At 71.1% G+C, this 115,343-nt stretch carries 90 protein-coding genes and 2 tRNA genes (1 of these 92 running past the window's edge); 29 read left to right on the forward strand and 63 right to left on the reverse strand.

Annotated features, from left to right (window positions below; genetic code table 11):
* Positions 1-162 precede the first annotated feature (162 nt).
* On the reverse strand, positions 163-567 hold the full coding sequence (locus tag CHC11_RS04495) for a VOC family protein (protein WP_089310332.1): 405 nt from the start codon (positions 565-567) through the stop codon (positions 163-165).
* Positions 568-945: 378 nt separating this feature from the next.
* Positions 946-1,188: a hypothetical protein gene (locus CHC11_RS04500; RefSeq protein ID WP_089310333.1), complete on the reverse strand. Its 243-nt coding sequence runs from the start codon at positions 1,186-1,188 to the stop codon at positions 946-948.
* 185 nt (positions 1,189-1,373) lie between these two features.
* Here CHC11_RS04500 and CHC11_RS04505 point away from each other — a divergent pair, with 185 nt between their 5' ends.
* The 5 genes from CHC11_RS04505 (at position 1,374) to CHC11_RS04525 (ending at position 5,617) form a co-directional block, all read left to right on the forward strand.
* The gene (locus tag CHC11_RS04505) at positions 1,374-1,706 is read left to right on the forward strand and encodes a hypothetical protein (RefSeq protein ID WP_089310334.1); all 333 of its coding nucleotides are present in this window, start codon (positions 1,374-1,376) and stop codon (positions 1,704-1,706) included.
* Positions 1,707-1,781: 75 nt separating this feature from the next.
* Positions 1,782-2,036 (forward strand): hypothetical protein, encoded by a 255-nt coding sequence (locus CHC11_RS04510; RefSeq protein ID WP_089310335.1) that lies wholly within the window; start codon positions 1,782-1,784, stop codon positions 2,034-2,036.
* Complete coding sequence (locus tag CHC11_RS04515) at positions 2,033-2,491, forward strand: DUF1707 SHOCT-like domain-containing protein (RefSeq protein ID WP_089310336.1); 459 nt, start codon at positions 2,033-2,035, stop codon at positions 2,489-2,491. Before CHC11_RS04510 ends, CHC11_RS04515 begins: the two co-directional genes overlap by 4 nt.
* Entirely contained in the window at positions 2,488-3,360 is an 873-nt protein-coding gene (locus CHC11_RS04520) for a DUF2637 domain-containing protein (protein ID WP_089310337.1), read from the forward strand. Before CHC11_RS04515 ends, CHC11_RS04520 begins: the two co-directional genes overlap by 4 nt.
* Positions 3,361-3,430: 70 nt before the next feature.
* On the forward strand, positions 3,431-5,617 hold the full coding sequence (locus CHC11_RS04525) for an AAA family ATPase (protein WP_218825939.1): 2,187 nt from the start codon (positions 3,431-3,433) through the stop codon (positions 5,615-5,617).
* Positions 5,618-5,795: 178 nt separating this feature from the next.
* Here CHC11_RS04525 and CHC11_RS04530 read toward each other — a convergent pair whose 3' ends face one another.
* Complete coding sequence (locus CHC11_RS04530; protein ID WP_089310339.1) at positions 5,796-6,029, reverse strand: GntR family transcriptional regulator; 234 nt, start codon at positions 6,027-6,029, stop codon at positions 5,796-5,798.
* Positions 6,030-6,107: 78 nt separating this feature from the next.
* Here CHC11_RS04530 and CHC11_RS04535 point away from each other — a divergent pair, with 78 nt between their 5' ends.
* Together CHC11_RS04535 and CHC11_RS04540 are read left to right on the forward strand one after the other, a co-directional pair.
* Entirely contained in the window at positions 6,108-6,446 is a 339-nt protein-coding gene (locus tag CHC11_RS04535; protein ID WP_143226919.1) for a hypothetical protein, read from the forward strand.
* On the forward strand, positions 6,439-6,645 hold the full coding sequence (locus CHC11_RS04540) for a hypothetical protein (RefSeq protein WP_143226920.1): 207 nt from the start codon (positions 6,439-6,441) through the stop codon (positions 6,643-6,645). The genes CHC11_RS04535 and CHC11_RS04540 overlap by 8 nt, the downstream gene beginning before the upstream one ends.
* A gap of 322 nt (positions 6,646-6,967) precedes the next feature.
* Here CHC11_RS04540 and CHC11_RS04545 read toward each other — a convergent pair whose 3' ends face one another.
* The 6 genes from CHC11_RS04545 to CHC11_RS04565 all read right to left on the reverse strand — a co-directional run bounded on the left by CHC11_RS04545 (position 6,968) and on the right by CHC11_RS04565 (position 10,498).
* On the reverse strand, positions 6,968-7,213 hold the full coding sequence (locus CHC11_RS04545; RefSeq protein ID WP_089310342.1) for a hypothetical protein: 246 nt from the start codon (positions 7,211-7,213) through the stop codon (positions 6,968-6,970).
* A gap of 11 nt (positions 7,214-7,224) precedes the next feature.
* On the reverse strand, positions 7,225-8,157 hold the full coding sequence (locus CHC11_RS04550; RefSeq protein ID WP_089310343.1) for a hypothetical protein: 933 nt from the start codon (positions 8,155-8,157) through the stop codon (positions 7,225-7,227).
* A 62-nt stretch (positions 8,158-8,219) separates the two neighbouring features.
* Positions 8,220-8,567, reverse strand: coding sequence for a hypothetical protein (locus tag CHC11_RS04555; RefSeq protein WP_089310344.1), 348 nt, complete (start codon positions 8,565-8,567; stop codon positions 8,220-8,222).
* Positions 8,564-9,859, reverse strand: a complete 1,296-nt coding sequence (locus CHC11_RS04560; protein WP_245918742.1) for a DUF3631 domain-containing protein — start codon at positions 9,857-9,859, stop codon at positions 8,564-8,566. The genes CHC11_RS04555 and CHC11_RS04560 overlap by 4 nt, the downstream gene beginning before the upstream one ends.
* Positions 9,856-10,299: a FliH/SctL family protein gene (locus CHC11_RS42410; protein ID WP_245918745.1), complete on the reverse strand. Its 444-nt coding sequence runs from the start codon at positions 10,297-10,299 to the stop codon at positions 9,856-9,858. Before CHC11_RS42410 ends, CHC11_RS04560 begins: the two co-directional genes overlap by 4 nt.
* Before the next feature lies 1 nt (position 10,300).
* Positions 10,301-10,498, reverse strand: coding sequence for a helix-turn-helix domain-containing protein (locus CHC11_RS04565; RefSeq protein ID WP_089310346.1), 198 nt, complete (start codon positions 10,496-10,498; stop codon positions 10,301-10,303).
* Between the two features lie 166 nt (positions 10,499-10,664).
* On the opposite strand from CHC11_RS04565, the gene CHC11_RS04570 reads away from it, so the two are divergent.
* Together CHC11_RS04570 and CHC11_RS04575 are read left to right on the forward strand one after the other, a co-directional pair.
* Positions 10,665-11,240, forward strand: a complete 576-nt coding sequence (locus CHC11_RS04570) for a hypothetical protein (RefSeq protein ID WP_089310347.1) — start codon at positions 10,665-10,667, stop codon at positions 11,238-11,240.
* A complete protein-coding gene (locus tag CHC11_RS04575) occupies positions 11,237-12,583 on the forward strand; it encodes a tyrosine-type recombinase/integrase (protein ID WP_218825940.1) in 1,347 nt (448 codons plus the stop codon). Before CHC11_RS04570 ends, CHC11_RS04575 begins: the two co-directional genes overlap by 4 nt.
* A gap of 85 nt (positions 12,584-12,668) precedes the next feature.
* Here the strand turns inward: CHC11_RS04575 and CHC11_RS04580 are convergent.
* The 3 genes from CHC11_RS04580 to CHC11_RS04590 all read right to left on the reverse strand — a co-directional run bounded on the left by CHC11_RS04580 (position 12,669) and on the right by CHC11_RS04590 (position 15,067).
* Positions 12,669-12,741, reverse strand: a tRNA-Thr gene (locus tag CHC11_RS04580).
* A 65-nt stretch (positions 12,742-12,806) separates the two neighbouring features.
* On the reverse strand, positions 12,807-14,117 hold the full coding sequence (locus CHC11_RS04585) for an alpha/beta hydrolase (protein ID WP_245918747.1): 1,311 nt from the start codon (positions 14,115-14,117) through the stop codon (positions 12,807-12,809).
* A gap of 257 nt (positions 14,118-14,374) precedes the next feature.
* A complete protein-coding gene (locus CHC11_RS04590; RefSeq protein ID WP_179278684.1) occupies positions 14,375-15,067 on the reverse strand; it encodes a TetR/AcrR family transcriptional regulator in 693 nt (230 codons plus the stop codon).
* 103 nt (positions 15,068-15,170) lie between these two features.
* On the opposite strand from CHC11_RS04590, the gene CHC11_RS04595 reads away from it, so the two are divergent.
* Positions 15,171-16,658, forward strand: coding sequence for an MDR family MFS transporter (locus CHC11_RS04595; RefSeq protein WP_089310349.1), 1,488 nt, complete (start codon positions 15,171-15,173; stop codon positions 16,656-16,658).
* Between the two features lie 281 nt (positions 16,659-16,939).
* Here the strand turns inward: CHC11_RS04595 and CHC11_RS04600 are convergent, their stop codons facing one another.
* From CHC11_RS04600 to CHC11_RS04610, 3 genes are read right to left on the reverse strand one after another with little or no spacing between them, the layout of a single operon-like run.
* Positions 16,940-18,193, reverse strand: coding sequence for an ABC transporter permease (locus CHC11_RS04600; protein ID WP_089310350.1), 1,254 nt, complete (start codon positions 18,191-18,193; stop codon positions 16,940-16,942).
* Positions 18,190-18,984 carry an ABC transporter ATP-binding protein gene (locus CHC11_RS04605; RefSeq protein ID WP_089310351.1) on the reverse strand — a complete coding sequence of 265 codons (795 nt, stop codon included), beginning with the start codon at positions 18,982-18,984 and terminating at the stop codon, positions 18,190-18,192. Before CHC11_RS04605 ends, CHC11_RS04600 begins: the two co-directional genes overlap by 4 nt.
* Positions 18,981-20,141 (reverse strand): efflux RND transporter periplasmic adaptor subunit, encoded by a 1,161-nt coding sequence (locus tag CHC11_RS04610; protein ID WP_089310352.1) that lies wholly within the window; start codon positions 20,139-20,141, stop codon positions 18,981-18,983. The genes CHC11_RS04605 and CHC11_RS04610 overlap by 4 nt, the downstream gene beginning before the upstream one ends.
* A gap of 92 nt (positions 20,142-20,233) precedes the next feature.
* On the opposite strand from CHC11_RS04610, the gene CHC11_RS04615 reads away from it, so the two are divergent.
* From CHC11_RS04615 to CHC11_RS04625, 3 genes are all read left to right on the forward strand, one after another.
* Positions 20,234-20,968, forward strand: coding sequence for a DUF427 domain-containing protein (locus tag CHC11_RS04615; protein ID WP_089310353.1), 735 nt, complete (start codon positions 20,234-20,236; stop codon positions 20,966-20,968).
* Between the two features lie 232 nt (positions 20,969-21,200).
* Positions 21,201-22,268: a ferredoxin reductase gene (locus tag CHC11_RS04620; protein ID WP_245918750.1), complete on the forward strand. Its 1,068-nt coding sequence runs from the start codon at positions 21,201-21,203 to the stop codon at positions 22,266-22,268.
* A gap of 10 nt (positions 22,269-22,278) precedes the next feature.
* Entirely contained in the window at positions 22,279-23,361 is a 1,083-nt protein-coding gene (locus tag CHC11_RS04625; RefSeq protein WP_089310354.1) for a fatty acid desaturase family protein, read from the forward strand.
* A 2-nt stretch (positions 23,362-23,363) separates the two neighbouring features.
* On the opposite strand, the gene CHC11_RS04630 is transcribed toward CHC11_RS04625, so the two are convergent.
* Positions 23,364-24,191, reverse strand: coding sequence for a GNAT family N-acetyltransferase (locus CHC11_RS04630; protein WP_179278685.1), 828 nt, complete (start codon positions 24,189-24,191; stop codon positions 23,364-23,366).
* A gap of 131 nt (positions 24,192-24,322) precedes the next feature.
* On the opposite strand from CHC11_RS04630, the gene CHC11_RS04635 reads away from it, so the two are divergent.
* A complete protein-coding gene (locus CHC11_RS04635; protein WP_089310356.1) occupies positions 24,323-25,720 on the forward strand; it encodes an MFS transporter in 1,398 nt (465 codons plus the stop codon).
* Here CHC11_RS04635 and CHC11_RS04640 read toward each other — a convergent pair.
* Positions 25,717-26,394, reverse strand: a complete 678-nt coding sequence (locus CHC11_RS04640; RefSeq protein WP_089310357.1) for a S1 family peptidase — start codon at positions 26,392-26,394, stop codon at positions 25,717-25,719. The two genes, CHC11_RS04635 and CHC11_RS04640, sit on opposite strands and share 4 nt — an antisense overlap.
* Positions 26,395-26,813: 419 nt before the next feature.
* Complete coding sequence (locus tag CHC11_RS04645) at positions 26,814-27,410, reverse strand: hypothetical protein (protein ID WP_089310358.1); 597 nt, start codon at positions 27,408-27,410, stop codon at positions 26,814-26,816.
* Positions 27,411-27,667: 257 nt separating this feature from the next.
* On the opposite strand from CHC11_RS04645, the gene CHC11_RS04650 reads away from it, so the two are divergent.
* Together CHC11_RS04650 and CHC11_RS04655 are read left to right on the forward strand one after the other, a co-directional pair.
* Positions 27,668-27,913: a hypothetical protein gene (locus CHC11_RS04650; RefSeq protein WP_089310359.1), complete on the forward strand. Its 246-nt coding sequence runs from the start codon at positions 27,668-27,670 to the stop codon at positions 27,911-27,913.
* Positions 27,900-28,946: a hypothetical protein gene (locus tag CHC11_RS04655; protein WP_089310360.1), complete on the forward strand. Its 1,047-nt coding sequence runs from the start codon at positions 27,900-27,902 to the stop codon at positions 28,944-28,946. Before CHC11_RS04650 ends, CHC11_RS04655 begins: the two co-directional genes overlap by 14 nt.
* 2 nt (positions 28,947-28,948) lie before the next feature.
* On the opposite strand, the gene CHC11_RS04660 is transcribed toward CHC11_RS04655, so the two are convergent.
* The 9 genes from CHC11_RS04660 to topA all read right to left on the reverse strand — a co-directional run bounded on the left by CHC11_RS04660 (position 28,949) and on the right by topA (position 41,089).
* On the reverse strand, positions 28,949-29,686 hold the full coding sequence (locus CHC11_RS04660; RefSeq protein WP_089310361.1) for a LiaF transmembrane domain-containing protein: 738 nt from the start codon (positions 29,684-29,686) through the stop codon (positions 28,949-28,951).
* Between the two features lie 216 nt (positions 29,687-29,902).
* Complete coding sequence (locus tag CHC11_RS04665) at positions 29,903-30,739, reverse strand: PSP1 domain-containing protein (protein WP_089311009.1); 837 nt, start codon at positions 30,737-30,739, stop codon at positions 29,903-29,905.
* 48 nt (positions 30,740-30,787) lie between these two features.
* Positions 30,788-31,771 (reverse strand): TolB-like translocation protein, encoded by a 984-nt coding sequence (locus tag CHC11_RS04670; protein WP_089310362.1) that lies wholly within the window; start codon positions 31,769-31,771, stop codon positions 30,788-30,790.
* 103 nt (positions 31,772-31,874) lie between these two features.
* A complete protein-coding gene (locus CHC11_RS04675; protein WP_089310363.1) occupies positions 31,875-32,729 on the reverse strand; it encodes a fructosamine kinase family protein in 855 nt (284 codons plus the stop codon).
* A complete protein-coding gene (locus tag CHC11_RS04680) occupies positions 32,716-33,195 on the reverse strand; it encodes a low molecular weight protein-tyrosine-phosphatase (RefSeq protein WP_089310364.1) in 480 nt (159 codons plus the stop codon). The genes CHC11_RS04675 and CHC11_RS04680 overlap by 14 nt, the downstream gene beginning before the upstream one ends.
* A 99-nt stretch (positions 33,196-33,294) precedes the next feature.
* Positions 33,295-35,007, reverse strand: coding sequence for a S8 family peptidase (locus CHC11_RS04685; RefSeq protein ID WP_089310365.1), 1,713 nt, complete (start codon positions 35,005-35,007; stop codon positions 33,295-33,297).
* A gap of 134 nt (positions 35,008-35,141) precedes the next feature.
* Positions 35,142-36,281 carry a DNA polymerase III subunit delta' gene (locus CHC11_RS04690; protein ID WP_089310366.1) on the reverse strand — a complete coding sequence of 380 codons (1,140 nt, stop codon included), beginning with the start codon at positions 36,279-36,281 and terminating at the stop codon, positions 35,142-35,144.
* Positions 36,282-36,300: 19 nt separating this feature from the next.
* Positions 36,301-38,370, reverse strand: a complete 2,070-nt coding sequence (gene tmk / locus CHC11_RS04695) for a dTMP kinase (protein ID WP_089310367.1) — start codon at positions 38,368-38,370, stop codon at positions 36,301-36,303.
* Positions 38,371-38,398: 28 nt separating this feature from the next.
* Positions 38,399-41,089: a type I DNA topoisomerase gene (gene topA / locus CHC11_RS04700; RefSeq protein WP_245918752.1), complete on the reverse strand. Its 2,691-nt coding sequence runs from the start codon at positions 41,087-41,089 to the stop codon at positions 38,399-38,401.
* A gap of 254 nt (positions 41,090-41,343) precedes the next feature.
* Between topA and CHC11_RS04705 the strand changes: the two genes are divergently transcribed.
* The gene (locus CHC11_RS04705) at positions 41,344-41,529 is read left to right on the forward strand and encodes a DUF5703 family protein (RefSeq protein ID WP_089311011.1); all 186 of its coding nucleotides are present in this window, start codon (positions 41,344-41,346) and stop codon (positions 41,527-41,529) included.
* Between the two features lie 291 nt (positions 41,530-41,820).
* On the opposite strand, the gene CHC11_RS04710 is transcribed toward CHC11_RS04705, so the two are convergent.
* The 3 genes from CHC11_RS04710 to CHC11_RS04720 form a co-directional block, all read right to left on the reverse strand.
* Entirely contained in the window at positions 41,821-43,656 is a 1,836-nt protein-coding gene (locus tag CHC11_RS04710; RefSeq protein ID WP_179278686.1) for a chaplin family protein, read from the reverse strand.
* A 135-nt stretch (positions 43,657-43,791) separates the two neighbouring features.
* Positions 43,792-44,430 carry a hypothetical protein gene (locus tag CHC11_RS04715; RefSeq protein WP_089310369.1) on the reverse strand — a complete coding sequence of 213 codons (639 nt, stop codon included), beginning with the start codon at positions 44,428-44,430 and terminating at the stop codon, positions 43,792-43,794.
* A 148-nt stretch (positions 44,431-44,578) separates the two neighbouring features.
* The gene (locus CHC11_RS04720) at positions 44,579-45,898 is read right to left on the reverse strand and encodes a M20/M25/M40 family metallo-hydrolase (RefSeq protein ID WP_089310370.1); all 1,320 of its coding nucleotides are present in this window, start codon (positions 45,896-45,898) and stop codon (positions 44,579-44,581) included.
* A gap of 112 nt (positions 45,899-46,010) precedes the next feature.
* Between CHC11_RS04720 and CHC11_RS04725 the strand changes: the two genes are divergently transcribed.
* Positions 46,011-46,096, forward strand: a tRNA-Leu gene (locus tag CHC11_RS04725).
* Here CHC11_RS04725 and CHC11_RS04730 read toward each other — a convergent pair.
* Positions 46,061-46,753, reverse strand: coding sequence for an aldo/keto reductase (locus tag CHC11_RS04730; RefSeq protein WP_342749961.1), 693 nt, complete (start codon positions 46,751-46,753; stop codon positions 46,061-46,063). The genes CHC11_RS04725 and CHC11_RS04730 overlap by 36 nt on opposite strands.
* Before the next feature lie 68 nt (positions 46,754-46,821).
* Positions 46,822-47,082, reverse strand: coding sequence for a hypothetical protein (locus CHC11_RS04735; protein ID WP_089310371.1), 261 nt, complete (start codon positions 47,080-47,082; stop codon positions 46,822-46,824).
* Between CHC11_RS04735 and CHC11_RS04740 the strand changes: the two genes are divergently transcribed.
* Together CHC11_RS04740 and CHC11_RS04745 are read left to right on the forward strand one after the other, a co-directional pair.
* A complete protein-coding gene (locus CHC11_RS04740) occupies positions 47,006-47,857 on the forward strand; it encodes an AraC family transcriptional regulator (RefSeq protein ID WP_245918916.1) in 852 nt (283 codons plus the stop codon). The two genes, CHC11_RS04735 and CHC11_RS04740, sit on opposite strands and share 77 nt — an antisense overlap.
* 372 nt (positions 47,858-48,229) lie before the next feature.
* Positions 48,230-49,663 carry an ATP-binding protein gene (locus CHC11_RS04745; protein WP_089310373.1) on the forward strand — a complete coding sequence of 478 codons (1,434 nt, stop codon included), beginning with the start codon at positions 48,230-48,232 and terminating at the stop codon, positions 49,661-49,663.
* A 161-nt stretch (positions 49,664-49,824) separates the two neighbouring features.
* Here the strand turns inward: CHC11_RS04745 and CHC11_RS04750 are convergent, their stop codons facing one another.
* On the reverse strand, positions 49,825-50,109 hold the full coding sequence (locus CHC11_RS04750) for a hypothetical protein (RefSeq protein ID WP_143226924.1): 285 nt from the start codon (positions 50,107-50,109) through the stop codon (positions 49,825-49,827).
* Between the two features lie 160 nt (positions 50,110-50,269).
* On the opposite strand from CHC11_RS04750, the gene CHC11_RS04755 reads away from it, so the two are divergent.
* Both CHC11_RS04755 and CHC11_RS43760 read left to right on the forward strand, forming a co-directional pair.
* Complete coding sequence (locus tag CHC11_RS04755; RefSeq protein WP_089310375.1) at positions 50,270-50,635, forward strand: SCO4402 family protein; 366 nt, start codon at positions 50,270-50,272, stop codon at positions 50,633-50,635.
* A gap of 518 nt (positions 50,636-51,153) precedes the next feature.
* Positions 51,154-52,038, forward strand: coding sequence for a GIY-YIG nuclease family protein (locus CHC11_RS43760; RefSeq protein ID WP_425427288.1), 885 nt, complete (start codon positions 51,154-51,156; stop codon positions 52,036-52,038).
* Between the two features lie 459 nt (positions 52,039-52,497).
* On the opposite strand, the gene CHC11_RS04765 is transcribed toward CHC11_RS43760, so the two are convergent.
* The 3 genes from CHC11_RS04765 to CHC11_RS04775 all read right to left on the reverse strand — a co-directional run bounded on the left by CHC11_RS04765 (position 52,498) and on the right by CHC11_RS04775 (position 57,705).
* Positions 52,498-55,314 (reverse strand): glycoside hydrolase family 2 protein, encoded by a 2,817-nt coding sequence (locus tag CHC11_RS04765; RefSeq protein WP_089310376.1) that lies wholly within the window; start codon positions 55,312-55,314, stop codon positions 52,498-52,500.
* A 300-nt stretch (positions 55,315-55,614) separates the two neighbouring features.
* The gene (locus CHC11_RS04770; RefSeq protein ID WP_179278687.1) at positions 55,615-56,460 is read right to left on the reverse strand and encodes a hypothetical protein; all 846 of its coding nucleotides are present in this window, start codon (positions 56,458-56,460) and stop codon (positions 55,615-55,617) included.
* A 297-nt stretch (positions 56,461-56,757) separates the two neighbouring features.
* The gene (locus tag CHC11_RS04775) at positions 56,758-57,705 is read right to left on the reverse strand and encodes an RNA polymerase sigma-70 factor (RefSeq protein WP_089310378.1); all 948 of its coding nucleotides are present in this window, start codon (positions 57,703-57,705) and stop codon (positions 56,758-56,760) included.
* A 297-nt stretch (positions 57,706-58,002) separates the two neighbouring features.
* Here CHC11_RS04775 and CHC11_RS04780 point away from each other — a divergent pair, with 297 nt between their 5' ends.
* Together CHC11_RS04780 and CHC11_RS04785 are read left to right on the forward strand one after the other, a co-directional pair.
* Positions 58,003-59,610 carry an MFS transporter gene (locus CHC11_RS04780; protein WP_089310379.1) on the forward strand — a complete coding sequence of 536 codons (1,608 nt, stop codon included), beginning with the start codon at positions 58,003-58,005 and terminating at the stop codon, positions 59,608-59,610.
* Between the two features lie 108 nt (positions 59,611-59,718).
* Complete coding sequence (locus CHC11_RS04785) at positions 59,719-60,087, forward strand: hypothetical protein (RefSeq protein WP_143226927.1); 369 nt, start codon at positions 59,719-59,721, stop codon at positions 60,085-60,087.
* A gap of 235 nt (positions 60,088-60,322) precedes the next feature.
* On the opposite strand, the gene CHC11_RS04790 is transcribed toward CHC11_RS04785, so the two are convergent.
* The 21 genes from CHC11_RS04790 to CHC11_RS04890 all read right to left on the reverse strand — a co-directional run bounded on the left by CHC11_RS04790 (position 60,323) and on the right by CHC11_RS04890 (position 105,220).
* Positions 60,323-60,943 carry a helix-turn-helix transcriptional regulator gene (locus CHC11_RS04790; RefSeq protein WP_089310381.1) on the reverse strand — a complete coding sequence of 207 codons (621 nt, stop codon included), beginning with the start codon at positions 60,941-60,943 and terminating at the stop codon, positions 60,323-60,325.
* A 306-nt stretch (positions 60,944-61,249) separates the two neighbouring features.
* Entirely contained in the window at positions 61,250-62,629 is a 1,380-nt protein-coding gene (locus tag CHC11_RS04795) for an acyltransferase domain-containing protein (RefSeq protein WP_089310382.1), read from the reverse strand.
* Positions 62,630-62,703: 74 nt separating this feature from the next.
* Positions 62,704-62,928: an MbtH family protein gene (locus tag CHC11_RS04800; protein ID WP_089310383.1), complete on the reverse strand. Its 225-nt coding sequence runs from the start codon at positions 62,926-62,928 to the stop codon at positions 62,704-62,706.
* A gap of 38 nt (positions 62,929-62,966) precedes the next feature.
* Positions 62,967-64,817, reverse strand: coding sequence for an ABC transporter ATP-binding protein (locus CHC11_RS04805; protein WP_089310384.1), 1,851 nt, complete (start codon positions 64,815-64,817; stop codon positions 62,967-62,969).
* Positions 64,814-66,592 (reverse strand): ABC transporter ATP-binding protein, encoded by a 1,779-nt coding sequence (locus tag CHC11_RS04810; RefSeq protein WP_089310385.1) that lies wholly within the window; start codon positions 66,590-66,592, stop codon positions 64,814-64,816. The genes CHC11_RS04805 and CHC11_RS04810 overlap by 4 nt, the downstream gene beginning before the upstream one ends.
* 81 nt (positions 66,593-66,673) lie before the next feature.
* Complete coding sequence (locus tag CHC11_RS04815; protein ID WP_089310386.1) at positions 66,674-71,386, reverse strand: non-ribosomal peptide synthetase; 4,713 nt, start codon at positions 71,384-71,386, stop codon at positions 66,674-66,676.
* Positions 71,383-77,268: a non-ribosomal peptide synthetase gene (locus tag CHC11_RS04820; protein WP_089310387.1), complete on the reverse strand. Its 5,886-nt coding sequence runs from the start codon at positions 77,266-77,268 to the stop codon at positions 71,383-71,385. Before CHC11_RS04820 ends, CHC11_RS04815 begins: the two co-directional genes overlap by 4 nt.
* A gap of 58 nt (positions 77,269-77,326) precedes the next feature.
* Complete coding sequence (sbnA, locus tag CHC11_RS04825; protein ID WP_089310388.1) at positions 77,327-78,313, reverse strand: 2,3-diaminopropionate biosynthesis protein SbnA; 987 nt, start codon at positions 78,311-78,313, stop codon at positions 77,327-77,329.
* Positions 78,310-80,943 (reverse strand): condensation domain-containing protein, encoded by a 2,634-nt coding sequence (locus CHC11_RS04830; RefSeq protein WP_089310389.1) that lies wholly within the window; start codon positions 80,941-80,943, stop codon positions 78,310-78,312. Before CHC11_RS04830 ends, sbnA begins: the two co-directional genes overlap by 4 nt.
* Positions 80,936-84,280 carry a non-ribosomal peptide synthetase gene (locus CHC11_RS04835; protein WP_089310390.1) on the reverse strand — a complete coding sequence of 1,115 codons (3,345 nt, stop codon included), beginning with the start codon at positions 84,278-84,280 and terminating at the stop codon, positions 80,936-80,938. Before CHC11_RS04835 ends, CHC11_RS04830 begins: the two co-directional genes overlap by 8 nt.
* Positions 84,273-89,003: a non-ribosomal peptide synthetase gene (locus CHC11_RS04840; RefSeq protein WP_179278688.1), complete on the reverse strand. Its 4,731-nt coding sequence runs from the start codon at positions 89,001-89,003 to the stop codon at positions 84,273-84,275. The genes CHC11_RS04835 and CHC11_RS04840 overlap by 8 nt, the downstream gene beginning before the upstream one ends.
* A 142-nt stretch (positions 89,004-89,145) precedes the next feature.
* Positions 89,146-90,477 carry a threonine synthase gene (gene thrC / locus CHC11_RS04845; protein ID WP_179278689.1) on the reverse strand — a complete coding sequence of 444 codons (1,332 nt, stop codon included), beginning with the start codon at positions 90,475-90,477 and terminating at the stop codon, positions 89,146-89,148.
* 10 nt (positions 90,478-90,487) lie between these two features.
* Positions 90,488-91,756: a pyridoxal phosphate-dependent aminotransferase gene (locus tag CHC11_RS04850; protein ID WP_089310393.1), complete on the reverse strand. Its 1,269-nt coding sequence runs from the start codon at positions 91,754-91,756 to the stop codon at positions 90,488-90,490.
* 40 nt (positions 91,757-91,796) lie between these two features.
* On the reverse strand, positions 91,797-94,970 hold the full coding sequence (locus CHC11_RS04855) for a non-ribosomal peptide synthetase (protein WP_089310394.1): 3,174 nt from the start codon (positions 94,968-94,970) through the stop codon (positions 91,797-91,799).
* A 29-nt stretch (positions 94,971-94,999) separates the two neighbouring features.
* Positions 95,000-99,448 (reverse strand): condensation domain-containing protein, encoded by a 4,449-nt coding sequence (locus CHC11_RS04860; RefSeq protein ID WP_089310395.1) that lies wholly within the window; start codon positions 99,446-99,448, stop codon positions 95,000-95,002.
* Between the two features lie 74 nt (positions 99,449-99,522).
* Positions 99,523-100,557: a TauD/TfdA family dioxygenase gene (locus CHC11_RS04865; RefSeq protein ID WP_179278690.1), complete on the reverse strand. Its 1,035-nt coding sequence runs from the start codon at positions 100,555-100,557 to the stop codon at positions 99,523-99,525.
* A complete protein-coding gene (locus CHC11_RS04870) occupies positions 100,557-101,606 on the reverse strand; it encodes a TauD/TfdA family dioxygenase (protein ID WP_089310396.1) in 1,050 nt (349 codons plus the stop codon). Before CHC11_RS04870 ends, CHC11_RS04865 begins: the two co-directional genes overlap by 1 nt.
* Before the next feature lie 3 nt (positions 101,607-101,609).
* The gene (locus CHC11_RS04875) at positions 101,610-101,912 is read right to left on the reverse strand and encodes an acyl carrier protein (RefSeq protein ID WP_089310397.1); all 303 of its coding nucleotides are present in this window, start codon (positions 101,910-101,912) and stop codon (positions 101,610-101,612) included.
* Positions 101,913-101,949: 37 nt separating this feature from the next.
* On the reverse strand, positions 101,950-102,807 hold the full coding sequence (locus CHC11_RS04880; RefSeq protein WP_089310398.1) for a 3-hydroxyacyl-CoA dehydrogenase family protein: 858 nt from the start codon (positions 102,805-102,807) through the stop codon (positions 101,950-101,952).
* Entirely contained in the window at positions 102,804-104,063 is a 1,260-nt protein-coding gene (locus CHC11_RS04885; RefSeq protein WP_089310399.1) for a class-II aminoacyl-tRNA synthetase family protein, read from the reverse strand. The genes CHC11_RS04880 and CHC11_RS04885 overlap by 4 nt, the downstream gene beginning before the upstream one ends.
* On the reverse strand, positions 104,060-105,220 hold the full coding sequence (locus CHC11_RS04890; RefSeq protein WP_089310400.1) for an acyl-CoA dehydrogenase family protein: 1,161 nt from the start codon (positions 105,218-105,220) through the stop codon (positions 104,060-104,062). Before CHC11_RS04890 ends, CHC11_RS04885 begins: the two co-directional genes overlap by 4 nt.
* 216 nt (positions 105,221-105,436) lie before the next feature.
* Between CHC11_RS04890 and CHC11_RS04895 the strand changes: the two genes are divergently transcribed.
* The 4 genes from CHC11_RS04895 to CHC11_RS04910 all read left to right on the forward strand — a co-directional run bounded on the left by CHC11_RS04895 (position 105,437) and on the right by CHC11_RS04910 (position 108,922).
* A complete protein-coding gene (locus tag CHC11_RS04895) occupies positions 105,437-105,985 on the forward strand; it encodes a GNAT family N-acetyltransferase (RefSeq protein WP_143226930.1) in 549 nt (182 codons plus the stop codon).
* Between the two features lie 34 nt (positions 105,986-106,019).
* A complete protein-coding gene (locus CHC11_RS04900; RefSeq protein WP_089310402.1) occupies positions 106,020-107,000 on the forward strand; it encodes a 3-oxoacyl-ACP synthase III family protein in 981 nt (326 codons plus the stop codon).
* Positions 107,001-107,068: 68 nt separating this feature from the next.
* Complete coding sequence (locus tag CHC11_RS04905; protein WP_089310403.1) at positions 107,069-107,311, forward strand: hypothetical protein; 243 nt, start codon at positions 107,069-107,071, stop codon at positions 107,309-107,311.
* Positions 107,312-107,950: 639 nt separating this feature from the next.
* Positions 107,951-108,922 (forward strand): DMT family transporter, encoded by a 972-nt coding sequence (locus CHC11_RS04910; RefSeq protein ID WP_089310404.1) that lies wholly within the window; start codon positions 107,951-107,953, stop codon positions 108,920-108,922.
* A 177-nt stretch (positions 108,923-109,099) separates the two neighbouring features.
* Here the strand turns inward: CHC11_RS04910 and CHC11_RS04915 are convergent, their stop codons facing one another.
* The 5 genes from CHC11_RS04915 to CHC11_RS04935 form a co-directional block, all read right to left on the reverse strand.
* A complete protein-coding gene (locus tag CHC11_RS04915; RefSeq protein ID WP_089310405.1) occupies positions 109,100-110,461 on the reverse strand; it encodes a M20/M25/M40 family metallo-hydrolase in 1,362 nt (453 codons plus the stop codon).
* Positions 110,462-111,032: 571 nt separating this feature from the next.
* A complete protein-coding gene (locus CHC11_RS04920) occupies positions 111,033-111,728 on the reverse strand; it encodes a haloacid dehalogenase type II (protein ID WP_089310406.1) in 696 nt (231 codons plus the stop codon).
* Positions 111,715-112,467: a nitroreductase gene (locus tag CHC11_RS04925; RefSeq protein WP_218825942.1), complete on the reverse strand. Its 753-nt coding sequence runs from the start codon at positions 112,465-112,467 to the stop codon at positions 111,715-111,717. Before CHC11_RS04925 ends, CHC11_RS04920 begins: the two co-directional genes overlap by 14 nt.
* A 70-nt stretch (positions 112,468-112,537) precedes the next feature.
* On the reverse strand, positions 112,538-113,053 hold the full coding sequence (locus CHC11_RS04930; protein WP_089310408.1) for a DUF4863 family protein: 516 nt from the start codon (positions 113,051-113,053) through the stop codon (positions 112,538-112,540).
* A gap of 75 nt (positions 113,054-113,128) precedes the next feature.
* Positions 113,129-113,716 (reverse strand): NADPH-dependent FMN reductase, encoded by a 588-nt coding sequence (locus tag CHC11_RS04935; RefSeq protein ID WP_089311014.1) that lies wholly within the window; start codon positions 113,714-113,716, stop codon positions 113,129-113,131.
* Between the two features lie 127 nt (positions 113,717-113,843).
* On the opposite strand from CHC11_RS04935, the gene CHC11_RS04940 reads away from it, so the two are divergent.
* Positions 113,844-114,626, forward strand: a complete 783-nt coding sequence (locus CHC11_RS04940) for an IclR family transcriptional regulator domain-containing protein (RefSeq protein ID WP_179278691.1) — start codon at positions 113,844-113,846, stop codon at positions 114,624-114,626.
* Here the strand turns inward: CHC11_RS04940 and CHC11_RS04945 are convergent.
* Positions 114,614-115,343, reverse strand: the 3' portion of a protein-coding gene (locus tag CHC11_RS04945) for an aldehyde dehydrogenase family protein (RefSeq protein ID WP_089310410.1). It continues 692 nt past the right edge of the window; only the last 730 of its 1,422 coding nucleotides appear in the window; its start codon lies beyond the right edge, outside the window; it ends in the stop codon at positions 114,614-114,616. The two genes, CHC11_RS04940 and CHC11_RS04945, sit on opposite strands and share 13 nt — an antisense overlap.

Below are 115,343 nucleotides of genomic sequence, written 5' to 3' on the forward strand. Positions count from 1 at the left end.
GCGACAGTCGGGCCCAACGGCTGACCCGACGCCGAAAACCAAGAGCCGGTTGGGTCGCTCCGCGACCCAACCGACCTCACGAAAAATCGAGGCTAGAACCGGTCCGTCATCAGCCACGAGACGAGGTCTGGTCTCAACTTCGACTCCCGAGGTGCAGCCTCATCAGACGAAGTCGGCTTTCGTCATGCCTGCCGGATGGCCGGGCGGCCACTGCACGAGCTCGATTCGGTAGCCGTCGGGGTCGGTCAGCCATGATGTCCGGAGCCCCGGCCCCGGTTCACCCGGCGGCTCGGCCCTGACGCCCTTGGCCTCCAGATCGGCGATCGCGGCATCGAGATCGTCCACCTGGACGACGAGGTGGTCGACGGCGCTGGTGTCCTCGACCGGTCTCGCGGGATCGTGCACGAGTTCAAGGCTGACGAACGGATCGTCAGGCAGTTGGAGCATGGTGAGGCTGCCGAACCCCGTTTCGGGAACGCTGCCCAGCTTGGCGTACCCGAGCGCGGTGTAGAAGGCGAGCGAGCGTTCCAGGTCGGTGACCCGCAGCCCGAGGTGCAGCATGCGCATGCGCGGCAGACTAATGCGCCCCGGACAACCGCACCACGCCCACGGGCGACCCCGTCCAACACCAGGGCAAGCCCCCCCACCCCGCTGGAACACGGCCAAAGGGCGCCACAAGCCCAGTCCGGCGGCGGCCACAACCGCACCAAACCCGCCCCTCTCCCTCGGGCCCCGCCAGCACAAAGGGCCCCTCCCGAAATCGGAAGGGGCCTTTGAGGTGGAGCCGCCTATCGGAATCGAACCGATGACCTATTCATTACGAGAGCCCTTGACAAGAGTTCGCGGTGGTGTACCGAAGTTCGTTATCGCTGGTCAGTAGTGGTTTCCGGACTTCGCCGAACCTTGATGATCGCGGGCAAACTGCAACACGAACTGCAACCCTGGTCACCCCTCCTTCGGCGGTCGGCCGCCCTTACGTCCCCGCCGCTCGGCAAGCTCCCGCTCGGCTGCCTCCAGGTCGAGGAGGTCTTGCTCGTCGCCGTGCTCGCGGATCCGCGCACGCATGTGGTCGAGCAGATCAGGCGTGCGGTCGGTGTCGAGCCGCCGGCACACGCGGCCATAGGCATCCCACATCGGGATGGGGACCCGGATGGGTCTGGTCGGGGTCCTGCCGGACTTCTCGGCCATGGAGCACTCCTCCGCATGTCGTGTAGCTACGGAGAATCTTCGCACAGGACTTGTGTAGCTACCAGCTTTCTGCTTACTCTGTAGCTACCAAGTTTTACGAAGTCCCCCCGCTGACACGCAGGCGGGCCCGGACACAGCGATTGCGCCGCTGGCCGGGCCCTTGATCAGACAAGGAGGTCTGACCCATGCACGACCTTACTGACGTCAGCGGGGACCCGAAGGCGAGCATCCCCGGGCAGTGGCCCGGCGGCGAGCCGGACGACGTCCGCGACATGGCGCGGCGGCGCGGCGACCTCGCGCAGCGCGCCGACGACCTCGCGGCCCGGCTGGAGGCCGAGCTGTACGACGGGATCGAGGTCGACCTCGGGCTCGCAGTCCGCGAGGCGGCCGAGGCGAACCGCGCGTTCGCCGCGGCGTGCCGGAACGGCGACGAGGAGGAGTTCGACCGGGCCCTGCGCGAGACCAGCAGGACCATCGCGCGCTGCGTCGACCTGGTCGAGGCGCTCGACAGCAAGTAGCAGACACAGCGGTCCCCGCCGAGGCGACGCTACCGCCCGGCGGGGACCTCGATCCGGATTCAGGAGGTCCGAACCGTGAGCACGAACCTACCGGCCGACGTCGGCCCGTACGAGACCGAAAACCAGGCGGCCGACACGACCCGCGACGCCTACGGGCACCCGGGCGCCGGCCACATGAAGGCGTTCAACCGGGGCCGCCTCACCGATGCGTGCGAGGCCGCCGGCGTCGAGCTGGGCGCGTACGACCTCCGCATCCTGGAGTGGCTCACCGTCTGGGAGCCCGAGGTGGTCGCGGTCGTCGCCGGCCTCATCGTGCGGGCGGCGCGATGAACCGCCGGGACCGCGAGGCCATGGAGGCCGTGCTCAGCGTCCTGTGCCTGCTGGGCGTCGTCCTGGTCGGCTTCGGCACGTTCGAGTTCCTGGCCGCGCACCCCGCCCTCGCCGCGGCGTGGGCACTGGGTTCCACGGTCGGCGCGGTGTGGTTCGGGTGCCTGTGGTCGGGCCGGCGTCACGCCGACCGGCTGCGCGCCGCGACCGAGGCTCACCGGGCCGTGCGACCCCGGCGCCGCACCGTTGACGACGTCCTCCACCAGTTCCGCAACGGGGACCGCCTCGGCGACGACGAACGCACCATCGTGGCCGACGCGCTGCAGGAGCACTTCGCGGCCGGGCGCCTGGACGTCGCCGAGCTGCAGGACCGGCTCGCGGTGGCGCTGTCGGCCAAGACCGTGCTCGAACTCGCCCCGGCCGTGAAGGGCCTGCCGATGGAAGGGACCGGCCGATGAACCGCACGACGAGAATCGCTCACCTGACATCGGTCGCCCTCATGGGCCTGTTCGTCCTGGTCGTCACCGGGGACGGGTTCGCGCAGTCATACGCCGGACTGCACAAGTGGGCCATCGAGCAGGGCGTCAAGGGGTGGAAGGCGGACAGCTTCCCCCTGCTGGTCGACCTGTTCATCCTGATCGGTGAGTTGGGCCTGTTCGCCCTGGCGCTCGAAGGGCACCGGCTGACCCGGCAGGCGCTGGCGTGGGCGGACATGGCGTTGCCGTTCGGGCTCGCGTCCGCCGGGTGGGGCGTGTCCCTGGCGTTCAATATCGGCGCTGTCGACGGCGGGACGCAGCAGATGACCGCGGCCGTCGCCCCGGTGGCGTCGATGATGGGCCTGCTCGTCCTGCTGCGGACCGTTCACCGGCTGATCGCGCGAGCGCCGGTCGCGACCACCGGTCCCGTCCCCGAGTTTGCGGCCCCCTTCGAGGGGGTCGCAACGGCCGTCGCCACGCCGTCCTGGTGGCCACTCCCGGACCTCGGGTCCGCTGGTGAGGGCCCGGACGGGTACGCGCTGTGGGAAGAGATCGAGCCCTCTCGCGACACCCCCGTGCCTGCGCTCACGGAGGCGCCGGACGATGGGCCGGGGAAAGAGGCAAATTTGCCTCTTAAGTCGGAGCCCGATCCCGGCCTCGCCGAGGTGGTCGCGACCGCCCGCGACCGGTTCGCCGAGGTGCTCGCGACCGGTGCCGTCCCCTCAGTCCGCCGACTCCGGCGAGAGCTGCGGATCGGGCACCCGAAGGCCAAGCGCGTCTACATCATCCTCGCCGCGGAGGCCGCCGCGGCCCTCGGTGCGACCGGCCAGCCGGTCGCCGCAACTCACTAGCTGGCCGGGCCCCGGGACACGCCTCCAACAGCACCCCCGGGGCCCGGTCCTCACAGGAGGAACCACAAGGATGCCCGAAAGCATGAACGGCCACGCGTGGCCGACCGGCCAGACCCGGACGTACGTACCCGCCGGCCAACAGCCGCGGCCCGTCCTGCTGGACAAGCCGCCGGCCGGGGCTCGCCCCGTCGACCCGGTCGAGCTGCTCGACGTCGAGGAGATCCAGGGCCAGGCCGTCGTCGCCGAGCCCGTCGACCAGCCCGACAACGGGCCCGGCGTCGGGTGGATCGCCGAGCGGCGCGGCCGTCTCGACGCCGCCCCGCAGGTGTTCCCGGTGTGGCTGCGTGACCGTAGCCAGCTCACCGACTCGGCATGGTTCGTCGCCCGGTGGTACGGCCAGGAGGCCGCCTTCCACAGCGTCCGGGCGCCGCTGTACACGCTGCGGCTGTGGGCGGGCGCCCCGCGCGGCACGACCCGCGCCGGCCGCGCCTGGTGGCGTTGGGTCACCGACGCCGACGCGCGCCCGGTGGAAGCGAAAGCGGCGCTGTCGGACCCCGACACCTGGACGCGGTTCATCACCGTGCAGTCCCGCCGGACCGGGCCCCGCCGGCGGCTGTCCCTCGTCGTCGCCGTCCCGGCCGTCCTGCTCGTCACGCTCGCCGCTGTGCTGCTGCCCGGGTGGGCGCTCACGGCGGCCGGCGCGGTCGCGTTGTCGGTGCTGGGATGGGTCGGTAAGGACCCGGACCGGCCGATCGTCACCCGGTACGTTGCCGTGCACCTGCAGCGCCGTTTGGACTCCAGCGAGATCGAGACGGCGCTTGAGGCGATCGGCATCAAGGGGAGGGTGGACTTCACCGCGCCGATCCAGGTCGACGGGCCCGGCTGGCGCGCCGAGCTCGACCTTCCCCGCTCGACCACCGCGGCGAAGGTGCTGGACAAGCGCGAGGACCTCGCCGCGGCGATGCGCCGGCCGATCTCCACCGTGTGGCCCGAGGGCGACCGGGCCGCGCACCCGGGGCGGCTGGTGCTGTGGGTCGCCCGGGAGGACCCGGCGAAGTCGCCGCGCAAGCTGTGGCCGCTCATGCGCGACGGCCAGGCCGACGTGTTCGGGGCGCTGCCGTTCGGGTTCGACCCGCGCGGCAACCTCGTCACGATCACCCTGATGTACTCCAACCTGCTCGTCGGGGGCATCCCGGGCAGCGGGAAGACGTCGTGCGCGCTGGCGATCGTGCTGGCCTGCGCGCTCGACCCCACCGCCAAGCTCCACGTGTTCGAGCTGAAAGGCTCCGGTGACCTGCACTCCGTCCAGGCGGTGTGTCACCGGTACGTGTCCGGCGACGACGACGAGGATCTCCAGGCCGCGCTGGAGGGGTTGCGCGCCGGCATCGTCGAGCAGAAGCGCCGCGCCGAGTTCATCAAGGGCCTGCCCGCGTCCCAGACGCCAGAGGGACGGCGGGTCACCCGCGCCCTGGTCGAGCGGTACCCCGAGCAGGATCTTGGGCCGCGCGTCATCGTGGTCGACGAGGCGCAAGAGCTGTTCACCCACCCCGACTACAAGGATGAGGCCGCCGACCTGTGCACGCGGCTCATCAAGAAGGGCCGCGCGTACGGGATCATCCTCATCCTGTTGACCCAGAACCCGGACGCGCCCTCGCTGCCGTCGTCGGTCTCGTCCAGCGTCGGGACCCGCCTGTGCCTGGCGGTGATGGATTGGCGGTCGAACAACAATGTCTTGGGGACCGGCGCGCACGAGCGGGGGCTCCGCGCGACGGAGATCTCCGCGAGCGAGCAGGGGACGGGCATCCTGGTGCGCGGCCGTGACGGCCTCACGGTCCGGGCCGCGTTCATCAAGCAGACCGAAGCGGAGGAGATCGGGAAGCGGGCCCTGGCGCTGCGCATCGCCGCCGGAACGCTGTCGGGGCAGGCCGCCGGCGAGACCGTCCAGGCCGCCGACCAGACGACCCTGATCGACCACCTCCGTGCGGTGTGGCCTGCGGGCGAGGACGCGGTGCACTCGTGGCCGCTCGTCCAGGCCCTCGCGGTGTACAGGCCCGACCTCTACGCCGAGTGGGTCCCCGCCGACTCCGAGGGGCTGGACGAGGCCCAGGTGAAGGAGGCCCGGACGGCGGCGGCGACGATGCTCGCGAACGCGCTCAAGCGCTACGGCGTGACCACCCGCCAGATCAACCGGCGCGGTGCCGGCGGCGGCGGGAAGGGCGTCCGCTGGGACGATCTCGCGGCCCTCGACGAGGACTGACCCGAGTTCACCACCCCCGAAACCGGTTTCGGGGGTGGTGTCGGGACTGACCTGCGATGTTTCGGGTTTCGGGGGTGGCTGGGACGGGCGCAATTGCGCCCACGAGGGCCCCGCACGGTGTGCGCAATTGAGCACATCGGCGGGGCTCTTTGCCGTCTCGGCAACCAGGGTTGCCGGATCAGCCCTCAGCGACGTACGAGCCCTTGCCGCGCACGGTGACCACGAGTCCGCGCTCGACGAGCAGGCGGATAGCGGACCGGGCGGTCGGACGGGCCACGCCGAACTCCTCACAGAGGCCGGCCTCGGACGGGATGCGGCGGCGCGGCGGGTAGGTGCCATCGGCGATCCGAGCCGCGATCACGTCGGCGATCTGCTCGTACATCGGTTCCGGCCCGTCGAGATCAACGCCCATATCTCGACCGTAGGCAGCACGGGGCAATGCCTATCGTCACGTTTCGCCACGTGACGTCATGTGACAAGTAGGCGTAGGGTGGCCGCCACGTTCAGCAACCGGGAGGCCACCCGAATGGATGAACAGCAACGCGCGTACGCCATGGGACGGCTCGCGGCCCTGAAACCGAAGCTCGATGCCCGCGGCCTGGTCTGCGCGCTCAACGGCGCACAGCTCACCGTGTCCGAGGTCGGCGCCGGCCCCGTGCTCGACACGATCACCTGCCGACCGCGCGTGACCGACTTCGGTCGCTGGTGGTACTTCGACAGGGGCGGCAACCCGATCAACGAAGCGGACGACGTGACCGGCGCCGCTCTCACCATCGCCACCAACGTGCGGAAGCGGATCGGCGCGGCGGGCGGTGGTCGCCGTGGCTAGGCGTCGGCCCAACCTCGACGAGCCGGGCCTGCCCGAAGCGCTCGCCGCGTACGAGCTGTTCCTCGACGATGTTGTCACGGAGTCGGAGCACGGGACGCGGGAGGAGAACGGCGACGTCGTCGCGGCGTGCGGCGACATCATCGAGCGCGCGGCCCGACGTGCCGAGCGCGAGCAGCGATGTAACGATAAGGCCCGTTGACCTGCGGTGATGCGTGGCCTAAGTGGAGACGTGGCGCGGTGCCGACCCCTCGCGTTCGAGGGTTCCGGGAGGTCGATAGGGGCTGTACGGCCTCATGAGACGCGCTGAGAGGCACCGGGCCCCTACCTGGCCAGACCCGTACGGAGGGGCGGCCCCAGCATTCTCCCGGTGAACTGACCCCCGGGGGGGAGGGTCGCCCCCCGCCCCTTGACCGCCGTCCCAGGGCACGCAGAGAGCCCCCGGCGGCGACCTGAGAACCGCCGGGGGCTCTGCGGAACCGGCACGTCCTGCGGGACCTCACGAGCGCAGGACGCGCCGGCGGCTATGCGGCCGGGGGGCCGGGCGTGACCTCTGTCGGCTCGTCGCTTCCCGCCTCGATGCGGCCGAGCGCGAGACGTGCGACCCGTCCGTCCTCGTCCTGGCCGTGCCGGGCCCGGTAGAGCGTGCCGCCCCGGGCGATGCCGCTGCCCTCGATGCGCTCGGCCTCGGTGTTGACCGCGGTCTCGTCGAACGGGCCGCGGCCGTTGCGCTGGTCGTACAGCAGGCGGCCCTTGTCGATGTTCTGCATGGTGTCCTCCCTCAGCCCTGCGGGGCGAAGTTCGCGCGGTGCCATCCCTCGTCGGGCGTGCTCTTGCGTCCGCTCCTGCGTTCGGCCTGGCGCTCCCGCTTGCCGGCGGCGGCGGTCGCCTGGTCGTAGTTCTCGCGCAGCTGCTCGGCGGTCGGCGTCCAGATCTGCGCTTCGCTGTCGACGGCCCACAGCAGGTACTCGACCCCGTATCGACCGGCGATCAGGTCGGCGCTCGACGGCCAGGGCGGCGGGGCGAGCGCGGCCGCGCCGAGGTTGAGGGACGGCGCCGGGGTGCTGGCCGCCTGGTGGCCGGTCTGCCATGACGGCCAGAGGTCGTCGAGGTTGCCGATCTCGGCGAAGAACCGCAGGATGCGGGAGCCGTTCCACTGCGGCCCGTCCGAGGGCCAGGACGCGCGCAGCAGGTCGCGGTGCGCGCGTCGGATGTCGGCGTACTGGTCGGCGAGCGCGCACAGCGTGGCGTACGCCTCTCGGCCGGCGGGCGGGGCGCTGACGGACTGCTCGGCGGTCCGGACGTCGCCGAGGTCGGGCAGCAGTGCGCGGACCCGGTCGAGCGTGTCGTCGACCATCTCGGCGAGGACGGCGATTGCCCGGGATGCGCCCGCGCGGAGAAGGCGCTCAGCGTCGGTCTCCAGCGACTCGGCGGCGACCAGCAGCGCGCGGACCTGGGGGCCGGTGGACTCGCCGGCGTGCTCGGCGTCCCACGCCTGCCGGGCGAGTTCTTCGGGCGGGGGCAGTTCGCCGGCGCGGGCGGCGGCGACGAGCCTGGCGGTCAGGGCGCGCTGTGCCTCGCCCGCCCGGGGGACGTCGTCGCGCAGCTGCTGGACGCGCTCGCGGATGAGCTCGGCGGCCCGGAGCGTGTCGGGGTAGTCGGGGATGGCGTCGACCGCGGTCCGGTAGGCCGAGGCGCGTTCGGTGGTCGGCATGGTCTCTCCCAGGGGTCGGGGGTCTGTTCCTCGCCCGGCGGGCGGGGGCGCATGGTGGGCGCTCACGGCTCGCCGCCGGTCGGCAGGAGGCCGTGGTCGCGGTGGAGGCCGCGCAGGATGTCCACGACGTTCGTGGAGTTGTAGCGGGCCTGCAGCTCGTTGGACCGGCGGCGGGCCCAGCGCTGCCAGTGCTTCGGGAACTCCAGCCGCCCGGCCTTGATGCCGTCCTTCACGGCCTGGCCGTGCTCGTCCCAGAACGCGGTGAACTCCTCGACGGACGGGGCGATGAGCAAGCCCATGACGCGCGGCGACATGACGACCTCGCCGTCCAGCGGCGAGCCGGGCGAGCGCAGGACGGACACGTGCGGGAACAGGTCCGGGCATTCGGGTGCGGGCTTGTTGCTGGTCATGATCGATTCCCTTCGCAGTTGGGATGAGTGGTCTGTCCGGCCCCCGCCAACTTCGGGTCCATCGGGCTCCCGCACGCTTCACAGCAGGGGGTGTCCGCTACTCGCGCTACTTCCGCTACGTCCCTGGTCAGAGAGGGGGTAGCGGTAGCGGGTAGCGTTCGCTGTCCGCTACCCGCTACCTCGGCCGTGCCGTTGACCTGCGCAGTAGCGGAAGTAGCGGCGGTAGCGGTCCCCTCCTGCGCAGGACGCAGATAGCGGCTCCATGCGTCGTACAGGTGCTCCCGGCGGTAGCCCTTCCGGTTGATGCCGCCTTCCTTGACGTCGAGCGAGGCGACGCCGTATGGCTTGAGCATCTTGGCCAGATCACGGGCGCTGAACGGGCGGCCGTACCAGTCCGCCCACGGCGCCTCGTCGAGCTTGCAGAGCGCGTCCAGGATCGTGACCCCGTGCAGCGCCTCGGCATCGCCGAACACCTCGCGCAGGTCGGCCAGCAGCCGCACGCCGAGCGTGGTGTCCTCCTCGGCCGCGTTCGTCAGCGTCCGGCACGCGGTCCGGGCCCGGTCGGGCCATGAGCCGCCGGCGGCATCGGCGACAGCGATCAGGGGCTCCCAGTTGTCCGCGGCCCGGTCCTCGACCGGCATGTCGGGTTCGGCGTCGGTGAGCGCGTCCAGCCGGCTGCGAATCCACGCGGTGAGGGAGTCACGCAACTCGTGCAGGGCAGGGGCGTCTCGGCGGGTGCGGAACGGCTGGACGCGCTCACCGGGGCCGCGGCGGCGCATCTTCACCATGACGGCCCGGTCCTCGATCGTGTCGGGCATCGAGCCAATGCCGGCGAGCGCGGCCATGGAGAACGTCGGGCAGTGCTCAGGCTGGCGGAGCGCAGCATCCCACCGGATGTAGGGCCGGTTGCGTTGGTGACCGGCGTTGATCAGGCCGCGCAAGTCCTCGTGGTTGTCGGCCGCCTTCTTGCCGAAGAAGGTGTCAGCCTCGTCGAGCAGCAGCGTGGGCGGGTCCTGGCTGATGGACCGGACGAGCGCGGCCGGGGAGATGTTCACCGCGATCAGCGGGTCATGGCACGTCGTCTCGACGATGTCGAGCAGGCGGGACTTGCCGCACCGCTTCTCGGGCGCGGTGATCACGAGCCGGGTCGCGTGCTGCCACGCCGGTTGTGCGTGCGTGGCAGCGATCCACAGCGCCACGGCGTCCCCTGCCTCGGCGGACGGCAGGATCACGTATTGGGCGAGCGCGGCGCGCAGCTGGTCGAGCAGGACGGCGCCGGGAGCTGCGGTCACGCGGCCGTCCCCCGTCCCAGCGGTCGCCCGGTCTCCCAGTCCACGGGCCCGCCCGTGTAGTCGCCCGGCCTCGGCAAGCCGAAGTCCTCGCGGCGGCCGTCCCAGCGGCGACGCTCGATCTCCTCGAACGTCAGCGTCCGGCCGAGGCGCCGCACGCTTTCGGCGACGGGGCGCCATGCCTCGGTCATGTCCGTCTCCGCCTGGTCGCGGCCGACGTCGACGCCGGCGGCGAGGCCGAGCGCGTAGCCCTCCCCGAACGCGGCCGACTCCCGGCGCTGCTGCCCCTGGATGTCGTCGACCATCTCCGCCGCGGCGGTGGCGAGCGCGAGCAGCTCGTCGACGTGCTGGCGGGGTATCGTTGTCTCGACGTAGCCGCCGGTCAGCTGCTCGTCCTTCACGCCCCCGGTCTCGCCGCCGGGGGCGTTCTCGTTGGTGGCCATGTCAGGCGGCCTCTCCGCCCTGCTCCTGCTGCTTTCGCGCCACATAGTCCTTGATGCCCTCGACGGGGACGAACCGGCGCCGGCCGATCGTCACGCTGGGCAGTTCGCCCGACTTGATGAGCTGATGTGTGGTCGTCCGACCGATCCCGCCGAGCGCCTCGGCAGCGTCCGGCCACCACGGAATGAGCATTGGGTCCATCTCTGCGCCTCCGAAGAAGGATGACCACCTACGCGCACAACTGCTGTTCGTTACGCGCTCCGCCATCAGGAATAGCAGGATCCACACCGGACGCGCAAGTGCGTCGAGATACGCGCACTGCCGACGACACTTGCTCGCGTAACTGATGTCGGCGCATGATGTTCGGGTGAGAATCGCTGACATCGACCACCCCCGGGGCGGCGGCCCCTGGGTACGGCTCATGACGCTCGCCGCCACCGCTGATGAGGACGCACCGACCGTCCTAGCTCAGATCACCGAGCGCACCGACGGCCGGCGCGTGATCAACCGCCTGTACGTAGCTGGAGGCGAGCTAGACCTGAAGGCGCTTCGGGCTATCCCTCTCGACCGCCTGGAGATGGCGATCAATCAACGGCCTGACTGGCCGCTGGAGACGGCGCCCGGACCGAACGAGACTGGCGAGCAACATCGCCTCACCGCTGTTGGGGACGAACTCCTGTTGGCGGACGGCGACAAGGTCCCTCCAGTCCAAGGGGGTGTGAAGGGAGAGCGCCCACGCCTACAGCGCCCGGATGGCTCCGATCCGGACGCCTTCTATGCACTGGTCGCTGAGGCTTACCGCGAGGCTCTCGACGAGTCGGCGCCCGCGCAGGTGCTGGCCGAAGAGGCCGGTGTGCCCGTCCCGACAGTGCACCGCTGGGTCCGAGAGGCACGGCGGCGCGGTGTGCTGCCACCCGCGAAGAAGCGCGGGCGCGCCGGATGAGCGAGCGCAGCGACGGCACCCGCAAGCCCAACGGCCGGTCCTCGATCTACCAGGGCAGCGACGGGAAGTGGCACGGCTGGGTGACCATGGGCGTCCGGGACGACGGGTCCCCGGACCGGCGTCACCGCACCGGGAAGACCGAGACCGAGGTCACCGCGAAGGTTCAGAAGCTCGAAGCGCAGCGGGACGCGGGCAAGGTCGACAAGCCGGGCCGGAAACCGACCGTGGGCGAGTGGTTCACGACGTGCCTTGAGGACATCTGGCCGCGGGAGGTCGCGCCGAACACCCTCCAGTCCTACGGCTCGGACGTGCGGAACTGGATCGTCCCGAACCTCGGCAAGCACCGCCTTGACCGCCTCCAGGCCGAGCACTTGGACAAGCTCTACACGAAGATGTACGCGGCCGGTAAGGCGCCCTCGCACGTGCTCAAGGTGCACCGGATCCTGTCCCGCGCGCTGGAGCTCGCGGTGCGGCGGGACAAGGTGTCCCGGAACGTGGCGAAGCTGCTGGACGCGCCCGGGGCCAATGACAGCGAGATCGAGCCGCTGACGCGGGCGGAGGCGCGGCGCATCCTCGCCGCGGCTCAGACGCGCCGCAACGGCACCCGCTGGTCCATCGGCCTGGCGCTCGGGTTGCGCCAGGGCGAGGCGATCGGCCTGCGCTGGAAGTACCTCGACCTTGAGGGCGGGTCCGCGCGGATCTGGTGGCAGCTGGTCCGCCAGAAGTGGCAGCACGGTTGCGAGGACGTCGCGGCGTGCACTGAGGGCAAGCACCGGCGGCCGTGCCCGAAGAAGTGCCCGAAGGCCAAGCGGACGTCCGGCCGGCCCCACGTGTGCGTGCCCGCGGACGCGCCGCGGCTGTGCCCCAAGGGATGCGACCGGCACGCCTCCACGTGCCCGAAGCGCACCGGCGGCGGCCTGGTCTTCCGCAAGCCCAAGGGCAAGAGCAAGCGGACCGTTCCGCTTCCGCCCGAAGTGGTGGAGGTGCTCAAGGCTCACCGGACCGCGCAGAAGCGCGAGCGCCTCGCCGCGGCGAACGTCTGGGAAGAGCACGACCTTGTGTTCTGCCAGCCGAACGGCCGGCCGATCGACCCGCGCCGCGACTGGGACGACTGGAAGGACATCCTCGCCGCGGCGAAGGTCCGGGACGCGCGGGTGCACGACGGGCGCCACACCGCCGGAACGCTGCTGATCGAGATGGGCGTCCACGTGCGGACCGTGCAAGAGATCCTCGGGCACTCCGACGTGCGGACGACGGAGCGGTACACCCACGTGGCCACGCCGATGGCGGAGGACGGGATGCGCCGGATGGGCGGCGCTCTGTGGGGGGTGTCCGCGCCATGATCAGAACCGGAACTGCAACACAAACTGCAACCGGAACGACTCAGGGCACCCACCCGGTTCGGGTGAATGCCCTGGTCAAGTGCCGAGCCGCCTATCGGAATCGAACCGATGACCTATTCATTACGAGTGAATCGCTCTGCCGACTGAGCTAAGGCGGCGTGCCGTGCGGGGCACGGCGGGAAGCAGTCTACCGGGTGTTGGGGGGTGGGCGTGCACTGGTTATTCAGCGGCAGGTGGTCCCGTTCTTGGGCGGGTCGGCGCTGATCAGGTAGTCGTCGGTGGCCTTGGTGATGCAGGAGTTGCCTTGGAGGTAGGCGGTGTGCCCGTCGCCGTCGAAGGTGAGGAGGACGCCGCTGGAGAGCTGGCCGGCCAGGCTCTGGGCCCACTTGTAGGGGGTGGCGGGGTCGCGGATGGTTCCGATGACGACTATGGGGGCGGCGCCCTTGGCGGTGATGGGTTCGGGTGCCTGTTCGGTCTGGGCGGGCCAGTAGACGCACGGGAGGCCGCCCCAGACGACGAACGGCCCGAAGCGGGGCGCGACCTTCTTGGCTTGCTCGGCGGCCTTGCCGTAGGCGGCGAGGTTCGACGGGTTGGGTTTGTCGACGCAGTTGACGGCCATGTTGGCGTCGGTCTGGTTGCTGTACGTGCCGTTCGCCTTGCGTTCGACCATCTCGTCCGCGAGAGCTAGGAGGAGGGTGCCTTCGCCCTTCTGCATCGCCTGGGTGAGCGCCTGGCGCAGGACGGGCCAGTACTCCTTGACGTAGAGAGCCCGGGCGATCCCCATCACGGCCAGGGACTCGGTGACCTTGCGGGAGTCGCGCGTGTTGCTCAGGGGCTTCTTGTCCGTGGACGTGAGGAACGAGGAGACCTTGCCGATGACCGCGTCCGCGGTGTTGCCGAAGGGGCAGCTACCCGACTTCACGCAGTCGTCGGCGAAGGCTCGGAGGGCGGTCTCGAAGCCCTTGGCCTGCTCGATCAGGAGGTCGGTGGACGACAGCTTCGGGTCGACTGCGCCGTCCAGGACGAGGGCTCGGACGTTCTTGGGGAACTGCTCGGCGTAGAAGGCTCCCAAGTATGTGCCGTAGGAGGCGCCGTAGTAGGTGAGCTTCTGGTCGCCCAAGGCGGCGCGTAGGACATCCATGTCTCGGGCAGCGTTGACTGTGCCGACGTAGGGAAGCTCCGAGTTGGCCTTGCAGCGCTGCGCGAAGGCCTTGCTTTCGCTGCCCAGGTCGTTGGTCTCGTTCGGGTCGTCCGGGGATGCGTCGGTGGCGAAGAACTCGTCCAGTTGGGGTCCGGTGTTGCAGCGGACTGGGTTGCTGGACGCCACCCCACGCGGGTCGAAGCCGACGATGTCGAAGCGGCGGCGCAGGTCGTCGCCGAAGGTGCGTGCGGCTTGGCGGACGAAGTCGACCCCGGAACCGCCGGGCCCCCCAGGGTTGGTGAGCAGCGAGCCGATCCGTTCGGACTTGTCTTCGGCGGGGAGCCTGATGAGCGAGATGCCGACCTTCTCGCCGGACGACTTGGTGTAACTCAAAGGGACCTGAACGGTTGCGCACTCGAACCCGTTGCCACAGCCCTTCCAAGACGGTTTCTGACCGTAGAACTGCCCGAGGCCCGTGGGGACGCTCGCTGCCTGGCTCGTGTTCTTGTCACCGCTGTCGCAGCCGGTGGCAGTCGCCAGGACCAGCACCGTAGCCACGCTGATGAGTCTCGCTGCCCGCACCCGGTCCCCGTCTCGTCGTAGCGGCACGTACGCCGCCGCCTACGCTACGTCGGCACGGTGGTCGAGGGCTACTTCCCTCGGTATTCGTGTTCGATGCCGTCCAGCAGCCACTTGAGACCCAGCTCGAAGCTGTCGCTGCGGTGGAAGCTCGTCTCCAAGAAGGGTTTGAGGTGAGGGAGCTCGCCTCGTTCCACCAGCAGCTGTACGTACGACTGCTCCAAGGGGGTCGTCTGGGGGCGTTGCGGGGCGGCCTCGGCGACCTGCTGCTCCATCGTGATGAAGCCCAGCATGTAGTGGTCGATCGTCTTGACGATGGCGAGCATGCCGTCCGGGTCGTCGGTGAGCCGGGCGGCGGCGGCCATGGACTGCTCGATGTGGCGCAGGCCGTTGGGCCCGATGCGCAGGGAACGTCCCGCGAGTCGCAGCATCCACGGGTGCCGGAGCCCCGCCTCGCGCTCGTTCCGGGCGATCTCCGTCATCGCCTCGCGCCAGCCGTCCGGCAGCCCCCCCTGGACCAGCACCTCTTCGGCGACCTCGTCGTACATCAGGTCGAGAAGGTCTTCCTTCGCGTCGATGTGGGTGTAGAGGCTCATCGCCCGGACGCCGAGCTCGCCGGCGACGCGGCGGATCGACACCGCGTCCAGGCCCTCCGCGTCCGCCAACTTGATCGCCGCTTCGACGATCGCCTCGCGCGTCAGCTTCGGCCGGCGTCCGCCGCGCGGACGTGTCCACACATCGCCTGACCTCGGTGTTGCCGCCACGCCAGAGATCGTACGCGATACGCCGTATCGATACGGCGTACGGATCGACCGAGACACTGTATGGTGTTGCCGATACGGCGTACGGGAACCGGAGGGGAACGGAATGACCACGGCAGGCACCGCACCGCCCGTCCAGAAGGCACCCATCGATCCGCACCTGCGCAATCTCGCGGTCGTCGTGGTGCTCGGCGCGATCATGACGGTCCTCGACAGCACGATCGTCAACGTCGCGATCACCGCGCTGGGCCGGGACTTCGGCACCTCGCTCTCGACCATCCAGTGGGTCGTGACCGGCTACACCCTCGCCCTCTCGATGGCGATCCCGCTGACCGCGTGGTCGGTGCGGCGGTTCGGGGCCCGGACGATGTGGCTCGTCTCGCTCGGCCTGTTCATCGGCGGATCGCTGCTGTGCGGGCTCGCCTGGTCGGTGCCCTCGCTGATCGCGTTCCGCGTCCTGCAAGGGTTCGGCGGCGGCATGCTGATGCCCGTCGGGCAGACGATGCTCGTCCGGGAGGCCGGGCCGGACCGGATGGGACGCGTGATGAGCATCGTCTCTGTGCCCGCGATGCTGGCCCCGGTCCTGGGCCCGCTGCTCGGCGGCGTGATCGTCGACAACCTGAGCTGGCGGTGGATGTTCTTCGTGAACGTCCCCTTCTGCGCGCTGGCGCTGCTCGCCGCCCTGCGGATGCTGCCGCGCGACGGTGACCGCAGCACGGACGCCCGGCTGGACGTCATCGGCATGCTGCTCCTGTCCCCCGGGCTTGCGGCCCTGGTGTACGCGCTTTCGGAGGCCGGCAACGGGAGGCATCTGACCAGCGGCCGCTTCCTCATCACCGCGATCGCCGGCGGGGTCCTCGTCGCGGCGTTCGCGGCGCACGCGTTCCGCAGGGGCGACGGTGCCCTCATCGACCTGCGCCGCCTCAGCACCCGGGCCTTCACCGCCTCGACCGGCGGGTTCTTCCTCTACAGCGCCGCGATGTTCGGCCTGATGATCCTCGTTCCGTTGTTCGCGGGGATCGTCCGCGGGGAGTCGGCCCTGGACGCGGGCTGGCTGCTGGCCCCGATGGGGCTCGGAGCGATGGCGACCATGTCGGTGTCGGGACGGATCGGTGACCGCTTCGGCGGACGGTGGCTCGTGGTCGGCGGCATCCTCTGCGTGCTCGCCGGAACCGTGGCCCTCACCACCCTCTCCCCCGACACCGGGCGCGCCACGATCATGGGCGCGATGCTGGTCGTCGGGCTCGGCCACGGCATGATCGCGCCGCCCCTGATGGCGATGGCCTACCAGGGCCTCCCCCGCGAAGCGGTGCCGGCCGCGACCACCGGCGCGAACATTTTGGTCCGCATCGGCAGCTCGTTCGGCACGGCGGTGACGGCGGTCGTCCTGCAGATCGGGATCCGCAACGAGATTCCCGGCGCATCCGGCAGCCTGGACGAGGCCGCCGCACACCGCACGACGGATACGCCGTCCCTTCTGGCGCACGCCTTCACCGACACCTTCTGGTGGACGGCCGTGTTCCTGGTGGCGGCCCTGGTCCCCGTCCTGGCCGTCCCACGCAAACCGAAACGGACCCCGCTCACCCCCGCCTGACCGGGCTCGGCCGGTCTCGTCGCATAGGAGAGAGACCGCTGGTTTCGGGGAGTGGTCGGTGGCGGCGGTGCGCCACTCGGGTCCGGGCTGATCCGGGTTCGGCTGGTCCAGCCCGGTCTTGGGCGGGCTCGGCTGGTTCGGCTCTGGGGCATACGGATCGAGATGATCCGAATCGGCGCGGCTTCGAGCCTGTAGCGGGCGGTTGGTTGGTAGCGGGCGGTTGGTTGGTAGCGGGCGGTTGGTTGGTGGCGGCGCGGGCTGGGGGTGCATGGGGTCCTTGGTTAGTCGTGGCGTAGGGCGTCTATGGGGCGGAGCTTGGCGGCGCGGTTGGCGGGGTAGCTGCCGAAGAACAGGCCGATCGCCAGGGAGACGGCCAGGGCCAGGCCGATCGACGAGGGCACCAGGACGGGCTTGACGCCGGCGATGGTGAAGAGGCTGCCGATGACGCCGGCGAGGACGCCGAGCAGGCCGCCGGTGAGGCTGAGGACGGTGGCCTCCGCGATGAACTGGCCGAGGATCGCGCCGCGCGGGGCCCCGATGGCCTTGCGGATGCCGATCTCGCGGGTCCGCTCGGTGACGGTGACCAGCATGATGTTGGTGATGCCGATGCCGCCGACCAGGAGGCTGATCGCCGCGACGGCGCCGAGGAGGACGGTGAAGGTCCGGCTCGACTCGCTGACCGCCGACTGGACGCTCGCCTGGCTGGAGACCGTGAAGTCGGCGGCGCCCGACGAGGTCACGTCGTGCCGCTGGCCGATGATCTGGGTGACCTCGGCCTCGGCGGCGCCGACCGCGTCGCTGTCGGTGGCCTGGACGATGATCTGGTCGAGCGCACCGTAGCCGGTGAGGGTCTCCTGGACGGCCGGGAGCGGCGCGACGGCGATGCTGTCCGGGTCGGAGAAGGTGGACGAGGAGGAGCCCGTCGCCTTGAGGACGCCCGCGACGGTGAAGCGGATCCCGCCCACGTCGATCTTCTTGCCGATCGGGTTCACGCGTCCGAACAGGTCGGACGCCGCCGTGCTGCCGAGCACGACCGTCTTGCGTGCGGCGGCGGCGTCCTCGGCGGTGAACGCCGTGCCGGACGCGAGGGTCTTGTTCGCCGCCGCGAAGTAGGACGGGGTCGTCCCGACGAACTGGCCGATGGTCGCGCTCGTGCCCGCGTACCCAGCGGTGACGGACTGGCTGGTCACGACGGGGGACGCGGTCCTGACCGACGGGGCCTGGCCGGCGGCGGTGAGGGCTTCGGCGTCCTCCGCGGTGAGGTCGCGGGCCTGGGTGCGCGGGCCCGAGGCCTGGTCGGCCGTCCCGAAGCCGCCCGGGCCGCCGCGGCCGGTGGTGGACGGCGTGACGGTGAGGGAGTCGGCGCCGAGGCGCTGGATGCTCTTCTTGATCTGTTCGGACGAGCCGTTGCCGACCGCGACGAGCAGGATGACGGCGCCGACGCCGATCAGGATGCCCAGCGTGGTGAGGGAGCTGCGCAGCTTGTTGGCCGACAGTCCGCGGACGGCGAAGCGCAGGATCTCCAGGACGCTCACCCGGCCTCCTTCGGTGCCGGGGACGCGGCGTGCGGCCGGGCGGTGGGGAGATCGCGAAGGTCGGTGGGGCTCACCGTGCGACCCTCCCTGCGGGCGTCCTCGACGACGCGGCCGTCCACGAGGCGGACGATCCGCTTGGCGTGCGCGGCGACGTCGTCCTCGTGGGTGATCACGACGATGGTGCGGCCGGTGCGGCTGAGCCGGTCGAAGACGCCGAGGACGTCGGCGGTGGAGGCGCTGTCGAGCGCGCCGGTCGGCTCGTCCGCGAGGAGCAGCGTCGGCGCGGTGACCAGGGCGCGGGCGACGGCGACGCGCTGCTGCTGGCCGCCCGACAGCTCGTTCGGCTCGTGCCGGGTGCGGTCGGCGAGACCCACCTCGCGCAGGGCGGCGAGGGCGCGCCGCCGCCGGTCGGCGCCCTTGAGCCCGCCGTAGGCGAGGGGCAGTTCCACGTTGGCCTGCGCGGTCATCCGCGGGATCAGGTTGAACGACTGGAAGACGAAGCCGATGCGGCGGTTGCGCAGGATCGCGAGGTGGCGCTCGCCGAGGCCGACGGCGTCGATGCCGTCGAGGAGGTAGCGGCCGGCGCTCGGCACGTCCAGGCAGCCGATGATGTTCGTCAGCGTCGACTTGCCCGAGCCCGACGCGCCCATGATCGCCACATAGTCGCCGCGTTCCACGGTCAGCGAGACGCCCCGCAGGGCGTGGACGGCCGTGTCGCCCGTCCCGTACACCTTGGTCACGCCGCGCACGTCGAGCACGGGCGGGACGCGGGCGGGCTCCGGCGCGGTCATCGACGGCCTCCGCCGCCCGGCGCTCCGCCGCCCGGGGCGCCGCCGAGCCCCGGTCCGCCGCCGCCGGGGAAGCCGCGCTGGTTGGTGTTCCCGCTGCCGGACGTCGAGGTCACGGCGACCTGGTCGCCCTCGTTCAGCCCCGAGCTGATCTCGGTTCCCTGGTCTCCCCTGACGCCGATCTCGACCGTGGTGGGGACCTGCCTGCCGTTGCGCACGACCGTGACCGTGCTCTGCCCGCCGGCCGTCCTGACCGCGGCGCTCGGCACGTAGAGGACGTTCTCCGCCCGCGCAACGGTGATCTCCACCGTGGCCGTCTGGCCCAGCCGGACCCCGGACGGGACGTCTCCCAGCGCGATCGTGGCCGGGAACCTCACGACGTTGTCGGTGGTCGCCGGCGCCGCGCCGATCGCGGTGATCTTGCCGGTGGCGGTCCTGCCGGTGAGCGCGTCGAACGTGACCGCGGCGGCCTGGCCCGTCTTCAGCCTGGTGGTGTCGGCCTCGGTGAACTCGCCCTCGACCTGGAGGTGCGCGGTGTCGGCGAGTTCGACGAAGCCCGAGCCCGACGACGTGGACGAGGTGGAGGACGAGGTCGGCGAGGAGGACCCGCCGCCCGACCCGGAACCCGAACCCGAACCCGAACCCGAGGAAGACGAGGACGAACCGCTCGAACCGCCGCCCACCGTTCCGTTGACGGCGGTCACCGTCCCGGCGAACGGGGCCTTCAGGACGGTCCCCTCGTACGCCCGCAACGCGGAGTTGTAGGAGTTCTTCGCCTGGACGTAGCCGGCGTACCCCTTCTCGGACGAGGTGTCGCCGCCGGCGGCGACGGCCAGGTTCGCCTTGGCGGCGTCGACGTTCTCGATCGCCTCGGTCTGGTCGAGGCGGGCCAGGACGTCGCCCGCCCGCACCTTCTGCCCCGCCTTGACGTAGATCTTCGCGACCGTCCCCGAGGCGCCGAAGGACAGCGAGCGGCTCCGGGCGCTCTCCACCGAGCCGGACGCCGACACCGACGAGACCACCGTTCCGCGGGTGACGCGGGACAGGCGGGTGGAGGCGGCGGCGCCGTCGCCTCCGTCGCCGAGGGCGAGGTACGCGGTTCCGGCCCCGGCTACGAGCAGCACGCCCAGCGCGCCGTTGACCAGGAGTGTCCGATTCATGCGGATGAGGCTCTTGAGGGCTCATGTGGCGTTCGTGAGTCACGGGTGAGAATTGGATGAAATAGGGTCCGGACCGGTGCGGTTGCCCAGGCATGGGCACACCGCGGAAGACCAGCCTCCGGACCGAGGAGAGCGGCAAGCGCGTCAGGGCTTACCTCGGCGGCCATCTGGTGGCCGACTCGACACGTCCGTCTCTCGTCTGGGAGATCCCCTACTACCCGACCTACTACTTCCCCGAGGCGGACGTGCGGGCCGAACTCGTCGAGGACGGTCCGGGCACCCGTTCGCCCAGCAGGGGCGAAGCGACCGCCTACACGGTGAAGGTGGACGGCGCGCAGGCTCCGGGCGCCGCGCTCCTCTATACCGGGCTGCCCGGCTTCGTCCGGCTCGACTGGGATGCGATGGACGCCTGGTTCGAGGAGGACGAGGAGGTCTTCGTCCACCCCCGCGACCCGTACACGCGCGTGGACGTGCTGGCGGCGTCGCGGCACGTCCGGGTCGAGGTGGACGGGGTGACGGTCGCGGAGTCGTCCAGCCCGCGGCTGCTGTTCGAGACGGGCCTGCCGGTGCGCTACTACCTACCGAAGCCGCATGTCCGTATGGACCTGCTCGAACACACCGACACCGCCACGCACTGCCCGTACAAGGGCACCGCGGAGTACTGGTCGGTGCGGGTGAACGGCACGCTGCACGAGGATCTGGCCTGGTCGTACCGGACGCCGCTGGACGAGAGCCGCAAGGTCGCCGGGCTGGTCTGCTTCTACAACGAGAAACTCGACATCTTCGTGGACGGGGTTCTGCAGGAGCGGCCGAAGACCAAGTTCTGAGTACGGCCTCTCGTCGGCCGAGGACGGCCGCTCATCGGCCGGGCACGAAGAATCGTGCCCGGCCGATGATTTCCCCACTGCTTTTTGTCAGCGGACATCACATCACCGGATGGAACATCATGCGATGGTGTGATGCCTGTCGCTTTGATGGCCGAGGACTTGAATCCTCCGCGATTCCTACGCGACCGTAGGTTACGCGAGCGTAAGTTAGCGCGCCCTCCGGGGAGGAACCTTGACCATCGCACAGCGCCGCCCACGCCGCTCCACCGCGGGGCGGCGGATCGCGTCGGCCGCCCGGCTTCTCACGACCCCGCTTCTGCCCGAGGACTACCTCGGCCTGGTCAACCCGCTGTGGTCCACGGCCGAGCCGCGCGGACGGATCGAGGCCGTCGAGCACGAGGCCCCGTCCACCGCGACCTTGGTGATCAGGCCGGGGCAGGCGTGGGACGGCCACCGCCCCGGCCAGTGGGTCAGGATCGGCGTGGACGTCGGCGGCGTCCGGCACTGGCGGACGTTCTCGCTGTCGTCGCCGCCGCGCCGGGACGGCCGCATCACGGTCACCGTCAAGGCCGCGCGCGACGGGTTCGTCTCGGCACACCTGGTCAACGAGGTCCGGCCCGGTGCGGTCGTTCGCCTGTCGCCGCCCGAGGGCGAGTTCACGCTGCCCTCGCCCGTCCCCCGCAAGCTGCTGTTCGTGACGGCCGGCAGCGGGATCACGCCGGTCATGGCGATGCTGCGGCATCTCGGCGGCGCGTCCGACGCCGTGCTCGTCCACTCGGACCGGACGGCCGGGGACGTCATCTTCGGCGACGAGCTCCGCAGGATGCCGGGAGTACGGCTGCACGAGCGGCACACAGTCCCCGACGGCCGCCTGAAGCCGTCCGAAATACCCGACATCTGCCCTGACTGGGCGGAGCGCGAGGCGTGGGCGTGCGGGCCGGGCGGCATGCTCGACGACCTCGCCGCGCACTGGCGGGCCGCCGGCATCGAGGAGAGGCTGCGCGTCGAGCGCTTCCGCACCGTCCTTTCCGGCGGCGGGGGCGAGGGCGGGCGCGTCACGTTCACCAGGAGCGGCGTCACGGCCGACGCGGACGGGAGCACTCCCCTCCTGGTGGCGGGCGAGGACGCCGGGGCGCTACTGCCGAGCGGATGCCGGATGGGCATCTGCCGCGGCTGCGTCGGGCGGCTGGCGTCCGGCAAGGTCCGCGACCTGCGCACCGGCGAGGTGCACGGCGACGAGGGCGAGATCATCCAGACCTGCGTCTCGGCGGCCGCCGGGCCCGTGGAGATCGAACTGTGAGAGGAGCGGCATGACCGACCATCTGACGGCCGAGGACTACGAGACGATCGCCGCCGAGCTGGACGCGCTGCGCGAGGAGATCATGTCCGGTCTCGGCGAGCACGACGCGTCCTACATCCGGCGGGTGATCCGCTGGCAGCGCGGACTGGAGATCGGCGGCCGGACGCTGCTGTTCGCCTCCGCGCTGCCGCCCGCCTGGATCGCCGGGACCGCGACGCTGGCCGTCGCGAAGATCCTGGAGAACATGGAGATCGGGCACAACGTCATGCACGGCCAGTGGGACTGGATGCGCGACCCGAAGATCCATTCCACGACCTGGGAGTGGGACAACGTCTCGCCGGCCGAGCAGTGGAAGCACTCGCACAACTTCGTCCACCACACGTTCACGAACGTGCTCGGCAAGGACAACGACGTCGGCTACGGCATCCTGCGCGTCGCCCCCGAACAGCCGTGGTCCCCGGCGCACCTCCCGCAGCCGCTCTACAACCTGCTGCTGGCGATGTTCTTCGAGTACGGGGTGGCGCTGCACGACCTGGAGATCGACAAGATCCGGCAGGGGACGGCCGACGAGGCGGTGACCAAGGAGAAGCTGCGCGCCATCGGCCGCAAGATCCGCCGCCAGTGGGGCAAGGACTACCTGGCGTTCCCGCTGCTCAGCGGGCCGCAGTTCCTGTCCACGCTGGCCGCGAACGCCACCGCGAACGTGGTCCGCAACGTGTGGGCGCACATGATCATCTTCTGCGGCCACTTCCCCGGCGACGTGGAGGTGTTCGAGGAGGAGCGGCTGGACGGCGAGACGAGGGGCGAGTGGTACGTCCGGCAGCTGTGCGGCTCGGCCAACATCACCGGCGGTGAGTTGTTCCATCTGATGACCGGCAACCTCAGCCATCAGATCGAGCACCACCTGTTTCCGGACATGCCGAGCAACCGGTACGGCGAGATCGCCCCGCGCGTCCGCGCCCTGTGCGACAAGTACGACATCCCGTACCACACGGGCTCGCTGTCGAAGCAGGTCACGGGCACCTGGAAGAAGATCGTCCGCTATGCGCTGCCCGGCGGGAGGCCGCCCGCGGCGGAGCCGGAGGCCGGCTGAGATCAGCCGAGGGCCTGGGCCACGGGGAGGTGGAGGCGGGACGGGTCGTTCGCGATGGGCGCGCCGTACTCCATGACCGTGGTGGTGAACGCGGGCTCCAGGCCGTGCCGCCGGGCCCAGTCGACCAATTCCGGATGCCGGTGGTCGATGTCCAGGCGGATCGGCCCCGCCGGAACGATCTCCTCGACGAGCGCGAGCGCGGTCTCGCCGTCCTCAGCGACGACGGGGCCGACGACGGCCCTGTCGTCGTTCCACCACACGCCCCCGAACCCCCTGAGGCCGGACTCGTCCCGGACGACATGGAACGTCTCGCAGAACGACGGCAGTCCGTCGACCAGCCGTGAACGGTCTGCGCCGAAGACCTCGGTGTCGAGCGCATGGACGGCGGGCATGTCCGCCGCCTCCACGGGGACGGAGGCGCCTCGCCTGGAAGGCCCCTTCCCCAGGCCCGTATACGTCGTGCAGAGCCCGACGGAGCGATATCCCAGTCGCTCGTACAGCGGGCGCCCATACTCGGTGGCCGTCAGGCAGAAGCTCTTCGTTTCGGTGTTGTCCATCACGTGCCGCATGATGCGGCCGCCCAGACCACGCCGTTCGTAGCGTTTCGCCACCAGCACCATGCTGATGGCGGCGATGTCCGCGCCGTACTGGGTCGACACCGCTGCCGCGGCGAGTTCACCCTCTCCGTCGTCGATGCCGTAGACGTCGCCGACCGAGAACAGGAACCGCCACTTGCGGTCTTCCCGCCCCCAGTCGCGGTCTTCGGCGAGCCGCTGGCAGGCGGCCAGGTCGTCGATCCCGAGCCGCCGTGCGGGCCTGTCCCCATCCATGGGACGGGACGCTAGATCGCCCACCGCGGGCCGCACAACCCAATTACGCGGCATTACCCCACAGGTCATCGCCCTCACGACCTCCCCGGCGAGATCGTCTAGGTGCGGATGACGACGACTTGAGGAGAACCATGTCGCAAGCGGCGACCCCAGTGGCGGGACGGCACCCGCGCGAGGCCGCGCCCTCGCCCACCGCGTCCATCGGCGCCCTGCTCGTCCTGCTCACCGGCGTCTTCATCACCACGCTCGACTTCTTCATCGTGAACGTGGCGATCCCCGACATCCAGCACGATCTACGCGCCGGTGCGACCGCGATCCAGTGGGTCGTCGCCGGGTTCGGGCTGGCGCTCGGCAGCGGGCTGATCACGGGCGGCCGCCTCGGCGACCTGGCCGGACGCCGCCGGATGTACGCGCTCGGCCTCGCGGTGTTCACGATCGCCTCGCTCGCCTGCGGGCTCGCCCCGTCCCCCGGCACGCTGATCGCCGCAAGGGTGGTGCAGGGGATCGCGGCCGCGCTCCTGATGCCACAGGTTCTCGGGATCATCAACGGCGTGTTCACCGGGGAGGCGCGCGCCAGAGCGTTCACGGCCTACGGCCTCGCACTCGGCTTGGGCGGCGTGTTCGGGCAGCTCATCGGGGGTGCGCTGATCCAGGCGGATCTGTTCGGCACCGGATGGCGCAGCATCTTCCTGATCAACGTCCCGGTCGGGGTCGTCACGCTGGCACTGGTCCGCCGGACCGTCCCGTCCCAGCCGCGCACCACCGGAACCCGGCTGGACGTCACGGGAACAGTCCTGGTCACCCTCGGCCTCATCGCGCTCGTCCTGCCCCTGATCGAGGGGCGCCGCCTGGGCTGGCCCGCCTGGACGTGGACGTCGCTCGCCGCGTCGGCCGTGCTGCTCGCCGCGTTCGCCCTCTCCCAGCTTCGCGGCAGCGCACCGCTCGTCGCGCCCGCTCTCTTCCGCGAGCCCGCGTTCCGTGTCGGCAGCGGCCTGGCGCTCGTCTACACCCTGGCGATGGCGTCCTTCTTCCTGTACCTCGCCCTGTACCTTCAGCAGGGACGCGGTCTCAGCGCCCTGGAGTCGGGCCTGCTCTTCGTCGCCCTGGGCGCGGGCTACTTCGCCGCGTCCACCCGCGCCACGGCCATCGCCGCCCGCCTGGGACGGCAGGTCCTCGCCCTGGGCGCCGCGGTGCAGGCGGCCGGGTGCGGCCTCCTGCTCACCGCGATCGGGCACGCCATCGGCTGGCTCGTCCCGGGCCTGGCCCTCGTCGGGGCGGGCATGGGGCTCGTCCTGGCGCCGCTGTCGGCGCTCGTCCTGTCCGGCGTGACCGACCGGCACGCCGCCTCGGCCGCAGGTGTCCTGTCCACCGCCCAGCAGGTCGGCAACGCCCTCGGCGTCGCGCTCGTCGGGATCGTCTTCTACGGAGCGCTGGGCGAGGTCGCGGACGCCTTCCGGGCGTCGCTCTTCCCGGTCATGGCCTTCTGCGGCGTCACCGCGGCCCTCGCCCAGTTCCTCCCCAGGCGTTAGTACACGCTGACGCCGAAGACGCTGAGCACCGGGGAGATCGGCTGGAAGAAGGACGACCCGCCGCTGGCGCAGTCCCCGATTCCGCCGATCCCCAGCCCGACCGCGGTGCCGCCCGAGAAGTACGGAGCCCCGGGACCGTCCCCGGGCTCCGTGCATACGGTCGTCCTCGCGAGCCCGGTGATCGTCCCCTCGGGGTAGTTCACGGTCACGTTGACGGCCGTCACGCTGCCGCAGCGCACGCCCGTGGTGGGCCCGCTGCGGCAGACGCGCTGGCCGACGACCGGCCGGCCCGCCGTCGTGATGTCCTGGGACCCCGGGTAGAGGTGGACGCTGCCGGGCCGCTCCACGGAAGGCTCCACGTACCGGACGAGCGCCACGGCGAGGTTCGTGACCGAGACGACCGTCCCGAGCTGGACGGTCAGCCCCGGATCGGCGTACAGCACCTTGCCGACCTGAGCGCAACCGCCCGCGGTGAGGAAGGAGTACGTGCCGTTCTGCCGCACGTTGAACCCCAGGGTGCAGCGCACTCCCCCGGCTCCGTAGACCGCCTGGCCCCCTTCCGCGCCCGGCGCCGCGACGGGACGGACGTCCCTCGGTGAAGCGGACGCTCCAGGGCTGACGGCGGCCAGGACGGCGACGATGCCCGCGACCAAGGTCGCGACGCGCAGTCTCACGGAATACCTCCTGCGGAGAAATGGCGGCTTGCCGGAATGGTGCGGAAACTTGAGGGCCCCCGGCAAGGGGAGGAAGGTGCCAAGGTTGCCCGCGACCGTATAGCAACATCACGACGGAGGCCGACGAGAGAGCCGGTCGGTGAGCCGGACGGGAGGTCGTGCCGGGCGGTCCCGGGTGCTCGTCCCCTGCGCGCTTTCGCGGCGCATGAGGAGCCGGCTGTTTCGGGATGGAGAGGGCGAGGAAATGCGTGCGCCGAAAACCGCCGCCCCGCCCGCGCAATGCGGTACCCGGCCACCGCCCCGACGCCCTGGAGGCCCGCGAACGAGAACCGGCCTCCGTCCAGGGACGGAGGCCGGCGGCTGTCGGTAGAGGTACAGAGGACGCGCCCGCCTGCGCGGCGGCTCACGTCCTCGTGCGATCACTGGCCCTTGGGGCCCCTCAGGTGGTTGTACAGGTCGAGCCCGCGAAGCCCCCGGAGATGGGCGTCGAGGACCTCGTCGGGGTTCACCTGCTGCTCCTGCGCCTCCACGAGGCAGAGCAGGTCGGCCCCGCGGAGACCCTTGTCGTTCGCCTCCAGCAGCTTGGCGATGCCGAGGCCGCTTTCGATCGCCCGCAGAGTGATGTCCGGGTGGATCTCCCGCTCGTGCAGGACGATGAGCTGGTCGGGCGTCGCGCCCTTGTTCAGCAGGTCGAGGTAGCCGGACCGGCCGATGCCCCAGGCGTAGGCCGAATCCGCGGCGACCTGCTTCTCGTGCGCCTCCATGATCTGCGCGGGGGCGGCGTTCGCCCTCAGCGCCCTGACGAACACCGAGAGCAGGATGCCGGCGTCCACGGCGGCGTGGATGCTCTCGTCCGAAGCGTCCGCCTCCAACGCCTCGACGTAGTGGCCCAGGTCCATGCCCTTGGCCTCGGCGGCACGAAGGTCATCGGTGGTGGCGCCCTTCCGCCGAGCCCGCGCGAGGAGCCCGTCGCGACGTTCCCAGCCTCCTGAGAAGCGCCTGTACACGTCTTCCATCGGAAGTCCTTCCGGAGTTTTGGTTTGTAGGTGCGACTCTGACCGTCCGCCGCTTCCGGACATCGTCAGATCCAGCGTCCCGGGGACCGGCGAAGAGGAGACGGAGCCCGGCCGGCGGCCCGGGCTCCCGCGCGCGAGGTCATCGCCGCCTTTCGGCCCCTGCCGCCGTGACCTGCTGGCCACAATCGGCTGCCCTGCAACGGCTGACGTGCCGTCGGCGCCAGGGAGATAATCCTGGCGTCTCCCTTGGAGGCCCCATGGACACTCGTCGCCACCGCGGCCCGGCGATCGGGATCTTCCTCGTGCTCGTGGTCACGGTCGCGACGCGACCGTCCGACCATCGAGGATCCTACGGCGATCCGACTCCGAGCTCGTACGTGTACATCTGCCAGAACCCCCACTGTGGCAAGCGGCGGCGGTTCAGGTCCAAGCCGAGAATGCCGGGCGGGCCGCGGTGCAAGGAGTGCAACGGCAAGATGAAGCGCAAGGATGACGACTCGTGACCGGAGAGACGAGGTCGTGGCCGCTCTGACTGACATCGCCAAATCCGGGGCCGACGCGCTGGGAGGCGCGCGATTCACTCTCGTCAACGTTCTGCCCGGGACGCTACTCGCAAGCTTCGTGGCCGTGCTGTATCGCTCACACGCCTTCGACTTCGACAGAAGAATCAACCTTCACGACGTCCTCCCCAGTAAGAACGACACCGCTGCGGTGACCATCGTCTTCGTCTTCGCGCTGTTCCTGATCGGCATCCTCCTGCGTCCATTCCAGGTCGCGCTGGTGCAGATGCTGGAGGGATACGTGAACCCGCGGCCCCTGCAGTACCTGTACGCGCTGGGAGTCGAGCGGCATCGACGGGCCAGGCACACGGCCTCGATCCAGCAGGACCACCTGGACGAGGAGGAGGCGGAGCCACCGCGGACCTTGCGAGCCGCCGCTGTGGGCGCACGGCGGGAGCAGCGGAGGCGACGGCTCAGCGCTCGCGCCGACAGGGTCCTCGACCGGTATCCCGAAGCTGATGACCTTCTGATGCCGACCCTCCTGGGTAACGTGCTCCGCCAGGGGGAGGAGGCTGCCGGGCGGCCTTACGGCCTCGACGCCATGGCCGCCTATCCGAGGATGTACCCGTCAGTCTCCGCGCTCCTACGCGCAGACATCGGTCGCCAACTCGATCTGATCGCCGCCACCGCGACGCTCTGCGTGGCTTTCGCCTCGGCCACAGCGGTCTCCCTGCCGCTGCTACTGCGGCCTGACCTGTGGCGGCTCGTACCCTTGGTGACCTTGATGTTGGCAGTGGTCTCCTACCGCGGAGCCGTCCGCGCGTCGGCCGAGCACGCCGTCCTGCTGGCCACCGCGTTCGACCTCCATCGCTTCGACATTCCGAAGGCCCTGCACCTGGCGCTTCCCGAGACCCCCGAGGGCGAATTGAGGCTGAACAGGAGCCTCACCGCCTTCCTCAAGGAGCGTCAGTCGCTCGCCGAATCCGGATTGGGGCAGGAATTCTTCGTCCACCCCGGCGACCCGCCGGCCGGCTGACGTCATTCGCGGGACGTCCGGCGAAGGACGACCGATCCGCCGATGCCGGAGATGTTCAGTACCACGCCGCCGCGCCCGCCGTGCCAATCTGGCCCGTCCGCATCGGAAGCCGGTGGAGGACTGTAGACATAGGGCGGATCGAGCTTCCCGTCCAGCCGGATCCGCCGGGCGGTCTCAAGCCTTCCGCGTACGACGGCCCAGCCTTCTGGGATGAGGATCTGAACGTAGCCGTACAGCAAGGCCAGATCGATCTCCATCTCCTGTTGGCGAGGCAACCGGGCCTCGCTCAGATCGATGACCACATCCCCGGCCAAGGCGCGAACGACCAGCTTCCGTGGTGCCTGGGCAAAGCGAGATACGCGTGGCATGACGATGGCCATGCAGCGCCTTACCCCTGTATCGATGTCCAGGTCGCGCCGCCCGCTGCTCATGGCCACCGCCACTCCTCCCACAACGAGCACTGCGGACGCGAACGGTCGCATCGTTTCCGAGGCGAACCAGTCCCGGGCCACGGCCAGCCACGTCAGGCCGGCCACGACCAGGAACGCAGGTCCCGCCACCGTCTGTTCTCGCGGCAAGACCGACTTCAGCAGAATTATCGCTCCGGCCGCCAACAGCAGGTAGGGGGCGGTCTGCGCAAAGACCTCGACCCCTCTCCGGAGCGCATCTGACCCCCCAGCGGCCAGAGCGGCCCCCGTCGCCACAGCGACCAAGCCCAGCAGAACACGCGTCCGGGTCACGCGCCGCTCCCGTCGGATCGAGGAGTCATCGGACCGTGATCTTAGGAAGACCGGATGCTCTGCGGTCCCGACTCCACGCATCACGCCAGGTTCGATGTTCAGGCCGACATCAGCCCGCACCCTCGGCCCTCGAAACCACAGGTTTCGAGTGAACCGCCTCATCGGCCCTGCAAACGGCGGAGCGCTCCTGCTGGAAGAGGGGCCGCCCCGCGACTCCTAGCCGGGCTCGCTGTCGTCTGAGGGGTTGTAGTGGGCGTCGTGTTGCTGGCGGGGGGAGCAGACGGAGGCTGAGGGGCAGGAGCAGCGGCCGCCGCTGTTCAGGCGGACTGTGACCTTGTCGGACGGGACGTTGCGGCCCACGACCTGGCCTGGGCCGTTCGGGGTGTCCACGCGCGATCCCAGGGCCGGCATGGTGTCGTGCGCCTTGACGTACAACGGGTGCTCGTACTTGAGGCAGCACATCAAGCGGCCGCAGGCGCCGGCTATGCGGAGGGGGTTGACCGGGAGGTCCTGTTCCTTCGCCATCCGGACGGACACGGGTTCGAAGTCCTTGAGGAAGGTGGCGCAGCACAGGTCGCGGCCGCAGGGGCCGATGCCGCCCTGGAGGCGGGCCTCGTCGCGAGGGCCGACCTGGCGCAGTTCGACGCGGGCCTTGATGCCGCGGGCCAGGTCGCGGACGAGGGCGCGGAAGTCGACGCGGTGCGGGGCGGTGAAGTAGATCTTGAAGATGTTGTCGGCGTCGAGGTAGTCGACGCCGATGACCTTCATCGGGAGGTCGTGCTTGCGGATGAGGCGCTTGGCGATGAGGCGGCCCTCGGCGCGGCGGCGGCGGTTGGCCTCGTCGCGGGCGAGGTGCTCGTCGGTGGCGGGGCCGGCGCACTCGGGGAGGCCGTCGACGTCCTCGGAGACCCACTGCGGGGCCCACACGCATTCGGCGACCTCGGGGCCGGAGTCGGTGGGGACGAGGACCTTGTCGCCGACCTTGGGGCTGTGCGCGCCCGGATCAAGGTAGAACAGGCGGCCGTAACGGGTGAAGCTGACGGCCATCATCATGCCCACGTTCGCTCCGTTCGCCCGGTTTTGTGCGACCCACTCTAGGTCTCACCAGGCGGCGTCGGCGAGATCCTCTGCCGGGACGGTCGGGACGCCCTGCGCGTACAGGTCGCCCGCGGTCGCGATGACGCCGTGGCCGGTGTGGGCTATGTCGAGGCCCGTGGGGTCGCCCTTCACCTTCTGGGTCCACAGGGTCTTGGCGGGGCTCCCCTGCAGCGTGAAGGTCTGGAGGGTCAGTTCGGAGTTCTTCGCTATGGCCGCGATAAGGGAGGTGCCGTCCCGGCTCATGACGGCGTTGGAGCTGCCCTTGGGGAGGGGCATGACGGCCTTGCTCGTCTTGAGGTCGCCCCCAGCGCCGTTGGTGTCGAGTGTGCGGACCTGGTGCCTCGCCGAGCCGACCGGGCTCCAGACGAAGGACAGCGTGGTGCCGGACCAGGAGAGGCTTCCGACGCGGGCGCGCAGCTTGGTCGTCCACACCTTGTGGACACCGGTCTCCGGCGTGACGACGTCCACGCGGGCGCTCGCGCCCTTGTAGGTGACGTAGGCGAGTCGTGCGCCGTCCGGGGTCGCGGCGAGGTCCGACCAAACGGTGGAGGCGCCGGGGACGGTGGCCTTCGGGATGGGCTTGAGGTCCTTGGGACGCCCGTCGTCCAAGCGGAGGCGCTCGAAGGTGACGTCACGGGCGCCGGGGGTGGCGACGATGTACGAGCCGTCCTTCAGCGCGGCGACGCGGTGGAAACGGCGGCCCTGCGGGGCGGCGATGGGCAGCCCCACGTTCGTCCCGGTGCGCACGTCCCGGACGAGGAGGGAGGCGCCCTTCTCGGTGACGCCGACGACGAACGGCGGTTCGGTCTTCTCGGCCTTGGCGGCGGGCTTGGCCTCGTGCTCCTTGTCCGCGGCACGCTGGTGGCGGTGCACCATGTCAACGCCCCCTCCGATGAGCAGCGCGGCGGTCGCGGCCACGCCGAGAGGGACGAGACCCTTCCACGAGCCAAGCCGGGTACCCGGGTCCTCGCGCCTGCCGTCGTCCATGGGGTTGCCTACCTAACCTTCCTGCCGGATCGCCCGTCGTTTCTACCGCATCTGGATCGCGACAAAAACCCATGAACGCGGAGTTACCAAGTCGTGAGCCGCCTCAGCCGAGGGAAGCGCGGGCCGCCTCGACCAGGGACGCCCGGTACGACCCGCCGAACAGCGCCACGTGGACGAGCAGCGGGTGCAACTGGTGCAACGGGACGCGGGAACGCCATCCGTCCGCCAGGGGCGCGGCCTCATCGTAGGCGCCGAACACGGCGTCGAGGTGCGGCGCCCCGAACAGCGCCATCATGGCGAGGTCGGTCTCGCGGTGCCCGCCGTGCGCGGCCGGGTCGATGAGCAGCGCCCGCTCGCCCGTCCACAGGACGTTTCCCGACCACAGGTCGCCGTGGATGCGGGACGGCGGCTCCGGCGGTCCGGCGAGCGTCTCGATGTCCGCCATGACGCGCTCCACCAGGCGGACGTCGCCGGACGACAGATGCCTGGCCCCGAGGCGAAGAAACGGTTCGAGGCGGCGTTCGGCATACCAGGCGGGCCAGGAGCGATCGTCCGGAGTGTTGTCCAAGGGGAGGTCGGCGATGAAGCCGTCCCAGGGCGCGCCGTAGACGTCGGGGCGGTTCCCGGTGTGCAGGGCGGCCAGTTCCCGTCCGAGACGTTCGGCCGCCTCGCGGGACGGTGGAGCCGAGTGCAGCCACGGCAGGACGAGCATGTGCTCGTCCGCCGCGACCACCTCGGGGACGGGCGTCCCGGGGCCCGCCTCCCCCAGCCAGCGCAGCCCGGCCGCCTCCGCCGCGAACACGCCGGCCGGGTCCTGCGCCGCCTTCACGAACACCTCGCGGCCGTCGGCCAGGGAAGCCCTGTGCAACGTCCAGGAATGGCTGGAACCGAGGTCGTGCACCTTCTCGACCCCGGTTCCGAGCAGCGTCTCCAGCCGCACGCGCTCAGGCGTCCTCAAGCGCCGAGCGGATCTCCTTCAGCAGGGCGGGCATCGCCGCCTCCACCTGCTCCAGGACGAGGTCGAAGTCGGCGCGGCCGCCGTAGTAGGGGTCGGGGACGTCGAGATCGCCGTCCGCGTCCGGGTCGAACTCGCGCAGCAGGCGGATGTTCCCGCGCGCCTGCCGGTTCGGTGCCATCGAGCGCAGCGCCTGCCGGTGGCTCGCGTCCAGCGCGATGATCATGTCGTACCGGTCGAACCAGCCGGCGTCGAACTGCCGCGCGATGTGCGCCGACCGGTAGCCGGCGCGCTCCAGTGCCGCGGCGGTCCGCTCGTCGGCCGCGTCGCCGACATGCCAGCCGCCGGTGCCCGAACTGTCCACCTCGACGTCCAGGCCCTCCTTCTCGGCGTGGTGGCGCAGGACCCATTCGGCCATCGGGGAGCGGCAGATGTTGCCCGTGCAGACGAAGGTGACTCGGTACGGCATCCCCCCATCATGCACGAGGGGTCCGCGGCCGTAGGACGCGGAAAGAACGCGACCCCCGGCCGGAGCCGGGGGTCGCGTCCTGGGGTGGTCCAGGCCGGGTCAGCGCGAGACGGCGTTCAGCGCGTCCACGATGCCGCTGCCGAAGAACCCGTTCTGGCCCTTCGAGCCTTCACAGGTCTGGGTGGAGGTGTGCTTCACCCACTGGCCGTTCGACTGGGTGTACCAGACGTACTCGACCGTCCGCGGGCTCGGGCAGTCCTTGGCGGTCGCGGTGCCGCGCAGCGTCCGCTCGACGAGGCGCGGGTCCAGCGTCAGGCCGCTGCGGTCCCGGTGCCCGTACTTGCTGACGATGAGCGCCGCGACGCCGACCGCGTGCGGGGACGCCATCGAGGTGCCCTGCAGCGACTGGTAGTAGGCGCACTTGTCGCCCTTGCAGCTGCGGATGATGTACGGCACGTTCGGCGTGCCGTCGGCGTTCAGCTCGCCGCGCTCCTTCGCGAGCCGCTCGGGGTAGGCCGCCCAGATGCCGCCCTTGTCGTCCGGACGCTGGCCGGCGTTGTCGACCTTGTCGCCGCCGGGCGCCGCCACCGCGACGTAGCCGTTGCCGAAGCTGCTGTAGTACGACTTGCGGCCGCTCGGGCCTGTGGCCGAGATCGGGATGACGTTCTGGCCCTCGGACGGCATCGACACGCAGCTCGCCGGGACCGTGCGGTCGTGCGGCTCCTCGCCCGGGGTGGACGGGAAGTCGGGGCTGCTGTCGTCCGCGTTCGTCTTGGTGTAGTCGACCAGGTCGTTGCCGGCCGCGGAGATCAGCGTGACGCCGCGCTCGTGCGCGAAGTCCAGGGCGCGCTGCGCCGCCTTGATGATCGTGCGCTGCTCCAGCTGGTCCTCGGGGCTGTCGGCGGGGTTGTCGCCGCAGTTCCACAGCCACGGGTCGATGTAGTACGACATGTTGACGACGTCGATGCCGTGCCTGGCCGCGTAGGTCAGGCCGTCGACGGTCGGCTGGAGGAAGAAGAAGCCGGAGTCCTGGCCGACGCGCAGGTTCACGAGCGACACGTTCGGCGCGACGCCCGCCATGCCGAGGCCGTTGCGGGGCGAGGCGATCGTGGACGCGACGTGCGTGCCGTGGTCGTTGTCGTCCCAGTCGTTGGGGTCGACGCACGACGTGAACTCGCAGGGCCCGTCGACCTCGTTGCCGTTGGCGTCGGTCGGGATGTCGTGGGTGAAGTTGCGGCTGAGCTTGCGGTTGAAGTTCGGCGCGATGTCCGGGTGGTCGCCGTCCACACCGGTGTCGAGGACGCCGACCAGCACGCGCCGGTCACCCGGCTCCTTCTTGTAGGAACCGTCCGCCGTGGCGTGCATCTGCTTCATGTCCCACTGCAGGTCCGCCAGAGGCTCGGTGTCCTTGGACGGCTTGCCCGCGGGGGCGGCCTGCTGCCTGGCGCCGTGGACGGCCCCGGTCAGCTTCTCGACCTTCGGGGCCTTCTTCTTGGCCTTGGGCGCCTCGCCGATGATCCGGTTGTGCGCGACGCCGTCCAGCGCCCGCTGGTTCGTGACGGCGTGGATGAACTCCGGGTTCTGGGACGTCACGGTCGCGACGCCCACGTCGCGGTTCTCGTGCACGACCTTGCCGCCGGCCGCCGAAACGGCCCGGTGAGCCTGTCCGAGGGACGCGCCGTCCCGGTAGAGGACGACGTACTCCGAGACCTCGCCCTTCGCCTGTGCCGGGGCCGGAGCTGCGGATGCTGGGAACGCGAGCGCCGTCACGGTGGTGACGGCGCACGCGGCGGAAATCAAGGCTCGCCGCAAGGCAGACCTCCTGGCTGTGGGGGTTAACCAACCGGTTTTCGGTCGATCAGCCAGCGAACGTTACGGGGGCGCTCATTGAGAGTCGCGTACGGAAATGTAACGAATGGGGACAAATTATGTAAGCCCCACCCGTATCACCCGTGACGCAACGCCAAGGTCAGCGCCTCGAACGCCAGCTGCGGGTTGACGTTCGCCGCCAACCGCTCCCTGCAGTCCATGATCGCATCAAGGCGCCGGAGGGTGTCCTCCGGGCGCCCGTCCCCCGCGGCCGACCGCAGCTCGGGGCCGAGCTCGATGTTGACGAGCTCGCTGCCCGCCCCCAGCTGCAACGTCAGCACGTCCCGGTAGTAGGACGCGAGGTCGAGCAGCGTCCGGTCCAGGGCGTCGCGCAGGATCCGCGTCGCCCGCGACTTCTGCCGGTCCTCCAGCTCCTTGAGGGCGCCCGCCGTTCCGCGCGGCATCCGCCCTTTCTCGCTCTCGCCGAGCGCCTTGCGCAGGGCGGAGGTCTCCACGTCGTTCAGCTCGGCCGTCTGCGCGTCCCGCTCCGCCTTCGCCGCGCTCACGAGCGTCTCCGCCGCCGCGACCGCCGCGCTCACCCCCGTCAGCCTGCGCGGCACCGCCACCACCTGCTCGCGCACCCGCCGCATCCGCGGATCCGAGGCGAGCCGGCGCGCCCGGCTGATGTGCCCCTGCGCCGCCCGCGCCACCACCTCGGCGGTGTCGCGCTCCACGCCGTCGCGCTGGACGAGGAAGTCGGCGATCGCCGCGATCGGGGGCGTCTGCAGGGTCACCAGCCGGCAGCGCGACCTGATCGTGACGAGCAGGTCCTCCGGCGACGGCGTGCACAGCAGCCACACCGTCCGCGGCGGCGGCTCCTCGATCGCTTTCAGCAGCGCGTTCGCGGCGCCCTCGGTGGCCCGGTCGGCGTCCTCGAACAGCACGATCTGCTGAGCGCTCCCGCTCGGCGAGGACGAGGCCCGCAGCACCAGCGCCCGGGCGTCCCTGATGCCGAACGACAGCCCCTGCGGGCGGACGACCTCGACGTCCGCGTGCGTCCCCTGGAGAACCTGGTGGCAGGACGCGCAGTGCCCGCACCCGCGCGGCGTCTCCGTGCACTGCAACGCGGCGGCGAACGCCCGCGCCGCGGTCACGCGCCCCGACCCGGGCGGCCCGGTGAACAGCCACGCGTGCGCGAGCCCGCCCGTCCGCCCAGCCGCCGAGGACAGCTGCGCGATGACGGTCTCCTGCCCCACCAGGTCGTCCCACACGCTCATGGAACAGAGGCTAGCGGGCTCAGAAGTCGGTGATGACCGGGAACGTGCTCGTGGCGTCCTCGGTGCCGAGCGGGACGGGGTCGGGCAGGATCTCCCGGATGCGGTACTGGATCTCCCGGCTCAGCTCGCCCTGCGGCCGGCTCGCGTCCAGGATCAGGTAGCGGTCCGGGTCGGCCTCGGCGAGGGCGTGGAAGCCCGCGCGGACCCGCTCGTGGAACTCCTGCGACTCCGACTCCATGCGGTCGGCGGGGGCCGACAGCCGCCGCAGGCCCGCCTGCGGCGGGATCTCCAGCAGCACGGTCAGGTCCGGGACGAGCCCGCCGGTCGCCCAGGCGTTGACGCGGGCGATGTCCTCCACCGGCAGCTGCCGGCCGAAGCCCTGGTAGGCCAGGGACGAGTCGACGTAGCGGTCGCTGACCACGATCACGCCGCGGTCCACCGCCGGCTTGATCACGTTGGCGACGTGGTCGGCGCGGTCGGCGGCGTACAGCAGCGTCTCGGCGCGGTCGGACAGGCCCGTGGTGTCGCGGTCCAGCAGCATCGCGCGCAGCCGCATCCCGATCTTGGTGGCGCCCGGCTCGTGCGTGGTCACCACGTCGTAGCCGTGGTCGCGGAGCCAGATCGCGGCGAGCCGCGCCTGCGTCGTCTTCCCCGCGCCCTCACCGCCCTCGAACGCGATGAACACGCCGCGGTTGCGGCGGACGGGCTGCGGCGCCGCCGCGGCCTGCTCCGGCGGCGTGTAGATCTCGCCGTGCAGGGCGGCGCGCAGGTCGGGGACGAGCGGGACGCCGCGCCGGTCGTCCAGCCGCCGGTAGGCCAGCAGCCCGGCCGGCAGGGCGATGACGGCCGCGACCAGCAGGGCCACGCCGGTCCCGTAGGCGTCGTAGACGCCGCCGCCGAGGTCGAGGCGGTGGGACCCCACCGCCGCCGCCAGCAGCGGGACGGCGGCGAACGCGAGCAGCGCCGCGATGAGCGCGACCGACCGCAGGTACGCCGCGGGGCGGGCGTCCTCCGGCGCCTCGGGGTCGTGCACCGCCGCCTTCGCGGTCGACCAAGCGGCCCCGGCGAAGACGCCGAGGAACCCCGTCGCGAACACCATGACGACGAGGTTCTGGACGAGGGCGAGCACGACCAGCGCGAGCGCGGCGGCGATCACCGCGAGGCCGAGGAGGCGGCGGCGGCTGAACGGGACGAGCACGCGCGGCCCGACGAACAGCCCGAAACCGAGCCCCACCGTGAGCGCGGTCAGGACGGAGCCGTACCCGGCGTCCCCGCCGCCCAGCTCGCCGGCGTGGACGCGGGCCACCGCCACGACCGCGCCCGCCGTGACGGACGCCGCCGCGATCGCGAGGCCGATTCCGCGCGCGGCGGCCGACCCCGCGCCCTGGAAGATCAGTTTCAGCGGCGACACGGCCGCGACCGGCTCGGTCGCCGGGATCTCGCCGGCCGTCGCCGCGACGGCGGCCGAGACGAGGAACAGGCCCGCCGTCACGTACACGGCGAGGTCGGCGCGGGAACCGGCACCGAGCGTCCCGTTCGCGACGAGCGCGAGGAGGGCGAACAGCAGCGCGGCGGCGGGCGCCGGGCCGTAGAGCACGCGGGTCGCGGCGCGGCGCGCGGCGAGCCGCAGCTCCTCGTCCGGGACCAGGGCGGGCAGGGCCGCGCGCGCCGCCGGAACCCACAGCAGGCTCAGGCACGAGACGAGGAACGCGGCGGCGAACGTCCACGGCAGCGCGTGCACCAGCGGCACCGTCACCACGACCACCAGCCGCAGCGCGTCCGCGATGATCAACATGAGCCGGCGGTCGACGCGGGCGGCGAGCAGCCCGGCGACCGGTGGGAGCACCACCGCGGGCAGCAGCATCAGCGCCAGCGTGCCGCCGACCGCCTGCGCCTGCGCCGCGGCGCCGTCGCCGCGCGTCAGCATCGCGGCCATGGCGGTCAGCGCGGGCACGCCGATCCACTGGCCTGCGCCGGACAGCGACAGCGCGATCCGGAGCCGCCGGAACGGCCCGATCGACGAAAGCGACGAACCGCCCGGCGGCGATGGCGCTGCGGGGTGCGGCCGAGGTGCGCCCGTTCTGGTCATGTCGGTCAGGGTATCGGCGTAGATGTCCCTATGAACCGGACTTTGCGGAGGTTCGACGCCGCGGCGCCGTCTTCTTCTTCCCGCCGCCCGCGGCGACCTTCTCCCGGCGCTCCGCGAGCAGTTCCGCGGCGCGCTGGATCGTGATCGACTCGACCTCGTCGCCCTTGCGCAGGCTGGCGTTCGTCTCGCCGTCGGTGACATACGGGCCGAACCGGCCCTCCTTCACCACCACCGGCTCCCCGCTCGCCGGGTCCTTGCCCAGCTCGCGCAGCGGCGCCGCGGCCGCGGCGCGGCGGCCGCGCTGCTTGGGCTGCGCCAGCAGCTCCTTCGCCCGCTCCAGCGTGACCGTGAACAGCTCGTCCTCCGAGCCGAGCGACCGGCTTTCGGAACCCCTCTTGATGTACGGGCCGAACCGGCCGTTCTGCGCGGTCACCGGCTCGCCGTCCAGCTCTCCCAGCGTGCGCGGCAGCGACAGCAGCTTCACCGCGTCGTCGAGCGTGATCGTGTCGAGCGACATCGACTTGAACAGCGACGACGTGCGCGGCTTGGCGGCGTCGGCCTTCCTCGTCCGCTTCTTGCCGTCGGCCGGCGGCGCCGGCTCGGGCAGGATCTCGGTGACGTAGGGACCGAACCGCCCCGACTTGGCGACGACCGTGTGGCCGGTCCCGGGGTCGGTGCCGAGCTCCCGGTCGCCCGACGGCTGCGCGAACAGCTCCTCGGCCTTCTCGGCGGTCAGCTCGTCCGGCGCGATGTCCTCGGGGATGTTGACGCGCTCGCCGTCCCGGTCGAGGTAGGGCCCGTACCGGCCGACCCGCACCATGATGTCGGTGCCCTTGATCGGGAACGAGCTGATCCCCTTGGCGTCGATGTCGCTGATGTCGCCGACCAGCTCCTTCAGGCCCTCCTCGCCGGAGTCGCCGAAGTAGAACCGGCTCAGCCAGCGGACGCGCTCGGCCTCGCCGCGGGCGATCTCGTCGAGACCGTCCTCCATGTGCGCGGTGAAGTCGTAGTCGACCAGGTTGCCGAAATGCCGCTCCAGCAGGTTCACCACGGCGAACGCCAGGAACGACGGGACGAGCGCCGTGCCCTTCTTGAACACGTACTCGCGCGCCAGGATCGTCCCGATGATCGAGGCGTAGGTCGACGGCCGCCCGATCTCCCGCTCCTCCAGCTCCTTGACCAGGCTGGCCTCGGTGTAGCGGGCCGGCGGACGGGTCGAGTGGCCCTCGGCGTCCACGGCGCTCGCGGTCAGCGGGTCGCCCTCGGCCAGGTTCGGCAGCCGCCGCTCCTGGTCGTCCCGGTCCGTGGCCGGGTCGTCGGCGCTCTCCACGTAGGCCTTGAGGAAACCGTGGAACGTGATGGTCTTGCCGGTCGCGCCGAACTCGGCGCGCTCGTCCCGCGTCGAGACCCCGGTGACCCGGATCGACACCGACTGGCCGACGGCGTCCTTCATCTGGGACGCGATCGTGCGCTTCCAGATCAGCTCGTACAACCGGAACTGGTCGCCGGACAGGCGCGTCTCGGCGGGCGTGCGGAACGTGTCGCCCGCCGGGCGGATCGCCTCGTGCGCCTCCTGCGCGTTCTTCACCTTGGACGTGTAGACGCGCGGCTTGTCCGGGACGTACTCGCCGCCGAACAGCGACGCCGCCTGCCGCCGCGCCGCCGTGATCGCCGTCTCCGACAGCGTGATCGAGTCGGTTCGCATGTAGGTGATGAAGCCGTTCTCGTACAGCTTCTGCGCGACCGACATCGTGTACTTGGCGGAGTAGTTCAGCTTGCGGCTGGCCTCCTGCTGGAGGGTCGTCGTGCGGAACGGGGGGTACGGGCGGCGCGTGTAGGGCTTGCGCTCGACCGACTTGACCTCGAACGGGCGGCCGCGGAGCCGCTCGGCGAGGGCCGTCGCCGCGGCCTCGTCCAGGTGCAGCGCGTCCCGCGTCTTCAGGGCGCCGTCGGAACCGAAGTCGCGGCCCTGCGCGACGCGCCTGCCGTCCACCGAGACGAGCCCGGCCTTGAAGGCCGTCGGCTCCTCGTCCCCGCCGGTGTCGAACTGGGCCGCGATGTCCCAGTAGTGGGCGGGGACGAACGCGATCCGCTCCCGCTCCCGCTCGACGACCAGCCGCGTCGCCACCGACTGCACGCGGCCCGCCGACAGCTTCGGCATGACCTTCTTCCACAGGACGGGGCTGACCTCGTACCCGTAGAGGCGGTCCAGGATGCGGCGCGTCTCCTGCGCGTCCACCAGGCGCATGTTCAGCTCGCGCGGGTTCGCGGCGGCGCGCTGGATCGCGTCCTTGGTGATCTCGTTGAAGACCATCCGGTGCACGGGGACCTTCGGCTTCAGGACGTCCTGGAGGTGCCAGGCGATCGCCTCGCCCTCCCGGTCCTCGTCCGTCGCGAGGAAGAGCTCGTCGGCCTCGGCGAGCAGCTTCTTGAGCTTCTGGACCTGCTGGCGCTTGTCGGAGTTGACGACGTAGAGCGGCTCGAACCCGTGCTCGACGTTCACGCCGAGCTTCGCCCACGGCTCGCCCTTGTACTTGGCCGGCACCTCCGAGGCGCTTCCGGGCAGGTCCCGGATATGGCCGATACTGGACTCCACGATATAGCCGCGGCCCAGGTAACCGGCGATCGTCTTCGCCTTGGCGGGCGACTCGACGATCACCAGGCGCGTCCCCGCGCCGTTGCCCGGGCCACTGCTCGCGGTGCCGTTCTTGGCTGGCACAGTCGCTCCAACCTCGCTGTCTCGGGTTCTCTGGTTCAGGCTCTTCCTACCGGCTTCGTACAACGTCGCGTGACGGCGTGTTTGTGCCCGCGCCTTCTCGCCACCGCCTCGCGATCATCGTGCCGCCCCCGCTGAGGGGCGGGATTCTCACCGCCGCACGCCCCCGACAGGATGACATGCCGCCGCGCACGGCGCGGACCGGGAGGCCACGGTACGGTGCCGCACGGCCGGTAGACCACGTAATAATGGTCGCAATGGCGGAGTACACCTACCTCGTTCTGTCACTGCCGCGCGGTACCACACGCGACGCCGCCCGGCAGGTCATGACCGAGCACGCGGAGCACGGCGGCTGGGAACTCGATCGCTTGCGCCTGTACCCGGACGGCCGCCGTCGTATTCAACTGCGCCGCAAGGTCATCCGCGCCGTCCGTACGTTCTGACCGTTCCCAGCGACCTGTCCGGAGCGTAGCACTGCGTACGGATTCCCTGACGTGACGTTACTGTGTCCGCCGCAGGCACGCCTACACCCGCCCGTCAACACGACTTAGCCCGCGTCCACCCGCCCCGCGGACAAAACCTCCCCCGCCTGCGGGCACTCGCATCGCCCACCCCGCGGACACGACCTCCCCGCCTGCGGGTACGGCTTCGCCCGCCCCGGTCCGCGCCTCCGGGACGGGCGAAGGTCTTCCGCACACCGGCCCTGAGGCCGGCTCACCCGCGGTCTGGTGGATCTAGCGGCGGCCCACCCGGACCCGCCGGGTCAGCGCCAGGGTTCCGATCGCGGCGGCCAGCAGCCCCGAGACCGCCACCAGCAGCGTCGCGCCCACCCTGGTCCCCGGCGTGATCGTCTGCGTGGACGCGACCGGGCTGATCCGGCCGATCTCGTCCGGCACGTCCGCGATCCTGGCGGTGGCCGCGCCGTGCACGTCGACCGGGACGACCGCCGTCGCGGGCAGGGCGATCGTGCCCGGCGCCCCCGCGGCCGGCCGGACGCGCTGGGCACCGGCCCTCACCGGCGCACCCTGTCCGATCAGGCCCTGGGCCTGGGGAAGCGCCTTCGTCCCGGGAAGCACGGGCGACGCACCGTTCACACCCGGAAGACCGGCCGCCGCGCCACGGCCGTTCACCTTGGGGAGACCGGTGCCGCCCGGCAGGGCCTGCGTGTCCAGGAGCGAGACGGCCGCCGGGGCGTCGTCGCCGCCGAGCGCGGTGCGCTGGTTCCGGCCCGCGGACTTGCCCTGCGCCGGCAGGCCGTCGACCAGGCCGGCCCCGCCGCTCAGGACGGGAACGCCGTCGAGGCCGCCGACCGCGGGCGGGTCGATCTTCGAACCGGGGCGCGGGGCGGTGCCGGCCGTCCGGGAGTAGGGCTCGTACCCGCCGTTGCCGGGCTCTTCGCACACGGCGGAGGCCCGTCCGACCACGGCGGCGGCGTTCCCGCACACCTCCGCGGGGACCTGGACCGGCGCGTTCGCCTGGTTCCCGGAGCCGGTGCCCTGGTCGCCGGACGTCTTGGCGCCGGAGCCGTGCGGACCCTTGACGAGCGTCTGGCCGTTGCACGCCGCCGCCGCACCGCCGACGACGGCCGCCGCGTTGCCGCAGACCTCGGCGGGGACGGAGATCGGGGCGTTGCCCTGGTTTCCGGAGAGGATCCCGCGCACCCCGGAGGTCTGCTGGTCGCCGCCGGAGCCGCTGCGCACGTGCGCGCCGCCCTCGCAGAGCGCGCCGGCCTCCCCGACGAGCGCCGCGGCGTTGCCGCAGGCCGTCACCGGGATGCTGATCGGGGCGTTGCCCTGGTTTCCGGAGAGGATGCCGCGGGCGCCGGAGGTGGTCTGCCGCCCCGTCCGGTGGCCGCCGTTGCGCACGGAGGCGCCGCCCTCGCACGCCGCCACCGCGTTGCCGACCGCGTTGCCGCAGACGTCCACCGGGACGCTGATCGGAACATCGGCCTGGTTGCCGCTGCCGACGCCGCGGACGCCGGACGTCTTCTGCCTCGATCCGGTGTTCCCGCCGCTCTTGACCTTCGAGCCCCCGTCGCAGCCCGCGAGCGCCCCGCCGACGACGGCGACGGCGTTGCCGCACGCGTTGACGGGCACCGAGATCGGGGCCTTGACCTGGTTGCCCGCGAGGACGCCGCCCGTCCCGTCCGTGGTCTGGCCGCCCTGGCCGCTGCCCTTGACCTTGGCGCCCCCCTCGCAGCCGGCCTTCGCCCCGCCGACGATGGCGACGGCGTTGCCGCAGGCGTTCACCGGCAGGGAGATGGGGGCGTTGACCTGGTTCCCGGATCCGACGCCGCGCTTGCCGGACGTCCGCTGGCCGCCGCCGCTGCCGCCCTGGTCGACCTTGGCGCCTCCGCGGGACTTCGCCTTGCTGCCGCCGACCAGCGCGACGCCGTTCCCACTCACGTCGACGGGGGCGGAGATCGGCGCGTTCACCTGGTTGCCGCTCAGGACGCCGCCGTGGCCGGTCGTGACGTCGGCGAAGGCGTTGACGGGGATGGCGCTGACGCCGAGGGCGACGAAGCCTGCGGTCAGCACGGCACGCGAGGTGCCCTTTGCCCACGTTCGCATGATGCTCCTAAAGAAGAGTTGGTGGAGAAGAGACATGTGTGTCTCGGGGGGAGTGCCGCGCATGAGGGCACGGCGGAAGACCGGATCGGCGTGCCCGAGCCGCACGGGCACGCGTCCGGAGACTGTGGTCAGGAACTAGTCGGGCGCGAAGGAGGGCTCGTCCGCGGCGGTGCGGACGGCCGGCGGCACCGCACCGAAGACAGGGCGCAGCGATGCGCGATGAGGTGCGGGGGCCCATGTCCCGGCCGCCGGGAACCCGGCGGCGGCACCGGTCATGACGAAGCCGCCGGACGCCGAATGCGTACCCGGCTTCTCAGGCGCCGGCATCGGCGCAGGGTGGTGCTGGACGACGACATGGCGGGCCGCATGGCCGACGCTCGGTCGTGTCCGGGAAGAGCTGGAAACAGCGGGCGCCGGCCGATGGTGCGTCTCGGGCGCGGCCGCGACCTCGGTCACGACCGGCCTGGGCTCCTGCTCGGCCACCGGCTCGACCCGAACATCCGGCCGAGGCGGTGACACGTCCTGCGCGACCTTCTCTGCACGCGGCTCGGGCGCCACCATGTGCACGACCCCGACCGGGTCGGCGACGCCGGGCGCCTCCCGCACCGGCGGGCGCTCGCGAACGGTCTGGACCGCGTCGCCCAGCAGGGGCGTCTTCTCGACGACCCCCGTCACGGGCGCGGGCGGCGGCTCGTCGGCGTGCGCGGACTGCGCCGCGCACCCGAGGAGCCAGCCGGCGATCAGCAGCCCGCCGAGGACCAGCAGGCGCCGCACGGAACGTCCGAGGGCAGCACGGCGCAGCAGGACGGATACCGCCCCGACACACACCGCGCCACCTGCCACCGGAAACCCTCCGCTGCGACCGATCCGTCCTCAACAGAGAGTGACGCTAGCACCACGGAAGGCTCTGGTGATGGCAAATTCAAGAGCGATCAAGGAATTTGTCGAGAACCCTGACGCCGAAGCGCAGCCCGTCCACGGGAACGCGCTCGTCGACCCCATGGAACATTCCGGAGAAGTCCAACTCTGGGGGCAATTTCAGCGGCGCGAAACCGAAGCACCGCATGCCCAGCGTGGAGAACGCCTTGGCGTCCGTCCCGCCGCTCAGGCAGTACGGCACCGGCAGCGCACCCGCGTCCTCCGAGGTCAGCGCCGCCTCCATCGCCGCGACGAGCGCGCCCTCGTAGTCGGTCTCGACCGCGCGGTCATGGTGGACGAAATCTCGTTGAACGTCCGGACCGAGAAGTTCGTCCACCACCGAGAAGAATTCCGACTCATGCCCGGGAAGAAATCGTCCGTCCACCTGAGCCGTGGCGGTCTGCGGAATCACATTCGCCTTATAACCGGCATCCAGCCGCGTCGGATTGAGCGTGTTCCGCAGCGTCGCCCCGATCATCCGCGCGAGCGGCCCGATCTCCTCAAGGCACTTTTCCGGATGTTCCTGGTCGAACTCGACGCCGTACGCCATGCAGGCCCGCTCCAGAAAAGCCCGCACCGACTTCGTCAGCCGCACCGGGAACTCGTGCGCCCCCAGCCGCGCGACCGCCGCCGCCACCGCCGTGACCGCGTTGTCCGGATGCACCATCGACCCGTGCCCGGCCGTCCCCCTGGCGGTCAGGTTCATCCAGGCGATGCCCTTCTCCGCCGTCTCGATGAGGTACATCCGCCGGTCACCGGGCACCGTCAGGCTGAACCCGCCGACCTCCCCCACGGCCTCGGTGCACCCCTCGAACAGCTCGGGATGCTCCCGCACCAGCCAGTGCGCGCCCCACTTCCCCCCGGCCTCCTCGTCGGCCAGGAACGCGAGCACCACGTCCCGCGGAGGTCTGCGCCCCTCCCGCATCCGCTGGCGCGCCACCGCGAGGATCATCGCGTCCATGTCCTTCATGTCGACGGCCCCGCGCCCCCAGACGCACCCGTCGGCGATCTCCCCGCCGAACGGATCGCGCGTCCAGTCCTCCTTGCGCGCCGGCACCACGTCGAGATGCCCGTGCAGGAGCAGCGCGTCGCGTGCCGGATCCTCCCCCTCGATCCGCGCGACCAGGCTCGCCCGCCCCGGATGCGACTCGAAGATCTGGGTCTCCAGCCCGACCTCCTCCAGCTTCTCCGCGACGTACTCCGCCGCCACCCGCTCCCCCGGCCCCGAATGATCGCCCGGGTTGCTGGTATCGATCCGGATCAGCTCCTGGCAGAGCCGGACGACCTCGTCCTCAGCGGTCGGCTGCCGAACCACATTGATCACCTCGCGTCGCTTGCGTACCGTCCCATGGTGCCCCGCCGATCGACTTCGCCGCGACTCGCCACCTTTGGTATGGTGAACTCCGCCGCCGCAGCCCCGCTGCGGCCTGCGACCGGTCCGGGTGGCGGAATAGGCAGACGCGCTAGCTTGAGGTGCTAGTGCCCTTTACGGGGCATGGGGGTTCAAGTCCCCCCTCGGACACTTCACGACAAAGTGGGGCAGATGCTCATCTGTCCCATTTTGCGTTTCTCTGGTTTTCCGGCGAGGGACGTCTGCGTACATGGCGGTGCCGGGCAGCAGGTGGCGCAACCGCTCGGCCGGCGGGCGGTGGCCCTCCGGGGCGGGGTAGTCGTGACCTCGATCTACCCGCCGGTGGCCCACCACGACCGCACTGGTGGAGGACGTCACCCGGACCGCGACCGCGGCGCCGTCTTCGACCCGCCGCACGGCGCTAGGCGGTGGAGATAGCCGAAGTCGCCGAGTGGGGCGCGCAGAAGGCGGAAGCCCTGGCGATAACGCAATCCGCGGGGATCGTGCCACCGTGACATCAAGCTGCTGCACGAGGTTCTTGCGGTGGTTGCCGGCGGCGTTCGGATCGGTGGGGTCGCGGTTGACGGTGTACTTGGTGGCGAGGACGAAGCGATCCCGGCGTCCGGCGAGCAGTTCGCCGACGACCCGTTCGCTGTGCCCGTCCCCGTAGAAGTTCGCCGTGTCCACGACGTTGCCGCCGGCGTCGGCGTAGCGGTCGAGGACCCGCCTGGCGTCCGCTTCGGGCAGGCCGCCGCCGGGCCGCCGTAGGCCATCGTGCCGAGGAAGAGCTCGGAGACGCGCAGGCCGGTGTTGCCCAGTAGTCGGTATCGCAAGTCAGCTCCTGGATCGGTGTGGAAAGGCGAGGGCGCTGCGGGGCCGGGTGCCCCCGCGGAAATTCACGTCCCGCTGCGCGCTCGCAGCGGTGCCAACGCCCCCGCCCACGCGACCAGCTGGTCCAGCATCTCGCTGAGGGCCTCCTCCTGGTGCGGCATGGGGCGGAGGTGCTGGAGTTCCTCGAAGTCGGCGAAGAGTCCGAGCCCGACCTGGGCCGACACATCGGCGATCTGAAGCTCGCCCATCATCGACCGGAGCTGCTCGACGGCCCGCGCGCCGTGGGGAACGCGGTTACCGCCGAGCCCCGGAACCGCAGGTTTCACCGTGCTGCTCCGCGGGTCATGCTCGCTGCTGGTCGACGGCCTCGCACCGGTCGCCGTCGGACCCGGCGACGTGATCTTCACACCGCGCGGAGACGGCTACGGCATGGCCGACGACCCGGCCACACCGTTGGTCGAGGCCGTGCACCCGCCGCGGCGGCCAGCCGAAGACGGCGATGTGGTGACGCTGTGCGGCGGCTACCGGCTCGACCCGGACCGCACCCACCCGCTGCTGCGCGACATTCCCGCGGTGCTCCACCTGCCCGCGCAGGTCGGACGGCACGACGACCTGCGCACGACACTCGACGCTCTCGGCCGGGAGCTCGGGACCTCTCGTCCCGGCGGCGCGGCGCTCGTCCCGCTCCTTCTCGACATGCTGCTGCTGCACGTGCTGCGCGCCTGGTTCGAGAACCGGCCGCGCGATCCCGGTGGCGCGGGCTGGGCCGCGGCACTGGCCGACCCGCCGGTCAGCTCGGCGCTGCACGCCATCCACCAGGATCCCGCGCACGCCTGGACCGTCCAGTCGCTCGCGGATCAGGCGGGGCTCTCGCGGGCGGCGTTCGCCCGCCGGTTCACCACCGCGACACGCCAGCCGCCACTGACCTACCTGACCTGGTGGCGGCTGACCGCCGCGGCCAGCATCCTCCGCGAGACCGACGCCCCGCTGGAGCAGATCGCCGCCCAGGTGGGCTATTCGTCGCAGGTCGCTCTCGCCAACGCTTTCAAGCGGCAGTACGGCGTCCCACCCGGACGGTTCCGCCGCACGGCACGGACGTGACGCACCCCTGCCTCGGCGCGGGACCGGCCGAGGATTCGCGGAGTGGCATCTGCTTCTGCTTGAACGCCTTGAAGGCACCGATGCCGACCATCTGCTCGACCGGCTCGTCACCCATCCCCAGCTCGCCGGTCCCGAACTCACCTACCTCCAAGCCCGCCGCGCGATCCAGACCGGCGCTCCAGACAGAGCTCGTGGCCTGATGCGCGACTGTCGGAAAGAGTCGCCCGGTCATGAGGGCTTCCTCGCGTTTGCGAATAGGACCAGCGCCCATTGAAGGTCACCCACGTCGCCGGCACGCAGCCGAGCGCCACTCAAATGCAACTGAATCGGTGGCAAATGTAACCGCGTCTCCGTTACCTTTGGCGCGTGAGCATGAATCTGGACGACCTGGTTGAACGCCTGCGCACAGTGGGCGGCGACTCGTCGGACGTGGAGGTCAAGTCGGCCGCCGGCGGGCTGCCGCAGTCGTTGACCTCGACACTCAGCGCCCTGGCGAACCTTCCGGGCGGCGGCACGATCATCCTGGGGCTCGATGAAGCGACAGGCTTCCGCCCCGTGCCGCTCACCGACCCGCAGAAGCTCAAGCAAGGCATCGCCGTGAAGGCACGCTCCTTCACTCCGCCCGTCCGGATCACCATGGAAGACGGGGTTGTCGAGGGAATGCCGGTCGTCGTCGCGCACGTGCACGAGTGCGATCCTTCGGCCAAGCCGTGTCGCGTGAGCGGATCCGGCACAGCCTACCTGCGCGGGTACGACGGGGACTTCGAACTGTCATCCCTCGAGGAGCAGGCATTCCTCGCCGCACGACAGCCACCCCTGTTCGACCGGACCCCGGTCGACAGCGCCACCCGCGACGACCTCGACCGTGATCTCGTTGAAGGCTTCCTGCGATCGGTGCACGAACGGGACCCCCAGGGGCTGGGCCGTTTCGACGACAGCGCGGAGCTTCTCCGCCGTGCGGGGGTGACGACGCCCAACGGGACGCCCACGGTCGCCGGCCTGCTGTCTCTGGGCATTCACCCGCAGGAATGGTTTCCTCGGTTCGTCATCCAGGCATCGGCCGAACCACTGCCGAACGACCCAGTGGGATCACGCGCCCGCAACCAGGCCACCATCACCGGCCCGATCCCCCGCATGCTCGACGAGGCACTCGCCTGGGCAAGACGCACCTTCGACACCGCAATCGTCTCGGCACCCGATGGCACCGTCCACGACGAACCGGCCTTCCCCCTCATCGCCTTCCGCGAGATCATCGCCAACGCGCTCGTGCACCGCGACCTCGACCACTGGTCGGCGGGCATGGCCATCGAGGTACGCCTGCGCCGTGACCGCCTCATCGTCGCCAACCCCGGTGGCCTTTACGGCATCACCGTCGAGAGACTCGGTCGCGAGGCCGTCACCTCGGCCCGCAACGCCCGGCTCGTCGCCATCTGCCAGCATGTCCGCACCCCCGACGGCGGCGCTCGCGTCATCGAAGCCCTCGCCACCGGCATCCCCATCGTGACCAAAGCCCTTGCCGAAGCGGGACTCCCACCCGCCCACTACATCGACGCCGGCATTCGCTTCACGGTCCTCCTCCGGAGGGCCGCCTCCACCACGCGGCGCGGCGACGACCTCAACCAGACAGAACTGCGCGTCTACGACGCGTTGGCGGCCGGCGCGCGTACCGTGGCGGAACTCCAGGATCAGCTGAACCTGACCGCCCCCAACATCCGCAAGGGCCTCCGCGAGCTACGCCGCCGGGGACTCATCGAACAACACGGCGGAAGAGGCCGAATCACCACCTACCATCGACCGGCGGACTAGCCACCCGAACCTCCGATCGTGATCCGGCACGGGTCACGAGCGGGCACCAGCGAGGCCATGGGCTGTCGGGGCGTGTCGCCCCTCGGACACATATCGTTCGAACATGTGGGGCTCCGGAATTATTCGGGCCTCCACTTCGTGTTTCCGCACCGTCCCGCCGGTCAGGCGGTCGTCAGTTCGGTGAGGTCGGCGAGGACCTCGGAGGCGGTGATCGCGTCCAGTTCGGAGAAGCGCCGGGGCCGGGACTCGGTCCGCCGACCGAGGCCGGCGTCCTGGTCGAGCCGGACGCGGGCGATGCGCTGCTCGGGCCACTGGCCGATGTCACCGGCGATGACGCCCGGATCGACGTCGATGACGAGGGTCCGGCCGCCGGGCAGTTTCCGGAGAACCGTGGGAACGGAATCAGGATAGACGAGGGGGATCCGAACAACCCCCAGCCTGCTCAACGAGTCGACCATGTCGTTGTTCGCGTCAAAGGAAAAGTGATCGGCCGAGATGGTCAGCCATTTGAAGGGTCCATCAACGAGAACTGGGATCAGGCCCTGGTCCCCTTGTCGGAGTGATTGAAATGGGATAGTTGGAAATCTCCATGCTAAGGTCGATCTCGTGGTCGTACAGTTTCCTGACATGCGCCGTAGCCTCATCGAGGCCCTACAGGCGCTCTCGGATCTGGAGTATCAGCGTCGCGTCTGGGTGGAGCGCAACTACCCCCAGCCGGGCTTCTATGATGACCTGACCCACAATGTCAAAGTCCTGTACGACGACACCTTGGTCGCAGAGGACCCGCGAGCTCAGATCGGTGTGACGCTTGAGAGCGAGGCTGAGGCTGCGGCGATCGAAGGTCTGACCGCTGTCCTAGATCCTCTCTTGGACTCCTCGCCCACCGAACTCGAAGACGCTCAAGTGATCTCCCGACCCGAATGGAGTGCCGTTGTGAGGGCGGCACAGGCGGCTGTCGGCATCATTCGCTGAGTACCGTGTCGCCTGATCGTTGAGCCGCACGGGGCCGCCCCCGCCACCGCACGCACGGGGCCGCCCATGATGCGGCATGCGCGCTCGTCATCAACGTCCAGGAAAATGACCCGGCAACTGCCTGACGCCCGTCTGCCTGGCCTTGTGGATTCGGTGCCATCCGTCGATGACGATCGGCGCCTCCACGGCGATGGCGGACTTGAGGACGATCGTGGTGCCGTCGTCCAGGTGGACGCGCTCAACGGCCGACAGCGTCCAGACATGGATGGGGTCGCGGCTGACCGCTCGGGCGACACCACCACCCCGCGGAGCTAACGGTCAACCCGCATCGTCCGACCCAGTACGTACGATCGGCGACGGCGCCGCTCCACCGGGCGTCGACCTGGCGACATGCAGATCGTTACGGAACGGTTCCCCGAAGCTGACCCCGCTCCTCGGAGGCGACTTTGCCCAGGCACACGATTGGTTTCGTCTATGTCCTCAGCAACGAGGCGATGCCGGGAATCGTCAAGGTCGGCATGACGACGAAGCTGGCTGAGGATCGCGCTCGGAAGCTCCAGCACACCGGAGTCCCCCTACCCTTCGACGTGGAGTTCCGCTCTGCTACCTCCCACCCCAGAGCTGTCGAATCGACCGCCCACGTCGAACTGGCCCCTTTTCGGGTGGCCCCGAATCGCGAATTCTTCAGATGCCCTCCTTCCGTCGCCATCGGAGCGGTCGAAAATGCTCTGCTGGACGCCGCCGGTCTGCCCGCCTGGGCCACAGATCACCAACATTTTGTTAAACATGGTGACCGCATCGCGATCACCATGCGTGCCGGTGATCTTTTCGTCGTACTTTCCTACCCGCACCTTATGGCGCGGCAAGCCGACCCGATTGACATCTGGCAAGCACACAGCAACGGCGACAGCCTTGAATTGATGGGATCCGCTACCCCTGGTCATGTCGCCGGGTTCAGTGACGGCGATCCCGGTGGTGAGGCTGATCCCGTCCCCTATGTCGACCGCGCGGGCACAACGCCCAACGGTTCTATCAACGGCCGCGAGCGCTTGATGCCCGGCGAACGCCTCCTCTGGCTTCGCCCTGTCGCTAACGGCGAGTCCTGCGCGCTTGCCATGTTTGAGATGCAAAACCACTGCCAGGTCATAAGCCGCACCTGGAACTTGAAGCTGACTCCGCACGGCCACCCACTTATCCTAAACATTCCTTCCATCGAGGAACTGCCTCCGTGCGCGGTCCGAGCAGTAAGAGGAGCGATGCGAATGGCCTTTCCACGACGATGGGCGCCTCGAAGTCCCGATCCAACGGAAGGATGGACTCCAGTAGCCAGTGACCCCCCGCCCCCGGAGTACTGGCTCAGACAGCTCGAACCTCCGACACGCCGGCGCGGGGACCGCATTTGACCGATCCCGTGGATCCCGGCAATCCCAGATGCGGCGGGCAGGCGGGTGTGCCGTGCGCGGGGTTCTCCGCACTCGATTCGGAACCGGCACGCGGATGTTTATTCCGTCTTCTTGCAGCGAGCAGATACTCAGCCGGACAGCTCCATATAGCGTCGGGCCCGCACACGGTCACTCTGCGTACGGACCCGGCTAGCGCTACGACGTGCGGTCGGGTGGCCAGGGCCCCACCGTGACGCGGTAGACGTCGCCGATCGGGGTGGCAGTGGGCATGTGCAGATGCTTGTGATCACCCCTCGGACACACGCACTGAACGCTTATGTGGGGGCCCGGAGTTGTGAGGGCCTCCGCTTCGCGTTTCTGGGGATGGTGGGTCATCGTCTGGCCCAGCCGCTGGTGGGACCGCTTCCAGAGCCGTAACGGCCGGATGGGGGCGGGGCCCCATCCGGCCTTCGTGCCGGGTCAGCCGGTGTGGCGGGTCTGGTCGGGGACGTTGAAGCCGCTGACGCGGACATCGGGCCTGGCGGACGTGGCCGAGTAGCGGGCGGTGATGGTCTGCTGCTCGCCGGGCCAGAGTGTGACGGCGTTGTCGCTCCAGCGGATCGGCAGCACCTGCTTCCCACCGGCGAACAGGTCGGCCCGGGTGGACAGGGCCGGAGTGCCGCCGTGGCCGACGTTGCGGAGGGTCACGTTCGTCACCATCTCGCGGCCTTCACGGTGGGTGGTGGCCTGGACCTTGACGTCGGCGGGCTTGAGCGCGCGCAGGCCGGTCAGGTCGGCGTAGCCGTCCTTCTGGAAGACCGCGAACCCGTTGGACGGGGTGTACTGGCCGGGCGCGTGCGTCTTCGGCCAGTCGACCTGGTCGGCCTTCGTCGACAGCCAGTACACGTTGCGGCTGACGACCTTGGAGCCGCGGGTGAGGGTGAGCTTCTCGAAGTAGGTCTTGGAAATTCCGGCCGGGACCTTCGGGTGCAGGACGGTCCGTACGTCCTGGCTGCTCAGCGCCCCGACGGGCGCGGTGGCGGTGGCGCGGACCCGGCCGTCGAGGTCGATGATCTGCGCGGTGGCCCGCAGGCCGTTCTGGCGGGCGCCGGTCAGGTTGGCGACCTTGATGGAGCCGTCGTCGTAGGAGTACATGACATGGACGGGCTCGTTGGCCTTCTTCGCGCCGAAGTAGACGCCCGGTTGGTCGAAGTCGGAGCCGTACATGCTCCACTGGAGCGACGGCCATGCCTTGTTCAGCATCCAGTAGATGATCCCGGTGCTGGGGTTCGCCTTGTCGGTGGAATTGCCGATGTACGACTCGAACTGCGCGCGGGCGACCTCGTACTCACCGATCTGGACGGTCTTCTGGTAGGAACCGGCGTCCTTCCAGGGGCCGTACCGGTGCCACAGCGGGGTGTTGTAGACGCCCATCCGGGACAGGCGTGTGTAGTCGGCGTAGAAGAACGTGTGGTACATGTCCTGGCCGGCGGTCTGGCCCTGTGCGGTCGCCGGGTCCCAGATCTTTTTCTGCTCGTCCGGAGGGAGGAAGCGGTTCAGCGAGTCCTGCGTCGGAATGGTGTTCCCGGTGCTGACCTCGGTGTCGAACCCCCAGGCGCTGCCGGTCATGCTGAGCGTCGGGTCGTCGGTGTTGACGGTCTCCCGCCTGTTGTTCCACAGGGCGTTGGGCGGGAAGTAGTTGTAGCCGCCCTCCTTGGTGCCGGCCGGCCCGAGCTTGGGCGACGACTTGTACTCCGCCGCGGCGACCTGCGGGAGCCGGAAGTCGGCCTGCTCGAACGCCTTCAGGTAGAGGGCCTCCTTCTCCGGGTCGGGCGCGTCGTCGCTGCCCTGGAAGAAGGTGAAGACGCTCGGGTGGTCGCGGAGCCGCTCCGCCATCGTGCCCGCCTGGTTGGACGCGTTGGCCTTGACGCCGTCCGACCAGGTCGACGACTTGCCCTCCCAGAGGGCGCAGCACTGCCAGCCCGGCATGGCGAGGACGCCCGCCCGGTCGAGCTGGGCGAACATGTCGTCGGGCGGGAAGTTGCCCTCGAACCGGACCGCGTTCATGCCCATGTTCCGGATGTAGGAGATCTGGACGGAGACGTTGGACGGGGAGTAGCGCAGGAAAAGGTCCGGCGACCATCCGGCGCCGCGGATGACCAGCGGCCTGCCGTTGACGATGAACTGCCGGTAGCCGTCCTTGCCGTGGGTCTTGCCTGGGACGGGCTTGGTGAGCCGCGACGTCACCGTCCGGATGCCGAAGTCCTCCGCGGCGGCGCTGGACACCGTCGCGCCCACGGACGCGTCCAGCGCGAGGTGGTACATCGGCTGATCGCCCATCTGGTACGGCCACCACACGGCCGGGTGCTCCAGGTGCAGGCCGGGGCACTCCGCCTTGGTGATCGCAACGGTGCGGGTCGCGTGCGCGGGCAGCGTGACCGCGGCCTTGCAGGCGACACGGGTGGAGCCGTGCGTCACCGTGCCGGACACGAGCACCCGTTGCGCCGACGCGGTGTTGTTGCGCGCGTCGGCCTTGACGGTCAGGTCGGCGGTGGACAGGTCAGGGGCGTCATCCTGCAGGACGTGCGCGTTGCGGACCGAGACCGGGCCCTCCTGGACGATCTGCGGTGCGTAGTGCAGCCCGGTGTTCTGGTCGGGCGCCATGGGGTTCCAGTCGACCTGGTTCTGGGTCAAGTACCGCATGGGCGTGTCGAACTTGGTGATGTCGGCGTCGTTGCGGGAGACGTTGAGCGCGATGGCGTTCGCCCCGTCCCGGACGTAGGGCGTGATGTCGTATTCCAGCCGGGCGTACGAGCCCTGGAGCTGCCCGCCTCCGGCGATCTTCCTCCCGTTGACCCAGAGGTCGGCCTTTCCGGAAACGCCGTTCATCACCAGGGACGTGCGGCCGCCTTTCCGGGGGTGGACGGTGAGTTGCTCGCGGTACCACCAGTTCACATCGAACTGCTGGGCCGGGACCTTCGCCATGTTGTCGTTGTGGAAGATGTTCGGGTACCGGCCGTTCTCCAGCAGGCCCGCCATCAGCGTCTCGGGCCGGGACAGCGGCAGCCAGCCCTTCGTCGAATAGTCCGGCCTGGAGATCTCAGCACCGGTGTCGCGAGTGTCGGCGGACGACCGGATCGCCCAGCCGGAGGTCAGTTCCGTCGTCCCGGAGGACCGGATCGCCTGCACGGTGGGCCGGTGCCCGGCGAGGGCGTGGGCCGTCATCGCAGGGGCCAACGTCCCGGCGAGGGCGAGCGCGGTGCACAACGCCGTGGTTCGAGTCCTGGACCCGCTCATGTGTCCATCACTCCTTCGTGCGGCCGGGCCCGGGCGTTTCCCGGTGGCCGATGCCACCAATGCTCGGGCCGGGACACCCGCAGGGCCGTAGGGCCAGGGCGTCAATGGGGGTAGTGCTAAGCCCACTTCGCGGTGAGAGTGGAGACGGCTTTGTGGGTGGCTCAGGGCGGGGCCGTTCGTCGTCAGCGCTTTCTGCGGCAGGTGGGGCTGCGGGCGAAAGGCAAAAGAGTGGCCCCCGGATGTCCGGGGGCCACAGGTGAGCGGCGACGGCCCTGCAGACGGTCGACTACGGAGCCGGCGCTATCGGGCGGGTGCACCCCCCAACGCTCGGATGAGCGGGAGAACGCCCCGCGGCGGGCCGGGCACGAACAGGTCGACCCCGTCCCGCAGGTTGCGAACGCCCACCTTGAACGTCGGTGTGCCCTCGCGGCGCATCCGGTCGAGCTCCTCCATGATCACTCTGTCGGGCAGGTCGCCCACGTTCATGACGACGGAGGGTGTGAACGGAACGCACTCCTTCAGGATCCGCCGGAGCGCGACCCTCTTGTCGAGTCTCGCGGGCGCGAGCTTCACCAGGCCGAGATCCTCCAGCAGCGTCAGATCCCCGGCGGCCTCGCAGACGTCCCTGAGCGGGGCGACCAGTTGCTCGACCACCTTTTCGCCGGTCTCCACCGGGAAGCGGAAGACGAGCGAGTGAGATTTGACGTAGATGCACTCGGTGTCCAGACGGAGGTCCTTCACCACCTCGTGCAGCTTGTCGTGGGCCATGCTCAGCCCGGATGAGGGCGGCACCATCTCGTGCCGGGTCTGCGTCTGCCAGTCCCAGTGCTCGCTGGCGAACTGCCCCCAGACATGACAGTTGGGGACGGCCAGGCCGATTTCGCTGACCTGGTCGTACGCCCAACCCGTCAATATCCCATTGACGGCGTACCGCTCCCCCAGTCGGGGGAGCTCCCGGCGAACGTCGGGGTCGAGTCGCGGTGTCCCCCCGAGGGGGGCGAGCTCAAGGGTCGCCCCGTTGAGGTCCCACAACACGACGGCACGCTCGGGGCACTCCATAAGAGCGTCCCAGCCTTCCCGTCCTTTATTCGTCCCGATGACGGAACGTACGTCCCCTCCCGTGTAGAGAGGAGCATTCTGTCTCATGCGCGATTTTCCGCATGCCGGATCCATGGGTTATCCCCATTCTTGTTTGCTACGTGGCGGCCCTACTTTTCTACGCCACTGTTGAAAACCGTCCGCTGTTCGAAACCAGCCGCAAGCGCCGCGATGAGCGGCTCACGAGGGGGGAGAAAATGATCAAGGTTCCGAAAGCCCCGATCCCGCAATCAATGCCTGGTTCGGGGACTGGAAATGAAACCTCGTTCGGCGCGCGGCCGGCGGGCTGCACCGCGGACAGGCGGCGCGGCCACCTCCACACCAGCGGGCAAGGTCGGTGCGGCCTCAGCGGCTCAGGGCGGTCTCCCGTTCCACACGCGACAGTTTCTCGGGATTGCGCACGTGGTAGGCGCCGGTGACGTAGCCGCCCTCGACCCGCACCGCCAGCACGCCGTCGATCTCCCCGTTGACTCGGACGAGCAGCCCCGGGCCGCCGTTGACCTGGACCAGCTCGACCGACCTCTCGGCGCCGCGCCTCCACCAGCCCGCGGCCAGCAGGCGGGCCACCTTGTCCGCGCCCGTGACGGGCCGCAGCAAAGCGTGTTTGACCCCGCCGCCGTCGGCCAGGGCGACGACGTCCGGTGCGAGGATGTCGAGCAGGCTCTGCAGGTCGCCGGTTTCGACCGCTCGCTGGAAGGCCTGGAGTGCGGCTCGGGTCTCGGCCGGGGAGGCGATGCCGCGCGGTCGGCGCGCGGCGACATGGGCCCGCGCCCGGTAGGCGAGCTGGCGGACCGCGGCCGGGCTCCTGCCGACGGCTTCGGCGATCTCGTCGTAGTCCAGGTCGAACACCTCGCGCAGCACGAACACCGCACGCTCGGTCGGCGCGAGCGTCTCCAGCACCAGCATCATCGCCATCGAGACGCTGTCGGCCAGCTCGACGTCCTCGGCCACGTCCGGCGTGGTCAGCAGCGGCTCGGGCAACCACGGACCGACGTAGGACTCCTTGCGCCGGCCGAGGGTGCGCAGGCGGTCCAGCGCCTGCCGGGTGACGATCCGCACCAGGTAGGCGCGCTGCTCCCGCACGGTGGCCGGATCGACGTCCACCCAGCGCAGCCAGGTCTCCTGCAGGGCGTCCTCGGCGTCGGAGGCCGAGCCGAGCATCTCGTAGGCGACGGTGAACAGCAGGTTGCGGTGGGCGACGAAAACCTCGGTGGCGGAGTCCGCGGAGTCCGTCCGGTCAGCATGGTCGAGCGGCTCGGATGTGCTCGTGGTCCGGTCGCTGCGCTCGCTCATCCCCGGCTCCTGCCTGTCCGTTCCCAGCCCTGCTCCACACACTGGACGCCGGTCACCGCCGTCTTGTAACACGCGCGACGGGGTGTCCTACGTCACAGGGGCCCGACTGTTACAGGAGTCGGCGCGCCGGCGTCTTGTGTTCGTCAGGACGTCGCGCGACGGAGTCTCACCCGTCCGACCAGCGCTGAGCGGCAACGCCTCCGCCGGGACGCCGTCCTGTGCCGCAGCGCGATGCCGACCCGCTGCGGTCACCCCGAACCGACCCCGAGCACGAACACGTGGAAGGTATCCCGACACATGGCTGAAACAGCCTCGCCCGAGAACACCCCCGAACGCCGTCCCCGGCCCGGCATGGCGAAGGAGGGAGAAGCCGCGCCGCCCGCCGACCCCCGCCGCTGGTGGGGGCTGGTGGTCATCGCCCTCGCCCAGCTGATCGTGGTCCTGGACATGACCATCGTCAACATCGCCCTGCCGTCCGCCCAGCACGACCTCGGCATGACCGACGGCAACCGGCAGTGGGCCATCACCGCCTACACCCTCGCCTTCGGCGGCCTGCTCCTGCTCGGCGGACGCCTCGGCGACCTTTTCGGACGCAAGCGCAGCTTCATCACCGGCCTGCTCGGCTTCGCCGCGGCCTCCGCGCTCGGCGGCGCCGCCACCGGCCCCGGCATGCTGTTCGCCGCCCGCGCCCTGCAGGGCGTCTTCGCCGCGCTGCTGGCCCCCGCCGCATTGTCCCTGCTGACCACGACCTTCACCGACCCGCGCGAACGCGGCAAGGCGTTCGGCGTGTTCGGGGCCATCGCCGGCGCCGGCAGCGCCATCGGCATGCTGCTCGGCGGCCTCCTGACCGAGTACCTGGACTGGCGCTGGTGCCTGTACGTCAACGCCCCGGTGGCCGCCCTCGCGGTGATCGGCGCGATCGTGATGCTCCGCGACCCCGGTCGCAGGACCGGCGCGCGGCTGGACGTCCTCGGCGCCGCGCTGGGCACCGCCGGCGTGCTGTCCATCGTCTACGGCTTCAGCGAGGCCGAGTCCCGCGAGTGGGACGACACCCGGGTGCTGACCCTGCTCATCGGCGGCGTGCTGATCCTCGGGCTCTTCTCCCTGCGGCAGACCCGCGCCCGGACGCCGCTGCTGCCCCTGCACATCGTCAAGGACCGCCAGCGGGCGGGCGCCTACCTGACGATGGGCCTGGTCACCGTCGCCATGTTCGGCGTCTTCCTGTTCCTGACCTTCTACCTGCAGGGCATCAAGGGCTGGTCGCCGCTGAAGACCGGTACGGCCTACCTGCCGATGACCGCCTGCATGATCATCGGTTCCACGCAGATCTCGGTGCGGCTGCTGCACCGGGTGCCGGTCCGGGCGCTGATCATGCCCGGCCTGACGCTGGCCGCCGGCGGTCTGGCCGTCCTGGCCTCCATGGACGTCCACGCCACCTACCTCGGCCACGTCCTGCCCGGCATCTGCATGATGGGCCTGGGCATGGGCGTCACCTTCATGGCGGCCATGTCCACGGCCACCGGCCGCGTCGCCCCGCACGAGCAGGGGGCGGCCTCGGCGACCCTCAACACCATGCAGCAGGTGGGCGGATCGGTCGGCACCGCGCTCCTCAACACGATCGCGGCCGGCGCGACCGGGGACTGGCTGACCGGGCACCGTGTCGACCCCGTCCGGCAGGGGCCGCAGGCGAAGGCCGCGCTGGCCGAGGCGACCGTGCACGGCTACTCCGTGGCGACCTGGACCTCCGCGGGCATCATCCTGCTGGCCGCACTGGTCGCGGGCGTCCTCATCAACGCCAAGGCGCCCGGCAGGCAGACCGGCACGGCCGCCGCTGACCCGACGGACGCCGACCGCGAGGCCGAGGCCGTCGAGGCGCCGGCCCACGCGGGATCGTCGGCCGACTGAACCGGGGTGTTCGCCGCGGCTTCCGTCCCTCACCCAGCACGACGACCACCACGGAGTGATTTCATGTCACCGACCAATCCGCCCGCCGGGACTCACGCGGATCGGAACTTGTTTCCCCGGTTCTTCGGGCTGATGAAGGCGACCACGGTGTTCCTGGCCGCCGCGCTGCTGACGCAGGGGATCACCGCAGGGCAACTCCTGTCGAACGCGGACGGTGGCCAGTTGCACCGGACCACGGGCGGCGTCCTCGCCTTCGCGCTGGTCCTCCAGGCCATCGCCGCGCTACTGGTGTGGCGGGTCGGTCACGGGTCGGGACGGTACCCGGCCGTCACCGCGCTGCTGTTCGTGTTCGTCGGCATCCAGTTCATGGTCGACGGCAACGTCGCCGTCCACGTCCCCCTCGGCGTGGCGCTGTTCGGTGCCGGTGCCGTCCTGACGGCACGGGTATGGACGACCCCGCCCGGAAATGCCGGCTGAACTCCGAACTGGGCGATGACCGGGCGCGGGCATGGCTGGTCCTGATACTCCGTTCACCTTCGGCGATGGGCCGGCTTGGTCGGCAACGGGCGCCAGCAGGGGCTCGTGGTCGGATCTGGGCACTCCGGCAACACGCGGTCACGTGACCGTGAAGCGGGAGGGGGCCGTCAGGCGGGCGCTGGGCGGGCCATGTGGCGCCGGGGGGGCCGCCCCGGCGTCCAGCGCGGTATTCGTTCTACTGGGCGTGCGGAACGTCGAGGGCGGGGACCGACCGAACAGCGGCCCTGGTCAGCTCCGCCTTGTTCCCGAGTTTGAGCTTGCCGCGGATGCGCTTGACGTAGGTGTCCACCGTGTGGCGGCTGATACCGAGATGCCGGGCGATCTGGCCGTGCGTGTACCCGCTGGCGATGCAGTCGAGGACCTGTTGTTCGCGGAGGGACAGCTGATCGGTGGCCGCGGGAGTCTCCAGGAACGACGACATCTCGTTCGGAATCACCATCCGTCCCTCCGCCGCCGTCCGCACGGCGTCCAAAAGGATGTTGACCGGAGCATCGGGATATAAGACGCCGCAGGCTCCCGCGCGCAGGCACCTCGCGGCCTCCTCCTTTTCTTCGGGCCCGCGAGCCCAGCTCAGAATGAGGACAGAGGTCTTGCGAGACAACTCCGTGATCTGCCGTCTACAAGTGGCGCCGTCGGACGGGCGGAACCCCAGAAGGACGACGTCGAGAGCGCTGGACGGCACACCGGTGGCATTCGACTGAGAAACCTCAATCGATACTTCCTGGGTTTTATTGAACACATATCGTAACCCGTGCAGAACGACAGGTCGTGGATCGATGATGCCGAGACGGATCATTTCACCCCCAACGATTGCGGACTTAATACTCTTCCCGCGTGCCGGACGGATGCCATCCGGGCCACGCTAGAGAAAGGTGAGTTGCCGTAAAGGAGCTCGTGAGGAAGGTGTTCCCCGCAGGGATTTCGGATTGTCCTGTACCCAATAATCTATGAGGTACGCCAGTTATTCAAGACTCCCGGGCGATTATTGAGACGATTCCTTCGGAGGATCGGATGACTGCAGGTAGATCAGCCATCGGAGCGATTCATGGCCGCCCGGCGGCCCGTGCCGTCCCGATCCGACCGGTCAAACGGGACCGGCCCGTCAGCGCTTCGTATCCGCCCGGTCACCGTCGAACAGGAGTTGCGGCAGGCGTTCCCTTGGCCGGTCAGGGAACAGGGCCGGCCAATTCATATCCACACCCTCCACCCACAGTCGGCCCAAGGCCGTGAACACGCCGGCCACGTCCGAATCGCGCGCGGTGGTGGGAAGGGTGCCCAGAACCGTACCGTCCGGTCGCCGGCCGGGATGCTGCTGTACCAGCGTGCCGAGTGTCCGGCCCGCACCGACCTCGAGCAGTATTGGTGCCGGCAGGCGCCAGAGCTCGGCCAGTTCGTCCTCGAATCGGACAGTCCGGGACATATGCTGCGCCCAGTAATGAGGGCTGGTCGCCTGGGCTCCGGTCAGCCACGTTCCGGTGACATTCGACAGTAGCGGAATGGTGGGCGGGCACAGCGCGGGCTCGGCGGCCAGTTCACGCATCGCCTCCTCGAATGGCTGGAGCATCGCCGAGTGGAAGGCATGCCGGGTGGGCAGGCGCAGGCTCGCCACGCCCTCGGCCGCGAGCCGCCGTTCGAGGCGTTCCACCGCCGTCACCCGGCCGCCGACCACCGAAAGCCGAGGGCCGTCGGCCGCCGACAGCGACAGCTCGCCGTCGAGGTACTCGGCGAGGTGGTCGGCGCCGAGCAGCACCGCGACCATCGCACCCTCGGGTGCGGATTCGATCAGCTTCGCCCGGCGGGCCACCAGCTTCAGCGCGTCCTCCGGCGCCAGCACCCCCGCCGCGCACGCGGCGACGTACTCCCCCAGGCTGTAGCCGGCCAGAGCGGTGGGACGGATTCCCGAACCCGCCAGGAACTCGGCCAACGCGTACTCCACGGCGAAGACCAGCGGCTGGGCCGTCGCCGTCCGGTCCAGTTCGGAGGACCGTTCGTCCCGGCCGAGGAGCCGGGCCAGGTCGGGCCGGCCGGGCGGCCCGCCCGACGGTGGCGCGGGCTCGGAGTCCTCCGGATAGAGGATCTCGCGCAGGTCCCGGCGGAGCTGGTCCATGAGGACCTCGGCGCAGAAGTCGAGCGCACTGCGGAAAAGCGGCTCGCTGCGATAAAGGCCGGCCGCCATTCCGGCATAGTGGTCGCCGACGCCGGGGAAGAGAAAGGCGACCGGACGCTCGGTCGTCGTCACGTGCCCGATGTGCGTTTCACGGGCAGCCGGTGCCTGGAGCCGCCGCGCGGCGTCGGCGCAGTCGTGCGCCACCAGTGCCAGGCGGTGCGGTGACTGCGGCCGGTCATGGACCAGTGAGGCGGCCACCGCGGCCAGCGGAAGGCCGGGCCTGCCGGTCAGGAACCGAGCCAGCCCGCGTGCGGCCGCGGCAAGTTCGTCGCTGGATGAGGCTGACAGGACGACGAGCTCGTATGGCCTGCTCACACTGTTCCTCTCGGTGTGGGGCCCCGGGGACGGCCCCGCCGGGCGGTCCCCGGGCCAGGGTCGTGCGGGCGGGGTCAGGAAGATCCGGGGACGGCCTGGGAGTCCATCTGCCTGCGCAGGCTCAACGGCCGCATGTCCGTCCACGCCTGGTCGATGTGGGCCAGGCACTCCGACTTGGTTCCCTGGGCGCCCTCTGCTCGCCACCCCGCCGGGATCTCCCGGTCCTCCGGCCAGATCGAGTACTGCTCCTCGTGGTTGATCACGACCCGGTAGGTCCGCTCGTCGTCGTCATCGAACATGTCTCTCTCCTCTCGCGTTTCCAACAATTCCGTTCCGCTCAGTCCTGCTCCACCCGGCCGGCGTGCGCATCCCCCGGAAGGGATTCGTCGGCTTCCCACAGGTGGCGCATCTCCGCACAGTTCTCCAACAGCTCGTCCAAGGTGCCGGCTGCGGCCATTTCACCGTCGACGAGCACCACGATCTGATCGGCCCGGCGCAGAATGGACGGTCGGTGCGAGACGGCCAGAACGGTCGCGCCGCCATCGTCCAGAAGCCGGTCCCACAACCGGCGCTCGGTGGTGACGTCCAGCGCGTTGGACAGGTCGTCGAAGACCATCAGGTCGGTACGGCGCACCGCCATCCGGGCGGCGGCGATCCGCTGCCTCTGGCCGCCGGACAGGCGCAGACCCCGCGGCCCGATCACCGTGTCCAGGCCCTTGTCCAGGCCCGCGATGTCGTCTTCGAGCACGGCGAGGCGTACCGCCTCGGCCACCTGCGCCGGCGAGGAGGGGGCACCGAGCACGATGTTCTCCCGGATCGTGCCGCTGAACAGCCGCGGGACCTGTGGCACGAAGCTCGACCGCGGCGGGACCAGGAACGTCCCGGGATGGTCGATCGGCATGCCGTTCCAGAGGACCGTGCCGCGCTCGGCGGGGAGCAGCCCGAGGAGCACCTGCAGGAGGGTGCTCTTGCCGGAACCGACCCTGCCGGTCACGACCGTGACCGTCCCGGCGGGCAGGTGGAGATCGATGTCGCGGATGCCGCGCGAGGTCCCCGGGTAGCGCGAGGTGAGGCCCTGGGCCTGCAGCAGGCGCAGGGGAGCGGAGCGGTCCTCGCGCGGCGCCGGCCGCGGCGGCTCACGCCGCAGGTGGGTCTTCGTGCGGGCGATCACCGCTGCTTCGTCGCCGGCGAGTTCGGCCACCCGGCGCGTGGAGAGTTCGGCTTTCTGGACCCGCGCGAAGAACATGCCCAGCGCGGTCACCGCCTCGGTGATGAACTGGATGTAGAAGACGAAGAGCGCCAGGTCGCCCACGGTGAAGTCGCCGCCGCGCATGCTCGCCGCGGCCAGCAGCAGCACGAATCCGGTGCCGAGCGCGGCGGTGCCGTTGAACAGGGACGTCTGCACGGTGGTCAGGAGCACCTCGCGGACGGCGATCCGCAGCCGGACGGCGTTGGCCTGCCGCAGCCGCGCGACGAACCGCTCCTCGGCACGTCCGACCTTGATCGCCTGGACTCCGCCGACCGCCTCCCCGACGACGCTGCTGACCTCCGCGGCCGCCCGGCGACCGGAGGTCTGGCACTCGCGCAGCGGCCTGGCCAGCGCCCGGCTCGCCAGCACCATGACCACCACCGGGACGACGAGTCCCAGGGTCACGACGGCGTCGATGCCGAGCATGATGACCAACGCTCCCACGGCGATGATCAACCGCGAGAGGTTGGACGCCGACCAGATCGCGAAGACGCCGACCTCGTCGGTGTCGGCGCCGAACCGGCTGACGGCGTCGCCGCCGGTGCGGTCCAGCGCCCGTCCGGCGGGCCTGCGCAGGAGCGCGCGCAGCGCATTGACCTGCAGGGCCGCGCGGATCCGGTAGGTGAAGTGCGGTTCGACCCGGCTGAGGATCACGCCGTACCACACGGCCACCTTGGTGGCCTCCGCGGCCGCCACCAGGGCGATGAGCGACCATGCCGACATGCCCGCCCGCTCGGTGCCGCTGAGGTCGTCGAAGATCAGCTGCAGCAGCAGCCCGGTGGCCAGGAGCGCGCCGCGCAGCAGGATCCACAGGCCGGTCAGGCCGAGGTAGGTGGGGGCCGACCGGGACAGCAGGGGAAGCAGCAGTGACCGCCGGATGGAATGCCCCCGGGGCGCCGCGGGCGGCGGCTCCGACCGGCGTGTCCGCGGCGCCCTCATGCCAGGGCCTCGTCGGCGGCGAGCAGGCGGGAGAACTGGGAGGACGGATCGGCGACCAGCCGGTCCCGGCGGCCGTGCTCGACGACGCGTCCGTCGCGGAGCAGGAGCACCTCGTCGACGGAGCCGAGGGTTTCGAGACGGTGCGCCACGATGACCGCGGTACGGTCGGCGAGCAGGCGTTCCATGGCCGTCTCGAAGACCCGCAGGCTCGCCGGGTCCAGTCGCGACGTGGCCTCGTCCAGGAGCACCAGGCCGGGGTCCTGGATCAGGACGCGGGCGAAGGCCAGCAACTGCTCCTGCCCGGCCGACAGCCCGGTGTCGCCCGGGCCGAGGAGGGTGTCCAGCCCGGCGGGCAGGCTTTCCAGCCACTGCCGCAGGCCCACCTCCGCGAGCGCCTCGCGTATCCGGGCGTCATCGACCGTGTCGTCGAAGAGGGTGACGTTGTCGCGGACCGTGGCGGCGAACAACTGGACTTCCTGGGTGACCAGGCCGACCTGGCCGCGCAGAGAGGCCACCGAGATCTCCCGCAGGTCGCGGCCGTCGAGCCGGACCGTCCCCTGGGTGGGGTCGGCGAACCGGAACAACAGGCGCAGCAGGGTGCTCTTTCCGCTGCCGGTGCGGCCGACCACGGCCAGCCGGGCCTTCGGCCGGAGGCGGAGGGAGATCTCGCGGAGCGCGTCCTCCTCGGGCCGGTAGCTGAAGGAGACCCGTTCGAGTTCCACGGCGGGCGCCCCGGCGGGCAGGGCGGCGCCTCCGGTGTCGACCGCGCTGCGCTCGCCGAGCAGGCCGTGGATGCGCCGCAGCGCCCCCAGCGCGGCTTCGAGATCATGGAACTGCGCGGTGATCACCAGCATCGGGGTCTGCACCATGACCGCGTAGACGACCAGGGTGTAGGCCGCGCCGAGGCTCATCTGGCCGGCCGTGTAGAGCCACACGCCGGCCCCGAGGGCCATGACGAACCCCGCTGACGCCAGTGACTGCGCGGCCGCCGGCCAGCGCACGCCCAGCAGCGCGGCGCGGCGGCTGGCCCGGAACATCGTCCCGGCGTACGCCCAGAAACCGTGCACGGTGTGTTCCTCGGCTCCATTGGCCCGCAGGTCGGGAAGTCCGTTCAGGCGTTCCTCGAAGAACCCGAGCAGTTTCGCGTTGGCCTCCCGCTGGGCCGCCATCGCCGGCACGGCGGTGCCGACCAGCCGCCGCAGCAGGACGAAGGAAGCGGTGACGAAAGGGGCGTAGACCAGGCCGATCCGCCAATCCTGAACGAACAGCGCTATCCCGATCCCGACGACCAGAAGCGCGTTGGAGAACACGAGCAGGAACATCTGCGAGAAGTAGTTGGCCAGCTTGCTCACGTCTCCGTCGATCCGGTCGATCAACTCGCCGGGAGCGTGCCGCTCGTAGAAGGACATGTCCAGCCGGAGGCAGTGCTCGGTCAGATCGGCGCGCAGCTCGTTCGTCGCGTCCCAGGCCACCCGGGCGCCCCGGTACTCGGCGACGATCCAGATCACCTGCGCCACCACCGCGACCGACAGGTAGGCCGCGCCGAGCCCCAGCAGGGTCGACAGCGGGGCACCGGAGCGGACACCGTCGATGAACCTCCCCAGCAACTGCGGGTTGGCCACCTGGAGGGCCGTGTAGAACAGTGTCGTCACCGCGAGCACTGCGGCGACGGCCCGGTGCGGCCCCAGATAGGTGCGAAGTGTGCTTGCGGCATTCGGTCCCACGGTGCCGTCCGCGTTCCCGGTCCTCGAAGGCTCGGCACTCGCTTGCGCCATGCAACGGTTCCTTCAGACGATGGATTCTTCAGCATTCGGGGCGGTCACCCCATGGCCATGATGTCGGTCGACGCTCCTTGGTCAACGGTCTTCGGTCAACGCGGTCAAAAGCGTGTCCAGCCCGCCCTGGTCGAGTCCCGACTCGGGGAAATCGGAAGGGGTGTAGCCGCCGGCTCCCCGCCCGGTGCAGTGCGAGATCAGCTCGCGGAGATTCGCGATGGTCTCCTCGGCGAGCCGCTCGACCGCCTGGTCGCTGTAGTGGGCCGCGCTGTAGGAGAAGGTGATGTTCAGGTGCCCGTCGATGGTGATCGCATCGATGTCGAGCAGGTGCGGGCGCGAGTTGTCCGGGTGGAATGCGGGCGGCGGCGATTCCGGTGCCCGCCGCAACCGCAGCGCCGGTCCGTCATGGCCGCCCGGTTCCGTGTGCTCACCGGTGATGGCGCTGTCGAACTGACCCAGGTAGTTGAAGCCGACGCGCGGCGCCGGCCGTGCAGCCAGGGTCGATGCGTGCGCCGAATGCAGATGGCGCAGCAGGCCGTAGCTCAGTCCGTGGTGCGGCACCGCGCGCAACTGCTCCTTGACCGCCTTGAGCGCCGTTCCCGGATCGTCGCCCGGGGGGAGGCTGAGCCGCACCGGTGCGATGGAGGTGAACCAGCCCAGTGTGCGGGACAGGTCCGCTCCGTCGACCAGGTGCTGCTCCCTGCCGTGGCCCTCCAGCCACAGCGACACGTCATTCGACGGGGTCGTCCTGGTCAGCGCCCGCGCCAGTGCGGTGAGCAACACGTCGTCGATATGGGTTCGGTAGGCCCGCGGAACCTCGCGCAGCAGCAGCCGGGTCTGTTCCGCGTCCAGGCCGACCGTCGTGCGCGCCGTGTCCGCCTCGCCGGCGCGCTCCGGTGGGTGCCGCAGATCCGGCTCCGGGCCGGCGGGGTCCGCCGCCGTCTGGGCGAGCCAGAACTCCAGGTCGGCCTCTGTCTCGGGGGCGTGCGCCAGCTCGCTCAGGGCCCGCGACCAGGCGGAGGTCGGCGTGGTCGCCGGTGGCAGGCGTACCGGCGCGCCGGCGGCGGCCTGCCGGAATCCCGCGTGGAGATCGTCCAGGAGGATGCGCCAGGACACTCCGTCGATGATCAGATGATGGGCCAGCAGGGCCAGCCGGCGCCGGTCCGGACGGCCACCGTCGATCACCAGCACCCGCAGCAGGGGCGGTCTGCCCAGGTCGAACTCGGCGGCCGCCGCCAGCGCCTCGTGCAGCGACGCGTCCCAGTCGTCACGCCCGGTCACGTCGACCAGGGCGACCGACGCGTCGGTCGCGGCGCGGTCCACGGCCCGCACCCCGGCGCGCCATCGACCGTCCGGGCCGCTCCGGTCGAAGCTCAGGCGAAGTGCCTCGTTCCGGTCGACGAGGGCGGCGACCACGTCCCGGAGGTGCTCGGCGATCCGGGCGCAGTCGGCGTCGGCGTCGGCCTCGGCGTCCAGCGCGAACAGCCAGCCCTGGTTCCAGTGGCCCGGACGGGCGAGGTCCTGCTCGAAGAACCAGTGCTGGACGGGTGTGAGCGGCAGGTCGCGGGCGTCGGCGGCCGCGCCCTTCCCGGCGCGCCGCACGCCGATGGGGCGGGTCATGGGCTCGGCCACCGCGGCGAGTTCGCGGACGGTCTGCTTGTCGAAGAACTGCCGCGGCGTGATCCGCAGCCCCTCCTGGGCGGCCCGGGAGACCACCATGATGCTGAGGATCGAGTCGCCTCCGAGTTCGAAGAAGTTGTCCAGCGCGCCGACCCGGTCCACGCCGAGCACGTCGGCCCATATCGCGCTGAGGGTCTTCTCGGCCGGGTCGCGCGGCGGGACGAACTCCTGCGCCAGCTCGGGACGGACGCCGTCGGGAGCCGGCAGCAGCGCCCGGTCGACTTTGCCGTTCGCGGTCAGCGGGAGGGCGTCCAGCCAGACGAACACGGCCGGCACCATGTAGTCGGGCAGCCGCGCGGCGAGGTACTCGCGCAGCTCCGAGACCGGGACCGGTTCGGCGCCCAGCGCCGGCAGCACGTAGGCCACCAGCCGCCGCGAGGAGGTGTTCTCCTGGTCCTGGGCCGTCACCACCACGTCGCGGACCGCGGGATGGCCGGAGAGCACCGCCTCGATCTCCCCCAGCTCGATGCGGAACCCGCGGACCTTGACCTGGAGGTCGGCCCTGGCCACGAACTCCAGTGATCCGTCCGGCAGCCTGCGCACGAGGTCCCCCGTCCGGTACAGCCGGCCGCCGCCGGTGCCGAACGGGTCCGGCACGAACCGTTCCGCGGTCATTCCGGGTCGCGCCAGGTATCCCCGGGCCACGCCCGAGCCGCCGACGTACAGTTCGCCCGGGACGCCCACGGGCACCGGGCGCAGTTCCGTGTCGAGCACGTAGCCCCGGGTTCCGGTCAGCGGACGGCCGATGGGCACCCGGGTGACGTCCGACCGGTCCGGCACCGGCCAGATCACGCACGACACCGATGTCTCGGTGGGGCCGTAGACGTTGGCGGCCTCGGCGTGGCAGACCTCGCGGAAGGCGTTGACCAGGCCCGCCGGCAGGGCCTCACCGGCGATCAGGACGAGCCGCAGGTGGTGACCGAGGCGGCGCCCGGGGTCGACGAGCACGGTGTTGAGCAGCGACGGCACGTAGGACACGACGGTCACCCGGTGTTCGTCCATCACCTGGGCCAGGCGCTCGGGGTCCTTGGCGTCGGTGTCCGGCACCACCAGGGCGGCGCCGGTCAGGAACGGCCAGAAGACCTCCCAGACCGAGGCGTCGAAGCCGACCGAGGTCCGCTGCGCGATCCGGTCGTCGGGCCCGATCGGGAAGGTGCGCTGCATCCATCCCAGATGGTTGAGGACGCCCCGGTGGGTGACCATGACCCCCTTCGGGCGGCCCGTCGAGCCCGAGGTGCAGATGATGTACAGCAGGTTGTCCGGGGACACGCCCGGCTCCGGCGGGGTGGCCGGTGCGCGGTCGATCTCCTCCGCCTCGGCGTCCAGCCTCAGCAACCGCGGCGCGCCGGCCCGCGGCAGCCGGTCGGCGGCGGCGCCCCCCGTCAGGACGAGCCGCACGCCGGTATCGGCGATCAGGGAGGCGATGCGGGCCTGCGGGTACTCGGGCTCCAGGGGCACGTAGCAGCCGCCCGCCTTCACCACGGCCAGCAGCGCCACCAGCAGTTCGACCGAGCGTTCCAGGCACACGGCGACCGGCACGTCCGGGCCCACGCCCGCGGCGCGGAGGTGGTGCGCCAGCCGGTTGACGCGCGCGTCGAACTCCCGATAGGTCAGCCGCTGCTCTCCGCAGATCACCGCGAGCGCGTCGGGGCGCCGGCGGGCCTGCTCGTCGAGGAGTCCGGGAACGGTGGGGGCGAGGAGTTCGGGTTCGCCTCCATCGGCCCAGTCGTGCAGCAGGCGGTCCTCTTCGGCGGAGGTGAGCAGCCGCAGTCCCCCGACCGGGCGGTCCGGGTCGGCGGCGAGGCCGTCCGCGATGTCGGTGAGGAGCGTGCGGAGGTGTCCGAGCATCCGCTCCGCCGCCGGATCGGACAGGCGCCGCCGGTCGTGGTGAAGGCGCACCTCCAGGTCGTCGGTCCCCGCCACGACGAGCGTCACGGGGTAATGGGGCCGTTCGTGCGCACGGACGCCGGTGACGCGAAGGGGGTCGTCGGCGCCGAGCCACCCGGTGCGCACCGGATAGTTCTCATAGGCGACGATGCTGTCGAACAGGGCGGTCCCACCGGGGACGTCGCTCCAACGCTGCACCTGGGCGAGCGGGCTGTAGTCGTATCGCCGGCCGGCGGCCAGGTCCGTCTGCACGGTGGCCAGCCACCGCAGGAGCGGTGCGGACTCGTCGACGCGGACCCGGATCGGCAAGGTGGCGCTGAGCAGGCCCACCATCCGCTCGACGTCCGGCACCTGCGGCGGGCGGGTGGACACCACCGAGCCGAACACCACGTCCCGCTGCCCGCTGTACCGGCTGAGCAGGATCGCCCACGCCCCGTGGACGATCGTGCCCAGGGTGAGGCGCCGGCGCCTGGCCAGATCCTCCAGCCGGGCCCGCAGCCCGTCCGGCATGACATCGGTGATCTCGCCGAAGCCGGGCTCGCCCCCCGCCGCCGAATGGCCGACGGACAGCGGCGTGGGTTCGCTGAACCCGGCCAGGTGCTCCCGCCAGTGCCGCTCCGCCTCGGCGAGGTCCTGCCGGTGCAGCCACGCCACGTACTCCCAGTACGGCGGGCCCGGTGCGGCGTCTTGCGCGTCTTGCGCGTCTTCGGCGCCGGCGGCGTCCGGGCGCCGGTACCGGCCGAACGCGTCGTCGATGACCAGATGGACCGACCAGCCGTCGAGCAGCAGATGGTGGAAGGTCAGGACGAGGTGCCAGTCCTCGTCCGTGAGCCGCGCCAGCACCAGGCGCATCAGCGGGGCGCGGGCGAGTTCGAACGGCCGGGAGCGGTCGTCCTCCAGCAGCCCGCTCAGCTTCCGCTCCCGCTCCTCGGGAGGAGCCGCGCGCCAGTCCAGCTCCGTCCAGGGCACCGCGACGGAGGTCCGTACGGCCTGCAGAGGCTCGTCGGTCCCCTCCCATATGAAGGCCGTGCGGAGCGCCGGGTACCGGTCGGCCGCCCACTGCCAGGCGTCGCGCAGGCGGGACGCGTCCAGCGGACCGCGCAGCGTGAGCACGATCTGGTTGACGTAGAACCCGGCGGCCGGGTCGCCCACGCTGTGCAGCAGCATCCCCTGCTGCATCGCCGTGAGCGGGAAGACCTTTTCCACCGCACCGTTGTCGATCATCATGATCCTTCGCTGAGTCGGTCCTGCTCACGCATGACGGCGAGGACGTAGTCGAACGTCTCCCCGTCGATCCGGGTGACGGGGAACCGGTCGTCGCCGGATGCGCCGGGGACGTCCCGGCGGTCCGGTCCGGACCATCGGGCGAGCCGGGCCAGCTCCGCGATGGTCTGCTTGTCGAAGAACTGCTCCGGCGTGATGTGCAGGCCCTCCCGGGCGACCCGTGAGACGACCATGATGCTGAGGATCGAGTCGCCGCCCAGCTCGAAGAAGTTGTCGAACACGCCGACCCGGTCCAGCGCCAGTACGCGGGTCCAGGCGTCGGCCAGGATCTCCTCGGCGCGGTCCCGAGGCGGGACGAAGCGCCCCCCCGCCTGCTCTCTCGTGGCCCCGGGCGCCGGCAGTGCCGCGCGATCCACCTTTCCGCTGGCCGTGAGCGGCAGGGACGTCAGCCACTGGAAGGCCGACGGGACCATGTACTCGGGCAGCCGCGCGGCCAGGAACTCCCGCAGGTGGGGAACGGGAACCGCGGAACCGTCGCCGGCCGGGACCAGGTGCGCGACGAGGCGCGTCGTGCCGCCGCCGTCCTGCCGGGTCGTGACCACCACGTCGCGGACCGCGGGGTGTTCGGCCAGCACGGCCTCGATCTCGCCGAGCTCGATGCGCAGCCCCCGCACCTTGACCTGGAAGTCGGCCCGGCCGAGGAACTCCAGTTCCCCGTCCGGCAGCCGGCGGACCCTGTCCCCGGTGCGGTACAGGCGCCGGCCGTCGCCGGTGAAGGGGTCGGGCGTGAACCGCTCGGCGGTCGTTCCCGGCCGGTTCAGGTAGCCGCGGCCGACCTGGACGCCGCCGAGGCACAGCTCCCCCACCACGCCCACCGGGACCCGCTGTCCGTCGCCGTCGAGCACCTCGGCTCGCGTGTTGCTCACCGGCCGGCCGATCGGGACCGTCCGCTCAGCCGGGTCGCAGGTATGCCAGGTGACGTCGATCGTCGCCTCGGTCGGCCCGTACAGGTTGTGCAGGGCGACGCCGGGCAGGACTTCGGCGAAGCGGCGCGCGAGCTCCGCCGGCAGGGGTTCACCGGAACAGAGCACCCGCCGCAGGCAGGCCGGGCGGCCGAGTTCCCGCACCCGGTCCAGGAACGGGTTGAGCATGCTCGGCACGAAGTGCACGGTCTGCACACCCGCACGCGTGATGAGTCCGAGGAGGCGGTCCGGGTCGCGGTGCCGTCCCGGCTCGGCGACGACCAGGCCGGCCCCGGCCGTGAGCGGCCAGAACAGCTCCCACACCGACACGTCGAAGGTGAACGGCGTCTTGTGCAGGACGCGGTCCCGCGGGCCGAGCGGAAAGGTCTCCTGCATCCAGCGCAGCCGGTTCGCCAGGCTCCGGTGGCTGATCCCGACGCCTTTCGGGCGCCCCGTCGAGCCGGACGTGTAGATGACGTAGGCGAGTTCGTCCCCGGCCTCGGCGCCGTCGTCCGTGAACGTCGGCGTGTCGGCCTCCACGGCCGTGTCGAGGTCCCCGGCGTCCCAGCACAGCAGCCTCGCCCCGGTGCCGGCCAGGTCGTCGGCAAGCTCGCCGGCGAGGTCCTCGGAGGTCAGTAGGACGACGGCGCCCGAGTCCGTGAGGACGAAGCGCCGGCGGGACGCCGGGTGATCCGGTTCCACGGGAAGGTACGCACCGCCGGCGGCGAGCACGGCGTGCACCGCGACCACCAGTTCCACGCCGCGGTGCAGGCACACCCCGACCACGCTCTCCGGGCCGACGCCGGCGCGGCGCAGCCGCGCGGCCAGCCGGTCGACCGCGGCGGCGAACTCGCGATAGGTGATCCGGCGCTCGCCGAACCCGACCGCGAACGCCTCCGGCGAACCCGCCGCCTGCTCGGCCACCAGGTGCGGCACGCGCTCGCGCCGGTGGGCGCGGCGGGTCTGGTTCCACTCCGCGATCTGGGCGTGCTCCCCGGCGGTGAGCATGGGGAGCGCCGGCACCGGGCGCTCCGGCTCGGCCACCGCGGCGGCCAGCAGTGTCAGCAGGTGGCCGGTGAGCCGTTCGACGGTGTCCGCCGTGAACAGGTCCGCGTCGTACTCGAACACGCCGCGCAACCGGTCGGCGTCCTCGACCAGGTAGAGCGCCAGGTCGAACTTCGCCGTGCCGGTGTCCGGGGGGAAGAGCTCCTCGGGCTGCCCGGCGGTCCCGTCCAGCGGCGCCGCGGCCTGCAGGGTCAGCATCACCTGGAAGACGGGGTTGTGCGCCATGCTCCGCCGCGGCGCCAGCTCCTCCACGAGCCGTTCGAACGGCATCTCCTGGTGGGCGTAGGCGCGCAGGCAGGTGCGGCGGACCCTGTCCAGCAGCCGGCGGAACGACGGCCGGCCGGAGGTGTCGGTGCGCAGCACCAGGGTGTTCGCGAAGAACCCCGCCAGCTCCTCGACATCGGCGGACGGCCGGCCGGCGACCGGAGCGCCGACCACGACGTCCGTCTGGCCGGACCAGCGCGACAGGACGGCGGTGAAGCCGGCGAGCAGCGTCATGAACAGCGTCGCGCCCTCGGCCGCGCCCAGTCTCCGCATCGCGGCGAGCAGGGGCGCGGGAACGTCCACCTCGTGGCGGGCTCCGCGGTGGGCCTGGACACGCGGTCGCGGGCGATCGGTCGGAAGTGCCAGGAGTTGCGGCGCCCCGGCGAGTTCGTCCGTCCAGAAGCCGACCAGTTCCGCCTGCCGCTCGCTGGTCAGCAGCTCGCGCTGCCAGGTGGCGAAGTCGGCGAACCGCACCGGCAACGGCTCCAGGGTGTCGGCGGCGAGGAGGCGAAGCAGATCACGCAGCAGCACACCGCCCGACCAGCCGTCGGTGATGAGGTGGTGCAGGGTGAGACCCAGGACGTGGTCTCTCTCGGACAACCGGATCAGGCAGGCCCGCCACAGCGGGGCCGCGCCCAGGTCGAAGACGCGCCGTGCCTCGGCGTCCAGCAGGCGGCGCGCCTCGGCGAGCGGATCCACCGGTCCCCCGCCCGCGGCCGGCGGGCCGGATCCGTCGAGCTCGATCTCCTTGATCTCCACGTCGACCGACGCGTGCACCGTCTGGAACGGACGGCCGTCCACCGCCGTGACCGAGGTGCGCAGCACTTCGTGGCGCTCGGCCAGCTGGGCCAACGCGGTGCGCAGCCGGGCCTCGTCCAGCGCGCAGCGCAGCCGCACCGCCACGGGGACGTTGTACGTGGCCTGACCGGGTTGCAGCTGTTCGAGCACCCACAGCCGCTCCTGGGAGAACGACGTCTGAAGCGGCCCGCCGTCGCGCGGCATCCGGCGCAGCTCCGGGATCGCGGCGGCGGCCTCGTGCCGTCCGAGCGCCCCGCGGACGGCGGTCGCGGCGCCCGCGACGGTCGCCTCCTCGAACAGTTCGGCGATCCCCAGGTCGACGCCGAAGACGTCCCGTACCCGGCTGAGCAGCCGTACCGCGAGGATCGAGTTGCCGCTCAGCGCGAAGAAGTTGTCGAGCACCCCGAGGCGATCGGTCCGCAGAACCTCGGCCCAGAGCCCGGCCATCATGCGCTCGATGTCGTCGCGGGGCGGGACGGAGTCCTCCGGCGGCTGCCCGTCCACCGTCTCGGGGATCGGCAGCGCCTGCCGGTCGATCTTCCCGTTGGCCGTTACCGGAAGCGCCTCCAGCAGCACGAACGCCGCCGGCACCATGTAGTCGGGCAACCGGGAGGCCGCGAACCGCCGCAGCTCGGCCGGACGAGGCCGCTCCGCCCCGGCCGGCACCAGGTAGCCCACCAGCCGCCGCGAGTCGGGGCCGTGGTCCTCCCGAACCGTCACGACCGCTTCGCCCACCCCGGGATGCCGGGTCAGCACGGCCTCGATCTCGCCGGGCTCGACGCGGAACCCGCGTATCTTCACCTGGAAGTCGGCTCTGCCGACGAAGTCCAGGGTGCCGTTCCGCGTCCACCGCACGAGGTCTCCCGTCCGGTACAGCCGGCCGCCCCCGCGCTGGAACACGTCCGGCACGAACCGCTCCGCGGTCAGCCCCGGTCGCCCCGCGTACCCCCGGCCGACCCCGGTGCCGCCGAGGTAGAGCTCGCCGACGACTCCGGCGGGCACCGGCTGCATCTCGCCGTCGACCACGTAGGCCCGCATCCCCGGCACCGGGCGGCCGATGGTCGCGATCGGGCCGGCCGTGCCGTCCGGCGGCGCGTCGATCACGGCGTGGCACTGGTCGTCGCTGCACTCGGTGAGGCCGTAGGTGTTGAGCAGCGGGACGGTGGGGTGGAGGGCGAGCCACCGGCGGACGAGATCGCCGGGCAGCGCGTCACCCGTGGGCACCAGCCAGCGCAGTCCCCCCAGCCGCGACGCGGCGGGGCCGGCGAGCATCATGCTGATCGCCGCGGGCACGGCCTGGAGCACGCTCACCCCGCCGCCGCGCACCTCCTCGGCGAGGCGTTCGGGATCTTCCAGGGCCTCGTCGGGCACCACGTGCACCCGGCCGCCGATCGTCAGGGGGGCGAGGCACTGCCAGACCACCACGTCGAAGGTGGCCGGTCCGTTCTGGGCGAGCACGTCCTCGGGCCCCATGCCCAGATCGCGGATCTTGGCGGTCATGTGGTTGACCAGGCCGCGATGCAGGACGCCGGCTCCCTTCGGCGCGCCGGTGGTGCCGGAGGTGAACATGACGTAGGCCGTGGCGTCGGGGAGGCAGCAGGCCGGCGGATCGCCGGCGGGCCGGTCGAGGTGGGCCTGCGGGCCGATGTCGACGCAGGCGGGGCGCCGGTCCGCCGGCGCCGCCGCCGTCGCGGCGGTGAGGGCCGCGCGGCCCGCCGCGTCGACCAGCACCACGCCGCAGCCGCTCTGGGCGATGATGTAGCGCAGCCGGTCGGCCGGCTGGTCCGGGCTGAGCGGGACGAACGCGCCGCCGGCCTTGAGCGTGGCGAGCATCCCCGTGATGAAGTCGGGACCGCGCCGGGCCATGAGACCGACGAACATCTCGGTGCCGGGACCCGGCCCGCGCGAGCGGTGTTCGCGGAGCCGGTGCGCCAGCCGGTTGGCGCGCGCATCGAGTTCCGCGTAGCTGAGGCGTTCGGAGCCGCTGCTGACGGCGACGGCCTCCGGGGTGCGGGCCGCCTGCGCCTCGAACAACGCCGGCAGGCAGTCCTCCGGCCGGTCCACGGTCACCGGGCTCGGTCCACCGTCGGCCCAGTCGGCCAGGGCCCGGTGGCGTTCGGACGCGGTCAGCAACGGCAGGACGGTCACCGGCCGGTCGGGTTCGGCCACGGCCGCGGCCAGCAGCGTCCGCAGACCGCCGGCCAGCCGCTGCGCCGTGTCCCTGTCGAAGAGGCCCGCGTCGTAGTCCAGTGCGCCGCGGAGAGCGTTCTCGTCCTCCGCGAATCGCAGAGCCAGGTCCAGTGCCGTCCCCCCGGGGCCCATGGCCGGCTTCACCGGAGTGTCCAGCGCTTCGTCGTCCAGCGTGATCGACACCTGGAACACCGGGTGGTGGGCCGGGTCCGGCGGCAGCGCCAAAGCCTCCACCAGGGACTCGAAGGGGAGATCACGATGCGCGTCCGCCCGCGCGCGGGTCCGGCGCAGCCGCCCCACCACCCGGCGGAACGACGGGCGCCCCGAGAGGTCCGCGCGTAGGGGCATCGGCGAACCCACCACGACGTCCGTGAGACCGGACCATCGCGCCAGGACGACGGAGAAGGCCGCCAGCAGCGGGACGAGAAGCGTCGTCTCCTCAGCGGCCGCCAGTCTCCTCAGGGAGGACAGGGTCTCCCCGGTCACCTCGACCGGGATCCGTTCGGTCCGATGGGACGCCGCATGGCGGGGCCGATCGGTCGGAAGCGTCAGGACCTCGGGTGCACCGGAGAGCTCCTCCCGCCAGAAGGCGACGTGCGGGATCATCTCGACCTCCTTGCTGCGTTGGACCGGCGGGCGGCCAGGGGTTGACCGGGCGCCGGCCTCACGAGCGGCTCAGCGGGCGGCGCGGGGCCGGCGGCGACCGGTCGGACCGCTGTTCGGCGGGGGCGTCCGCGTAGAGCAGGTCGAGATAGCGCTCACCGCGGTCGGGTAGAAGGGTCAGCACCCGTACCGGGCGGGGCAGTCGCGGCAGGAGCTGCCGGAGCCCGGCGACGACGGACCCGGACGAGCCTCCGGCGAGGATTCCTTCGGAGCGCAACAGGTCATGGCAGCCTTGGACGGCCTGCTCGTCGTCGACGCGGACCACGTCGTCGATCTCGTCCCGGCACAGGAGCTCGGGGACGCGGCCCGCCCCGATACCGGGCACCCGGCGCGGGGCCGGCGGATGACCGAAGATCACCGAGCCGACGGCGTCCACGGCGACCGCGCGCAACCGCGGGTACGCGACGCGCAGCGCCCGGGTGACCCCGTGGATGGTCCCCGTGGTGCTGACCGCCATGACCACGCAGTCCAGCGGCCCGTCGATGTCGGCGAGGATCTCCTTCCCGGTGGACTCCGCGTGCGCCTGCCAGTTCAGCCGGTTCGCGTACTGGTTGATCCAGACGGACCGCGGCACGGCGCTGACGATCTCCCGGACCCGGCGCAGACGCTGCTCCAGGTAGCCGCCGCTGCCCTCGCCCTCGCCCACCATGTCGACGTTCGCACCGTAGCGGCGCAGCAGGTCCAGGTTCGTGGCGGTGATGTTCGGGTCGACGACCACCGTCAGCGCCAGGCCGTGGATCCGGCACACCATGGCCAGCGCGATGCCGAAGTTGCCCGAGGTGCTCTCGACCAGGTGCGAGTCGGGGGCGATGGCGCCGTCCCGCAGGCCCTCCTCGATGATGTGCCGGGCCGGACGGTCCTTGACGCTGCCGCCGGGGTTGAGCATCTCCAGCTTGGCGAGGACCTCGACACCGGGCTCGTCGAACAGCCGGCGCAGCGCGACGATCGGTGTGCGGCCGATGCAGCCGAGCACTGATTCGTGGATCACCGGTCCGCTCCCGCGTCGCCGGGCGCGGGCTCGTCCAGGCATGCCTCCAGCCGCCGGGCCACCTCGGGGACGGCCGGTCCGTAGACGAACTCCAGATGGGAGCCGGCGTCGATCTCCTCGACCCTCAGGCCGCCGATCGGGAAGCGGGCCCACTCGGCCGCCAGGTCGCGGTCGGTGCGGTTCTTCTGCGTCAGCAGCGTGACCGTCCCCGGATAGGACGGCCGGTAGGCGGAGACGGCCCGCGCGTTCAGCTCCAGGCGGCGGCAGAACGACTCGAACTCGGCCGGCTCGACGTCGGGCGGCAGGTCACCGGCGCGCTTCCCGGCCTCCAGCGCCCGGTGCAGCTGCACCTGCGGTTCCAGACCGCGCAGTTCCTCCTCCGGTGGGGAGAACAGCAGCCAGCCCGCGAGGATGAACGCCAGGTCGGGTTCGGGCGGGGCGTCGGTGAGCGGTGCCGAGTCCAGCAGCACCACCGAGCCCACCCGGTGGCCCGCGGCGTGCAGGCTGTCGGCGACGGCGAGCGCGAACCTGCCCGCCCCCGAGAAGCCGCACAGGTGGTAGGGCCCCTCCGGGTGCACCCGGCGCACCTCTTCGGCGTAGCGGTCCGCCATCTGCTCCATGGTCAGCACGCCGGGGTCGGCGCCGCCGTGGAAGAAGCCGTCAGCCTGGACGCCGTAGAGCGCCCGGCCGCTGCCCAGCGCCCTGGCCAGCTCGAAGTAGTGGTACAGCTCCCCGATCACCGCGTGCAGGAAGAAGATCGGGGCCCGGGGCCCACCGGGCTGCAGCTCCACCACGAACGGGGGGTCCGCCGAGAGCGGCTCGCTGGAGCGGATCCAGTCGGCCAGCGCCTCCACCGTGCGGGTCGCGTACAGGTCGTGGAGGGTCACCGACCGGCCGGTGAGCCTGCACAGCCGGTCGACCACCAGCATTCCCGGCATGGAGCTGCCGCCGAGGTCGAAGAACTCGTCGTGCGCGCCGATCGGCGTGACGCCGAGCACGTCCGACCAGACCTGCGCGACGTAACGCTCCCAGCGGTCGCGCGGCTCGACGAAGCCGGGGGAGGGCGCCCAGCCGGACGGGGCGGACCGCTCATCCGGTGCGCCGCTCTCCGGGGGGCTCTCCGACGGGGTTCCCGGCCGCTGTCCGGGTCGCGGGTCCGGCAGGTGGGTGATCGGCAGATCGGGATCGGCGGTGACGGCGGCGAGGACCTCGACCAGGTACCCCGCGAGCCGCTCGATGGTCGTCGCGTCGAAGATGTCGGTGGCGTACTCGAAGGTCCCGGTCAACCGGCCCCGGGCCTCGTTCAGGTAGAGCGACAGGTCGAACTTCGCGCCGGCGCCGCCGGGGACGGCCACCGGCTCGGCGACCGTCCCCGGGAGGTCGAGGTGGCCCTGCGGTACGTTGCCGAACCCGAAGTTGACCTGGAAGAGGGGGTTGTAGGCGGTGTCGCGCGCCGGCGCCAGGTGCTCGACGAGCTTCTCGAAGGGCAGGTCCTGGTGCTCGAACGCGCGCAGGGACCGCTGGCGCACGCGGTGGAGAAGCCGCCGGAACGACGGCCGGTCGGACACGTCCGTGCGCACCACGACGCTGTTGACGAAGAAGCCGATCAGGCCCTCCAGGTCCGGGTGGTGGCGCCCGGCGACGGGTGTGCCCACGACGACGTCGGTCTGTCCCGACCATCGCGACAGCACGGTGACGAACACGGCCAGCAACGCCATGAACAGCGTGACGTCAGTGCTGCCGCTCAGATCCCGGGCCGCGCGCAGCAGGTCGCCGGGCACCTCGAAGTCGTGGCGGGCGCCGCGGCCGGTCCGCACCCGCGGTCTCGGCCGGTCGGTGGGCAGAGCCAGCGGTTCCGGCGCGCCGGCGAGTTCCTCTTTCCAGAAGGCCGCCAGGCCCGCGACCATGTCGTCGGTCAGGCGCTCGCGTTGCCAGACCGCGAAATCGCCGTACTGCAGGGGCAGCGGCGGCAGCACCGGGTGCTCCGGAGCCGGATCCTTCCGCGATGCGGTGTAGAGCCGTCCCAGCTCGGAGAGGAACACGCCGACCGACCATGCGTCGGTGATCGTGTGGTGCATGGCGACGCCGAACAGGTGATCCCGCGGGCCCGTCCGCACCAGCCGCGCCCGCCAGAGCGGCGCCGCCGTGAGATCGAAGCCGCGCTCGACGTCGCCGGCCAGGAGCCGTTCGGCGGCGGCGCGCGGGTCCGGTGCGGCCGACAGGTCGGTCATCTCCCAGGGCACGGTCACCGAGTCGTGCACGATTTGGGCCGTCCGGTCGCCGGTCCAGGCCAGGGAGGTCCGGAGGATCTCGTGCCTGGCGGTCAGGTCGGCCAGTCCGGCGCGCAACCGGTCGGCGTCGAGGTCGCCGCGCAGCCGTCCGGCGGTCGAGACGACATAGGCCGCCGAGTCGGGCCGGAGCCGGTCCAGCAGCCACAGCCGTTCCTGGGAGAAGGACGCGGGCAGCGGGGCACCGGTGCGGGGCACCGGCCGCGGATCCGCCGGGCCCGCCGCCGCGGCGCCGTCCCGTGCCGGGCCGCGCATCCGGCGCAGGACGAGTTCGCGTGCCTGCGGGCTGAGCGCGGCGAGGCGCTCGGCGAGGCCGGACGGGCCGGACGTTGCCTCATTCATGTGACTTCCCGCCTTCCGCGAGCCGGGCGGCGATCTCTTCGTCGGAGAGCCCGGCCACCTCGTCCACCAGCGCGTCCAGGTCGGCCGCATCGCTGAGCAGGCGCTCGACCGCGGCCGCGCATCCGGCGATGGAGGGGGCGGCGAACATCTCCGGCAGGGTGTAGTCGGCCGGGAAGGCTTCGCGGATCCGCCCCACGACGCGGACGGCCATGAGGGAGTCTCCGCCGAGGGTGAAGAAGTTGTCGTGGACCCCGATCCGGGAAACACCCAGAACCTCACTCCACAACCCCGCCAGAACCCGCTCGGCCGACGTCCGCGGCTCCACGAACCGCTGCCCCAACCGCGGACGCTCCCCCTCCGGAACCGGCAACCTCTCCCGATCCACCTTCCCGTTCACCGTCAACGGCAACGAACCCAGCCACACGAACACCCCCGGCACCATGTACTCCGGCAACCGCGAACCCACGAACTCCCGCAACTCCTCCACACCCACCCCACCCCCCTCCCCCGAAGCCACCACATACGCCACCAGACGAACCGCCCCACCCCCACCACCAGACCGAGCCACCACCACCGCATCACGCACCCCCCGATGCCCCCCCAACACCGACTCCACCTCCCCCAACTCCACCCGGAAACCCCGCACCTTCACCTGAAAATCAACACGCCCCACAAACTCCAGACCACCATCAACCGACCACCGCACCAGATCCCCAGTCCGATACAAACGCCCACCCGAACCACCACCCCCAAACAAATCAGGCACAAACCGCTCCGCCGTCAACCCCGGCCGCCCCAAATACCCACGCGCCAGACCAGCACCACCCACGAACAACTCCCCCACCACACCCGGAGGGCATGGTTCAAGTTCTCGATTGAGCACGTGCACCTGCGTGTTGGCGATCGGACGACCGATGGGGACGGCGCCTCGCCGCTCGGCGAATCCCCGGGGCAAGGCCTGGTATGTCGCATAGATCGCCGATTCGGTCATTCCGTAGATGTTGGCGATCCTGCCGTTGCGGAAATGCTTGTCCCACTCGACGGCGAAGGACTGCGGCAATGGCTCGCCGCCATTGAAGACCCGGCGCAGCCGCGGCAGCGGATCATCGCCGCCGCGCCGCGCGGCGACGGCCATGAAAAGGTCGAGCTGGCGCGGCACGAACTGGCAGTAGGTGACGTCGTACCGGTCCAGTGCCTCGTACAGGGCGTCCGGGTCGCGGACCGTGGCGTCGTCGAAGACGGCCAGTGCGGCTCCGTGGCAGAGCGGCCAGAGCACCTCGCAGACGGAGTCGGTGAAGCTGACGGGGGTCTTGAAGGCGACCACGTCGCCGGGACCGCAGCCGAGTTCCTGCTCCATCCACCGCAGCGTGTTCAGCACCGCCCGGTGACTGACCATCACGCCCTTCGGCGTTCCGGTGGAACCCGACGTGTAGATCACGTAGGCGAGGTCGTCGGGGTGCGCCCGCGGCGGAAGCGGGCGGGCGGGCGCGTCCCCGCCCGCGCCGTCGCCGGGCCGAGGCGAGTCCAGGCAGACGGTCCGGACCGCGGCTCCGCAGGAGGCCGGGAGCCGGTCGAGAAGACCGCTGCGGGTGAGCACGGTGCGGCAGCCGCCGTCCTCGATCATCCAGGCGATGCGGGCCGCCGGATACCCGGGATCGACCGGGACGTAGGCGGCCCCGGACTTCAGGACCGCCAAGGCCGCCGTCACGAAGTCCACGGAACGCTCCAGCAGGACCGCGACCCGTTCCCCGGCTCGGGCGCCCTGCTCGACGAGCGTGCGCGCCAGCCGGTCGGCCCGCTCGTCCAGCGCCCGGTAGCTCAGCCGGGAGGCGGCGTCGATGACGGCCGGCTCGTCGGGCGTCCGCCCGGCCTGCGCGGCGAAGAGCTCCGCGACGGTGTGCGGGGGCGGGAACCGGTGCTCGGTGGAGTTGACCTCGTCGCGCAGGCGATGATGCGCCGACGTTCCCGTGCCGAAGACCGGGACCGTGCTGACGGGCCGGTCCGCGCCGGCGGCCAGGCCCGTCAGCGCCGTGAGCACGGACTCGGCGAGGAGCGCGGCACTGCCGCCGTCGACCGTCGCCCGATCGTGCACCATCCGTATCGCGAGCCGCTCGCCGGGAACCGCGAACACCGTGATCGGGTAATGGGTGGTCTCGAACCCGTGCAGGCCGCTGACGCGGTATCCGGGGTCGATCTGCCCGGTCTCGTCCAGCCTCGGGTAGTTCTGGACGACCAGCACGGTCTGGAACAGCTCCTGCCCGCCGGACAGCTCGCTGCACCGCTGCACCTGGGACAGCGGGGTGTGCTCGTACTCCAGAGCGGCGGACTGGCGCGCGTGGAGCCCGCGCAGCCACGCCCCCACCCGGTCGCCGGGCCTCGCCGCCACACGGACCGGAACGGTGTTGGTCAGGAGCCCCACCATGTCCTGCACTCCGGGAAGGCCGCCGCCGCGCCCCGAGACGACCTGGCCGAAGACGACGTCGTCGACCCCGGCGTACCGCATCAGCGCCAGCGCCCACGCCCCTTGGACGATGACGCCGAGCGGAACCCGGTAGGCCCGGGCGGCCGCGCTGACGCGTTCCGTCTCCGCCGGCGAGAGCAGCGCGGTGTGCTCGGCCACCCCCGTCCGGCCAGCGCGGTCGGAGCCGCCGGGCCCGGTGACCGGCAGTGGCGTCGGCTTCGTGAAACCGCGCAGCGTCCGGCGCCAGTGGCGCTGGGCGTCGTCGTGGTCGCGCAGGCGCGTCCATTCGACGAAGTCCCGGTACGGCGCCCGGTCGGGCGACGGCACCACATCGCCGGCGCGGGTCGCCGCACCGTGCCGGACCAGGTCCCGCATCACCATCGCCGTGCTCCAGCCGTCGAGCAGGATGGCGTGGTACGTCCAGACGAACTGGTAGTCGTCCTCGCCGAGCCGCAGGAGCGCGTAACGGGCCAGCGGCGCACGGGACAGCTGGAACGGCTCGTTACGGTCCCGGTAGAGGAAGTCGGCGAGGCGCCGTTGCCCGACCTCGGGCGGCAGGCCGCGCCAGTCCTGCGTGTGGAAACGGACGGGCAGTCTCCGGTAGACCACCTGGACCGGCTCGTCCGCGCCCTCCCACAGGAAGGCCGAACGCAGGGCCGGGTGCCAGGCCACCGTCTGCTCCCAGCTCCGCCGGAAGGCGACCGGATCGAGCCCGGACAGCAAGGCCGTGGTCTGGCTGAGGTAGACCGCCGAGCCGGCCTCGCGCAACGTGTGGAACAGCAGTCCCTGTTGCAGGGGGGACAGCGGATGGATGTCCTCGATGACCTCGGCCGCCGACGGCCGCTGCCGCTGCACCGGTCCCACGGTCTCACTCATCGGGTCGCGCCTCCGTCACATCGGCCGTGGCCGTCGGCGCCAGGGCCAGCGCCTTGTCGAGCAGCGTGTGGAACCGCGTCCCGCCCGAACGCCCGCAGTGGTCGATCAGTTCGCCCAGCCGGGCGACCACCTCGCCGGTCAGCCGGTCGATGGTCGCCCGGTCGTGGTGAGCGCGGCTGTAGCCGACGCGGATGCGGAGCCGGCCGTCGACCACGGCGGCGGTGGCGTCCAGCAGGTGCGTCCGGCGGTTGCCGGGATGCTGCGGCGGGGGCATCGGCTCGGGAGCGGAGGCCAGGTACAGGTGATCGCCGGACGACCGCGCCGTCCGCGTCTCGGCGTTCACGTCGAAGCGGCCGAGGTAGTTGAAGCTCAGCTGGGGAGCCGGTGGTCCGGCCAGCGCCTGACCCCGCACCGGGTCGAGATGGCGCAGGATGCCGTGGCCGAGACCGCCGTGCGGGACGGCGCGCAGCTGCTCCTTGACGGCGGCGAGAGCCTCGCCCGGGGCCGAGCCGTCCGGCAGGCGCAGCAGCAGCGGAGCGATCACCGTGAACCACCCGACCGTGCGGGACAGGTCCGCGCCCTCCACGAGGTGCTGCTCCCGGCCGTGCCCCTCCACGTCGACGTACAGCCCGGTGGTGCCGAACGTCGTGGTCATCGCCAGGGCGAGCGCGGTGAGCAGGACCTCGTCGACGCGGCTGTTGTGGATCGCCGGCAGGTCGCGCAGCAGGGCCGTCGTCTCCTCGACGCCGAGGAGCCCGTCGACGTGCTCGGCGTCGCCGTACGTTCCGGCGCCCTCCGCCTGGTGGTCGAGGGGCACCGCCCACCGTCCGGAGGGGCGCTGGGCGCGCCAGAAGTCCAGGTCGGCGGCCACCGCGCCGGGGAGTTCGGTGAGAGCGCGCGCCCAGGCCGCGAAGGATGTCGTGGCGCCGTCGATCCCGGCTTCGCCGTCTTCGGCGAGCCGCCGGTACGCGCCGCGCAGGTCGTCGAGGAGGATCCGCCAGGAGACCGCGTCGATGACGAGATGGTGGGCGATCAGCGCGAGGCGCCGCCGGTCCTCCCGGCCGCCCTCGATCAGCAGCGCCCGCAGCGGCGGGTCCCGTTCGATGTCGATCTCCTGGGCGTCGGCGAGGACGCGGGCGAGTGCGGGTTCCCACTGCGCCGAGCCGGACAGGTCCACGCGGCGGAACGCGGCGGACGCCGCGGTCGCTTCCGGCGCGGTGTACTCCGCCCGGCGGCCTCCGGCCGCCCGGGTGTCCCGCGGGAACCGCAGCCGGAGCGCATCATGCCGTTCCAGCAGGCCCGTGATCGCGGCGGCGAGCCGATCGGCGTCCACCGTCGCGGGGACGCGGAAGAGCCACCCCTGGTTGTAGTGGCCGGGATGGGAGAACTCCTGGTCGAAGAACCAGCGCTGGACGGGCGTCAGCGGCGCGGGACCGACGACCGGCGCCGCCGGATCGGCCCGGTCTTCGACGGCCACCACCGGCACCGCCACCTGGGCCTGCCCGGCGACGGTCTGGTTCTCGAAGAACTGCCAGGGAGTGATCCGCAGCCCGCGGCGGGCGGCCCGCGACATCACCACGATGCTGGTGATCGAGTCTCCGCCGAGGGTGAAGAAGTTGTCGTGGACCCCGATCCGGGAAACACCCAGAACCTCACTCCACAACCCCGCCAGAACCCGCTCGGCCGACGTCCGCGGCTCCACGAACCGCTGCCCCAACCGCGGACGCTCCCCCTCCGGAACCGGCAACCTCTCCCGATCCACCTTCCCGTTCACCGTCAACGGCAACGAACCCAGCCACACGAACACCCCCGGCACCATGTACTCCGGCAACCGCGAACCCACGAACTCCCGCAACTCCTCCACACCCACCCCACCCCCCTCCCCCGAAGCCACCACATACGCCACCAGACGAACCGCCCCACCCCCACCACCAGACCGAGCCACCACCACCGCATCACGCACCCCCCGATGCCCCCCCAACACCGACTCCACCTCCCCCAACTCCACCCGGAAACCCCGCACCTTCACCTGAAAATCAACACGCCCCACAAACTCCAGACCACCATCAACCGACCACCGCACCAGATCCCCAGTCCGATACAAACGCCCACCCGAACCACCACCCCCAAACAAATCAGGCACAAACCGCTCCGCCGTCAACCCCGGCCGCCCCAAATACCCGCGCGCCAGACCAGCACCACCCACGAACAACTCCGCCACCACACCCGGAGGCACGGGATGCAGTTCTTTGTCGAGGACGTAGGCGCTCAGATCCGGTAGCGGAACTCCGATGGGGCTGCGCTCGGAGGACGGAGAATCCGTCGCCTCCGCGGAATCGGTCGCGGTGACGGGGACGTCGGCCGGGGAAAGGGGGTAGTACGTCGCGTGCACCGTGGTCTCGGTGATGCCGTACATGTTGACCAGCCGCGGGGCCCGGTCGCCGTAGCGGGCGAACCAGCCGCTGAGCATGCCGGGCATGAGGGCTTCACCGCCGAACACCACCACGCGCAGTGCCAGCCGCCCCCCGGTGGCGTCCGCGTCCTCGGCGGCCAGCAGGTTGCGAAAGGCCCCCGGCGTCTGGTTGAGCACGGTCACCCGCTCCCGCACCAGCAGGGCGCGGAATTTATCCGGTGAACGCGTTACGGCCGTCGGCACGACGACCAATCGGCCGCCATTCACCAGTGCGCCCCAGAGCTCCCAGGCCGCGAAGTCGAACGTGACGGTGTGGAACAGCGTCCAGATGTCATCAGGTCCGAAGGAGAACCATGGTTGAGCGGAGGTCAGCAACCGGACGAGATTGGCATGGGTGCCCATCACCCCTTTGGGCCGTCCGGTCGAACCGGAGGTGTAGATGACATAGAGCAGATTGCCGGGCACCGTGTTCGGCGGCGGCGCCTCGGCAGGCCACCGGTCGATCGCCGCCGCGTCCTCGTCCAGCCGCACCGTCCGCAGATCCGATCCCGCGGGTGTCCGCTCGCTCGCCCGGCCGGAGGTGACGAGGATGCGCACGCCGGCGTCACCGAGCACGTAGGAGATCCGCTCGCCGGGATGGTCCGGATCCACCGGAACATAGGCCCCGCCCGACTTGGCGACCGCGAGCAGTGCGACGACCAGTTCGATCGAACGATGCAGGCAGACGCCCACCCGCACCTCCGGACCGGCCCCGAGCGCGCGCAGGTGGTGGGCCAGCCGGTTGGCCCGCCGTTCCAGCTCGCCGTAGGTCAGCCGCCGCGTGCCGCACACCACGGCCACGTCCTCGGGCCGCCGCGCGGCCTGCTCCGCCACCAGCTCCGCGAGGCACGTCCGGGGCGGGACGCTCTCCCGGTCTCCGCCCGATCGCAGGAGCAGCCGTCGTCCTCCCGCCCCCAGAAGGTCCAGGTCCCGGCAGGCGCTGCCGGGACGGTCCAGCGAATCGGTCACCACCGCGAGGAAGGACTCCATCAGTTGCCCCGCGGCAGAACGCGGCAACGCGTCGCCGTCGTACCCGAGGGTGAACCGCATCCGCTCGCCGATGCCCTGGCAGGACAGGCGGACCAGGAACCTGTCGTGGTGACCGTACGACTCGGCCGGACCGGCGCCGGTCTCAGCGTCGGCGTGGCCTGCGGGCCAGTGCGCGGCGTCGAAGTCGAAGCCGATCGGGAACCACGGCGGCCGGCCGGGTGCGGCGGGTGAGACGCAGCGCTCCCAGCTGAACCACTCGGCGTGCGCGTCGCCCGCCTCGACCTGCTCGGCCGCCTCGGAGGCGGCCGCCGAGACGGCGGCGTCGAGCGACCGGTCGAGGCGCACGGGCAGGCTGACGGTCAACGGCCCGGAGCAGCCCCGCAGCTCCTCGTGCCGGCGCAGGTCCGTCGCCACGCCGACGACCAGGGCGCCGGCGCCGGTCGTCCGTCGCAGCAGCACCTGCCAGCAGGCCAGCAGCCAGCCGCGCGCCTCCTTCGGCGAGGAGCACCGGCGGCGGAGCGCCATGGTCTCGGCGGGAGGAAGGAAACCGGTCAGCGCCTCAGGACGGAACGGCCCGGGCCGGTGCTTGCGCTGCCCCGGCAGCTCTACCGGCTGATCCCACCCGGCGCAGCGAGAGCGCCAGAACTCCCGGGCCGTCGCCCCCTCCGCCAGTTCGGCCATCTCGCTCCACCAGGCGGCCACGCCGTCGAACGGCAGCCCGGACGCGGCGCGGGGGGCTCGGCCCGCCGCGCGTTCGACGACCTCATGGGCCAGGCTCCGCATCGTCGGGCCATCGGCGCAGATGGCCGGCAGTGAGAAGGTGACCGCGTGACGGTCCTCGGCCAGCCGTTCGACGAGGACGTCGAGTTCGGCGCCCTCGGTCAGCGGAGCCCGGTGTTCCACCTCGGCCGCGCGTCCCGCCGGTTCGGCCGCGCGCCCGGCACGGTCCACCAGGTCGCGGCGGCGGAACGTGACCCGGGGCCGGGCGGCGACCGTCTGGACGGGACCCGGCCGGGCCGTCGCGGGACCACCGTTCGCGGAGCCACCGTCGGAGGAGAACACCAGCCGCGGCTCGGTGCGGCGGGCGGCGACGGCCTCGGCCGCCGCGGCGAGGTGGCCGACGTCCAGGCTTCCGGTCAGGTGCACGGTGCACGTCGTCGTGTACGGGCCCACCCGGGGGCCTCCCTGCAGCCGCCAGAGCCGGCGCTGCGCCGGAGTCAGCGGAATGGCGGCAGCGCGGGGGTCGCGCGGAAACCCGGCTTCGAATTCCCGGTCATCCATGTTCTGGTGGCCCTCCTCGCTTCCGCGCATTGGGTGCGCCGGTGCCGCGCCGAGTGGCTCGCACAGCCTCCATATTCTGTGGATCACGTTTGTATTTCATGTCCCACAAACCGGTGACATGCGATACCGGGAAGTCGTTCCGTTACCATTGTTGTTCTAGCTCGTCAAGGTCAACTTCACTATCGGCGTCCAGCGCGTCGGGCATGCCGAGGGCGGCGACGGCGTGCAGGTCGGCCGCCACCGGGATCGCGCTTCCACCGTTCGCGGAAGGCGCGGTTTTCAGGCCGCTGCCGGTGTTGAGCAGGACGACATGGTCCGCACTCCCGAGTTCTCCCCGCGCCACCAGCGCGGGCAGTGCGGCGGCCCCGGCCGCACTGGCCGGCTCGGCGTACACGCCGCTTTCCGCGGCGAGCCAGTCGACCGCGGCGAATATCTCCTCATCCTCCACCGCGGCCATGAGTCCCGCGGTGTTCCGCACCGCCGCCAACGCCCGGAATCCGTCCTGCGGCTCCCCGACGTTGATGCTCTCGGCGCGCGTGCCCGCCGGCGCCGGGCGGACGTCCGCGGCGCCCCGCGCCCAGGCGCGGTGAACCGCCGGCGAGGCGGCGGCCTGCACCCCGATCAGGCGCGGCATGCGATCGATCCAGCCCATCGCCCGGGCGTCGCACAGCCCCCGGTACAGGCCGACCAGGATGTTCCCGTCCCCCACGGGTGCCACCACCGCGTCCGGCGCGGACCAGCCGAGCTGCTCGACGATCTCCAGAGCGGCGGTCTTCTTGCCCTCGGCGGTGCACGGGTTGTACGCGGTGTTCCGGCAGTACCAACCCCATCGCCGGCACGCCGCCGTGCTCAGCCGGACGGTGGCGTCGTAGTCGCCGTCGACCACCAGGACCCGCGCCCCGTACCGGCTGATCTGGGTGACCTTCGCCGGCGGCGTGCCGCGGGGAACGAAGACCACGCACCGCAGTCCGACCGCCGCGGCCGCTCCGGCGAGCGCGGCCCCCGCGTTGCCCGAGGACGCCGTGGCGATCACGTTGCGGCCGCGGTCGAGCGCGTCGGCGACCGCGACGACGCTGGCCCGGTCCTTGAGGGCGCCGGACGGGTTGCCGGCCTCGTCCTTGATCCACAGTCGGCCCAGCCCCAGCCGGTGGGCGAGCCGGTCGGCCCGGTGCATCGGGGTCCAGCCCGCCACGTACCGGGACCTGACCCGGCGGGCACCGCCTCCACCCGCGCCGAGGGGCAGGAGGCGGGCGTACCGCCAGAGGGAGTGCTCGTCGGTGAGCAGCACGTCGGCGGGCGGCCGGCCGGCGCCGATCCGCTCGTAGTCGATGACCAGGGTCAGCCTGCCGGACCACCGGCACCGGGTGCAGGCGTAGCGCAGGTCGCCGACCGGTGAGAAGGCGGCGCACCGCGAGCACTGCCACCGCAGATGGTCCGTGCCGGCGGCGCCGGCCGCGGGTACCGGCGGCGTCATCGCCGGTCCCTCAACCTCGTGGCACGACGTCGGCGTCGACATCGGCATCGACGACGGCATCGATTTCCGGGGGGACTCCCGTGAAGAAGCCGGCCAGACGGTCGATGCCCTCCTCGTAGCGGGCGGACGTGTAGGAGAGCCGCAGCGTGTCCGGCAAGCCGAAGTCCGAGCCGGGCACGGTCGCCACCCGCGTCGTCCGCATGATGTGCTCGGCCAGGGCGAGCGAACCCGGGATGTCGTGCCGGCGCAGGTACTCGGCGCAGTCGAGGGTCAGATAGAAGCTGCCCCGGGACGGAACGGCCCGCACCGCGGGGACCTCGCCGAAGCGTTCCAGCGTGTGATCGCGCCGGGCGCCGTAGCGCCCGGTCAGCGAGCGCACGCCGTCCTGGTGGTCGAGCGCCGCGATGGCGCCGAACTGCGGCACCGGGTCGGTGGTGAGAAGGGTGTGGTGCTGGATGACGGTGAGCGGGCGTACCAGCTCGTCCGGGACGATGGCGTAGCCGACCCGCCGCGCGTACATCCGGTGAGCCTTGGAGAACGCGTTCGTCACGACCAGCGGACTGGTCATCTCGTCCGCCAGGGCGATGGCCGAATACGGTTCGTCGTCGAAGTGGACGTTGTTGTAGATCTCGTCGGCGATCAGCACGGCGCGACCGGCGACGATCTCGTCGATCCGCCGGAAGGCTGCGGGATCGACGACGTTCCCCAGCGGGTTCCCGGGGGAGTTGACCACCACGATGCGGGTCCGTTCGGTGATCGCCTCGGCCAGCGAGTCCATGTCCACCTGGAGCGTGTCGAGGTCGACGCGGTAATGCCGGACCCCGGCGCCGGCCAGTCGTGCGGTGAACGGGTAGAGCGGGTAGTAGGGCAGGGGCACGACCACCTCGTCGCCCGGGCCGACGAGCAGCTGGGTGAGATTCCGGAACGCCATGCTGGTGCCCACGCTCACGACGAAACGTTCGGCCGGCACCTCGACGCCGTAGCGACTCTGGTACTCGGCGGACAGCCGGCGGCGCAGCTGCGGAAGCCCCCCGGGGTAGACCAGACTCGCCTTGCCGTAGTCCTGCGCCGCGTCCAGCATGGCCGCGATGATGGGCGGTTCCGGCGGCAGCTCGGACTTGCCGAGCGTGAGCCGGATGACGTCGTCGTACCGCTGCTCGTAGTCGTCGGCCATCTCGTCGAGGACGAACATGAGGAACCGCTCGTCCTCGAAGGAGATCGCCGGACGCAGCCGGCTCCCCGCGAGCGTGTGCGGCCGGGTGTCCTGTCGAACGGTCATGATGCCTCCTGGGACCGGCGAATGAGATGATCCGGGCTGATCACGATGGGCCTCGGCGTCGGTCGGGTTCGACGGCCTCCGCCAGCTGGGAGACCGTCGGCCGGCTGAGGACGTGGGCGGCCGAAACGGGGCCGCCGGCCTCCCGGGCGGCCCGCGCGGCGAGCCGCAGTGCCCGCAGCGGGCGGGCTCCCAGCCAGACCAGGTCGTCGGACCTCCCCACCGCGTCCAGGCCGAGCACCTCGGCGAAGCCGGACGCGAGCCGTTCCTCGACGGGCTCGGCCGGCGGCCGGTACCTCTCGCCGTTTCCGGCGGCGTCGATGGTCCGGAGCCGCCGGCGGTCGAGTTTTCCGTTGGGCAGCAGCGGCGGGTCCGACAGGGTGATGAACGTGGTCGGCACCATCGCCTCGGGAATCCGTCCACGCAGGTGGTCCCGCAGTTCGGCGACCGCGTCCTCGTCCTCGGCCGGCGGGCCGCCTGCCCAGGACACGAACGCCGTCAGCGTGACGCCGTCCGACGCCTCCCCGGCTCCGTCCCGGTAGGGGACGACAGCGGCGTGCCGTACTCGCGGATGGTCGGCCAGCGCCGCCTCCACCTCGCCCGGCTCGGTCCGCACACCACGGACCTTGACCTGGTCATCGGTCCGGTTGAGGAACTCCAGCTCCGCACCGGGCAGGCGGCGGGCGCGGTCCCCGGTACGGTAGAGCCGGTCTCCGGGCCGGCCGGACAGGTGGTCCGGCACGAACCGTTCGGCGGTCTCGCCCGCGCGGCCCCGGTAGCCCCACGCCAGCTGGGCGCCGCCGATGAAGATCTCGCCGGGGGTTCCAGGGGGGACCGGTTCGCCCAGCTCGTCCAGCAGGTACAGCCGCACACCCGTGACCGGGCGCCCGATCGGCACGGTCGTCCCCGGCGCCCCGGCCTCCGCCCGCCACCAGGTGGCGTCGACGCAGGTCTCGGTCGGGCCGTAGAGGTTCAGCAGCGTGGCTCCGGTGTCGCCGATCACCGCGTCCGCCAGGCGCTGCGGCAGCGCCTCACCGCCGCAGCACAGCAGCCGCAGTTCCGGGCACCGGGTGAGCGTGGAACTCTCGGCCAGCACGGCGAGCAGGCTCGGCACCACCTGCAGGACGGTGACGGCGCCCTCCGTGAGGACCGTCTCCAGGGCCGCGATGTCCCGGTCGGCCCCCGATGGGACGGTGACGACGGCCGCTCCGCAGCTCAGCGGCGCGAAGAACTCCCACAGCGCGGCGTCGAAGGCGACGGGCGTCCGCTGCGCCACCCGGTCGCCGGGCCGCAGCCCGAAGGCCTCCACCGCCCACCGCATCTGCTCCACCGCCGCGCTGTGCGGCATCACCACGCCCTTGGGGCGGCCGGTGGAGCCGGAGGTGTAGAGGACGTAGGCGGGGAACTCCGGCGGTATCCGATCCAGCGGGGACCGCCGCCCCTCGGGGCCGCCGCCCTGCCGGTCGAGGATCAGCGTGGGCCCGGCGAAGTCGAGCCGGTCCGCCGCGTCCGAGCGGGTCAGCAGCAGGTCGGCATCGGCGTCGCCGAGCGCGAACTCGCAGCGGCGCCGCGGATACCGGACGTCCAGGGGGAGGAACGCGCAGCCCGCGGCCAGCACCGCGACCAGTGCGACGACCAGGTCGGCCCCGGGCGGCACGTGCACTCCGACCAGGCTCTGCGGCGCCACGCCGGCCGTTCGGATCCGGTCGGCCAGGTCGGTCGCCCGCTCGTACAGCTCGGCGTAGCCGATCACAGTGTCCCCGTCGATGACCGCGGGCGCGTCCGGGGTGCGGGCCGCCTGCCGGGCGATGAGTCCGTGGAGTGTGACCGGGTCTTCGGCGGCCGCGGACGAGGGAGGCGCCGGCTCGGCGGGCCGTAGGGACACCGATCCGGCGGGGACGGGACCGAGCAGCGGGGCGCTGGAGCGGGGATCGCGTTCCGCGTCGACGGTGATCTCGGTCAGCGCACGCAGGTAGTAGCCGAGGATCTCGGCGGGGTCGCCGCCGTGCCGGAACAGCCGCAGGGTCATGCCGCCGGTCTCGGCGGCGTCCTCCACGGTGAGGGTCAGTGGCGCGACGGGAGAGTCGGTGACGGTGCGGTCGACCGCGCCCGGCAGTTCGCCGGCCGGCGGTCGAGCGGCGGGCGGCATCTCGCAGTACTCGAACAGCGCACCCGGGACCGAGCCCGTGTCGACGAGTTCGGCCACCGGGAAGAGCCGGTACGGCCGGTGGGCCGCCAGTGCGGCGCCCGTCCGCTCCACGAGCGACGCCCAGGTCGGGACATCGCAGCACATCGAGACCGGCAGCAAGGAGCGGAAGTCTCCCAGAGCCTCTCCGTCGATGCCCGCTGGTCCCCGCGCGTCGTCGAGCAGCCATGCCCCCGCCGTGCCGGTGCCGGCGATCAGGGCGAGCACGCGCAGGTAGGCGGCCAGCAGCAGCGCGTCCCCGGAGGTCCCCAGCATCAGGGCGGTCCGCCGCAGCCGCGCCACCAGGTCGGGGGCCAGGGCCGCCACCGCGGGAACGCCCCGCGCGACCGTCGCGTCGGGTGTTCCCCAGACGTCGGGCGTCCGCCAGGCCAGGCCGTCCGCGGCCCGGTCCAGCGTTCGCCGCCAGTACCTCGTCGCTTCGGCCGTGACGGCGCCCCACTCCGCGGCGACCATGTCGCGCATCCCGGTCACCGGCGGCGCGTCCGCGGACCGCCGACCGCGGAGCTCTGCCGCGTAACCGCGAAGCAGGGCGGTGGTGAGCAGCGCGCCGCTGCGCCTGTCCAGCATCGGCCCGGCGAGCCGAAGCGAGACCTCCACCCCGCCACCGGACGATCGCCGCACCGTGCAGCACGAGGAAGCGGGCAGGCCGAGCGGGCCGGTCGGCAGATCGGCGACCTCGCCGCCTTCGGCCCGCGTTCGCGGCCGGCCGTCAAGGGCGAGCTCGGCCGGGTCCGTGGCCGGGGCCGGATGCACCAGGTGCACCGGTCCGCCGGACGGCGGCAGGTCGACCGTGCTGCGCAGTACGGGATGGCGCCTGACCAGATCGGCGAGCGCGCGGATGAGCGCGGGCCTGTCCCACGGGCCCTCGAACGCGACGCTCACCTCGCCGGTCCGGCCGGGATCGGCCAGCAGCGCCACCTGCTGCCAGGCGGTCAGCGGAAAGACGTCCGCGACCCGGCCCGGTCGCGCGCCGGTCGCGTCGCCGTACTTCACCGGCCCCTGCGTCGTCATCACGGTCCTCCCATCGGCTCGCCGCGGCCTCAGCCCTGACCCGACAGGGCTCGCAGCCGGTTCACGCTTGAGGTGTCCAACGCCTGCCGCACCTGTGCGGGCACGTCCGCGGCACCGTCCGCGGTGGCGAAGACCAGGCCGTCCGGTTCGGCGGTCAGGCGCCGCACCAGGTCGAGGTACTCGTCGGCGAGCTGCTCCACGAACGCCGGTTCGAACAGATCGGCCGAGTAGTGGAACATGCAGTGCACGCCGTCCTGCCATTCGTAGAGCTCGGCGACCAGGTCGAAGCGGGCCACCTCGTGCTCGGTCTCGAACGGGGTGGCCTCCACCTCCCCGAACCGCGGGGGCGCGAACGGCGCGTTCTGGAAGTTGAACGCCACCTGCACCAGCGGGAAGCGGTCCGTGGCGCGGTCCGGTCCGAGCTCGCTGACCAGCCTCTCGAACGGCAGATCCTCGTGGGCGAGGGCGCCCAGATGGACCCGCCGGACATGCTGGAGAAGGCGGCGGAACGTCGGTTCCCCGGAGAGGTCGAGACGTAACGGGAGGGTGTTGACGAAGAACCCGACGAGATCCTCCAGATCCGGGTGGGAGCGGCCCGCCACCGGCACCCCGATGACGAATTCGCGCCGGCCGGCGCGCCGGGCCACCAGGACGGCGAACGCCGCGAACAGGACCATGAACAGCGTGCCGCCCTCCTGCCGGGCCAGGCCGCGCACGATCCGGAGGTCGTCGGGCGTGAGGTCGACGTCGCACCGGCCGCCCTCGTAGGAACGTTCCGTCGGACGCGGCCGCCCGGGCCGGAGTTCGAGCAGCTCCGGCGCGTCCCTGAGCTCCCCGGTCCAGTACCGCAGCAGTTCGTCGAGCGGCTCGCCGGTCAGCCGCCGGCGCTGCCAGGTCGCGAAGTCGGCGTACTGCGCCGACAGCGGCGTGAGCGCCGCCGCCTGTCCGGTGACGAACCTCTGGTAGTACTCGCCCAGGTCGCGGAAGAGCACGCCGGTCGACCAGCCGTCGATCGCCACGTGGTGCAGGCAGATGCCGATCACGTGGTCGTCGTCGTTCAGCCGGACGACCCGGACCTTGAACAGCGGGGCGGCCGACAGGTCGAAGCGCAGGGCGCTGTCCTCTTCCAGCATCGTGCGCGCTCCGCGCTCGGCCTCCGGCAGCGGGAGGGACGAGAGGTCGCTGACGGCGAGCGGCGGTTCCACCGACCCGTGGACGACCTGGACCGGACGTCCGTCCATCTCGCCCAGGCAGGTCCGCAGCATCTCGTGCCGCTCCATGACCGCGGCGAGCGCGGCCCGGAACGCCGGCACGTCCAGCGGCCCGCGCAGCCGGCAGGGCAGCAGGATGTTGTCGTGCCGCGCCGCGCCTCCGAGCCGGTCCAGGATCCACAGGCGCTCCTGGGCGAAGGACGCCGGAATCGGTCCGGTCCGGTCGCACCTCGGAATCGCCCGTTCCGGCTCCAGCGTGTCCCCGGAGCGCAGCGCCGCCATCACGGCGCGCGCCGTGCCGATCACCGTGGGGTCGCCGAACAGGTCGTTGAGGGTGAAGTCCACGCCCACGGCCGAGCGGATCCGCGACACCAGTTTGATCGCGAGGAGCGAGTGACCGCCGAGGTCGAAGAAGTCCTCGTCGAGGCCGGGGGCGCGGTCGAAGACCTGTGCCCAGATGCCCGTCAGGACCTCCGCCATCACGGCGGCCGGCGACGCCACGGGCGGGGCGTCCCGCCCGCCGTCGTCCTCCGGTGCCGGCAGGGCGGCCACGTCCGGCTGCCCGTCCCGGGCCGTCGGCATGTCGGCGAGCGGGACGAACGTCGCCGGCACCAGCCGTGCCGGCAGCCGGCGCGTGAGGAACTCCGCCAGCTCCGCGGCGTCCGGCGTGCCGTGCGCGGAGTCGCCGGCCGGGACGACATACGCGGTGAGCCGTGGTTCGCCGGAGGGCCCCGTTCCCACGGTCACCGCCGCGTCCCGTACGCCGGGATGCCCGGCCAGCGCCGCCTCCGCCGCCCACTGCCGGGCGCCTGCGTTCCTCGCCGGCACGGGGCCGCCGGCGTCGGCCGGGGACGGCAGGACCCGCGCATGGCCGCGGCGGCGCGCCGCGACCGGCGCCGCGAGCAGTTCCCCCGTCCCGGCGTGCCAGAACGAGCTCTGGGGCACCGGATCGGGGAAACGGTACTCCTCCACCAGATCCGCTCCGGTCGCCTGGGTGAGTTCAAGCCGCGACGCCGTCGGCAGCGGGCCGGGGGCGAAGACGAGGCGCAGCGAGCGGCACCGCCCGAGGGCGGATGCCACGGTGGACGAGTCCGGTGGCGAGCCGGGAATGACGGCAACGGTGACCTCGTTCTCGGCGAGGACCTCTTCGGGGACGTCCGGGGCCGCCCCGGCAGACGACCGGGCAGCGGGCGGCAAGAGAACCAGCGCCGCACCGGAGGACATCGTCCAGAGGACGTCGCGGACCGACTCCGCCGAACCGGGCGAGCGCAGGTGCGCGACGCGGTCCCCGGCGGACAGGGGGAAGTGTTCGCCCATCCAGTGCAGCAGCTCTGCCAGCGCGTCGTACCTGATCAGGGTGGCCGCCGGCTCCCGCGCGTCATGCCCCAGCACAGCCCAGCGCGCCGCGAGGGAGGCGTCCGCCGTGCCCCCCGCCGGGGTGGGCCCGGTATCGGGCCTCGCGCCCGGGTACTCCGCCTCCCCCAGACGCAGGAGGCGCAGGTCGCCGTCCACCGTCAGCCGGTCGGTCGCGACCGGCCGGTCGATCTCGGCCAGCCGGTCGGCGCCGGAGCCGTCGCAGAGCGCCAGCGTGGCACCGGCGGCGCCCACCGCGGCGCGAATCCGCTCCGGGCCGTCATCCGGGTCGAGCGGCAGGATCGTACCGCCGGCTCTGATCACGGCCAGCAGGCCGACCGCCAGCTCCGCGGACGGGCCCAGCACGACGGCGACGGGGCCGGCCCCGGAGCGGCGCAGCTCATCGGCGAGGCGTTCGGCTCGACGATCCAGCTCCCCGTACGTCAGCGTGAGATCGCCGCAGATGACCGCCGGCGCGTCCGGGGTGCGCCGGCACTGGCCGGTCAGCCGATCGAGGGCCCGTCCGGAGGCCGGAACGCCGGTCGCGGTGACCGCGTCGTCCGCGGCGGCCCGCCCGCCGGGTTCCGGCCACCCCGGCAGTTCGCCGACGCGGCGTTCGGGATCGGTGGCGGCGATGGTGAGGATCTCCACCACCAGGTCGCGGACGCGCTCGACCGTGCCCCGCCGGAAGCGCGCCGGGTCGTAGCCGAGGACCATCCGCAACCGCCCCTGGTCGGGTACGGCCGTCAGGTGCAGGGGATAGTGCGGCTGCTGGATGACCCGCAGGTCGGCGACCCTGACCGTCCCCCCGTCGGTCCAGCTGGGCCGCACCGGATAGTTGATGTAGACGACCAGGCTCTCGAACAGCGCGGTGCCGCGCGGTACCTCGCTCCATCGCTGGACGTGCGCCAGCGGGCTGTAGTCGTACTCCCGGCCGTCGGCCAGCTGCGCCTGGAGATCGGTCAGCCAATCGGCGAGCGCGGCGTCTCCGGGGACCCGGGCCCGGACCGGGAGGACGTTGATGAACAGCCCCACCATGTCGTCCACGCCGGCGAACTCGGGGGGACGGCCGGAGACCACCGAGCCGAACACGACGTCCTCTCGCCGGCTGTACCGGCTGAGCGTCAACGCCCACGCCGCCTGGACCACCGTGCCCAGGGTCAGCCGCCGCGTCCGGGCCAGCGCCTCCAGACCCGAGAACACCTCCGCGGGCAGGGTCGCGTGGACTTCGCCGAACTCCGGCCCGTCCCGGTCCGGGAGATCAACGGGCGCTTCGCCGATCGGCGTGGGCGAGGTGAATCCGGCGAGGCGATCGCGCCAGAACCGCTCGGCCTTCCCGAGATCCTGCCGCTGGGTCCAGGCGACGTACTCCCAGAACGGTCTCGGCTCCCGCCGCTCGGGCAGCCGTCCGGCGGCGAGTTCCCGATACCAGCCGAACACGTCGTCGAGCACGAGATAGGTCGACCATCCGTCCAGCAGGAGGTGGTGGTAGGACCAGATCAACCACCACGCCTCGTCGGCGACCCGGACCACCTCCAGGCGCATCAGCGGAGCCTGCCCGAGTTCGAAGGGACGGGTCCGGTCCGTGTCGAGCATGGCGTTCAGCCGCTGCTCGATCTCATCGGCGGGCGTTCCTCGCCAGTCCGACTCCCGCCATGCGGGATCCGCGTCACGGCTCACCACCTGCACCGGCAGGTCCAGCCGCTCGTAATGGAACGAGGTGCGCAGGATCGGGTGCCGGCGCAGGACCGCGCGCCAGGACTCCCGCAGGAGCGACGGGCTGAGAGGGCCCTCCAGCCGCAGGCAGAGCTGATAGATCGTCTCGCCGGAGTCCTGCTTGCGCAGCGCCTCGAAGAACATCCCGTCCTGCAGCGGTGTCAGCCGGCAGATCCGTTCGATTTGGTCGGGGCGCATCGGTAACCCACCTTCGGGGGGACTGGGAGAGCGAGTGGCGATCGACCGGCTCGTCGGCCCGCGGGCCGACGGACTCAGCCGGCGACCGGGTCGGGAGCGGGTTCCACCGTGGGCCGGCAGTCGGCCAGACTGACCTGCTCGCCCATCGCGACGAGGATCTTCCGATCGCCGCGGAAGGCCTCGCGGCCGTGGCAGGACAGGATGTTGTCGACCAGCAGCAGGTCGCCCGCCCGCCACGGCTCCCGGCGCTGGGCGCCGTCGTACGCGGCGTTCAGCGCGGCGACGTCCTCGGCGTCGATGGGGCAGCCGTCGCCGTAGAACGTGTCGAAGGGGAGCCCGTCCGGTCCGTAGCTGCTCAGGAGCACGTCCCGGATCTCGGGGTCGAGAGAGTGCTGGTTCCAGAAGGCGATGTGGTTGAACCACACCTCCTCGCCCGTCACCGGATGGTGGATGGTCGTCGCCCGCCGCTGCGTCGTCGCCAGCCCGCCGTCGGGCAGCCACCTGTATCCGATGGAGCTGCGACGGCAGTAGTCCTCCACCCGGGCGCGGTCGGAAGTCCCGAAGGCCGTCGACCAGGGCAGGGAGACATGTTCACGGTAGTTGCGCGCGAGCACCCAGCCCAGCCGCCGGAAGCGGTCGGCCAGCTCCGGGGGGATCCGCGCGAGCACCTCCCGGGTGTCGGCCACGGTGGTGGCCCCGCCCTCCTCCGGTGGGACCAGGCAGCCGAAGAGCAGGATCCCGGGGAAGTCCAGGGTGTAGCTGTTCTCGTTGTGCAGCCGGATCACCTGCGCGCTGGGCAGGTCGGTGGACGACAGGACCCCCTCGCCGTAGTCGCTGCGCGGTGTCGCCTTCTCCCGGTAGCTCACCCTCTGGTCGAGCAGCACATCGCGCGCTTCGGCGAAGTCGTGGACGCTCGCGATGGGCAGGCCCCGGAGCAGCAGACATCCGTGTCGGGCCAGCGCCGCGCTCAAGGCACCGCGCCGCTCGGTCAGCCATTCGCAGGCGGCCGCCATGGACGTGGCCCCGTCCGCCGGCGCGATCGGCGGCCCGGACTCTGCGACGGACAGTCCCAGTCCGGCGATGGCCTGGTCGTTCACCGTCACGTCCATCACTCCTCCCCTGATCCGCGCGCCGCCGCCGGACCGATCGGCCCCGAGGGCGAGCAGTCCGCCATCCGCCGCGGCTCGCCCATGGCGACCAGCACCCGGCGGTCCCCGGTGAACGGTTCGCGGCCATGGCTGCACAGGAGGTTGTCCACCAGCACGAGATCGCCCCGCCGCCAGCTCTCGCGGACCATCACCTCGTCGAAGGCCCGGTTGATGACGGCCACGTCCGCGGGATCGATCGGCGAGCCATCGCCGTAGTAGGTGTTCTGCGGCAGCCCGTCCGGACCGCACGCGGCGACCAGGATCTCCCGGGTCTCGGGATCGTGGGTCCACTCGTTGAACACCGCGACGTGGTTGAACCAGCTCTCCTCACCCGTCAGCGGATGCCGGACCGTGGCCGAGCGGACTCCGCTGGTGCGCAGCCGGTCGCCCGGCAGCCACTCATAGCCCAGTTGGTACTGGTCGCAGTACTCTTCGACGGCCGCGCGGTCCGACGTGCCGAAAGCCTGCTGCCACGGCATTCCCATATGCTCCTGGAAATTCCGGACGATCATCCAGCCGCGACGTCTGAACCGGTCGACCAGGTCGGCGGGCAATGCGGACAGGACCCGGCGGGTGTCGCCCAGGGTGGTGGCACCGCCCCGCTCAGGCGGAACCAGGCACCAGAACAGCAGGATTCCCGGGAACACCACGCTGTAGCTGTCCTCACAGTGCAACCGGATGCGCTGCACCGGGGGCAGATCGGTGGCCGAGAAGATCCCGTTCCCGTAGCCGGTTCGCGGGGTCGTCTCCTCCCGGGGAAGTTCCAGGTGGTCGTCGAGGAGCACATCCCGTGCCGCGACGAAATGCTCACGGGACGCTATCGGGAGTCCGCGGATCATCAGGCTCCCATGGCGGCGCAGCTCAGCAAGGATCTGCGCCCGGTTGTCCGCCAACCAGGTCCCCGCGGAGGCCGCGTCGGCGACGCCGTCCACCCGCATGAGGCTCGGCCTCCCGTCGGCCGCGGCCGCATCCGTACCGCTGGACGGGACCCGTCCGGCATGACCGGCCATCAGTCATCCTCCGATCGTCCCGGTCGACGCGACGGCGCGCTTCCCCACCACGAACCGGGTGATGGCATCGACGCTCAGGAAATTCGCCATGTCCAGATCGTCGCCGGCCACCGCGAGATCGAAGGTGCGCTCGACCCAGGTGAGGATCTGCACCGCGAACAAGGAGCTGACGTAGCCGGTGGCGAAGATGTCGACATCGTCGGCGATCGGCACTCCCCCGGTGTGCTGGAACACGAATTCCCGCACCATGGCGAGCACCCGCTCGTCTTCGGGCGCCCGCGGGTTCCCGCCGGGTTCACCGTCCATGCGTCCCTGCCCTCCTCCTCGTCGATACGAGCCGGCGTCAGCCGTGGTCATAGACATGGAAACCCCGTCCGGTCTTCCGTCCGAGCCGACCGGCGTCCACATATCTGCGAAGCAGCGGGCACGGCCGGTACTTCGGATCCTTGAACTCGTCCAGCAGGACCTCCAGCGAATAGAGAACCGTGTCGAGACCGATGAGATCGGCGGTCTCCATAGGCCCCATCCGGTGGCCGAAGCATTTCTTGAAGAGGCGGTCGATGTCCTTGGGCGAGGACACCTGCTCGTGCAGCAGGAATATCGCCTCGTTGATGGTGAGCATGAGCACGCGGTTGGTGACGAAACCGGAGGAGTCGCCCACGAGCACGGTCTCCTTGCCGATGCCGGCCAGCAGTGCCCGGGACACCTCAAGGGTCGCGTCGCTCGTGTGGACGCCCCGGATGACCTCGACGAGCGGCATGATCGGAACCGGATTCATGAAGTGGTTGCCGATCACCTTGTCCGGTCGGCTCGTGCGACCCGCCAGCCTGGTGATGGGGATGGCCGACGTGTTGACCGCCAGTACGCACTCCGGCCCGCAGACGCGGTCCAGAGCGCGGTAGAGGTCCTTCTTGACCGCCCACTTCTCGGTCACGTTCTCCACCACGTAGCCGGCCCCGCGCAGGTCGTCCAGGTCGGTGGTCGGCGTGATCAGTGCGAGGATCTCGCCGGGCGTGCGCGCCGGGGGCCGGCCGGCCACCACGGGCAGCAGCCGGGCGTTCTCCGCGATCGTCTCCCTGGAGGTCTTCAGCGCCTCCTCGGAAGTGTCGACCAGGATGACGGGGTGCCCCGCCTCGGCGAAGGCATGGGCGACTCCGGTGCCGATGGTGCCGGCGCCGACGACTCCGACCGCGTGGATCATCGATCGATTCCCCTCCCGTGCGGGCGACCGCTCTCGCCGCCGTGCAACCCTTCCGGCCAGTCGCTCTCGTCGAGCCCGTGCTGGCAGACGAAGGCGTAGGCCAGCCGCTCCAGCCCGAACCCCACGCACCCGGTCCAGATCGGTCCGCCGTCACGGCCGGTGATGTCGAACGCCTTCCCGAAGTGCTGCTCGTGGAAATTGAACGACCCGACGGCGACGGTGGCGTCCGGGGCGATGTCCAAACGCAGCTCGTACTTCAGTTCGAGCAGCCGTTGCGCGGAAATCCGCTCCGCGCCGTCCACAGCGCCGAAGAACGGGTCCGTGGCCACCTCGCAGCGTCCGCGAAGGCCGAACCGGTCCACCAGCTCTATGGCACGTTGCAGGAAGCGCTCCCGGCGGTCCAGGACCTGGTCGCGTTCCCCCATGAACACGATCTCCCGGATCGTGAAGTCCCAGAGCCGCTCCAGCGATGCGTGGTAACGGCCCTCGTACCGGAACGACTTTCCGCGGGCGCTGACCACCATGGCCGACGACGGCAGCCGTTTCCCCGCGTACTGATGGAAGGTGTGATAACACATGGTCGGCGGCAGGCAGTAGTCCGCATTGCGGCAGTGGGCGAGCATCGCCTCGCCGACGTTCCCGTCGTCATGGTCCCGTTCGGTGAACTTCCGGTAGACGTCCAGGTCGCCCTGAAGCCGGGTGGCGAGCATGACGTGCTGGGGAAACGCCGAGAAATATCCGCTGCGCTGCAAAGCCCCGGTGGGAACGAGCGTGGGATAGCGGAACTCGGCGGCACCGAACTCCGTGACGGCGATGTCCCGCAGCAGGCCGTCGAATCGGTCCATGATCGTCAAAATGGGCTCGCCGACCGCGACCTGCCCCTCGCCCGTCTCGAACGCCGCACCCCGGTCCGCCAGCGCTCCGAAGACGCCGGGCCGCGTGTCCGCGGTTCGCGTCGATCGCCAGATCACCTTGGCGGGCCGGGCCAGCTGCCCGAGGACGTCCGTGCGCACCATCTGCCGGAGCTTGCGGGAGAGCGCGGCGGCCGGCTCGGCCGCCCCGGTCCGCAGCACCACCGCGTCCACGGCTTCGTCCTGGCCGTGCAGCAGCCGGAAGCCCACGATGTCCTCGGAGACGAAGAAGATCCGTCTGGCCAGCTCGGTGGCGAGTTCGGCGGGGACCGGGCGAGGCAGCGGGACGGTGTGCTCGGTCGTCCCCGGTCCGGGCCGGCCGTGCCCGCTCGCGGGTTCGCTCATGTCGCACCCGGCAGACCGAGCAGGCTCGCGATGATCGACCGCTGGATCTGCGACGTACCGCCATAGATCGTGCCGGCGAGCGCATCGCGCAGCTCCCGTTCGATCCCGCCCTCGGTGAGGTAGCCCCGGGCGCCATGGAGCTGGACCGCCTCCAGGGCGGTTTCGAGCAGGCCCTCGCTGACGACGAGCTTGAGGATCGACGACTCCAGCATGGCCAGCCGTCCCTCGCGTTTCAGCCAGCCGAACTTGTACAGCATCAGCCGCGCGAGCTCAAGCCGTATTCGCATGTCGGCCAGCGTGTGGGACACGGCCTGGAAAGAACCGATCGACCGGCCGAACTGCTCGCGTTTCGCAGTGTGCTCGACACACGTCTCCAGCAGTCGCCGCATTGTCCCGACGCCGCTGGCGAAAAGGAAACCGCGCTCCCACTCGATCGTCGACGTGAATATCTGATGCCCGGCGCCCTCCCGGCCCAGCAGGTGCTCCGCCTCGAGCCGGACGTCCGAGAAATGGATCTCCCCCATGGGGGCACCGCGCAGCCCGGCCTTTTCCAGCTCGCGGGTGATCCGCACTCCCGGTGCGTCGGCGCGGACGAGGAACGCCGACAGCGCGCGCTCGGGGGCCGCCGACTCACTGGTCCGGGCAAAGGCGACGAAGAGGTCGGCACACGGTCCGTTGCTGATGAAGGTCTTGGTCCCGTTCAGTACCCAGCCCGCGCCACTCCGGTGCGCGGTGGTGGCCAGCGCCAGCATGTCCGAACCCGCCTGCGGCTCGGTCAGCGCGTGCGCACCGATGACGGTTCCCTTGCACAGTTCCGGTAGCCAGCGGGCCTTCTGGCCTTCGGTGCCGTGCTTGACCAGGTAGATCTCGCAGGCCCAGACATGATTGTTGATCGCGAAGAGCAGGCCGTTGTTCGAGCATCCGTAGCCGAGCGCCTCGAAGGCCAGCGCCGAAGTGAGCGGATCGAGCCCGGAGCCGCCGTGGTCACGGGGCACCGGCCAGCCCAGTGCCCCGAACTCGGCGGCCTTCTTCCAGCCGTCGGTGTCGAGGCTTCCCGACCTGTCGGATTCACCGGTGCGGCCGCCCAGCTCCTGGCGTGCAAAACGAACTGTTTCCGCACACAGCTCCTGCTGGCGCGGGGTCATCGCAAAATCCACGCAGTACCTCCTGGGGCATGGCCGGCGATCGGCACCTGGCGAACGATGCGCGTTTGTGCCGCCGGGCGACCCACATGCAGATCATGTCTGCTCACTTCGCCCCGGGCATGTCACGCAAACGCGGGACTTGCCCGCCCGTCCCGCTCGGGTGCATCTGTTAGAGCAGCCGTAGGCGTGTACTCCAGAACTGATGGGCGTCTTCACTAAGGAGAAAGCGTGCTGTTACGGATGGCCACCCCGGCAGATCTCGGCGCGCTGCTGGACATATACGACAGCACCCTGAGATGGCTGGCCGAGCGCGGCAGCGACCAATGGCAGGAGCCCCGCCTGGAACCCGAGCTGATGAAGGCGGCCATCCTGGCGTCCATCCACCACCGGCAGACCTGGTGCGCGGTCGACGAACGGGGAAGGCCCGCCGGCCTGGTGACCATCAAGCCGCACACGCCCCCCGGCCTCTGGCGGCCGGAGGAGGAGGCCGAACCCCACCGGTACATCTACCTGTCCCTTGTGTCCAGGGAGAACGCCGGCACCGGACTCGGGGCCGACCTGGTGGACTGGGCCGCCACCCGGGCGGCCAAGGCCGGAGCCCACTGGATCCGCGGTGACGCGTGGACCGGCAACAAGCCCCTCCAGGACTACTACCTGCGGCAGGGATGGGAGCTGGTGCGCATCGTCCATCGGCCGGACCAGCCCTCGGGTGTGCTGCTCCAGCGGCGGGCCGAGCCACGCGAGACTCCGCGCCTGGTCGAGGTGGCCGGGACATGAGAAAGCCCGAGGGCGGAATGCACCGGAGCCCGTGATGGCCGCCGGCATCGTCTCGGTGAACGGCCACGTTCCGCAGCGGGTCGTGGGCAATGCGGAGATCGCGGCATGGTCGGGAGCCGCACCGGACTGGGTCGAGCGCAAGACCGGCATCCTCGAACGCCGCTACGCACCCGCCGGCACGCCGACTTCGACGTTGGCGGTGAACGCGGCACGCCCGCTTCTCGACGACGAGGAGACCAGGAGCGACGTCGGTCTGATCATCGTCGCCACTTCCACCCCTGACCGGCCGCAACCGTCCACCGCCGTGCTGGTCCAGGAAGAGCTCGGGCTGGCCTACGTTCCCGCGTTCGACGTCAACGCCGTCTGCTCGGGCTTCCTCTACGCGCTCACCATCGCCGAGGCGTTCCTCGCCGCCCGCACCGACCTGCGGCTGGTGCTGGTCATAGGCGCCGACAAGTACTCCGCGATCATGGACAGGACCGATCGGCGCACGGTCAGCCTCTTCGGTGACGGCGGCGGCGCGGCACTGGTCGGCAGGGTGCCGGAGGGGTACGGCATGGCCGGGTCGTCCCTGCTGGCGGACGGGGCGGGAGCCGCGCACGTCCACATCAGGGCCGGGGGCACCGGCAGGGCGCTCACCCCTGATCGGCTGGCGGACGGGGAGCACCTCTTCAGGATGGACGGCCGGGCCGTCCGCGAATGGGCGCTCGAGTTCGTGCCGAAAGTGGTGCGCCGGACGCTGGACGAAGCCTGCGTCTCCGTCCGGGAGATAGACAGAATCGTTTTCCATCAAGGCAACGTCCGCCTCGTCGAGGAGTTGGCGGCGGCGATGCGCCTCGATCGCGAGAAGCTCGCGCTGACGGCGCCGCACTACGGCAACACCGCTGCCGCGTCCATACCGATCACGCTCGCCGCGGAACACGCCAGGCGGCCGTTGCGGCGGGGCGAGCGGGTGCTGCTCGCCTCCATCGGTGGAGGAATGACCGCCGGGTCCGTGCTCCTCACCTGGTACTGACCCTGGCGGGTCCGCGGCCACCCGGCCCGGAGAGAAGACCGTCTCGCCAACGCCCGAAAGGCGGAGAGATGACGCCGTTTCCTGCCGTGCCCGAGCCCGCCGACATCCGCATTCCCGTGCATCCGTCTTTGATCATTGAGGACCGCGCCGGCGACCGCTACGTCCTGGTCGCCTCCGTCTTCAAATTGGATCTGTCACTCTGGGTGTACGAACTCCGTCGTGACGACAGGGGCATCGTGCACATGGCCAGCCTCGCCGGTTGCCGCATAGCAGGTGAGGCCGGCGGACCCGTGGACGATGACGCTTCCTGAACCGGTCAATGCCGGCGCCAATGCCGCAGCACCGCCGGGCCGGAGACGCCCATCGCGAATCGACCTGGACATTGACGACCCGATAAGGACTGTCTTTTAGCGACCGCACGACTTGGAACGTTCGAACGAGTTCCCGAACGAGCGTGATCAGTCCGACTGTGGTCACGCGCGAGCCGCCGCGCTGTCAACGGACTGTCCCGGCGGGCGGTCGGGCTTTGCGGCGCCGCCACTCCGGAAGCGACCCGGCCGACCTTTTTAGGAACGATCCAAAATAGCGGCCGTCCTGGGTCGACTCACGTCCTGCCAGGGCCTGTGATCTGCGAAGACGGGAAACGGCGGACCGGTCTCATGCACCGGGTGGAGTACTCGATGAGCGCTCCACGCCACCAAGACCGATCCGCCGTCAACGTGCGCCCCTGCCGACAGGTGACAAGTCCGCCGCGATCAAGAGGGGCTTACACACTTGACAATATATCACTTTCGACGAATCGATCATCCTGTTACCATCCGTTTCAACTCAAAGAAGAGCCCGTTCCGGCTCTCTCAGAGAGTTGCACTGTTCACCAGGTGCAACCAGGGAGAGCCGGGCTGACAACCCGGGACTTCCTGGTGCACCCATGCACCGAAAGGGGAGTCCAAATGGGCTTCACCAACCGAGACAAGACGGCCGAGCTGGGTAAAACCAGCAAAGCCGCCCCGCCGCCGCAGGGCAGACTCGCCGCCCTCGTGGTGGCAGCACTCGTCGTCGGCGAAACCGGCGTCATCCTCCAGCTCTTCTTCAACGTGATCAAGGAGGAGGGCGCCATCATGACCTCCTTCCTGCAGACCGTTGTGGGAACGGCGCTGCTGTGGTGCGTCGTCCGGCCGAACCTGAAGGTCGGATGGCCGCTGTGGTGGCGTGCGCTCGCCATCGGCGGTTCGAGCGTGGTCAGCCTCGTCGCAGCGAGGGAGGCCATGACGCTCGTCCCCTACGGGACGATCACGTGCCTGGCGTTCGTCTTCGGCCCGATGGCCGCGGCGAGCTTCAGGATCGTCCGGGCCCGGATGATGCGTGCGCTGATATGGCCGCTCATGGCCGCAGCGTCCGTGTTCCTGCTGGTCGACGGGCTCGGGTCCGGCGACCTCGTGGGCTTCGGGCTCATCGGGCTGGTGGCACTCGCCTACCACGTCTACGCGACGACCACCTCCGGCCTCCAGAAGGACGAGGTGAACACCGTGGCGACGCTGGCGAGGCTGCCCACCGTGCTCCTTCTCACCGGCATGCTGTTCTCCGCCGAGGAGCCCAGTGCGCTGCTTCACGTGAGCGGGGAGGCCTGGTGGGTCTGCTCGGTCTCGGGCGCCGTGGGCGTCGTGGCCCTGCTGATGATCAACGCAGCATGGAAGCGGGGCCTGACGGTCACGACCCACGCCAGCGTGATGCCTGCGGACAACGGGCTGGCAATGGTCGACGGCATGATCGCCGGCCAGTTCCCGTCCCTGTTCAACTGGTTCGGGGCCTTGCTGGTCATCATCGCGGAAGTGGGCGCCACGCGCGCCCGGATCCCGGACCCGAAGACGTCGCCGAGGTTCTCCAAGTTCCTCGACGGCCTCCCGGCCAGGATCGGCCGCTGATCTGACGCGCGCCACGCGCGTCCAGAACAAGGAGAAGCCTGAGGGCTGATCCCGGCAACCGCGGCGGGGAGGACGAACCTCCCCGCCGCACTTTCGTGTGCGCGGCGTGTTCGGCGGCCCATGTGCCGTCCTGCCGTCGTCCCGAGTCCGCGGGCCGCGTTCGTCCGCCCTTCTTCGCTACTTGCGGCGCGCCACGTCGTAGAGGGCGCAGCCGATCAGTTCGAGGGACACCTGCAGCCGTTCCAGGCTGACGTTCTGGGCGATCGTGTCCTCGGGGGTGTGGTAGAAGGGCTCCAGCTGGCTGGGCGCCTCGGCGCCGCGCCAGCTGAAGTTGCCCGCCGGGATACCGCGCTCGTAGAAGGCCTCGTGGTCGCTGGAGCCCCGGGCGGTGGGGCCCTTGGTCTGACCGGCGTAGCCGAGCCGGTGCGCGGCGGCGTTCACCGCGGCCGTGGTGGTGTTGTCCGCGCCGTCCACGGACAGCAGCCAGTACGTGCCCGCCGGGGGATGACTGGTGGCGACCATGTCGTTCTGGAAGCAGCCGGTGATCTGTGCGACCTGCGCCGCGTCGAGTTGCTTCACATAGTGCCGGGCACCGACCAGGCCGTTCTCCTCCGAGCCCCACAGGCAGACGCGGATCGCCTGCTGGGTCGGCAGCCGCTTCAGCGCGCGCGCCAGCTCCAGGCACAGCACGGTTCCGCTGCCGTCGTCGTTGGCGCCGGGTGAGCCGGGGACGCTGTCGTAGTGCGCGCTGACGATGACGGCCTTGCCGGTCGGGTTGGGCAGCGCCGCCCGCCGCTCGGCCAGGACGTTGTACGAGGTCAGCCCCGAGTGGTGGGTGACCGCGAAGGACAGCCGCCGGGCGCCGGCGCGGATCCGCTCGCCGTGGTATTCGGCCAGGCCCAGCACCGGGGTCGCGACCGCCTCGTTCAGGGTCGGGACGAAGGAGCCCGCCTTGCGCTCGGGATAGGTGACCGAGCGCGCGTTGACGATGAGCGCCGCCGCGGCTCCCGCGCCCGCGGCGGCCTTGGCCTGCTCGGTCTCCTTGCCGGGTATCCGGTCGAACAGCACCAGCCTGCCGCGCACATCACCGGTGACCTCGGTGACCTGGCCCACGTCCACCACCGTCCCCTGCACGGAGGCGACGGCGCCCTGCGGGGAGGCACTGCACTGCCAGGCCCGCTCGCCCCGGGAGCGGATCTCCGCAAGGTATTTGTCGGCGACCGGGAAGGGCTGCAGTTCGACCTTGTAGCCGAGATCGCGCAGACGTCCGGCGATGTAGCGGGCGGCGCGGTGCTCCGACGGGGTGCCGGCGATGCGCCAGCCGATCTCGTCGCTCAGCACTTCCAGGTGCCGCAGCGCCCGGCGGGCGTCGACGCGGGCGACCACCGCCCGGTCGCCGGGGGTGAGGGAGGGCGACCGGAGGGCACCGGGGCGCTGCCGGGCGGCGGCCGCGGCGGTGCCGGGGAGCAGGCCGACGGTCGCGAACCCGGTGAGGGCCGCGGCCCCGGCCAGCAGATCACGGCGTTTGACCTCGGACATGGCGTCTCCTCGGGGAGATTGGCGGCCGGCGCCGCCGGCCTCGGATGTCGAGTCGGCAACGGACGACGGGACAACGGACTTCCCCCGGTTGGGGCGAACATACAAAATCGCCACTAAACCGACAAGACTCTTACCGTCTGCAAACCAAATCGTGATCAAGCTCGCAAGGAAGGCCAGGCCAATGGCCACCCGTTCCGGCCGGGTCATCCGGCCGGAACGGGATGCCGATAGGGAAAACGGCTGGATTGAGCGTTCAGCAGACTGCGTTGGATTCCGAGGCGAACTCTGATTTCGGATTCTTAACGGCGGAGTGGGCAGATGGCCTCTTTTCCGCGTTCGGTATGGCCCGCACGTCGCGCTGGTCCGAGACAGTGTCAACGGTCCCGCACGGTTGCCGGTAGAACCGGTCCGCCCTGTCCAGCGGCATGGTCGGGTCGGACGCCCGACTGCAGGCACTTCGCAGGCGTCGCCCTCGGGAATGTCAGCCGATTCCGGTGAAGGGGCAGCGCATCGGTCACGTGGATCGGTGCCGCAATCTCGGACTCGCGGGTGGGCGAGGCCGGTGGGCTTCTCAGTGGTGGCGGCCCGTTCCCGGGCCGAGCGCGGCGGGGAGGTCGGTGAGGGACCTGATCACGATGTCGGGTGGGCTGCCGTCCGGTTCGAAAACGCCGCCCGAGCGGTCGACCCAGGCCGCGCGGAGCCCGGCCGACTCGGCGCCGATGATGTCGAAGGAGTTGCACGACACCAGGCGCACCCGCGACGGCACCCGGTCGAGGCGCGCGGCCGCATGATGGTACGGGCGGGGGGACGGTTTGAACGCCCGCACCTCGTCGACGCTGATGACCTCGGCGAAGTACCGCCGCAGTCCGCTGGCGTCCAGGACCGCGTCGAGCATCGCCGGCGCGCCGTTGGACAGGACGGCCAGGACGTGCCCTCGGTCGAGCAGGGCTTCCAGCGCCGGGACCGCGTCGGGAAACGGTTCGAGGTCGTTGTAGCCGGCGATCAGCGATTCCTTGGCACTGGTCTCGAGCCTCTTGTCCAGCAGGGCGAGCGCGTGGTCCAGCGCTTTGCGGGTGCACCAGCCGAAGTCCTCGTACCGCCCCATGGCGGTAAGGCGGAAACTGATGTCGAGTTGCTTCCGGCGCCAGAGTCGGGCGACCTCGGCCGCGTCGGCGGGAGGCAGCCGCTCTTCCAGGTCCGTCGCGATCCCAAGGGGATCGACGAGGGTTCCGTACACGTCGAAGACGAGCGCTTCAGGGCTCGGCAACCTGGTCTCCTTCCGTCACTGTGCCACGTCCCGGGCCCGCGGGCGACCGCCCGGCGCCGCCGTGGAAGACCGCGAAGTTCTCCACCGGCTCGCGGGTCGTGCGCCGGGCGCAGAGCACATGCCCGGGATCGGCGTACCCGAGCGCGAGGCCGCACACGATGGTCTGGTCGTCGGGGATCGACAACTGGTCGCGCAGCACCGGATGAAAATGGATCAGCGAGGCCTGCGGGCAGGTGTCCAGGCCGGCCCCGCGAGCGGCGAGCATCAGGGCCTGCAGGAACAGCCCCGCGTCGAGGAGCGCGCCGGCGAGCAGGTGCCGGCTGACCGTGACGACCAAGCCGACCGGAGCCCCGAAGAAGGTGTAGTTGCGGGCGTGGTAGGCGTTTCGCAGCACCATGTCGGCCCGGCCGATCCCCAGGAGGTCGCCGTACAGCCATTCTCCGAAGCGGTGCCGTCGCGTGCGAAAAGGCTCCGGCCAGGCGTCGGGGGCGGGCTGGTACGGGTATTCCAGAGCGGTTTCCGGGAGCCGCCGACCGTTCTCGAACGCTTCGAGCAGCGCGGTCGCCAGCCTGTGCTTGGCCGCCCCCATGAGGACGTGCACCCGCCAGGGCTGGCTGTTGGAGTTGCTCGCCGACATCGATGCGAGCGCGAGCAGCCGTTCGACCTCCTCCCGGGTCACCGGGACCGGGAGGAAGGCCCGCACGGACCGGCGGGTGCGAAGGGCTTGTTCGACGCTCACCGCGGCCCGCGGAGGCGGTGGGCCGGCCGGCCCCGTCTCCGGGGCGTCGTCCTTCCGCCCGGAACCGGTCTCACGCATCGGCGGGCGGGGCGATGTCGTAGGAGATGCGTCCCGCGGGCAGGTAGAAGAGCGCGATCAGGGCGCCTCCCTTCACCTCGGGATAGTGGTGACTGCCCGGTGCCGGCGCGGTCCATCCCGCACCCGACCAGCCGAGCGGACCCGCCAGGCGGGCGTCGGCGTCGAGCGGCACGACCAGGTTGAGCTCCCCGTAGGGGTGCTGGTGGTACTGACCGCGATAGGGCGGGACGCTGTTCATGTAGACGGCGGTGATGCTGAAGTAGTGGAGTTCCTCACTCGGCTCGGCGATCCGGCTGCGCCGGTAGTCGGGGCCGTCCACCTCGATGTTCGCCGCCCAGCCGGCCTCCACGCCGTCGGTGACCATTCCGGCGAGGTCGTCCCAAAGGGAGGAACCCGGGCCGTGGGTCGTGTTGAGCCAGGCTTCCAGGTCGGGCCCCGCAGTGCGGTTCCTGACCTCCGAGAGAAAGGGGATACTGCGCTCGACCAGGGCGCGGGCGCTCGGTTCCATGATGTGTCCTTCTTGCTGGGTGACGGATAAGGGTGCAGGCCCTTAGGGACGGGCCGGACGAGGAGTTCCCGCCGCTCAGACCGGTGCGGTTCCCTCGGCCGCCTTGGCCGTGCGCTCGGCCAGGTCCATGAGGCCGGCGAGCAACTCCCGCAGGAGCTCCCTGGTGATCTCGTCCCCGGTCATGGTGCCCTCGGCGTCGAAGCGCTCGTGGGACCGGAAGACCGTCACCTCAGGGTGGGCGACGACGGGAGCCTGGATGCGGTGGAGGATCTGGCGCAGGACGAGCTGGGCCCGGGCGGTGCCGAACTGGGACGGGGACGCCCCGAGGACGGCGACGGGTTTGTCGCGCAGGCCGGGGTCCTCGGCCGGGCGGGAGAGCCAGTCGAGGGCGTTCATCAGGGCGCCCGGGATCGAGGAGTTGTACTCGGGTGTGGCGATGACGACCCCGTCCGCGCACCGGACGCGTCGGCGCAGGTCCGCGACGTGCGCGGGCTCCGGGCCGTGCTCCAGATCCTGGTCGAAGTGAGGCAGGGATCCGAGGGAGTCGACGATGTCGATGGTGACGCCGGCCGGGGCCAGCTCCCGGAGGGCACGCAGCAGGCCCGTGTTGTGCGATCGGCGCCGGAGGCTCCCGGAGATCGCGACGAAGGTCAGGTCAGGCATGCTCTTGGGCCCCTCGGTGTCGGTGTCGGTGGCGTCGAAACAGCGGCTTGGTTGTCCGATTGCCGCACAAGAGTTCGCGCGATACGGTCGAGACCTGACGACGAACCGGAAGGGCACGATGGGGCGCTTGGCTGAACGGGACAGTGAGGCACGACGGCAGCGGCGGATCGCCAACGCGCCCAACGCGGCGGACTTCTCCGAAGCGCTGGCGCGCGGGCTGGCGGTGCTGTCGGCCTTCTCCGCCGAGAACCGGCGGCTGACCCAGGCCGACCTCGCCCGGGAGCTGGGCCTGTCCCGTGCGACGGTGCGGCGGGCCGTGCTCACCCTCGAACACCTGGGTTACCTGGCGGCCGACGGCCGGGCCTACGAGCTCACCCCGCGGATCCTGCGCCTCGCGTCCGGCTACCTGACCTCCAACGTGACCAGTGCCGTCATGCAGCCCGTCTGCGACCGCGTCTGCGCCCGGCTGCAGGAGGCGTGCTCGGTCGCGGTCCTCGACGAGGCGGACGCGGTGATGGTCGCCCGTTCCGTGCCCAACCGCCTGATCCAGGTGGGGAGCGGGATCGGGTACCGGACGCCCGCGGCGGTCTCCTCCCTGGGCAAGGTCCTCCTCGCCTGCCTGCCACCGGACGAGAGCGCGCGCGGCCGGGCGGCGATCGAGGCGGCGGGCGGCTCGGTGGACGAGGAGGCGCTCGACCGGATCCGCGAGGACGGCTACTGCTACGTGGCCAACGACGTCGAGGCGGGCGCGCACTCGATCGCCGTCCCGCTGCGGCGCTGGGACGACCGCGTCATCGCGGCCATCCACGTCGGGTGCAACATCGAGCGGTTCTCCGCGGAGGTCATGCGCGGCGAGGTCCTGGCGCTCCTGCGGGAGGCCGCTGACGAACTGCACGCTCAACTCCTCTGAACCGGGGCGGTGTGGATCGCCGCCGGGCGGGTCGCGGCGTCGTAGGCGGCCTGCGCGCCCCAGGCGCCCATACCGCTGTCCCCCGCCGGCTCGAAGATCCGCCCCGGGCCGCCGCCCTGCCACGCGTTCACCCAGAGCAGCCCGGCGGGGATCGCGCGAGCCGCGGTCACGTGATCGGGAGTTCCGGAGTACACGGTCGCGGCGAGGCCGAAACGTGAGCGCGAGGCGAGTTCCACCCCCTCCTGGAAGGAGTCGACGACCCGTACCGGGGCGACCGGGCCGAACGTCTCCTCGGTCATGATCGCCATCGAGTCGTCCACACCGGTCAGAACCGTGGCCGGGTAGAAGAAGCCCGGCCCGGCCGGCACCTCGCCGCCGGTGCGGATGCTCGCTCCCTTGGCCGCCGCGTCGAGGACGTGCCCGTGGACCAGGTCGCGCTGGCGCCGGTCGACCAGCGGCCCCAGGACCGTCGACGCGTCGCGCCCGTCGCCGTGCGCGTACCCGCGTGCGGCCTCGACCAGCGCGTCGACGAACCGGTCGGCGATGTCGCGGTGAACGTAGACGCGTTCCATCGAGGTGCAGATCTGGCCGGAGTTGAGGAAGGCGCCGTGCGCGACCGCCGCGGCCGCCGCGACCGGGTCGACGTCCGAGTCGACGATCACGGGGTCCTTTCCGCCTAGTTCCAGGATCGCGCGGTGCAGCCGGCCGCCGGCGCCG

Source organism: Actinomadura mexicana, assembly GCF_900188105.1.
GTDB classification, from domain to species: domain Bacteria; phylum Actinomycetota; class Actinomycetes; order Streptosporangiales; family Streptosporangiaceae; genus Spirillospora; species Spirillospora mexicana.

Bases quoted from the DNA above. Each gene is read 5' to 3' on its own strand.
- CHC11_RS04495 (WP_089310332.1), bottom strand. From the start codon at position 567: ATGCGCATGCTGCACCTCGGGCTGCGGGTCACCGACCTGGAACGCTCG.
- CHC11_RS04500 (WP_089310333.1), bottom strand. From the start codon at position 1,188: ATGGCCGAGAAGTCCGGCAGGACCCCGACCAGACCCATCCGGGTCCCC.
- CHC11_RS04505 (WP_089310334.1), top strand. From the start codon at position 1,374: ATGCACGACCTTACTGACGTCAGCGGGGACCCGAAGGCGAGCATCCCC.
- CHC11_RS04515 (WP_089310336.1), top strand. From the start codon at position 2,033: ATGAACCGCCGGGACCGCGAGGCCATGGAGGCCGTGCTCAGCGTCCTG.
- CHC11_RS04520 (WP_089310337.1), top strand. From the start codon at position 2,488: ATGAACCGCACGACGAGAATCGCTCACCTGACATCGGTCGCCCTCATG.
- CHC11_RS04525 (WP_218825939.1), top strand. From the start codon at position 3,431: ATGCCCGAAAGCATGAACGGCCACGCGTGGCCGACCGGCCAGACCCGG.
- CHC11_RS04530 (WP_089310339.1), bottom strand. From the start codon at position 6,029: ATGGGCGTTGATCTCGACGGGCCGGAACCGATGTACGAGCAGATCGCC.
- CHC11_RS04545 (WP_089310342.1), bottom strand. From the start codon at position 7,213: ATGCAGAACATCGACAAGGGCCGCCTGCTGTACGACCAGCGCAACGGC.
- CHC11_RS04550 (WP_089310343.1), bottom strand. From the start codon at position 8,157: ATGCCGACCACCGAACGCGCCTCGGCCTACCGGACCGCGGTCGACGCC.
- CHC11_RS04555 (WP_089310344.1), bottom strand. From the start codon at position 8,567: ATGACCAGCAACAAGCCCGCACCCGAATGCCCGGACCTGTTCCCGCAC.
- CHC11_RS42410 (WP_245918745.1), bottom strand. From the start codon at position 10,299: ATGGCCACCAACGAGAACGCCCCCGGCGGCGAGACCGGGGGCGTGAAG.
- CHC11_RS04565 (WP_089310346.1), bottom strand. From the start codon at position 10,498: ATGGACCCAATGCTCATTCCGTGGTGGCCGGACGCTGCCGAGGCGCTC.
- CHC11_RS04575 (WP_218825940.1), top strand. From the start codon at position 11,237: ATGAGCGAGCGCAGCGACGGCACCCGCAAGCCCAACGGCCGGTCCTCG.
- CHC11_RS04595 (WP_089310349.1), top strand. From the start codon at position 15,171: ATGACCACGGCAGGCACCGCACCGCCCGTCCAGAAGGCACCCATCGAT.
- CHC11_RS04605 (WP_089310351.1), bottom strand. From the start codon at position 18,984: ATGACCGCGCCGGAGCCCGCCCGCGTCCCGCCCGTGCTCGACGTGCGC.
- CHC11_RS04610 (WP_089310352.1), bottom strand. From the start codon at position 20,141: ATGAATCGGACACTCCTGGTCAACGGCGCGCTGGGCGTGCTGCTCGTA.
- CHC11_RS04615 (WP_089310353.1), top strand. From the start codon at position 20,234: ATGGGCACACCGCGGAAGACCAGCCTCCGGACCGAGGAGAGCGGCAAG.
- CHC11_RS04625 (WP_089310354.1), top strand. From the start codon at position 22,279: ATGACCGACCATCTGACGGCCGAGGACTACGAGACGATCGCCGCCGAG.
- CHC11_RS04630 (WP_179278685.1), bottom strand. From the start codon at position 24,191: ATGGATGGGGACAGGCCCGCACGGCGGCTCGGGATCGACGACCTGGCC.
- CHC11_RS04635 (WP_089310356.1), top strand. From the start codon at position 24,323: ATGTCGCAAGCGGCGACCCCAGTGGCGGGACGGCACCCGCGCGAGGCC.
- CHC11_RS04645 (WP_089310358.1), bottom strand. From the start codon at position 27,410: ATGGAAGACGTGTACAGGCGCTTCTCAGGAGGCTGGGAACGTCGCGAC.
- CHC11_RS04650 (WP_089310359.1), top strand. From the start codon at position 27,668: ATGGACACTCGTCGCCACCGCGGCCCGGCGATCGGGATCTTCCTCGTG.
- CHC11_RS04655 (WP_089310360.1), top strand. From the start codon at position 27,900: ATGACGACTCGTGACCGGAGAGACGAGGTCGTGGCCGCTCTGACTGAC.
- CHC11_RS04665 (WP_089311009.1), bottom strand. From the start codon at position 30,739: ATGATGATGGCCGTCAGCTTCACCCGTTACGGCCGCCTGTTCTACCTT.
- CHC11_RS04670 (WP_089310362.1), bottom strand. From the start codon at position 31,771: ATGGACGACGGCAGGCGCGAGGACCCGGGTACCCGGCTTGGCTCGTGG.
- CHC11_RS04680 (WP_089310364.1), bottom strand. From the start codon at position 33,195: ATGCCGTACCGAGTCACCTTCGTCTGCACGGGCAACATCTGCCGCTCC.
- CHC11_RS04690 (WP_089310366.1), bottom strand. From the start codon at position 36,281: ATGAGCGTGTGGGACGACCTGGTGGGGCAGGAGACCGTCATCGCGCAG.
- tmk (WP_089310367.1), bottom strand. From the start codon at position 38,370: ATGACCAGAACGGGCGCACCTCGGCCGCACCCCGCAGCGCCATCGCCG.
- CHC11_RS04705 (WP_089311011.1), top strand. From the start codon at position 41,344: ATGGCGGAGTACACCTACCTCGTTCTGTCACTGCCGCGCGGTACCACA.
- CHC11_RS04710 (WP_179278686.1), bottom strand. From the start codon at position 43,656: ATGCGAACGTGGGCAAAGGGCACCTCGCGTGCCGTGCTGACCGCAGGC.
- CHC11_RS04745 (WP_089310373.1), top strand. From the start codon at position 48,230: ATGAATCTGGACGACCTGGTTGAACGCCTGCGCACAGTGGGCGGCGAC.
- CHC11_RS43760 (WP_425427288.1), top strand. From the start codon at position 51,154: ATGACGACGAAGCTGGCTGAGGATCGCGCTCGGAAGCTCCAGCACACC.
- CHC11_RS04765 (WP_089310376.1), bottom strand. From the start codon at position 55,314: ATGAGCGGGTCCAGGACTCGAACCACGGCGTTGTGCACCGCGCTCGCC.
- CHC11_RS04770 (WP_179278687.1), bottom strand. From the start codon at position 56,460: ATGAGACAGAATGCTCCTCTCTACACGGGAGGGGACGTACGTTCCGTC.
- CHC11_RS04775 (WP_089310378.1), bottom strand. From the start codon at position 57,705: ATGAGCGAGCGCAGCGACCGGACCACGAGCACATCCGAGCCGCTCGAC.
- CHC11_RS04780 (WP_089310379.1), top strand. From the start codon at position 58,003: ATGGCTGAAACAGCCTCGCCCGAGAACACCCCCGAACGCCGTCCCCGG.
- CHC11_RS04790 (WP_089310381.1), bottom strand. From the start codon at position 60,943: ATGATCCGTCTCGGCATCATCGATCCACGACCTGTCGTTCTGCACGGG.
- CHC11_RS04800 (WP_089310383.1), bottom strand. From the start codon at position 62,928: ATGTTCGATGACGACGACGAGCGGACCTACCGGGTCGTGATCAACCAC.
- CHC11_RS04805 (WP_089310384.1), bottom strand. From the start codon at position 64,817: ATGAGGGCGCCGCGGACACGCCGGTCGGAGCCGCCGCCCGCGGCGCCC.
- CHC11_RS04810 (WP_089310385.1), bottom strand. From the start codon at position 66,592: ATGGCGCAAGCGAGTGCCGAGCCTTCGAGGACCGGGAACGCGGACGGC.
- CHC11_RS04815 (WP_089310386.1), bottom strand. From the start codon at position 71,386: ATGATGATCGACAACGGTGCGGTGGAAAAGGTCTTCCCGCTCACGGCG.
- CHC11_RS04820 (WP_089310387.1), bottom strand. From the start codon at position 77,268: ATGATCCCGCACGTCGCCTTCTGGCGGGAGGAGCTCTCCGGTGCACCC.
- CHC11_RS04830 (WP_089310389.1), bottom strand. From the start codon at position 80,943: ATGAATGAGGCAACGTCCGGCCCGTCCGGCCTCGCCGAGCGCCTCGCC.
- CHC11_RS04835 (WP_089310390.1), bottom strand. From the start codon at position 84,280: ATGAGTGAGACCGTGGGACCGGTGCAGCGGCAGCGGCCGTCGGCGGCC.
- CHC11_RS04840 (WP_179278688.1), bottom strand. From the start codon at position 89,003: ATGGATGACCGGGAATTCGAAGCCGGGTTTCCGCGCGACCCCCGCGCT.
- thrC (WP_179278689.1), bottom strand. From the start codon at position 90,477: ATGACGCCGCCGGTACCCGCGGCCGGCGCCGCCGGCACGGACCATCTG.
- CHC11_RS04850 (WP_089310393.1), bottom strand. From the start codon at position 91,756: ATGACCGTTCGACAGGACACCCGGCCGCACACGCTCGCGGGGAGCCGG.
- CHC11_RS04855 (WP_089310394.1), bottom strand. From the start codon at position 94,970: ATGACGACGCAGGGGCCGGTGAAGTACGGCGACGCGACCGGCGCGCGA.
- CHC11_RS04860 (WP_089310395.1), bottom strand. From the start codon at position 99,448: ATGCGCCCCGACCAAATCGAACGGATCTGCCGGCTGACACCGCTGCAG.
- CHC11_RS04865 (WP_179278690.1), bottom strand. From the start codon at position 100,557: ATGGACGTGACGGTGAACGACCAGGCCATCGCCGGACTGGGACTGTCC.
- CHC11_RS04870 (WP_089310396.1), bottom strand. From the start codon at position 101,606: ATGGCCGGTCATGCCGGACGGGTCCCGTCCAGCGGTACGGATGCGGCC.
- CHC11_RS04875 (WP_089310397.1), bottom strand. From the start codon at position 101,912: ATGGACGGTGAACCCGGCGGGAACCCGCGGGCGCCCGAAGACGAGCGG.
- CHC11_RS04880 (WP_089310398.1), bottom strand. From the start codon at position 102,807: ATGATCCACGCGGTCGGAGTCGTCGGCGCCGGCACCATCGGCACCGGA.
- CHC11_RS04885 (WP_089310399.1), bottom strand. From the start codon at position 104,063: ATGAGCGAACCCGCGAGCGGGCACGGCCGGCCCGGACCGGGGACGACC.
- CHC11_RS04900 (WP_089310402.1), top strand. From the start codon at position 106,020: ATGGCCGCCGGCATCGTCTCGGTGAACGGCCACGTTCCGCAGCGGGTC.
- CHC11_RS04905 (WP_089310403.1), top strand. From the start codon at position 107,069: ATGACGCCGTTTCCTGCCGTGCCCGAGCCCGCCGACATCCGCATTCCC.
- CHC11_RS04910 (WP_089310404.1), top strand. From the start codon at position 107,951: ATGGGCTTCACCAACCGAGACAAGACGGCCGAGCTGGGTAAAACCAGC.
- CHC11_RS04915 (WP_089310405.1), bottom strand. From the start codon at position 110,461: ATGTCCGAGGTCAAACGCCGTGATCTGCTGGCCGGGGCCGCGGCCCTC.
- CHC11_RS04930 (WP_089310408.1), bottom strand. From the start codon at position 113,053: ATGGAACCGAGCGCCCGCGCCCTGGTCGAGCGCAGTATCCCCTTTCTC.
- CHC11_RS04935 (WP_089311014.1), bottom strand. From the start codon at position 113,716: ATGCCTGACCTGACCTTCGTCGCGATCTCCGGGAGCCTCCGGCGCCGA.